Origin of the sequence: Paraburkholderia sp. Clong3, from assembly GCF_050436485.1 — a bacterium.
Lineage (GTDB): Bacteria > Pseudomonadota > Gammaproteobacteria > Burkholderiales > Burkholderiaceae > Paraburkholderia > Paraburkholderia tuberum.
Genome location: NZ_JBNDMH010000003.1, coordinates 402,764 through 516,604, shown reverse-complemented (window position 1 = coordinate 516,604; position 113,841 = coordinate 402,764). Strand labels below are relative to the sequence as shown.

The window sequence follows — 113,841 nt, the reverse complement described above, 5'->3', positions numbered from 1 at the left end:
CTTATCTCCAGCTCGTCGACTCGCTCAAGCGCCTGCCCGGCGTGAGCGATGTCACGATCTTCGGCGAACGCCGCTACTCGATGCGCATCTGGCTCGACCCCGACAAGCTCGCCGCGCTCGGCATGACAGCCACCGATGTCCAGCATGCGATCGCCGAGCAGAATGTGCAGGTCGCCGCAGGCAAGTTCGGCGAGGCGCCGGCGCCGGCGGGCACGACGTTCCAATACCAGATCAACACCCACGGCCAGTTGGCGGACGCGCAGCAATTCGGCAATATCGTGCTGCGCGCCGGCACGGCGAGCGACGCAACTGTGTATCTGCGCGACGTGGCGCGCATCGATCTGGGCGCACTTCAGTACACCTCTAGCGCCTCCGTGAACGAACACCCGGCGGCGCTGCTCGCCGTCTTCCAGTTGCCGAGCGCTAATGCGCTCGACCTCGACCAGCGTGTCAAGGCCACGATGCAGACGCTTGCAGAGCGCTTCCCGAAAGGGATCGCGTGGGGCATCACCTACGACACCACCATGTTCGTGTCCGCCTCGATGGTCGAGGTGATGAAGACGCTTAGCTTTGCGCTGCTGCTGGTGCTGGGCGTCGTGTTCCTGTTCCTGCAGAGCTGGCGGACCACGTTCATTCCGATGATCGCCATTCCAGTGGCGCTCATCGGCACCCTCGCGATCATGCTGGTGCTCGACTTTTCGCTGAACACGGTCAGCCTGCTCGGCATGGTCCTCGCTATCGGCCTCGTCGTCGACGATGCGATCGTCGTGGTCGAGAATGTCGAACGCCAACTCGAGAGCGGGCTTACGCCCATGGCTGCGGCCAAGGCGGCGATGCGGGAAGTGACGGGGCCGATCGTTGCCACCTCGGCAGTGCTCGGCGCCGTGTTCGTGCCGATCGCCTTCCTGCCGGGCGTGACGGGCCGTCTCTACAATCAGTTTGCGTTGACCATCGCCATTTCGGTGGCGCTCTCGGCGTTCAATTCCCTGACGCTCAGTCCGGCGCTCTGCGCGTTGCTGTTGCGACGGGACAGGCCGCCACGGTTCATCCTGTTTCGCAAGTTCAATCAAGGCTTTAACTGGGCGCGCAGCCACTACGCGAATTCGCTGCGCGGCTTGATCCGGCTGCGCTGGCTCGCGCTGGCGGTCTTCGCGTGCGGCCTGGGTGTGACCTGGCTGCTCCATTCGACGATTCCTTCCGCCTTTTTGCCGGTTGAAGATCCCGGCTATTTCTATGTGATTACGCAACTCCCGTATGGCGCTTCGCTGCAACGCACCGAAGCCGTGGTGGAGAAGACCCGCGCGATCCTGAGGGCGACACCCGGCGTGGCGAACGTGCTGTCCATCAGCGGTCTGAATTTCATCACTCGCAGCACGACGTCGAACAGTGCGGCCCAGTTTGTGATCCTCAAGCCGTGGGACGAGCGAGGTGCGAAGCAGAGCGTCGCCAACCTCATCGCCACGGTACAGCCGAAGCTCAATCGGATTCCGGAGGCGGTGGCGCTTGCACTGATTCCACCGACTATTGCCGGCCTCGGCACCTTCGGCGGCTTCGATTTCGAAATCGAGGACCTGAGCGGCCGGGGCAGTGCCGCACTCGGCGAGGCGACCCAGGCCTTTCTCGCCCAGGCGCGGCAACAGCCCGAACTCGAGCGGCGCACCCTGCTCACCAGCTACAACACCTCGACGCCGCAATACGATTTCAATCTCGACCGCGTGAAGGCGAAGCTGCTCGGGCTCAACCTGAGCGATGTGTTCAATACGATGCAGATCTATCTCGGCTCGCTGTACGTGAACAATGTGACGCTGTTCGGCCGCACCTTCGAGGTGTTGCTCGAGGCCGACGACAACGCCCGCGGGAACCGCAGCGACCTGTCACGGCTCTACGTGCGCAACGCCGAGGGAAGCATGGTGCCGCTGGGCACGCTCGGCCGGCTCGAACCGACGGTGGGGCCGGACACGGTGCCTCATTACAACCTCTACGGTGCCGCGGAGATCACCGGCAGTGCGGCGCCTGGCTACAGTTCGGGCCAGGCGATCGCGGCGATGGAGCGCGCGGCGCGCGTTTTGCCGGCGGATTTCGGCTATGACTGGACGGGCATTACCTATCAGGAGCTGCAGGCCGGCTCGGTCGCGGGCATGGTCTTCGCGCTCGCGCTGTCCTTCGTGTTCCTGTTCCTCGCCGCGCAATACGAGAGCTGGACGTTGCCGTTCACCATCATCCTCACGGTGCCGCTAGCCCTGTTCGGCGCGCTGGGGCTGCTGTGGCTGCGCCACATGCAGGTCGACATCTATGCGCAGATTGGTTTCGTCCTGCTGATCGGGCTGGCGGCGAAGAACGCGATCCTGATCGTCGAATTTGCCAAGCGGCGCCGCGAAGCCGGCCTCGATATCGTCGCGGCGGTGACCGAGGCGGCCCGCCTGCGTCTGCGCCCGATCCTCATGACCGCGTTCGCGTTCATCTTTGGCGCCGTCCCATTGATGATCGCCTCCGGCGCGGGCGCCGCGAGCCGCCGGTCGATCGGGACGACGGTGGTAGGCGGCATGCTCGCCGCCACCCTGCTCAGCCTGGGATTCGTGCCGATCTTCTACACGGTGATCGAGCACTTGCGTGAGGCCGTGCTCGAACGTATCGGTCGCGCGCCTCGCGATGGCGGCGAGGCGGCGTCCGGAGATTGATCGGGGAGCAACGGCGCAATGAGAGTCGGCAAATTTCGCGTTGTAGCCACAGGCCTGGCGATCGCCGTAGTCGTCTGCGTCCTGTCGTTCACAGGTGGGGGAGCGCGACATGCTACCGGCAGCCCGCCCGCGCCGGACCCAGCCGCCCCCACCGAGGTGCCCGTAACCCAGGTGGTCGAGCATACCGTGCCGGTTTACCTCGAATATGTCGGCACCACGGACGCGATCCGCACCGTCAGGCTTCAGGCGCAGGTGACCGGCTACCTGGCGAAGCAGGGGGTGTCCGATGGCTCGGACGTGAGCAAGGGCACACTCCTGTATGAGATCGATCCGCGCAGTTATCAGGCGGCGCTCGATCAGGCGAGGGCGCAGGCGGCAAAGGATGCGGCGGCGCTCGAATATGCCATCGCCAGCCATCGCCGCAATACGCTGATGAGCGAGACGGGCGACGTGTCGATCGATACGCTGCAGCAGTCCGCGAGCACCGAGCATCAGGACCTGGCCGCGCTCGCGGCGGATCATGCGCTCATCGAGACGGCGCTGCTCAATCTCGACTTTACGAAGATCCGCGCGCCGTTCTCCGGGCGTCTCAGCCTGAGTCAGGTGCATGAAGGTGCGCTCATCAGCAGCACGGGGACCCAGCTCAACACCCTCGTGCAGCTCGACCCGATCTATGCCACCTTCAATCCGCCGGACACCGATCTCGCCACTATCCAGCAGGATCAGGCGAAGGGGACCATCGCGGCCGAGGTCATCGTCGGTCAGGGCGCGAGCCCGCAGTACCGTGGCAGGCTCACGTTTCTCGACAACAACGTGGGGCGCAGCAGCGGCACCATCACCGCCCGCGCGACCGTCGAGAACCCGGATCACACGTTGCTGCCGGGGCAATTCATCCGCGTGCGCCTGCACGTCGCGGACGCACCCAACACGCTGCTGGTGCCACAAGTGGCCGTCGGCTCCAACCAGCTTGGCAAATACGTCTACGTCGTCGGCGCAGACAAGCGCGTCGAGCAGCGCTACGTGACCCTCGGCTCGGACTACGGGCCACTTGTCGCGGTCAGGAAGGGCGTCGTTCGGGACGATTCGGTCGTTGTCGGCAATCTCCTCAAGCTCAGCCCCGGCATGGCCGTGAAACCGGTTGCGGCGAAGCCTTCGTAAGCGGCCCGTAACATGAGGAGCGCGCAGCAATGACATCGAACCCCGGCTTTGCGCGTCACCCCCGGGCAGCATGTTGCCGCAGCGCCGCCTGCGCGGCGCTTTCGGCGGCGACGCTGCTTGGCGGCTGCGAAGTCGGACCTGACTTCGAGCCACCGGGGCCGCCGCAGGTCAGCGGCTATACGCGGGAGCCGCTGCCGGAGCGAACCGTCGCGTCGGACGTCCACGGCGGCGAGGCGCAGCGCTTCGTGCAAGCTCTCGACATTCCGGGGCAATGGTGGACGCTATTCCACTCGGCTGCGCTGAACGCACTCGTAGAACGTGCGCTTGAGGCCAACCCGAGCCTGCAGGCGGCGCAGGCCACCCTTCGCGAGGCCAACGAAGCGCTTTACGCAGCACAAGGGGCGCTGTTCCCGACGGTGAGTGCGGACATCTCGACTGCTCGCGAGAAGATTTCGGGCTCGCCGTTCGGGATCTCGACCGCGGTGCCGGTCTTCAGGCTCAACAACGCCTCGGTGAGCGTCACCTACCTGCTCGACATCTGGGGCGGTACGCGCCGGCAGATCGAATCGCTCGCCGCGCAAGCCGAGTACGAACGCTTCGAACTCGAGGCGAGCTATCTGAGCTTGACGTCGAACGTCGCCACGGCCGCCGTACAGGAGGCTTCGTTGCGGGCGCAGATTGCAGCCACAGAGGAGATCGTCGACATCGAGACGCAGCAACTCGCGGGATTGAAACGGCAATTCGCGATCGGCGCCGTCGCCAATGCGGCGGTACTCGCGCAGGCGGCCACGCTGGCGCAAACCCGCGCGCAGTTGCCGCCGCTGCAAAAGCAACTGGCGCTGACCCGCAATCAGCTCACGGCCTATCTTGGCCGCTTCCCGAGTGACGAGCTGGTCGAGACGTTTGATCTCGCGTCGCTGCAGTTGCCCGACACGTTGCCGGTCAGCCTGCCGTCGACACTCGTCGAGCAGCGTCCGGACATTCGCGCGTCGAAAGCGCAACTGCACGCCGCTAGCGCAGAGATCGGCGTCGCGACCGCCAATATGTTGCCGCAACTCACGCTCAGCGCCGCCTATGGCAGCGAGACCAACGATGCGCTGTTTTCGCCGGGAAGCGCGATCTGGAACCTGGGAGCGGGACTCACGCAGCCCCTCTTCGAAGGTGGAACGTTGCTGCACCGGCGCCGCGCCGCAATTGACGCTTTCGATGCAGCAGCGGCGCAGTATCGCAACACCGTCATCTCGGCGTTTCAGAACGTGGCTGATGCGTTGCGAGCGCTGCAATCAGATGCGGACGCAGTGGTGGCCGAGGCAGCAGCCGAGCGGGCGGCGGCGGACAGCCTCGCTGTGTCCCAGCGCGAGTTCCACGTTGGCGCGATCAGCTATCTTGCGCTGCTCGACGCGCAGCGGACGTACCAGCAGGCCCGCATCAGCCTCGTCCAGACTCATGCCACCCGGTATTCCGATACCGTCGCACTCTTTCAGGCTGTCGGCGGCGGATGGTGGAACCGCAGCGATGTGGTGCGTGACCGCGGCTAATGATCCTCATCGCGAGCATGCCCTCCCGTCGCCCGGAACCATGCGGCACAGTCATGGTCCTGGCAAGCCATTCCGGACCGCTCGGATTGTCATCCTGTCGGCCCGCAAGCAGACCGTGGCCAATCTGGTTCGAGTGGTTCAGAGTGGCCGTAAGTGGAGGTTCGACCTTCTCTATAGCGGCCGTTCGCTGCCACGCAAAATCATGGCTTCTCGAATGGCCGGATTGGCCGATTATGCAAAGCTCGTGATTATGCAAAGTTGCCTGGGAAAGCCGCAAAATCTGCCGAGGCCGTTCGACTAACTGGCCTCGTATGCTTTGCATAATCGCGGTGTCTGTCGTAGCCGGGACCGCGATCGAAGCTGACGTCAGACGGCTAATCAAAGCCCTCGAATTTCGGAGCCATCGAAGTTATGCGTATTTTTGCCGGGCTTTGTGAAATCAGCTGTAGCTCGCAGCTCTTGGAACGTCGCCTTCGTTGAACACTACAAGACCAGAGAACGCGAAAATTATGTCGAGCATGTTTGCGTATCGGGCGTCGCGGAACACACAGAAAGCCTGACCTTCCGCAAGGGGCCCGCTCGCCCGGGTATTAGGAGGATTGACAGGCTCAGACATGGGAAAACTTCTTCAGATACCGTCCTCAGCTAACGTATGCAGTTCGTGGGAAACTGCAATGGCGATAGTCAGACACTCGTTCTCTCGTACCTGCGCAATTGCTACGCCTGATTCGCCTCGCCAAATCGACGCGAAGGGTTGCCCTGCCAATACAGGTAGCTTGTAAGCCGAGATACGCCGTATCCCTTCGCCACTCGGCCCGCTTTTCAGCCCACCATTTAGCGCTTATCGAATCAGGATTTCATAGCCGACATGCGAAACGCGCCATACATCAAAAGCCGATTGCTGCTCGTCGCGGCGTTCGCATTGCCAGCGTTCGTGTTCACCAGCGGCTGTAAGTCCACGGTGACGCCGCCCTTGACAGCGCCGGGGAAGATCGCCGCTGACGACGCTGCGCTCGCCGCCCGGGTGAAGCAGGCGCTCGTCGCGAACCCGGAACTGAGACCCTTGCCGATGAGCGTCGCGACGTATCGAGGCGTCGTGCAGTTGTCAGGATACGTGGATTCGGAGGCACAGATTCAGAAAGCGCTTGCCGTGACGCGCGGCGTGCCGGGGGTGCAATCCGTGAGCAACGATCTGCACCTCAGGCCGCAATGACGCGCGTTTGCCGGAAAACAGATGAACCAGGCGCGGACGACCTGGACGAACATCGACAGATCGTTCGGATCGAGCGCGATATTTATCCAGGGTCGAGCAAAGGGGCGATTGGCATGACCCGCAATTCGACGGCCATGCCAGTGCCAGACAGGTGCCGTTTCCTGTAACGCGGGTCAAATTCGGCCCCGCTAAGTTACCAGAAAATTTGGCCAGGAAAGCACAGCGGAAAGTGACGCTTTGCTGCCCGACGTACCCCGCCCGATACGGTGGCTATTGCTGGACCAGATCGTACGCCGCAAGCGCCGCAATCTGCGTCACGCCACCGTCCACGGGTAAGCACGTGCCAGTAATGAATCGCGATTCGTCGCTGGCGAGAAACAGCGCGGCGGCCGCGACGTCCCATGCATCTCCCTCCAATGGGAGGGGCGCGATCTTGCGGCGACGTTCGCGAGCCTTATCGTCAAGCATGCTTTCCACCATTGGCGTAAAAATATGCCCCGGAGCAATCGCGTTGGCGCGAACCTGATCGCGGCCGTACATCACCGCGAGTTCACGCGTAAAGCCGACCATTCCCGCCTTTGACGAGCCATACGCGGCCGACCCGTGGCTGCGGATGCCTGCGACCGAACCGATGTTGACGATGGCCCCGCCCCCGCGTGCCACGATATTCGGCACCGCACTTCGGCTCATCAAGAACGCACTTTTCAGATTGACGTCGATCACACGGTCCCAGGACGCTTCGTCGACGTCCTGCAATCTCCCCGGCGCGCCTGAGATACCGACGTTGTTGATGAGAATGTCCAGACCTCCATACCGCTGAACGGTCTCTTCCACAATGCGCGCACAGACGGCGCCGTCCGTGATGTCGCCGGTCGATACGAACGCTCTGCCGCCCGCTTCCGTGATCAGCGCGAGCGTTTCCGCCGCCCGCTCGTACTGCTGATCGACGAGACAGACGGACGCGCCTTCCGCCGCAAAAAGACAGGCAATGGCCTTGCCCGTGCCAAAACCCTGACCGAGCGATCCTGCGCCGGTCACGATCGCGATCTTGCCGCTTAAACGTTGATGAAAGATTTTCGGAACAGGCATGCTGTAATCGGTTGATGAAAGTCGACTGTCATCTTGAACGTTCGAGCGAGCACCGGCACGTTCACGTTCAAGCCATAACTCGCCAGCAGGCTGCCGATGGTCGAGCTTAGTCTCGCGAAGCCAATAATGCAACATACGGTTGCATTATTGGCCTGGATCATGTCGATTCGCGCACCGTGCCGTGATCCAACAATGCCGCGCCAAAGCGTGCCGCATACGCGGTGTTCACTGCTTCGGTCTGGAAGCGGGTTTCGTTAATCGCAAAGATGAAGTATCCATACGCGAGATCGCGTCGATAGTCGTTCCACGCTTCGTCGAAATCAGGCGCCTCGACTCCGCCAATCGCCAGCTGCGAAAGATAGTGTTCGAGCAGCGACCGCTCCCATGAGCGACGGTCCTCGATATCGAGTGCACACCCTATGTGGTAGGCGACCTCGAGGCTCCAAGGCGCCCGACTGACCTGGGCATCGAAAAAACCTGGCGTCCCGTCAGCTTCGACGTACAGATTTCCCAGATGCGTATCGCCGTGAATAAGGCATACCGGTTTGCTCTTATGTTCGCGCGCAATGCGCGCGAGAGATGCCATCATCCAGTCCCGATCGTGCAGATACCGGCTTACTGCCGCTCCTCTCGGCAGCGAGATGTAGTGGGCCCAGACGTCCGGTTCGAGGTATCGGTTCTGGTATTCCAGCGACCAGTCCGAAAAGCGCTCTCCCACCCATTCGAGCCGACCGCCCTTGTCGAACTCCCGGCTGTTCCATGTTTGCGCGTGATAGCGCGCCATCGCACTCAACCGTAGGGCGACTTGTTCGTAGCCCTGCGATTGCTGGGCACGGCAAAACTGAACGTTACGCTCGCTCAGGTCTTCCATCACTACGACCGATTGCCAGGCGTCAGGATCCGTGCCTGCAAAGAAGCATCTGGGCGCGTTCATGTTGATGAACGGTAGAACGTCGCGATAAAAACGCATTTCATTGCGATACATGTCTCTCATCGAAGGACTGTGATCCTCGAAACCGCCCTTGACGATCATGCGCGCCGGCAGCGCCATTGCCTGTCCCGCGTCGTTGTACTCGACAGCGACACGTACCTTGGTCGACGTACCCGCCAATACCTCCACGTGCCGGCACGAAGTTACTTCGGCGCCGGGAAAGCGGAACGCGATCGCGGAGGTTAGCCACTTTGCGGTCACTTCCTCAACAGCGACAGGCAACGCCATGTCACTTACCACACCAGATTCCGACAAGGTTCCTCCCGAAGATTGCAAACAAAAAGACGCGTGCGCATCGTCGCGCATACCTGCTCCCCGTCGCAGCATGGGGAAAACCACACCTCGCCTATCGTTGCATATTTTGAATGCCGTGCATATAGTTGCTTGCAAATGCAGCTACTTTTTTGGCAGGAAATCGATGAATCTATCCGACTCCGTCACGCTCGAGCGAGAACCGGCTGGCGCCGAACTCGCACAGAGACTTGCGCCAGAGGAATACCGTACTGAAGATAGTGTCGCGTTCAAGATGAACCTGGTTCATCTTCTGCTTGGCGCGGAAATCGACGGAAAGCTCGCTGCGAGCGAGCTTTCAGCAATACAGTGGGGAATCCTGAAAGCACTGTCCGACGGACGTGCTCGCACACCTACTGCCTTGTGCCGGGTGCTGCTCGCTGACAGCAGCATCATGACCCGCAAGCTCGATTCGCTTGAAAAAAGAGGCTTGATTAAACGAATTCGCAGCACTTCCGACCGACGCTGTGTCGAGCTCACACTGACTGCAAACGGCCGCCAGTTGTTGCGCGGAACCCTGCCGCACATCGTCGATGCAAGCAATCGGCAGCTTCGCGGCTTCACGGTCGAAGAAGTCCGAACCGTCAAACATTTACTCGATCGGATGATCGTCAATCTGAGCTGACTAGCGATAGCAAGCCCGGAATGGACCAGCGTCTGCGCCCCAGGTCAACGCGTATCGATATTTGAAAAGGAGCTTTTATGGAGCACCCCGAAACAACAGAAAGGCAACGCGGGAACCCGGCGCAGGAGCCCAGCCTCGCGCCGCTGCCGGTTCCTCACGTATACCGCGGTCGCACTGTCACCGGAAGCGCCATCAGACACGTGTCGCGTGATCTTGGCCAAGGTTTCTGCACGCCCAGGATCGACCTTGACGACCTCGTGTGGCCGCGAGCTGAGTCAGGCCCCGCCTTCGATATGCCGATTGCGAAGGTTATCGACTTTCTTGTCGAACTGGGGCCGCGTTTGCATCTGGACGTCAATCCGCTGATGCAGGCCGCGCTCGAGTCAATGATCAAAGTGAGTCCGCTCGGGCGACGGATTCTCGAAAACTGCTATCGCGACATTCCCAACCTTTTCGCACGCGAGGTGATCGAGGACGAGTTGCGCGTAAGTCTTGGCGACGCGCGCCTCGTCGACGGTTGGGTGGGCACGCACGCTGCGCGGGCGCCCGAGTCGTCTGCGCGCGTTTGCACCGCGCCTCGTACATGTGCTCGCAGGCAACTCGCCGATGGTGGCAGCCATGACGGTCATGCGCGCAGCGCTGACGAAAGGCGTCCACCTGCTCAAGCTGCCTTCGAACGATCTTTTCACGGCCACTGCAATTCTGCGCACGATGGCCGACATCGACCCGGATCATCCCGTCACCCAGTCGTTTTCGGCTGCGTATTGGCGCGGTGGAGACGAACATGTCGAGTCGATTCTTTATCGTCCGCAGTACTTCGACAAGATTGTCGTATGGGGCGGCGACAGCGCGGTTCGGCACGTGATGCGCTACGCTGGCCCCGGGCTCGAGCTGGTCGCGTTCGATCCGAAGGTATCTATCTCGCTGGTCGGCCGTGAAGCCTTTGCATCCGACGAGGTGCTGCGCGACGTCGCGCGTGCCGGCGCAGCCGATGTGCTGTCGTTCAACCAGGACGCGTGCAATGCGAGCCGGTATCAATTCATCGAAGGCGACGAAGACGACGCCGACCGCTATGCCGAGCAACTGGCGCTGGCACTCGGCCAGGACTTTCGCTATGGCGACGGCCAGGGCCCGCTGGTGCCCAGCGACATTCGCGAAGCGGTTGATGTGCTGCGTGAGATGGAGCCGCTCTACCGGGTGTTCGGTGGATACGACGGCAAGGGGCTCGTCATTCGCTCGGAAGAAATGGTCGATTTTCATCCCATTTGCAAGACCGTCAACGTCGTTCCCGTGGCAAGCCTGCGCGACGGTGCGCGCTGTGCGACCGTCGCCACGCAAACGGTCGGCATCTATCCGCCGCACCGGGTCACAGAGGTGCGCGACGCACTCGCGTGTGCTGGCGTGCAACGCATCGTGGCGCTGGGCGAGTCTATTTCAGATGGGGTTGGCGGCTATCCGCATGACGGCATGTTCCCGATCCATCGATTCATGAAATGGGTCTCGGAGGAATCGGGCCCGAATCCGGAGGAGACCCGATAATGCAAGCCCTTTCCGCGCTGCTTCAGCTCACGGATCTTCAAGACCCCTTCCGCAACGCGCCGGAACGCCTCCATGCCGCGCAACTGCAAGCCGTGCGCGAGCGCTTCGCGCAGCGCCGGCAGCAGATTCGCATTCTCGACAAGCGAGCCAGCGAAGCCGGAGTGACGGAAGTGAAGAGCATGAGCGACGCCGTGCCATTGCTTTTTGCCGACTCCGTCTACAAGAGCTATCCCGATTCGTTCATCGAGCAGGGAAAATGGCGCCACCTCACAGCGTGGCTTCAAACGCTCACAACCCGCAAGATCGACGGATTCGACTACGGCACGATCGCCGATCTCGACGACTGGATCCATGCGCTGCGTCGAAACGGCCGTTATGTGATGAGTTCGAGCGGGACCTCGGGCAAGCAGTCCTTCATTTACCAGAGCGAAGCCGACCGCGAACTCGGCTGGCGCCTCCTCTCCCAAGGCATTCGCTGGGCGGCGAGCGGCATGCGCGATCCGTCGCGTCGCTATCCCGTGTTCCTTCTGACACCCTCCTCCGGCTCCTACACCGGAACGGAGCGCATGGCGAAATTCGCCGAATCGATTGCGATGCCGGGCGACCTTCATTACATGTCGGATGTGCCGCAAAGCGCCGCGCACACCACGCGCATGGCGCGCATGCGGCGGGCCATCGCGGACGGCACCGCGCTCCCCAGTGAAATCGAAGCCTTCCAGAACGAAAGCCGAGAACGCGGCGAACGCGTACAAGCCGATTTCCGGCAGTTCATCGACCAACTGCTCGAACGGCGTCACGAGCCCATGTTCATCATGGGCATGATGGGGATGCTTTATCAGATCGTCGCTACGGCGCGCCAGCGTGGCATTCCCGACGCCGACTTTCACCCCGACACGATCATTAGTATCGGCGGCGGCAAGAAGGGTGCGAACCTGCCAGAAGATTTCCAGCAACAGTGCGAGCGCTTCTTCAACTTCAACCCGACCAACTTCAACGACGGCTACGGCATGGGCGAAGTATCGGGCTTTTGCCCGTGGTTTCACGAAGCGAAGGCGTGGACGGTCCCGCCCTGGCTCGTCCCGCTGGTGCTCGACTCGACCGGCGAACAACTGCTTAATCCTGCGGACGGGAAAGGCATCGTCGAGGGACGGCTCGCCATCATCGACCTGCTCGCGGACGGGCGCTGGGGCGGTGTGATCAGCGGCGACAAGGTCATCGTGGAGTTCGGTCACGGCATCGACGGCGTGCGCACGCCCATCATTCGCGACGTGGTGCGCTACAAGGATTTGCCCGGCGGCGACGACAAGCTGTCATGCGCGGGAACGATCGACGCCTACGTCCGCGGAGAGATCGCCGACATGACCGAGGCCCGGACCGCCAACTAAATCGATGTTTCCTACTCATCTGAAGGCCAATCGACAATGACTGAAACACAGACAAGCCCAGCCGTGTGGTTCATTACCGGCGTTTCGTCCGGCTTCGGCCGTTCCCTTGCGCAAGCGGTCCTCGCCCGTGGCGACAAAGTGGTCGGGACCGTTCGGAATGACGCACAGATCACGCCGTTCGAAAATCTCGCACCCGGACACGCGCACGGTGTGCTGCTTGACGTGACCGACGCGGCAGCGGTGCGTCGCGGCGTCGAGCAGGCCATCGAGCGCGCGGGACCGATCGACGTACTCGTCAACAATGCGGGCTACGGTCTCTTCGGCGCATTTGAAGAGGTCTCCGACGCGGAAGCACGTCAGCTGTTCGATACCAACGTGTTTGGAACGGTCAACGTGATACGCGCCGTACTGCCTCATTTTCGCGAGCGCAACCGCGGTCATATCGTGAACTTCTCGTCGGTCGCCGGCGTGATCGGCATCGCGGGCTGCAGTTTCTATTGCGCTTCGAAGCATGCGATCGAAGGGCTTTCGGAATCGCTCGCTCGTGAACTGAGCCCGTTCGGGATTCGTGTGACCGTGGTCGAGCCGGGTGGCTTCCGCACCAATTTCGCAGGCGGATCGCTGAAGTGGAGCGAGGTCGAATCACCCGTCTATACGGAGACCGTGGGCAAGATGCGTCGTTACATGAGCAGCTACCACGGCACGCAAACGGGCGATCCGGCAAAGGCTGCCGACGCCATCGTGCGCGCGGTTTCCGCAGACAGCCCGCCGCTGCGGCTACCACTAGGTCCCGACGCCGTCGACGTCGTTCGGAAGAAACTTTCGTCCGTGCAACACAACCTCGAAGCCTGGCTCGACGTGTCGAGTTCCACCAACTTCGACCACTGACGCCTGGCAACTCATAGCCCTGGAGACGACATGTCCGCTTTGGACCCGTTCTATGCAATGCTGCGCGATGAAAGCGACCCGTTTCGCAAGCACCCCGAGAACCTTCGCGAGCTTCAGCTCGCTGCCATGAAAGAGCGCTTCGCCGAGCGCCGCGAACAGATCAGGCTACTGCGTCGCAGAGCGGAAGATGTCGGCGTCAACGAGGTGACCCGCCATGAAGATATGGTGCCCCTGCTGTTCGCGCATCAGATCTACAAGAGCTACCCCGAGTCATTCATCGACAACGGCCGCTGGAAGCATCTTTCGGCATGGCTGCAAACGCTATCGAGCAAACGGGTAGCCGAAGTCGATCTGGACGGCGCGGACAACGTCGACGCATGGATGGACCGTCTGCGCACAGCGGGACACCATGTTTTCAGTTCGAGCGGCACATCCGGCAAGTGCAGCTTCATCAGTCAGACGCAAGCCGATCTCGACAATGTCACCGAGTCGTGCGTGAAGCTGGGCGTCTATGGCAACGCAATGATCCGAAGAGATTTCGGCAAGCGCCCGGCTTTCCTCATGATGCCGCCTGCTGGCGCGCATCGGCATATCGAACCGGTACTGAACGCAGCGCGACGGCTCGGCGCGGAAACCACGCTGATGTTCGACGAACCGGTGCTCGCATCCGCAACGATTTCGATGGGCCGCATGCGCCGCGCAATCGCCGACGGCTCCGCGAAACCGAGCGAGGTCGCGGCGTTTCAGGAGCAGGCGGTGGCGCGCCAACGTCATACCGGCAAGATGATCGACCGGTTTCTCGACAAGCTCACCGCGCAGCGCGAAGTTCCCGTGCTCGTCCAGGGCAACTGGTCGTTGCACTGGACGCTCGCCGAGCGCGCCCGTCAGCGCGGCATCGCCGATGGCATCTGCCATCCGGATACGGTAATCACCACCGGTGGCGGCTTGAAGGGCACCTCGGCCCCCGCCGACTATCGGGAGCAAATCATCCGCTTCTACGGTATTCGTGCCGAGAACGTCCAGAACAGTTATGGCATGTCCGAGATGATCGGGACCGGCCCCTGGTCGGAAGTTGCGCAGGGCTATGCAATCTGCCCGTGGATCGTCCCGTTCGTCCTCGACAAGGCGGGAGAGCAACTGCTGAATCCTGCGGATGGACTGGGCGTCGTTGAGGGGCGCTTCGCGTTTTTCGATCTGCTGGCCGAAGGATACTGGGGTGGTTTCATCACCGGCGACAAGGTCGTGGTCGACTTTTCACCGGCGGGGAACACCGACGGCCTGCAAGGGCCGCTGGTCCGTCAAGTCGGCCGCTACGCCGATCTCGAAGAAGGCGAAGACAAGCTCTCGTGCGCCGGCACGATGGAGTCGTATGTACGTGGCATGATCAACGTTTGAGCCCTGCTGCGCGCGGTCCGAGCCCCAGGGGCGCCATGACTGGCGCCCCCTTGGGCTCATGAGTATACTGATGTCCTGATTCCGACATCAAACACTCCCCGATGTACAAACCTATGTCAGTTCAGGCTCCCAACGGAGCCTCGCGGCTCGCTGCGGCGGACAAACCTCGAACGGCTGGCCGGCCCACCCACGACGATGCAGTTCAGTTGCGCGAGCGGCTGCTCGAAGCCGCCAAATCCGTGTTCATCAGAGAAGGTTTCGGCGCCGCCAGGGTCGAGGAAATCGCATCGCTGGCTGGCGTCAGCAAAACGACCGTGTATCGCCAGTTCGGCACGAAAGAAGAGCTGTTTCGCTCCATCGTCTGGCGCGGGATGGCCGATCTGCGCGGCAAGATTTCGGAACACCTGGAACCGGGCCGCGATTTTTCGACGAACATGGCATCCCTTATCGATGCGCTCGTCGAACACATGGCAATACCGGACAGCATGCACACTTCACGCATGGTCATTGGCGAGGCGATTCGCTTTCCCGATGTCGCAAAGCAGTTTCTGCAGTTCGTGGTGACGATGCTGGAGCCGCTAACCGGCGTTCTGGAAGCCGCCGCGCTCAGCGGCGTAATCGCCATCGACGATCCCTCGAACGCGGCGCGCGATCTTCTCACACTGGTCACAGGCGCGCCCGAGGTGCACCTCGCGGTTCAGACCACTCGTTCCGAACGGAAACGCCGGGCTGCGCGGATTCATCGGCTTCTGTTGACCGCGTGGAGGTACCGTGCGGCACTGGATAAGGTTCGAGCCCGGTCAATGCCGTAACGTTCGCGCGGCCATCCAGGTCTCGCCGACGCACTAGCTGTCAATTTCACCCATCACCTGGAATTGCCCCGACGCCTGGGCGATGCATTTCGCATTCGCCCAGATCCGGCAGTCGGAGAAAATCACCCGCTTTCCCGAACGTAGAACGTCGACGTGTGCTTCCACCCAGTCGCCCGGCTTCGCGTTTCCCATGAAATTGACCGTCAAGCCCGTCGTCAACACCCTGACGGCCGGTTGACGCGAATACTTGCTCGCCCACGTGATGGCGGTGTCTGCCAGCATGCAAACAGCGCCCCCGTGCATCATCTGGCCAAGGTTGCGATGCGCTTCGCGAACGTACATGCCGACGACGTGTCCGCATTCGCTCTTGCGAAAGTAGGTAGGTCCGAACATCCGATGGAAGGGACCGAACTCCGGCATCAATGCAAAGCCCTCCGGGATGAGCTTTGCGCCGCTCTCTTCGAGCGCGTCTACCGCCGATGAGTCTGCTTGCTCCAATGCAATCCTCCTGTTCAACGCCGCCTGCGAGACGGCGCCAATATTGCTTTTTCATCGATAGAACATAGCGTATCATTATCCGCACACAAGTCAACTATGTGAATGACCAATGAATACCACGTCGCTCTTTTCGCCTCTCACCGTGCGCGGGGTCACGCTTGCCAACCGTATCGTCATGTCACCCATGACTCGCGGCTTTTCGCCGAACGGATTGCCCGGTAGTGACGTCGCCGCCTACTACAAGCGGCGTGCGCAGGGCGAGACAGGCCTGATCATCACGGAAGGCGTCGGCGTCGATCACCCCGCGGCGCTCGGTGAAGCTGGACTCGGAGAAAATTCGATTCCAGTGCTCGCCGGAGAGGAATCAGTTGCCGCGTGGCGACGCGTAACGGACGAAGTTCACGCTAGCGGCGGAATCATCTTTCCTCAGTTGTGGCATATGGGACCCATGAAAGAGGCGAATACGGGCCCCTTCCCGGCCGCCTCGCCACTGCGCCCATCGGGATTGTGGGGACCGGAAGGACGAACGACATCGCTCAACGCAGGTTACATGGAGCGCGTCATTCCGCCAACCCGCCCGATGACCGATGCCGAGATCGCGGACGTCATTGCAGCCTATGGTCGAAGCGCGCGCTATGCGACGGCCGCCGGCTTCGATGGCATCGCGATTCACGGAGCTCACGGCTATCTGATCGACGCTTTTTTGTGGGCAGAAACCAATCAACGCACGGATCGATGGGGCAAGGATCTCACGGCGCGCAGCCGCTTTGCCGCCGAGGTTGTCCGTGCCATCCGCGAAGCGATCGGCGCGACGATGCCGATCACGTTCCGCTTCTCCCAGTGGAAGCAGCAGGATTTCCGCGCGCGTCTCGCCAACGACCCGCACGAACTCGAGCACATTCTCGCGCCGCTCGCGGATGCTGGCGTCGACATCTTCGAGGCGAGCACCCGCTATTTCAACCGGGCGGAATTCGCGGGCTCAGAGATGAATCTCGCCGGTTGGATGAAGAAGGTAACCGGCAAGCTTTCGATGACTGTTGGTGGGATCGGCATTAACAAGGGCTACTACGATTCAATGGCCGGGGCCGCGACAGCGGCGCAGCCCGACCTCACTGCCCTGCTCGATCGTTTCTCACGCAGCGAGTTCGATCTTGTTGGCGTGGGACGCTCGCTTCTACATGATCCGAACTGGGCGCGGCGCGTACGGCTTGGCGAGCCGTTCCTCGGGTTCAGCAACGACTCGCTCGCACACCTCACCTGAAACGCGATTTGCAGTTGGCGCCTTGACTCGGGCATCAACTGCTATTTCCGGTTCGGGATCTTTACGTACGCCCGGTGACAGGAATCAACGCACCGGTCACCCCCGACGCGGCGCCAGACGCGAGAAAGAGAATCACCTCGGCAATTTCTTCAGGCCGCACCCAGCGGGAAAAGTCAGCGTCGGGCATATCCTTGCGGTTCTGTGGCGTATCGATGATGCCTGGCAAGATAGCGTTGACGGTAATGGAACGGCCTTTGAGTTCTTCGGCCAGCGCCTCAGTCAAACGCATCACCCCCGACTTCGAGGCCGCATACGCTCCCATGCCCGCGCCCGCCTTCAGCGCAGCGCCGGCTCCAATATTGATGATGCGTCCGCCCTCCGCGCTGTCGGCAATATGGTCGAGTGCCGCTTTCGACGCAGTCGCCGCCGTGCGCACGTTCGTCCGGTACATCAGATCCCAGGTGTCGAGACTGCCGTCCGCCAGCGTTTCCCAGCGAAAGCCTCCCGCTACATTGACGATCGCATCGAGCTTGCCAAGCTGCTCGACGACCGCGGAAAGCGCCGAGCGCGCCGCATCGAGATCAGTCAGCTCGACGCCTCCTCGCCACCAGGAAGCATGCAGCTGCTCCGCGCTCGCGTTCTCCGGCTCGAGCGCCTTGTCGATCAGCGCGACCTTCCAGCCGTTCTCGGCAAACACGCGACCAACCGTGCGCCCAAGCGTGCCGAATCCACCCGTTATCGCCACTACCCGTTGCATGAGCATCCCTCCCTCGCCGCGCCCGGCGCCGCGGGTACCGCTGGCGCCGGACACTGTAAAAGCTCAACGTCCCTTGAACACCGGCTCGCGTTTCTCGCGAAACGCGTTGACCGCCTCTTGATGGTCTTCCGTCAGGTTCGACAGCGCCTCGTATGCAATCGACGCGTCGAGAATGGCATGCGCAAGTTGCTTCAGGCCGATGTTGATCGACGCCTTGGTCCACTGGATGGCGCGCGAAGCGCCGTTTGCGAGACGCTTCGCCATCGCGTCGACCACGGCATCCAGCTGGTCGGCCGGTACGGCATGATTGATGAGCCCCAGTCGGGCCGCCTCTTCCGCGGTGACGAGGTCCCCCGTCAACAAATACTCCTTGGCCTTCGCATAGCCCACGAGCTGCGGCCAGATCACCGCGCCGCCATCGCCCGCCACGAAGCCGACTTTCACGTGCGGATCGCCAATCTTTGCGTGATTGGCCGCGTAGCTCAGATCCGAGAACAGCGCGATCGTCGCGCCGAGACCGATTGCATGACCGTTGATCTTGGCGATGACCGGCTTCGGACAATCGAGCATCGAGAAGACAATTTTCTTTGCACGCTGCATGCCTTCGAGGAACAGCGTGGGGTTGTCGATGACCTGCTGCATATGCTCGATATCGCCGCCCGCGCTAAAAGCCCGCCCTGCGCCCGTCAACACCACGACACGGGTCTCAACGTCCTCCGCGACATCGAGAAAAAGCCGCGACATCTCAATGTCCATTTGCTCATCGAACGCGTTCAACGTTTCCGGGCGGTTGAGCGTAACGGTCAAGACGCCGCCTTCGCGTTCGAGCAGTAGCGCCTGATAGGCCGAAATATTCATGGCTAACCTGTTCATAATGAAGAAATCGCGCGGGACGGACAGACCGTCTGCCGCCGCCGACCGGTACAAGGCCGATCACACGTGCAGCGGAATGAACCGGCGGCCGTTGTCGTACATGATCTTGCGCGTGTCTTCTTCCGAGAGCCCATTGCATGCTTCCGACGCGAACTCCTTCGGTTCGGGCACGCCTTCCGCGTGCGGATAGTCGGAGCCCATCAACAGGAAGTCCGACGATCCCGTTTGAGCGATGATCTGGGCGATGTCGTCCTCCGGATACGCGACCACGAAGACATTTTCCTTGAAGATCTGGCTCGGGCGTTTCTTCAGTTGACCGCATGGCCAGTAGCCATTCTTCGCCATCCCCCGGCACTTGTCCATTTTGACGAGCAGCGAAGGCACCCATTCGGCACCGTTTTCGGCGCTGCACAGCTTGACCCGCGGGAAACGCTCGAAGAAGTTGTAGAAGATGAACGACGACAGCGTTTCCATGACCGGCCGCTCGCCGTAACCGTGCATCCAGACAAAGGCGGTCTGACGCTGGCGCGACTGCTGCACGGGCTCGCCCCACACCGCCATATGATCCTTCATGTAGATCGCTTCCGACACATGGAAGGTGACGCGCACGCCCGCTTCGTTGAGGATCGACCAGAACGGATCGAAGTACGGATCCGCAGGTGCACGGCCATTGAACGGCCCCATCGGCATCAGGATCACCCGCACACCGTTCGCAACCAGCCACCTGGCCTCGGCAACAGCCGCATCGAGATCGTCGAGCGTGACGACCGGCGTCGTGTAGATGCGGTCTTTGTAGTTGAAGCCCCAGTCGTCGAGCATCCACTGGTTATACGCATGCAACACCGCATTTGCCGCAACGGGCTCGTTGAGGTAGGAAATACACGCGACCATTTCGCCGATGTACATCGTGCAGGCTTCAACACCGAAATCGTCCATCTTCTTCAGGCGCGCGTCGCGGTTGAACATGTCCGGCGTCGGCGAAACCCGCATATCGACGTTATCCTTGCCATCCTTCATCGCGCGCAGCCATTCATGCAGCTTGCCCGGCGGCGGAACGTGCCCCTCGGCCGATGTGTATCCCTCGCTGATTTCCACCTTCCGGTCGCCCACATACATGCAGCGGTTGCCGTCTGCCGTGACACGGCTGGTAAAAGACCAGTCCTTCCTGAACTTCTCGGGCAAATGACGGTTGAATGCGTCCTCGACTTCGTAGAAGTGCGTGTCGGCGTCGTAGATCTTCCCTTGATACGTTTGCATGGTCTCGCTCCTGATTGTGGGGAGCGCTTCAGAACGTGCGCCCTTGAGAGAAGTATCGGGTCAAGCCATCGACCAAAAAACTCTCATATCGAACTCGAAAACGTCGATATCGATTTGATATCGGGCGGTGGCCTCGCGACCCTTGCGGTCGGTATCGAACTCTCCAAAAAACATCAATACGAACGACGTTCGCATATAAGTATAATCGAAACGAAGACACGCAACCGGAGACGTTTATGCAAGCCGAAGTACTCTCCCAGCCGGCACACCGAGCGCAACCGGTAGCGGGTCCACCGCGCGGGTTCACGATGGCGATCCTGCTTGCCGCGGTAGCGGCCTCGTCCGGCATCACCGTCATCTACACCGTGCTGGTCACGCTCTACAAGGCTTTTCCTGCGTCGAACTCCGTGAGCTGGACCGTCACCGCGTACTGGCTCGGCTCGGCCGTCTTTGCCGCCGTGAGCGGGCGACTCGGCGACCTGTTGGGCTACCGCCGCATCCTGCTCGTGGTGATATCGGTCGCTGCGGCGGGCGCAGTCGTGGCCGCATGCGCGACCGATGTCGGCATGCTCGTCGCGGGGTGTGCGATGCAATCGATCGCGGCAGGCATTACGCCACTCTCCATCGGGCTGGTTCGTGAGAATCTGCCACCCGCGAGACTGCCTGCCGCGGTGGGGTTGATCAGCGCGGCAGGCATGGTGTCGGCGGGACTGATCTACATCTGCGCGGGCGTTGTCGTGGATCACTATTCGTGGCAAGGCGGCTTCTGGTTCAAAGTCGCGCTTTGCGTCGTGGCCGTCGCGGCGGTACGCGCGTGGGCACCGCCGTCGCCACCGAATCCCGGCGTACGGATCGACTACATTCGAGGTCTCGCGTTCGCTCCAGCGCTTTGCGCCATCCTCTTCGCCGTGCAGCAAATCCGCACGTGGGGGCTCGGCGATCCGCGGCTGTGGGGCTTGATCGCTGGCGGGATGATCGTGCTCGGACTCTGGGCACGCCATCAACACGGGGCGCGTCATCCGCTCATCAATGTGCGTCTGCTGAAGACGCGCGAAGTCGTGTTGGCCAATGCATGCATGGCATTCCTCGCGGCAGGCGCCATGCAACTAGGACAGGTCTTCTCGCTGCTCGCCCAGCAACCTGCCGGCACGCACGCCGGATTCGGGTTGAGCGCGACGGCAGCCGGATTACTGATGTTCAGCATCAACATCGTCGCGCTGGTCGCGAGCCCATGGAGCGGCCGGGTTGCGGCCCGCTACAAGGCCCGGCCCGCTGCCTTGATTGGCATGCTCATACTGGCCCTGGGCTGGGCCTCGCTGATCGTGCTTCATCGCAGCCTGCTGCTCTTCGTTCCAGGTGCGGTGCTGTGCTCGTTCGGCCTCGCCTTCGCAAGCACGGCGCTGTACAACCAGATCGTGGAAGCGACGCCTGCACATCAGACAGGCGAGGCAACGGGCATGCTCTACGTTTTCTTCTCGTGTTTCTTCGCGGTAGGTGCCCAGGCGGTATTTGCGCTGCTGCGCAGCGCGACGGCGGGACACGACGGTGCATCGTTTCCGGCCGATAGTGGCTATGTTTCGGTATTCGTCTACATCGCCTGCAGTTCGATCGCCGGACTGCTGGTCGCCTTCATGCTGCCGAAGCGTCGTACACGCTGACGGTCGTTGCGACCGATCCGTTGCGCGCGGGTGCAACGCTTCTTCGACCGCACCGCGACCGCGGCGCATTGAAGCACCCGCTTCACTGCGCCGCCGGCCGACTGGCGAGTCACTCCTCTTCTGCCTGACCCAACGCAGACGCCCGCTGGGCGACTCTGATCATGTGCTCTTCGAGCCGGTGACGTTCGCGGTCGAAGCGTTCGAGCGGCGCACCAATTGCCATCGCCGCGATGACATTGCCATTCGGTCCGAAGATAGGCGACGACACGCCGGCCGAATCCGGCAGTAGTTCACCGCGACTCACCGACAGGCCGCTTTCGAGGATGTGGTCGAGTTCCTCACGCAACGCCTTCTTCGTTGCGATCGTTTGCGGGGTGCGGCGCTCGAATTTGACCGTCTTCATGTAGTCGGTAACGAAAGCGTCCGGTGCATGGGCGAGCAGCACGCGGCCCGCAGCCGTGCAATAGAGCGGGCGACGCAAACCGATGTGCATTGAATAGCGCACCGATTGCTCGCTCTCGATCACGTCGACATAGGTGATCTCTTTGTGTTCGACGTCAAGGACACCGACATACACGGTTTCATTGGTGCTCTTCGAGAGATCCACCAGGAACGGGCGCAGTATCTTCGAAAAATTCCACGCGGCCATCACGCCTGCCGACAACCGGAAGATCGACGGTCCCAGGCGATAGCGGCCTACGTCGTGCATCAAGTACCCCTCCGCCACCAGAGGTCTCAGCAGATTGAGCAGGCTGCTCTTCGGTGACTCGAGAGCGACATTCAGTTCTGCTAGCGACATCCCGTCCGGAGACTTCGCCAGCACATCGAAAATTCCGAGGAGTCGGGTCAGCGAGCGCGGCCCGCTGACGTCCCGGTCCGCCGGCGCTGAGGTCTCTTTCAACATGATTTTCCCCATGAATTGACTGTATCGATTATACGTGAACTATTCACATAGTTTTACATCGATCACAATTTGGCACACTTTAACACCACCCGAATTCGGGAATACGCCAGGGCGCTCCCTCACACAGCTTGAGATATATTTGAACGACGTTCACAAATCTGGAATTCAGAAGCATCATCTTCCAGACCCTTTACGCAATACGCTCGCGCGTCGAACAGCAACATCAACCTTCACTTCTGGATTCACTCATGTACACGAAAAAACTGGCAGAAAAGGTCGCCATCGTGACCGGAGGCGGGCAAGGCGTTGGGCTCGGCATCGCCCTTGCGCTTGCCACCGAGGGGGCGAGTCTGGTCCTCACTGGTCGCACAGAGGCCAAACTCACGCGGGCTGCTGAGCAATTGAGCGCCCTCGGTTCGCAAGTGCTGGTCGTGCCCGGCGATACGCGCAATCGCGCCGACGCCGTGCGGACGGTCGAGCTTGCCGTCGAGCGATTCGGACGTGTGGACGCACTCATCAACAATGCCCAAAGCAGCAGCCCGGGGGTGCCGCTCGAGTCCGTTACCGACGATGACTGGAGCAACACGCTCGAATCGGGCTTGTACGGCACGCTGTATTTCATGCAGGCCGCATTGCCGCGGATGAAGTCGCAGGGCCGCGGCGCCATCATCAACTTCGGCTCGCGCACCGGCATCGAAGGCCTCAAGGGATTCGGCGCGTACGCCGCAACCAAGGAGGGCATTCGTGGGCTCTCGCGTGTTGCCGCGCGCGAATGGGGCGTCTACGGCATTACCGTCAACGTCATTTGCCCGGCAGCGCTCACGCCTGCCGCCGAAGCCTACCTCGAAGCCAATCCTCAGGAACGCACTCGCTATCTCTCTGAAATTGCGCTTGGCCGCTTCGGCGATCCTCAGCGCGATATTGGACGAACAGTTGCATTTCTATGTAGTGACGACGCTAATTTCATAACCGGGCAGACTATCAGCGTGGACGGCGGACAGTCAATGCTCTAGTGCGTCTTTTTGAACACGGTGCAATATATGAAACGCCCAGTTGCATTATCGCGAGCCTCGATCCGAGGAGTGAGCTTCCCGCCGGGCGCGTACCGCGTCTGTTGAGAAAGTTCTTAAAACCATTCCGACGTGAAGAACGGCAAGTGCACGTCCATCCAGTCGAACTCGCTGCGGCAGTTCGCCCAAGCCCAATGAGGTGACTTTCCGCTGCGCACGGGAGTGTCCGAACGTTGATGCGGACGCGAGATAGTCGGGGCGTCCCTACCGGAGTGGATACACCCGACTTCTACGTGGTCTGTACATACGATACGGCTGTTGCTTCTCTCAGTCGTCATGACTCCCCCTTAGCTGCAACTTTTCACCATCTCCTCGATCACCTTCTTCGCGTCGCCGAACACGAGCACCACGTTGATCTTGCCGAACTCGCCGTTGATGTCCTTTCTATAGAACTTTCTTTTCGCGCAGGATATCGATATCCGACTGCGACATACTCAGCACATCACGCAGCACGTCGTCCGTATGTTGTCCGAGCATCGGCGGCGCCCCATACGAATCGATAGGCGTGCCCGACATCTTGACCGGGTTGGCGACCATCCGAACCGCCTTATCCGTGAGCGGGTGCGCAACTTCGACGCACATCGCGCGTGCCTGCACATGCGGATCTGCGAACACCTGCTCCAGATTGTTGATCGGTCCGGCCGGCACCCCGGCGGCGTCGAGTGCTGCGAGCAGTTCATCGCTCTGCCATTGAAGGATCAGCGGCTCGAACACTTCGCCCAGCGCGCGACGATTCTTCACGCGCAGCGCAATCTCGCTGAATCGTGGATCGCTAGCGAGCTCGGGGTGCCCCAGAACGTCACACATCCGCGCGTATTGCTCGTTGTTGCCCGCCACGATCATGATGTCGCGATCGGCGCAGCGGAACATGCGGGACGGCATCCCACCGTTGCCCTCGGTACCGCGCCGGATAGGAATCTGGCCTGAAACGAGATACTGGCTTGCATAGTGCGATGTGGCAGCAATCATCGCGTCCAGCAATGCCAGGTCGATGTACTGTCCCTGCCCGGTACCGCCTTGCGCCGCGTCGCGATGATAAAGCGCTGCGATGATCGCCGAAGCGGCGTACTGACCACACAGGATGTCCGCAAGACTGGGCCCGGTTTTCATTGGCCCGCCGCCCGGCACGTCGTCGCCGTTTCCGGTCACGCTCATCAGGCCACCCATCGCCTGGAAAATCGAGTCGTAGCCGGGGCGCGGGCTATACGGTCCGGTCTGACCGAACCCGGTTATCGAACAGTAGATCAGGCGCGGATTGACCAGCTTGAGGCTGTCGTAGTCGAGCCCGTAACGCTTGAGGTCGCCAACCTTATAGTTCTCGAGCAACACGTCGCAGCGCGCCGCCAACGAGCGGATCAGCGCCTGGCCTTCGGCCGTGGAGATATCGCACGTGATCGACTTCTTGCCTCGGTTCGCGCTGATAAAAAACGTCGACTCGCGCGTGACCTTTCCCTCCCGATCCATCAGGAACGGGGGGCCGAATTGCCGCGAATCGTCGCCCTTGCCCGGACGCTCGACCTTGATGACCTCCGCGCCGAGATCCGCCAGCATCTGAGCCCCCCAAGGCCCGGCGAGAATACGGCTCAGGTCGAGTACGCGAACACCCGCCAACGCGCCTTTTGTCATAGCAAACGGTCCCCTTGAATTCACACCGGCTGCCCCGGAAGCTTGCATCAGCGTCCGACGAACTTCGCCGTACGTTTTTCGATGAAGGACTGAACGCCTTCCTTCGCGTCTTCAGTGTTGTAGAGAAACTGCTGGGTCGACTGAATCGTCGCGTAAGCATCCTGCCAGCCTTGTCCCAGCGAAACGCGCGCGTTCTGCATCGTGGCCTGCACGGCTAGCGGTGCCTGTGCCGCGATTCGCTCGGCGATCGCGAGCGCCCGGTCGAACTCCTGCCCCGCAGGCACGACATCCTGCACGAAGTTCATGTGCCGTGCCTCGTCTGCGGTGAATTCGTCGCCGGTAAGCAGTACCTTCATTGCGTTGCCCCAGCCGGCTCGCTGCACCATGCGAAACGTCGCACCACAACCTGCCATGATCCCCCGCTTGACTTCAAGCTGGGAGAAACGGCAGTTGTCGGCCGCAACAGCCACTTCCGATGCAAGCATCAGTTCGACCGCGACCGTGAAGCAGATTCCCTTCAGCGCAATGACGACCGGCTTGGTACGCAGCGGCGCGCGCAAGTTGAACGGATCGACCTCGCCTTCAGGAAGCAGCGGTTTCCCTTCGCGGCGCAACGGCGCGACCTTTGGCATGTCGAGCCCTGCCGTAAAGTGATCGCCTTCGGCGTATACCAGCCCGCAAAAAATATCGCCGCTCTTCTCGAGCTGCGTGTAAGCCATGGCAAGCTCTCTGAACATTTTCGGCGTGAAACCATTGCGCTTTTCCGGCCGGTCAATGCCCATCAAGAGCAGGTTCCCACGCTGCTCAACGCGAATCAGTCCGTCCTCGTGACGAGTGGTCATGCAGTGTCTCCTCGCGGTGTTTTCCGTTAGCAATTCTGACCTCGCGCTCAATTGACAAAGCTGGGTCGCACATTCAGAATCATAAACGTCGTTCACAAAATTGGCAACGCACGATACGCTCCGACGCTGCCGAACGGCGCACCGCAGACACGCAAATCATCGGCGAGCAGGCCCCATCCGGGCCTAGGTGTTCACCCTCATTCGTTCAAGGAAGAACCATGGCCTACGAGACGATCATCGTCGAAACGCACGGGAAAACCGGCTTGATCAGGTTGCACCGTCCGCAAGCCTACAACGCACTGAACAACCAGCTGATGGACGAGCTGACGGCGGCACTCGACGAGCTCGAAACCGACCCCGCCATCGGCGCCATCGTGATGACCGGTAGCGAAAAGGCGTTCGCCGCCGGCGCCGACATCAAGATGATGAACGAATGGACGTACATGGACGTGTACAAGAATCAGTTCATCACGTCGAACTGGGAACGCACGTCGCGTTGTCGCAAGCCGGTCATCGCCGCGGTCGCGGGTCTTGCGTTAGGCGGAGGCTGCGAACTGGCCATGATGTGCGACTTCATTCTCGCCGCCGACAACGCCCGTTTCGCCCTGCCCGAAATCACGCTCGCGACCATTCCCGGCGCCGGCGGCACGCAGCGCCTTACGCGCGCGCTCGGCAAATCGAAGGCGATGGAAATGATCCTCACCGGCCGCAGGATGGACGCCATTGAAGCCGAACGATGCGGCCTCGTGAGCCGCATCGTGCCCGCCGACACGCTCGTCGAGGAAGCGCTGAAAACGGCCGATGAGATCGCGCGATACTCGCAACCCGTCGTAGCGATGGCCAAAGAGTGCGTCAACCGCGCCTACGAATCGAGCCTGGCGGAAGGCATCCTGTTCGAGCGGCGTATGGCGTATTCGACCTTCGCCACGGAAGATCGAAAGGAAGGCATGGCAGCCTTCGCCGAAAAGCGCAAACCTCAGTTTCGCGATTGTTGAATTGCTAAAAAGCGCCACGCTGTCGTGGCGAACAGAGCCCGCCAGGTCACGCGCGTCACGCGCATTTCTCTGGCACCCATACTTCCTATCCAGGCTACAGGCGCGCGATGAAACCGTATGTCAATCGCATTACTGAATTACTCGGCATTCAATATCCCATCATTCAAGGCGGCATGCGCTGGGTGGCGCGAGCCGAACTGGCGGCGGCCGTGGGCAATGCCGGCGGTCTCGGCTTCATCTCCGCGCACACCCATGCAAGCGCCGATGCACTCGCGCGCGAAATCGACAGGGTGCGTTCGCTCACCGACAAGCCCTTTGGCGTCAACCTGACCGTTCTCGGCGCCAATGTCGGTCTCGACTATGACGCGTATGTGCGCACGATCGTGTCTCAAGGCGTCCAGGTCGTCGAGACAGCAGGCAGCAATCCGGCGAAATACATCGCCGAGTTCAAGGCGCAGGGCGTCAAGGTCGTGCACAAGTGCGTGACGGTTCGCCACGCGGTGAAGGCCGAATCGCTCGGCGCGGACGCCGTCAGCATCGACGGGTTCGAATGCGCGGGGCACCCTGGCGAAGACGACATCCCTGGACTGATCCTGATTCCCGCCGCCGCGGACAAACTGAAGGTGCCGATTCTCGCGTCTGGCGGCTTTGCCGATGGGCGCGGGCTGATGGCGGCTCTCGCGCTCGGCGCGGACGGCATCAACATGGGAACCCGATTCATGCTCACGCAGGAGTCCCCCGTCCACCCTGCGATCAAGCAACGGCTGCTGGAAGCGAGCGAGCGCGATACGGTGCTGGTTGGCCGCTCGATCGGCGATTCAAGCCGGGTGGTCAGGAACAGCGTGAGTCTCGCCGCGCTCGAACTCGAGCGCGCCGGCAACGTGACGCGCTCGGACCTCTACGCGCTGACCGGAGCACAGCGCTGGATGGACGCATTCGTGACAGGAGAAGTGGAAGGCGGCGCCTTCCCCGCCGGTATCGTGACCGGCCTCATTCACGACTTGCCGACCTGTGCGGAATTGATCGGTCGCATCGTGAAGGAAGCCGCCGCGATTGCGCAACGCCAGCTCGGCTTCAGCGCTGCTCTGGCATGAAACTGACCGGCCTTCGCGTCGTGGACCTGTCGCAATTCATGCCGGGTCCGTTCCTCGCCGCCAACCTCGCCGATCACGGCGCGCACGTCGTCAAGATCGAACCGGTCACCGGCGACCCTACCCGCGGCGCACCCGGCACCGACGGCTCGTTCTTCGCCGCGATCAACCGCGGCAAGCGCAGCATCGCGCTCGATCTGAAACATCCGGACGCACGCGAGGTCGCCCTCAAGCTGATGAACGAGGCCGACGTCGTGATCGAATCGTCGAGGCCGGGTGTGGCCGCTCGACTTGGCATCGACTACGACACGATCAGCCGGACGAACCCGGGAGTCGTTTATTGTGCGATTACCGCATTCGGCCAAACCGGCCCGCTCTCTCATTTGCCCGCACACGATCCGGTAGTCCAATCGCTTGCAGGCACGCTGCCGCGCGATGGCCGGGGGATCCCAATTGCCACGGGGCCGTCGCTCGCCGCGCTGGCCGGTTCATTGACGGCGTTGTCCGCCGTGTTGATGGCGCTGCTGCGCGCGCGGGAAACGGGGCGCGGCGACTACATCGACATGGCGCTTTTCGATGCGGCGCTCACATCGCAGCCATATCTGAGTGGCCGCTTGCTCAACGCGCCGGACAGCCAATTGCGAGGGCCGACTGAAGGCGACAGCGGGCTCGCGTTGCTCGACACCTATGAGACCGCCGATTCGAAGTGGCTCTGCCTTGGCGGCCGGGAGCACAGCTTTGCAACCAACCTGCTTACACCGCTCGGCCGTCCGGATCTCGTCGCCGACGCGATCGGCCCAGCCGGTGAAGGCCAGATACGCGTCCGGGCGTTCCTGACGCAAATCTTCCTGACTCGCACACTCGATGAATGGCTCTGCTGGTTCGAAGGCCGAAACATCAGTGTGGCGCCGGTGCTCTCGCTCGCCGAAGCGCTCGACCATCCGCATGCGCACGAGCGCGGGATGGTCCAGAGGGATCCGTCCGGACGCAACCACGTTGCAAGCCCGATTCACTTCCGTTTGGAGCCTGGGTCGCCACCGCTCGCCGTTCCACACCTTGGCGAGCACACAGAACTCGTGCTGCGGAGCATCGGCTACAGCGACGAACGGCTTGCGGAACTCGTCGCGACAGGCGCAGTACGTGGGCAGCACGACGAAGCCCAGGCCCTTGCGCAACCCGCCACCTGACGCAAACAACACCATGCCCTTACAGCTAGAGGCGGACGCCGTCGATTTCGCGTCCATCATCCGCCCCGGCGATACCGTCGCATGGGGCCAATCCAACGCCGAGCCCCTTGCGCTCACGCGCACTCTACTTCAGCAGCGGCACGGCATCGGCGCGTTCCGGGTCTTTCTCGGCGCCGGCAACCACGACACGTGCCGGCCTGAGCACGCGGACTGCATCGATTTCGTTTCGTACTGCGGGAGCGGCTCCAACCGCGCACTGGCCAAGGCTGGCGCGCTTGATATCCTGCCCTGCCATTATTCGCAGTTGCCAGAGATGATGGAGTCGGGTCAGCTAGCGATCGACGTCCTGCTGCTGCAGTTGGCGCCACCCGATGCGCACGGCCGCTACAGCTTGTCCGTCGCGCATGAGTATCTGATCCCGGCGCTCGAGCGCGCGCGCGTCATCATTGCGGAAGTCAACGAACAGGCACCCTGGACCTACGGCGAGCGATATCTTCGCGACGACGACCTCGACTTCATTGTCCCGACGTCGCGCGCTTTGCCCGAGAGTTCGCCCAGCGCCGTCAGCCCGACGGAGCTGGCGATTGCACGGCACACGGCCGGTTTGATCGAAGACGGCGCCACCATTCAACTCGGCCTCGGCGCGATTCCAGAAGCGATCCTCGCCTGCCTCGGCGATCGGCGAGACCTTGGCATCCATTCCGGCACGATCGGGGACAAAGTCGCCGATCTGATGGAAAGCGGCGTGATCAACAATGTGCGCAAGACCATCGACACGGGCAAGACCATTGCTGGCGTGATGATGGGGGGTCGCCGCATACACGAGTTCGCGCATCGAAACGACGCCGTGCAGTTTCGTTCGACCCGCTACACGCACGATCCGAACGTGCTCGCAAGCATCGACCGCTTCGTCGCCATCAACTCGGCGGTCGAGGTCGATCTGAGTGGCCAGATCAACGCCGAAATTGCCGGTGGCGTGTATGTGGGCGCGGTGGGCGGCGCACTGGATTTCCTGCGCGGCGCGCGGCGCTCGCGTGGCGGCGTTCCTCTCATCGCATTGCCGTCCACAGCGGGCAAGGGCGCGACCCGCATCGTCGCGTCGTTGAACGGACCGGTCAGCACGCCGCGCAGCGACGCCGCTATCGTGGTGACCGAATACGGCGTGGCCGATCTGCGCGGCCTGACGCTGCGCCAAAGGCGCGAACGCATGCTGGCAATCGCCCATCCGGACCATCGCAGCGCTCTCGATCAGATGGCGGGCGTCCCGCCTTCCAATCGCTTAAGAAGCGCGACGCTCGTCGGCTGATTGCAACCGCACCCGAATCAGAACTTCAAACTTTGCAAGGAAACGTCCGATGAAACGCGCGGCAATTGTCTCCCCTGTACGAACGCCCGTCGGCACCTTTGGCGGTAGCCTGCGCGGCGTTTGCGTCGAAGATCTCGGCGCGCTCGTCGCGAATGAAACGATCCGGCGCGCAGGACTCGAACCCGCTCGCATCGACGACGTCGTCTTCGCGCAATCGTACGCGAACAGCGAAACACCTTGCGTGGGCCGCTGGATTGCGCTGCAGGCCGGCCTGCCGGTGGAGGTGCCGGGCATGCAGCTTGATCGACGTTGCGGCGGCGGCCTGCAGGCGCTCGTCACCGCCGCGATGATGGTGCAGACCGGCGCCGCCGACGTGGTGTTGGCCGGCGGCGTGGAAAGTATGAGCAATATCGAGTACTACAGCACGGACATGCGCTGGGGCGCACGGTCGGGCTCCGTCCAGTTTCACGACCGGCTCGCGCGAGGCCGCGAGCGCTCACAGCCGGAATCGCGCTTCGGCTTTATCTCCGGCATGATCGAGACCGCGGAAAATCTGGCCACCGACTATGGCATCAGCCGCGAGGCCGCCGACGAGTTCGCGCTGCGCAGCCATCAGCGCGCGGCCGCCGCATGGGAGTCCGGCCATATGGCCGAGGAGGTCGTGGCGGTCAGCGTTCCTCAGAAAAAAGGCCAGCCGCTTCTGTTTTCCAAAGATGAAGGATTCCGCGCCGACGCCAGCATGGAAAGCCTCGGCAAGCTTCGCGCGTTGATGCCGGGCGGCACAGTCACCGCAGGCAACTCCAGCCAGCAAAACGATGCCGCTGCCGCTTGCCTCGTCGTCGCGGAAGACCGCCTCGAAGCGCTCGGACTCGAACCCATGGCCTGGCTGACCGGCTGGGCCGCAGCCGGATGCGAGCCATCACGCATGGGCATGGGGCCCGTGCCCGCAGTGCAGAAGCTGATGACGCGCATCGGGCTTACGCTCGAGCAGATGGATCTTGTCGAAGTAAACGAAGCATTCGCGTGTCAGGTGCTGGCAGTCCTCAAAGGCTGGAACTGGCACGATACCGACCGGCTCAACGTGAACGGCTCTGGCATATCGCTGGGCCACCCGATTGGCGCGACGGGCGTGCGCATCATGACAACGCTGTTGCACGAGTTGACGCGCCGGAAAGGACGTTATGCACTCGAGACCATGTGCATCGGCGGTGGCCAGGGTATTGCCGCCGTGTTCGAGCGCGCCTGATCCTGAGCGATGAAGCGCACGGCCTTGCGCCGTGCGCCGTGCGCCCGCCCGCTCAGGCCTCCACTTCGAACATCACGAAGTCGGACTTGGTCGCACCGCACTCGGGGCATGCCCAGTCATCGGGGATGTCTTCCCAGCGAGTGCCAGGCGCGATGCCCTCCGCGGGAAGTCCCGCTGCTTCGTCGTAGTAAAAACCGCAAAAAATGCATTGCCACTTTTTCATGATCGTCGATGAGTCGTTGAGGGTGGGGATACTTCAGGGCGCTACGTCCCAGACGAGCGGCAGATAGAGCATGCCGTTGACGGAGCCCGAGCCGCATCGGGGCTTGTCGCCCTCGCGAATGCGAAAATCGGGAATGCGTTTGAGCCACTCCTGGAGAAAAACCTTGATCTCCGTACGCGCAAGGAACGACCCCGGGCAGCGATGCGGGCCGTTGCCGAACGCTGCGTGCAGCACTGGCTTGCGCGTCAGATCGACGGCGAGCGGATCGCTGAACTTGCGGTCGTCGAGGCCAAACAGGGAGTTCGGCAATTGAATCTGGTCACCCTTCCTGAACTGGATGCCCTTGTATTCCATGTCCTGCGTGATGAGCCGCGCGGTGTTCGCCACGCCAAAGCGACGAATCATCTCATCGACCGACGACACCATCAGATCGGGATTCTCGATCAGCTGCCTGCGGTGCACCGGATTCTCCGCCAGAAAGCGCGCGATGAAACCCATCATCGACGCGACGGTATCGAGGCCGCCAAACAGCACGACGATAAACATCCCAAACATGCGCTCGGGGCTGATCGGCTTGCCGTCGATCTGCGCGTTGGCGATGAGGCTGACGAGATCGCCGCCCGCCTCTGCCTTGCGCTTGTCCACCCAGGTGGAGATATAGCCAATCAGCCGGTGCTGGGATTCGTTGCGCTGCTCGAAGTTGCCGCGCACGGCCCATTCCGCCCATTCGAGCAATTGTCCTCGATCGCTCAACGGAAGATCGGCAAGACGTAGGAAAATCACGATCGGCAGGATCTTCGAGAACTCCGAGACGAACTCGCATTCGCCTCGTGGAGCGATTTTTTCGATCAGCTCGATTGCGAGCTTGCGCACGTCGCTTTCCAGCGAGGAGATAGCTTGCGGCAGGAAAGCGGGCGTGATCAGGTTGCGGTACGCGGTATGTTCAGGCGGGTCAAGCTCGAGCGGCACGAGCTGCGTTTCGTTGAGCGGCGGGATGTTGACACTGCGATGCGAAAAATGGGTGTGGTCCTTCTGCATGGCCTCGATGTCTTCGCCGCGCGTGGCGATCCAGTGGCCGCCATGGTACGGGGACCAGACGATATCGGGCCCGGTATGCAGCCTCTTCCACGCCAGATGAACGTCGTCTTGCGCACCGGGCGGATTCATATAGTCGAAATCGACCACGAGTTCTCGCGGAACATGGTCCGGCACGGTCCAGTCTTTCGTAGGGTTCATCTCGCGTCTCCTATCATTTGGTCGTCTTCGAATGGATCAATCGTCACACTTTGCATCAACGTGCCAGCGTTCATATTATGCAACGCCGTTCAGTTTTGATATTATACCGAAGCGAGCTTTTTTACATCAACGCCTATCGAACGGAGACAAGAGTGAGCGATTTCGTCAAGGACAAGGTGGTAGTGGTCACGGGTGCGGGTGCCGGCATCGGGCGCGATTTTGCGTTGCAATTCGCGGCGAACGGCGCAAAGGTCATCGTCAACGACCTGGGTCGCAACGCCGAATCCGGCCAGTTCGCCGCAGAGCGCGTCGTCGAAGAAATCAAGGAGGCCGGCGGGCAGGCGCTTGCCTCGACGGATAGCGTCGCTGAATGGGATTGCGCGCAGAAGATCGTGCAGGCCGCGCTGGACACGTTCGGCCGCATCGACTGTGTGGTCAACAACGCCGGCATCGTGCGTGACCGCATGTTCTTCAACATGAGCCTCGACGAGTGGAAGGCCGTAGTCGACGTGCATCTGAACGGGTCGTTTTTCGTGGCACGCGCGGCGGCTCCGCATTTCAAGGCACAAAACGGCGGCAGCTTCGTTCACATGACCTCCACCTCGGGTCTGATCGGCAACATCGGACAGGCCAACTACTCCGCCGCCAAAATGGGGGTCGTCGGTCTGTCGAAGTCGATTGCCCTCGACATGGCGAAATTCAACGTGCGCTCGAACTGCATCGCGCCGTGGGCATGGACCGCAATGACGGCCTCGATCCCCTCGGAGACGCCTGAGCAAAAAGCACGCGTCGAAATTCTCAAGCGCATGGAATCGCGCAAGATCGCGCCGCTCGCGGTCTACCTTGCGTCCGACCAGGCCGCAAAGGTTTCGGGTCAGATCTTCGGCGTGCGCGCCAACGAGATCTACTTCTTCAACCAGATCCGCATGATCCGCTCGCTGCATCGCGACGGCGGCTGGACGCCTGAAGCGATTGCCGAGCAGGTCATGCCGGCGTTCGAGTCGAGCTTTTTCCCGAACGTGCCGTCCATGGCGCTCACGCCCTGGGATCCGGTGTAAGCGATACCGTGTCACGCCCGCGCCACATGATGCGGTGGTGGCGCGGGCGGTGCGGCGCTCACCCGCACCCGCCGCACCACTTACCCTTCCTCTGAACCTCGCACGCTTTCAGACAAGCCAACGATGCGTCTTGCCTTGAGCAATACCGGCAAGTCCACCATCCGTCCATCTACGGACACCGCCCCGCCTTCTGCCCGCTCATACGCGTCGACGATTCGCCGCGCCTTGGCAATTTCATCCGCGCTCGGGCTGAACGTCGCATTGACCGCTGCAATCTGGCGCGGATGAATGCACAGCTTCCCGCCAAAGCCCAGCGATCGCGCCTTCGACGAATCGTGCGCGAGTTGTCGTTCGTCATCGATTGCCACGCTAACGCCATCCACGGGAGACTGAATGCCCGCTACGCGGGAGGCCAGCACGATACGCGAACGCGCGAACAACAACGCGTCCCATGAACCGTCACAATCCAGATCGAGTTCGAAGTCAACCGAACCGAATATGAGTCGCTCGACGCCGGGCATGCGCGCCACGTCCAGTGCGTTCCAGACGCCCTCGGCAGATTCGATGATCGGCAAGATGGGTTTCGCCGTTGCCGCCGCGACAGCGGCCAAAGCAGCCGGATTCTCAGCCTTGGGCAACACCACGCCATCGATACCATCGAACGCTGCGAGCGAGAGGTCCCGCTGGAACGACTGCGTCCCCGCGCCATTGATGCGCAAAAGTACCCGAACCGTCGATGCCAAAAATGTACGTACCGCGTCGGCAACATATGCACGCGCCGACGCTTTGTCCGCATCTGCAACAGCGTCCTCGAGGTCCACGATCACCGCATCGGCGCCTGCCGCGAGCGCCTTGGCGAATCGTTCAGGCTTGCTGCCCGGCACAAAAAGAAACGAACGCATAAAGTCTCCCATTCAGCGTCCGGCCCGGCTATGGCGACCTCGCCAGCGGACCGGCTCGACGATCAGATCAGAACAGCCGTGGCTTCCATGCGCAACGATCCGTCGCTGCCGGCGATCCACAAGCTCACCTTGCTTTGGTCCGATTCGTGTTGCTTTCCGCAAACATGGAAAGGCGAAGTGTCCACCACCGGCTTGATCGCGCGGAACGAAAACGCTCCGACGCGCGCGCCCGGCAACTCCGATCCGAGCGAGTCCATCAGTAGCGTGGCGAGCAGCGGGCCATGCACGACGAGTCCCTCGTATCCCTCTGCGCCGATCGCGTAAGGCCGATCGTAGTGAATGCGATGACCATTCAACGTAAGCGCTGAGTAGCGAAACAGCAGCACAGGATCGGGATTGACCTCGCGTGCCCATTGAGCGCCCATGGGCGCGGCCTGTAATGCTGCGGGCTTTTCGCCGGCGGCCGGATGATCGCGATACACGATATCCTGGCGTTCGACGATGGCAAGGCCGGCAGCATCGCTGACCTCGTGCTTGACCTTCACGAACACGAGATCGCCGGTACGTCCATGCTTGTGCGCAACACTCTCGATGCGTGAAAGACGCGTGATCGCGCTACCCGCTTTCAGCGGCCGTAGAAACTCGAGTTGACTGCCCGCCCACATGCGGCGAGGCAAATCGACCGGCGGCAGAAAGCCGCCGCGTTTCGGATGACCGTCCGCCCCCACCATCGACTGGCGATGAACCGGCAGAAAATAAAGCCAGTGCCACAACGGCGGCAAGTCATCGCCACGTGCTGAAACCGCGTCATCGTGGTCAAGCATGGCGCTGAGGGCCGCCATCGGCGTGGAGGTAAGCTGGTCCTGCACTTCCTCAGTGCGCCCAGTCCATTGCTGCAAATACTCGATATCCATGCGCATCGTGCCAATCACTTCAGATCCAGTGCGTCGCGAATCGCCGCAGCGATCGGAAGCAGCGGATCTTCTTCCGGCGTGGCCGGGTTGAACAGCTTGTTATGGCAGATCGCGACGGCGAGCCCGGTATCCGGGTCCGCCCAGCCGATCGAATTGCCCTGCCCCGGATGGCACAAAGCGCGCGGCGAGCGTGCCGCCGTCACCGGCGGATGGTTGCCGCCGAACCAGAAGCCACCGATCGTGATTGGAATCGGAAAGCCGAACATCACCGGGTCGGGTTCCTCGCTATTGGCGCGTGGCGTGTTCAGCGTGGCGACGAGCTCCTTCGAGAGGATCCTCACGCCGTCCAACTCGCCGCCGCATGCCAGCATTGCCCAGAAGCGCGCCTCACTGCGTGCGTTGAAGATCCCGCCAACGCCCGCCACTTCCGCGCGCCGCACGTCCGGGCGCTCGAACACTTGCGGCGCCAATGCGACCTGTTGCGGCATCGAGCGCAGGAACAGCGGCGGCAGGTATTCCGCGGGAACCGGCACCATTGCATCGGTGAGACGTGCGATGCGCGGTTCGACTTCGTCGGGAATGCCGATCCATAGATCGTCGATGCCGAGTGGCATTGCAATCTCCTCCCGGACAAAACGGCCCAGCGAGCGCTTCTTCGGATCGGCGCGCCGCACCAGCTCGCCAACGATCCAGCCGAACGTCATCGAGAGGTACAGCGTCTTCGTCCCCGGCTCCGCAAGCGGCTCAAGGTTGGCGATGGCGCTGGTCATCCACTGCCAGTCACACATCAGCTCCGGCGTGACGCCTTCGGGCATTTGCGGCACACACGCGCGATGAGTCAGCACATCGCGCACGGTCGTTTTCTGCTTGCCGTGCGCACCGTACTCTGGCCAGTAGCGCGTCACCGGCGCGTCGTATTCGATGAGCCCGCGGTCGGCCAGGATATGCAACGCGGTTGCTGCAACCGCCTTCGTCACCGAATACACATTGAACAGCGTTTCGCCGTCGACCAGACGGCCGGTGGACGGATCGGCCACGCCGCTCCATGCGTCGATCATGAGCTTGCCGTTCAGATAGGCCGCCACCTGCACGCCGATCTCACCGCCTTCCCGTGTGGCGCGGTCGAGCGCCTGCTGAACGATCGCGTTGCGCTCCGTTGATGCTTGCACTACCAAGGTCATATCGTGTCTCCCATTCGTGAACATTCGCGTTGACGGACTACGTCTTGCCGGACTGCGCAGTAATGCCGGCCAGTCCTTCGAGCGCGAGCCCGTAGCCCAGTTCGTCGACCATGCGGCGCTTGAACGGCTGCGTGAAGACCGCGCGCGTGTATCGCAGCGTTTCGATCGGCTTCGCCGCGAGTTCCTGCGCCATTTGCCACGCACGTTCGAGCAAGGTGTCGTGCGCGACGACTTCGCCGACGACGCCAAGCTCCCACGCGCGCTGCGCCGTGATGCGCTCGCCGCTGAGAAGAAAGTAGCGGGCGCGGTTGTGGCCAATCAGCATCGGCCAGACGATCTGCACGCCGTCCGCCGGCACGACGCCGTGAACGAAGTGCGCCTGGTCCGAGATTTCGGCGCGACTGGAGGCCAGCACGATATCCGACAGCACGAGCAACTCGGCATGAATGAGTGCCGGCCCGTTGATCGCGCCGATAACCGGAACCGGAATGTCCAGCAGTTGCATCAGCAGGTCCTGCCCCTCGCGCTGCAGGCGCGGCCAGACTTGCACAAGCGGCTCCGCCGGCAACTCGGCGTCATTCATCGCGTCGCAGAACGAATCGCCGGTGCCGGTCAGGATGACTACGCGATTATCGAGGTCGCGTGCGATCTGGTAGAACGCCTCCCCTAGCTGGCTGTGAATGCTGCGATCGAGCGCGCCCCACTTGAGCGGGCCGCCATCGGTATGCAGGCGCACTTGCAAAATACCGTCGCGTCGCTCGAGGTCGATGTTCGTAAAGCGCCCGCTGTAGTCTTCAAGGCGGCTCATCGCGCGTCCTCCAGGATCAGGCCGGCGGCGCGCCATGCCATCGCCATCATGGGGCCATTCGTGTTGCCGGAGATCATCGTGGGTGTTACGGAGAGATCCATCACGCGCAGGCGTTCGACACCGCGCACGCGCAGCCGCGAATCGAGCACGGCAAGCGTGTCCGATCCCATCTTGCAGGTACCGCAAGCGTGATAGCCGGATTGGCCTTCACGCCGGTAGAGGTCGAGAATCTCGTCATCGGTCCGGACGGCGGGGCCTGGGCGTGTCTCCCCTGCCAGCAGGCTGGCAAGCGGCTCGGCGGCCAGCACGCTGCGCATGAACCGGAATGCGTTGACAGCCATCTGCCGGTCGTACGGATCGGCAAGGTAGTTCGCGACGACTTCGGGCGGCACGCGGGGGTCCGCAGACTGGATCCTGACGTGCCCTTCGCTGCGCGGGCGCAGGGGGTAGCTGAAGAGCTGCATGCCTGGGAACGACTCGAACGCGTAACCGGCCGCGCCGAAATCCATCGAGTACGGCGCCATCATCAGTTGAACATCGGGACGCATCGCATCCGCCGCGGTCTTGACGAAGCCGCCCACCTGGTACGAGCCGAGCGACATCACGCCACGGCGGAACAGCAGATACTGCATCGCGTTGCGCCATAAGCGCATGCCGCTGAACTGCCGGTTCTGCGAATCGCGCCAGTGCCGCAGGCGGGCCTGCAGCATATATAGATAGTGCTCGCGCAGGTTCCGTCCGACCCCCGGACTAGCCGCCACGACGGGAATGCCAAGCGACCGCAGATGGCCGGGATCGCCAACGCCCGACAACTGCAAGAGCCGCGGCGACTCGATCGCGCCCGCCGAGAGCACGACCTCGCGACGCGCACGGTAAGCGATCTGCTGCCCCGCGCTTTTGCACTGCACGCCGACGGCGCGCGTGCCGTCAAACACGATTCGCGCGGCTTGCGTGCCGGTAGCGACTGTGAGGTTCTTGCGCGCCCTCGCAGGCTTCAGAAAGGCTTCGGCCGAGCTTTGCCGACGACCGTTGCGTATCGTATAGATCAGATAGGCCACGCCCTCATGATCGAGCCTGTTGATATCTTCCAAGCGCCGCACGCCGAGCGACCGGCACGCTTCGAGTACGGCCTCGCCAATTCGATTGCGCTGCGCGTACGGTGACACTTTCAGCGGGCCGCCCTCTCCACGCAGCTCATCGGCGCCGAGCGCGTGATCTTCGATGCGCCGGAAGCAAGGCGCCAGGTTCTGCCAGCTCCAGCCCTCGACACCCAGTTCGGCCCATCCGTCGTAGTCCTCGGGATGACCTCGCATATACACCATGCCGTTGATGCTGCTGGAACCGCCGAGCATCTTGCCGCGAAGCCAGATTTCGTTGCGATGCCCGTTCCCATGATCGGGCTGCACCGGAATGAACCAGGCATGAGCAGGATCGCCCAGCAGCTTGCCAAAGCCTTTTGGCATCCGGATCAACGGATTGCGATCTTCCGGACCTGCCTCGATGAGTAGCACGGTATGGTGCCCGCTCTCCGAAAGACGATTGGCTAGCACGCAACCCGCCGCACCCGCGCCAATCACGATAAAGTCAAACTCGGTCATCTATGCGTTCTCCACCGTCCGTGCCTTGTCGGCCAGCCCCGTCCACAGCACGCGAGGCCGGCGTTGTTCCTGTTAGCCGAAGATGACGGGAATCGAATGCGGAACGCGCATCATGATCCCGTTGATCGGTGGAGCTGGCGCGGCCGGATCGAGCCGAAGATTGGGCAGGCGATCGAGAATCGCGTTGAGCGCGCGCGTCATTTCCACGCGCGCCAGGTGCTGGCCGATGCACACGTGCGGGCCATAGGCGAATGCAAAGTGCCGGTGACCAGCCTTGCGATAGATGTCGAACCTGTCCGGATCGGCGAAACGGCTGGGGTCGCGATTGGCGCTGCCCGCCACCACGTCGAGAAATGCGCCGGCAGGAATCTCGACACCGCCGAGCGTGACATCACGCGTCGCCATACGCGACTGCATCAGCACGGGGCCGTCCCAGCGCAGAGCCTCTTCGATCGCCGCCGCGACCAGCGTGCGATCCTGGCGCACCGCTTCGAGCTGTACCGGATCGCGCAGCAACGCAAGCAACAGTACGCTGGTCGCGCGATAGGTCGTGTCGCCGCCCGCATTCACCAGCTGGCGAAGAAACGAAATGACGACCTCGTCCGGTAGCCGCTCACCGTCCACCTCCGCGGTGGCCAGCGAGCTCACCAGATCGTCGCCGGGATGACTGCGGCGCTCGTCGACGAGCCGCGCGAAATAGGTGCCCAGCTTCGTCGATGCCTCCACGCCATGCTCGACATCGATCGAAACCAGCGTCTGTGCGATGGCGAGCTTGTGAAAGATCTTTACGTCTTCCGGCGGCAATGCCAGTTGCCGATAGATGATGTTGAACGGGTAGTGAAGCGTGAACTCGTTGACGAGATCCGCATGTCCGCGATCCATGAACTTCGACATCAGCTCGCTCACCACTGGGTCGACCAGCGTATCGCCCCATGCCGCGACGGTGTGCGGCAAAAAGGCCTTCTGGAAGATGCGGCGGTAGCGCGGGTGCTCGGGCGCATCCATCGTCGAGATACTGCGCCCGAAGCTGATGCCGAGATTGCGCTCGTAAGACTTGTTTGAAAACGTTGCCGGGTCGCCAAGCACCTTCGAGACTTCGTCGTATCCGAATACGGAATAGTGCGCGACATCGGACATGGTCAGGTCCGCCGCGCCGCCCATCAGCACACGGTAGTCGCCTTCCTGAACCACGGCCTTTTCCCGCAGTTCCGCAATGCGTGGATAAGGGTCCGCATCGGCACCGTAAGCGAGTGAATCCTCGAAAAAGGGGTTGAACTTAGGATCGTCGAAGTCCTCGAGTCGCAGCGCGCCGGCCATGGTTCCCGTCTCCATTAATCGTTTGTTTGCAGGCACCTCTGCTTTTGCGCGAGGTACCAATAGTTGAACTATGTTCTATTTTGCACAAGTGTGCAAGATCGATTTATCATTCGCGGAAGGGGATGTTGCGCGCTTTCTGGCTCGCGCCCCGCCATCAAAGGGAAACCATGCCGTCCAGCACCACGCACGCCGCCAGCAGACGGGCGACTGCCATCAATGAGCCGCGTGCCGCGGCGCGCAGCACGACGCCAGAGCGCATTCTCGATACGGCCGAGCGGCTGTTCGCGATGCACGGCTACTTCGGCACGTCGATTCGCGACATCATGCAGAGCTGTGGCATGGAGCTGAGCCTCGCGCGGTACCACTTCGGCAGCAAAGACGCGCTGTTTCAGCAGGCGATCGGCCGCCGCGCCGCGGTGATCAGCCGGCAGGTCATCGAATCGCTCGAGGCCGAACTGGCACCCCTGCAAGGCAAGCGCCCCGACGTGGAAGCAATCGTGACCGCACTTTCCGCACCGGCCTTCGCGCATCTGAAGAGCGGCGATCCGGGGTGGCGAAATTACTTGCGCCTGCTAACCCAGATTGGCTGTCTTCTGGAGCGCCCCGATCTCACGGCGCCGTTTTATGATCAATACGCGCCTGCGGCCGCGCGCTACCGTGACGCCTTCGCCAAGGCACTTCCGCGCGTCACGCGGGAGACCGTCGAACTGGTGCAGCATTTTGTCGAGTCCGTGTTTCATCTCGTGCTCAACGAGCTTTACGCGCAGGAAGCGCGCTCCGGAGCCAAGGCACTCGCGACAGCACATATCGAGCGCATGCGCACCTATCTGATTCGTTTCGCGGTTGGCGGCATCGAGGCGATGGTCAGCTCCGCCTCGGCCCAACGGGGTTCATGAGCATTGACAGTCGCAGCGACCGTCGTTCACAATTTAGAACATTATTCAGACTTACTGTGGCCGCGGCGAGCCTGCGGCCGTGCGAGATGGAGTTAGCCTCATGACAGCTGAAGACGCAGAGAACATCGCGCTGATCGTCGGGGCGGGTCACGCAGCAGGAGAATGCGCGACCGCGATCCGCGAACAGGGATGGACGGGACGCATCGTGATGGTGGGAGAAGAACCGCATTTGCCCTACCAACGGCCGCCGCTCTCCAAGGCATTCCTGTCGGGCGAATCGACCGCCGAGCAGCTGTACCTGAAACCGCTGTCGACGTACGACAAAGCGCGTGTCGAGTTCATCCCGAACACGCGCGCGCAGCGCATCGACCGTGACGCGAAACGGGTCACGCTGTCCAACGGCAGCGAAATCAGCTATACGAAACTGGTTCTGGCCACCGGCGGCCGCGCGCGGCGCCTCGCGTTGCCGGGTATCGAAGCGACCGAGAAGCTGCAGAATTTTCACTACCTTCGCACGCTCGATCACGTCGCGCGCATTCGAAACCAGTTTCATGCCGGCTCGCGCCTCGTGATCATCGGCGGTGGATATATCGGGCTGGAAGTGGCTGCGGTAGCCGTGAAGCGCGGCTTGCGCGTCACCGTGCTCGAGGCGTTGCCGCGCGTCCTCGCGCGCGTCACGGCTCCCGAGCTTTCCAGGTTCTACGAGGAAGTTCACCGCGAAGCCGGAGTCGACATCCGTACCAACGCGATCGTGAGTGGGTTCGAACTCGACGCATCCGGCGACGCCGTTGCCGCCGTGTGCTGCGCGGACGGCACGCGCGTCGCCGCGGATCTCGTCATCGTCGGCGTGGGACTGGAGCCCGCCACCGAACTCGCGCAAGCGGCCGGCCTTGCTGTCGACAACGGCATCATGGTCGACGAACACACGCGCACGTCCGACCCGGACATTTTTGCGGTCGGGGATTGCACCAACCACCCCAACCCTTCCCTTGGACGCCGCCTGCGTCTCGAATCGGTCCCTAACGCGCTGGAGCAGGCCCGCACCGCCGCTGCGTCGTTGTGCGGCAAGGAGCGTGTCTACAACAGCGTGCCGTGGTTCTGGTCCGACCAATACGATCTGAAGCTCAAGATGGTCGGCTTGTCCCTCGGCTACGACGAGTTCGTCCTGCGCGGCGATCCCAAAGCCCGCTCTTTCTCGGCGTTTTATCTCAAGGACGGCGTCATGCTCGCAGCCGATACGGTCAGCCGTGTACCCGAATTCGTGCTGGCCAAGCGTTTCGTTGCCGAGAAAATTCCGGTCCGCGCCGCCGATCTCGCCAACGAATCGATCCCGTTGAAAAGTCTGCTTCCCTAGTCCAATTCATTTTTCAGAGGTTCAGAAGCCATGCCGCTCATTCGATTCATCCAGCCGGACGGTAGCGAGGCCGCCGTAAGCGCCAACGTTGGCGATTCAGTCATGCAAACAGCGGTGAACAATCAGATCCCAGGCATTCTCGGCGATTGCGGCGGCAGCTGCAGCTGCGCAACCTGTCACGCGTATGTCGACGACACCTGGAGCAGCCACATGCCAGCGGCGCAATCCTATGAAGTCGACATGCTCACCTGCGCGATGGACGTGCGCGAAAACAGCCGTCTGACATGCCAGATCTTCATGACGCCGGAACTGGACGGGCTGGTGGTGCGTCTGCCCGATCTGACGGCGTAAGCGCAATGGGCACAGAGGCCTCCCGCACGACGCTGATCACCGGCGAAGGCGCTGCCTCAGGCATCGGCGCGGCGCTGACCCGGCATCCGACGACGCTCGGCGAACGGGTGATCGGCGTCGATCTCCACGATGCGGAAGTTTGCGCGGACCTCACTCCTTGCATTCCTCGCCAGTCCCACGAATGGCTACGTGGCGGGCCAGGGGCCGAAGACGAGACCTCGCTTACGGCGCTTTCGTCAACGCGTCGATCGCGTGCTGTTCGCTGTTGCTCCAGAACGCCGCCCACGTCGGAAATCCTTGCGGAAGACGCGGCTCATACCGATCGCCTTCATACTTGCCGGGCCAGTTCTGCAAGCGCGGCGCACCGGGGCGAGCGAGCCAGTCCGTCGAATACCAATGCTGTTCGTCGCGACGCTCGAAGCACCACTGCCCGTCGCGCCGCACATAGTGATCGAAGTAGCAGATCGCCATCACCACCCACGCTCCGTTGTCCTCGTGCTCCGCGCGACAATAGACGCTTCCCGTCGCATGGTCGGCATCGACGAAATCGACGACGTGGCCGCAGATCTGGTGAATGCTGCGATAAAAGCCGCGCAGAATATGCTCGGACCCGTAGAACGTCTTCAATGCCGCGCGCCCTACGCCCCATCGGCCGCAATCGACGTCTTCGGCAAACAGTTGCACCAGGCTGTCCAGATCGCGCGAATCGACCGCGAGCGCGTATCGGACGGGCAATTGTTGGATGGCGAGCTGCGCCTCAATGCGCTCGATACGCGCGAGCAGCGCTGATTCCGTCGTCATGCCTTCCCCTTCGTAGCGTTGGCCATCGCGGCCGGGCGCGCGCGGATTTCGTCCGCATAGTAAGGCTGGTGTGAAAGAAGTCCGCCATCGACGTTGAACACCTGGCCCGTGACGAACGCCGCCTCATCCGAAGCGAGATACACCACCGCGTGTGCAATGTCTTCGGGCTGCCCGAGGCGAGGCGTGAGATGGTGGCTCAGCATCATCTCTCCGGTCCCCCCCGCGTAGTACGCCTGGGTCACCGGCGTGACGATCAGGCCGGGAGCGATCGCGTTGCAGCGTATCCCCTCCTTGCCGTGCTGCGCGGCGACGTAGCGCGTCAGCGCCTCGATACCGGCCTTGCAGACACCGTACGCGCTGTACCCCAGCGCGCCCGCCTGAGCGGCACCGGAAGAGGTATTGATAATCGAACCGCCGCCTCGTGCGCGCATCAGCGGCAGCGCGCACCGCGAGGCCAGCATGGTGCCGCGAAGATTGATGCGCATCGTGTCGTCCCAGACCCCGACGTCGAGTGCCTCGACTGCCGCATCGGCAGTACTGGAAAGCGATGTGGCCGCGGCATTGTTATGCAGGATATCGAGCCCGCCCCAAGTCTTGAGCGTCAGTTCGAACAATGCATCGATCGAACTTTCGTCGCCGATATCGACCTGCGCCGGGACCGCGTGCCCCCCCGCTTCGTTGATACGACGAACCTGTTCCTGCGCGCCTTCGAGATTCAGGTCCGCCACGACGATCAAGGCGCCCTCCTGCGCGAGCCTGGCGGCACAGGCAGCGCCGATACCGGATGCGGCCCCGGTCACGATGGCAATCTTTTGCTTCACGCGTTGCATGATCTGCTCCCTGTCTCAGGCCGTTATCGGTGTCCGGCCGCCTGCTGCAACGCGGTCGAGATGAAAGTCGATATCGCCGAACATCTTCTCCATCATCGTCATCTTGCGGAAGTAGTGCCCTACCGGATATTCCTCGGTGAGCCCCATGCCACCGTGCAACTGGATGCCCTGCGCGCAAACGAAGCGATTGGCGCGCGCGGCAACGGCTTTGGCCGCCGAGATGACGCGGCTGCGTTCGGCCGCCGGGCCGTTCAGGTGCGCGATCCCGCAGTACAGCATCGAGCGCGCCTCCTGCGTGGCGACGAACATCTCAGCCATGCGATGCTGCAACGCCTGGAACTTGCCGATCGGCTGGCCGAACTGCGAGCGTCCCTTGATGTACTCCGAGGTGATCGCCATCACGGCTTCCATCATGCCAAGGCTCTCGGCCACGCTCGCGAGACTGGCGAGCTCCGCTGCCTGCGTGAGCACCTGCAGCGAGCGTTCAGGTCCGACGATCAATGCATCTTCACTGAGCTCGACGTTATGCAGGTCGATATCCGCGGCACGCGATCCATCGAGCAAGCGGTACGACCGGCACGTCACGCCCGCGGCCCGGCGATCGACAAGAAAAACGCCCACGCCTCGCGATGCGCCTTCGACTCGCGCGGTCACGAGCAGCTGGTCCGCCGACGCGCCGGCGATCACAAGCGTCTTGGCGCCGCTGATCAGGTAACCCGAGGCGCTCTTGAGCGCGTGCGTTTGCGCGTGGCATCCCAGCTTGTACCGGCTGCCCGCTTCGCTGTCCGCGAGCGACAGCAGCAGCGTGCCGTCGATGACGGCGGGCAGCAGCGACTCACGCCGGCGCCGCGCATCGCCTCGTTCGATGATCGTGGCGCAAAGCAGCGCCGTCTGCACGACCGGCTCGAGCGCCATACCGCGACCGAGCGCCTCCATCACGATCGCCGTTTCAACGAACGAGCACCCGAGACCGCCGACGTCTTCCGGCATCGTCAGCCCGAGCCAGCCAAGTTCGGCATAGGCGCGCCAATGTTCGCGGCTGAAGCCCTCTTGCTCCGATGCGATGCGCGTGCGCGCCTCGAATCCATACTCCTGCTGAACGTAGCGCTCTGCGCCGTCCTTCAGCATCAATTGTTCTTCGGAGAAGTTGAAGTCCATGGCTACAGTCCAAAGGCCAGCTTGGCAATGATGTTCTTCTGCACTTCGCGCGCGCCGCCATAGATCGTGGAGGCGCGCGCGATCAGATAGCCCGACGTGCGGCCGCCCATGTAATCCGGCCAGTTTTCGTCGACCGCCAGATCACCCTGCGGCTCGCCGTGATCGTCGAAACGCATCGCGCGGGGACCGAGTGCGTCCATTTGCAGCTGCGTCACGCGCTGTTGCATCTCCGACCCGCTGATCTTCAGCGCAGAGACGACCGCATCGAGATTGCGCTCGCTCTTCTCTTCGGCAAGGATGCGGAGCACCGACCATTCGAGCGCCATCAGGTCCGCTTCGACCTGGGCGACCTTGCGCGCGAACCCGGGTGTATCGATGAGCCGCACGCCGTCCTCCCGCTCCTGCCCCGCGATGTCTTTCGCGCGTTGCAGCTCGCGTTTGTTGAAGTACAGGAACGCGCTCGCCGTGCGCTCCTTCTCGAGGAGGTACTTCGCATAGGTCCATCCCATGCCGGCCTCGCCCACGAGATGCGACTTCGGCACACGCACGTTTTCGAGGAACACTTCATTCAGGCCCTTGCCGCCCTCGATCGAAACGATCGGACGCACCGTGATGCCCGGTGTGTCCATTTTGACCAGCAGGAAGGAAATGCCTCGTTGCGGCTTGACGCTCGTATCGGTCTTGACGAGGAAGAAGCCCCAATCGGCAATCGTTGCGTCGCTGGTCCAGATCTTCTGGCCGTTGATCACGTACTCGTCACCGTCGAGCACGGCCGTGGTCTTCAGTCCAGCCAGATCCGAGCCCGCGTTCGGCTCTGAAAAGCCCTGGCACCAGAACTCGTCGCCGCGCAGAATAGGCCCGAGAAAACGCTCCCTCTGCCAGTCCGAACCGAACGCGATGATGACGGGCGCCACCATCTGCGTCGACTGCCACCCGTAGTCCATGGCATCGGCGTTGTACAGCTCTTCCATGAAGATATGCTTGCGAAGCGCGCTCCAGCCGGTGCCGCCATGTTCGACGGGCCAATGGGGCGCACCCCAGCCGCGCTCGTACAGAATGCGCTGCCATCTGCGGATGTCATCGCGCGCAGGCGGATGCACGCCGACACGCCAGCGGCGTGAAATGTCGGCCGGCGCATGCTCACTGAAAAACATTCTGACTTCCCGACGAAATGATTCGTCTTCCTCGCTATAGCCCAGATGCATGCCTGACTCCTGAATCTCTTGCGCCCTCGTTGTCTGCTCTGTCGCGCCACTGCGCCGCGCTTGTGCGGGTGCTCCGCCTAGCGGCCTCTGAAAGCCGGGGCGCGTTTTTCTCTCGCGGCGAGCCGGCCCTCCGCGGCGTCCTCGGAGTTCACCGCGAGCGCCACCGCGTTCAGTTCCTGCGCAAGAAACTCTTCCATGCCACCGGCGTTCATTCTGAACAACTGCTTGGTCAGCCCGAGCGAGAAAGTCGGGCCAGCCGCCAGCTCGCCAGCCAGCTTTTCGGCGGCCGCGTCAAGCTCGCCGTCCTCGACGAGATGACTGGCAAGACCCATATCGAGTGCTTCCTTGCCGCTCAGCCGGCGATTCAGATACATGATTTCCTTGGCGCGAAACTCGCCGCAATGACGCGCAAGCAGATACACCATGCCGCCTTCGGGTAAGGTGGCGCGCATCAGGAAGGCGGGAATGAACTGCGCCGTATCGGAAACGATCAGCTGGTCCGCGCACAGCGCAAAGCTCCACGCAATTCCCACGGCAACCCCGCGTACCGCCGCGACCACTGGCTTGTTCAGGTTGTACAACCGAAGCGCGATCTTCTGATACACCGCCATCGATGCGCGCGCGTGCGCCACGCTCATCTGCGGTGGCGCGGCGCCGCTGCCCTTGATGTCGGCACCGGCGCAAAATGCGCGGCCTGCGCCAGTGAGAATCACCGCGCGAATCTCCGGATCCTTTTCGATGCGATCGAGGTGGCCGAGAATCAGTTCAAGCATTTCCGGCGTCAGCGCGTTGAGCTTCTCGGGGCGGTTCAGACACAGCGTCGCAACCGCGCCGTTCAAAGTGAGTTCAACATCCATGATGTTCGGATCTTCGTCTGAGTTTGGTTCGTCCGTTCGACGGTCTGGTCAACTGCCGCGAGCATGCAGGCGGATCATCCCGTCGCCGAACGGCTCGTCGCGGCGCTTGAGCGCTTCCTTCAGGCCAACCGCTTCCATGTCCGCCTTGAACTGCGCGCGGCGCGGCCCCTGGCTCTGGTGAGCCCGTGAGTCGTTTTCCACCGCGAGCCGCTGAAGCGTGCGCGAACCGGCCAGCTCCAGCCCGATGTTGACAATGCGCTTGTTGGCCGCAAGCAGATCGGCATCGACAAACGACAGACGGCGTGCCAACTCGCCCACCTCCGCTTCGAGCTGCTCTGCCGGCACCGCATCCATGACGAGCCCGATCTTCGCGGCGTCGCGGCCCGTCAGCGAGTCGCCAGACAGCAGCAGGCGCTTCGCCCACTGCGGGCCGACGTGATAGAACCACATGTGCGCAGGCGGCGAGCCGTTCGCGCGCGTGGCGGGAAAGCCGATCCTTGCGTTGTCGGCGGCGATCACCATGTCGCACGCCAGCGCGAGATCCGTGCCGCCCGCAAGACAGTTGCCATGCACCTGCGCGATGATCGGCTTGTGGATATCGGCCATCAGATTGACCGTCTCCGACTGCCGCTCCATCGACCAGCAGTCGTCGTCGAAGCTGCGAATCGTTCCACGATAGTCCCCCGGATCAGCGGCGTCCGCGGCCCGATCCGAATACGTCGTCACCAGATCGTAGCCTGCGCAGAAGTCGCGGCCAGCTCCCGACAGTACGATCACGTTCACCGATTTGAGGTCGTCGGCTTCGAGCAACGCCGCCTTGAGTTCCTGCAGAAGCGGATTGTTGATGGCGTTGCGCTTGTCCGGACGACTCAGCGTGATGCGCGCAACGCGTTGCGCCACTTCAAACTTCACGCACTCCGATGTTTTCAGCCATTTGGCCATGGTCGATTCCCTCCAATTGAGGCGATTACCGTTCACCGGGCAAACTGCGCGCGCAGACTTACCTTGCTGATCTTGCCCGTCGGCAGCCTCGGCAATTCGTCGACGAATGCAATGGCTTTCGGACATTTGTAGCTCGCGATCAAGCCGCGACAGAACTCGATCAATTCGGCTTCGCCCGCTTGCTCGCCACGGCGCAACACGACGATCGCCTTGACGCACTCTCCCCACTTCTCGTGCGGCACGCCGATCACCGCCACGTCGATGACTGCCGGATGCTGGAGCAGCGAATCTTCGACTTCACGGCTGTAGATGTTCTCGCCGCCGGAAATGATCATGTCCTTCTTGCGGTCGACGAGGAAAATGTAGCCGTCCTCGTCCTGGTAGCCCATGTCGCCCGAGCGATACCAGCCATCGCGCAGTGCTTCCACCGTCGCCACGCTGTTGTTCCAGTAGCCACTCAACTGCGTCTGCGAGCGCAGCCAGACCTCGCCGGTCTGGCCTTGCGGCAGATCGTTGCCTTGATCGTCGACGATGCGCAGGTCGATGCCGGGGCACGGGCGCCCCACCGATGCGAGACGCCGTACCTGTTCCGGAGACCCTTTGGGCTTGACCTCGTGCGCAGGCAACCAGCAGGCGTTGCTCTCGGTCATCCCGTACTGGACCGAAAACACCGGGCCGAGCACCTGAATGCCGCGCGACAGCAGCGGTGCAGGCACCGGGGCTGCCGCCGTGACGATGTTTTCGATGCTGGACACGTCATAGCTCGACAGTTCGGGCACATCGAGGACCGCCTGAAGCATCGCGGCAACCATGAACGTGAAGGTGATCCGTTCTTCAGCGATCGTCTCGAGCATTTGCTTCGGCTCGAAGGCGCGGTGCACGACCGTCGTGCCGCCCATCCAGGCCACCGAATTAACGAAGCCAATCCCGCCGACGTGGAACGCCGGCGTCGTCTGTAGCACGCGGGTATTGCCCGAAAACTCCGTCACCAGCGCGCAGCTTTCCGCGGTGACGCACATGGCATGGTGCGTGCGCACGACGCCCTTGGGACGCCCCGTGGTGCCGCTCGTGTACATCAGGTACGCGTAGTCTTCCGGTTTCGAACGGATCGGCGGCCCTTCCACTGGGCCGGCTTCCATCACCGCCTCGAACGAAACGGCCCAATCCGGTGCGTCGCCAATGCAGATGTACTGCTCGATTTCGGGCAGTTGCGAACGCAGTCCGTTCACGACATCGGCATACTGAGCCTCGAATACGAGCGCCTTGGGGGCCGCGTCCTTAAGAATATAAAGAATCTCCGCGGGGGCCAGCCTGAAATTGACGGTTGCCAGAATGAAGCCGGCCCATTCGCATGCACGGTAGCTCTCGTAGTACTCCGCGCAATTCATCGCGAGGATCGCAACCCGGTCCTGACGCCGCAGGCCGCGCTCATATAGCGCTCCCGAAAAGCGGCGTGCACACTCCGCCAACTGACTGTGCGTCAGACGCCGGTCGGCGTACACGAGCGCCGTGTGGTCGGCATGCAAGCGCGCGTTTCGCTCGATCATCTCGCCAAGGGTTCTCATCTCAATCCTGTCGTTGTTTTGTCAGATCGACTGTTAGCCAGCGAGCGTCTGCGGATCGGCCAACACGATTCCAATGAATGCGGCGAACCGCGCCGCGTCGGCTCCGTTGATCACTCGATGGTCGTAGCTGAGCGACAGGGGCAGCATCTTGCGCCAGCTGACGCCGCCGTCGTCCGCCGGCGCGGCTACCAGCCGGGTTTTAGTCACGCCGAGAATCGCCACCTCCGGCGCATTGACGATAGGCGTAAAACCAGTACCGCCAAAGCCGCCGAGCGAACTGATCGAAAAGCAACCGCCCGACATCTCTGCCATCGATAAACCCTTTTCGCGCGCCTTCTGCGAAATTGCTGCAAGTTCCACCGAGAGTTCTTCGACACTCTTCCGGTCGCAATCGCGCAGCACCGGCACGAGCAATCCGAAGCGCGTGTCCACGGCGACCCCGATGTGGAAGTACTTCTTCAGAACGATGTTTTTGCCGTCACCGTCGAGCGACGCGTTGAATTGCGGGAACTCCTGCAAAGCCCGCACCACGGCTTTGATAAGGAAGACGAGCGGCGTCAGCTTAACCGCCGTGCCCGCCTCGTTACGGGCCTTGCGATAACTTTCGAGCGACGTAATATCAGCGTCGTCGTGGTGGGTCACATGTGGGATCGTCAGCCAGTTGCGCGACAGGATGGCTCCTGTGAGCTTCTGGATGCGCGACACCGGCTTGACTTCCACCTCGCCGAATTCGGCGAAATCGACCTGCGGCCAAGGCGGCAGATTTGCGCCGAAAGCGGGGACCGCAGCCTCGCCGGGGCCGGTATTCACATCGGACTGCGGTCGCGTAGCAACGGATTCGACACTCATCGCGGATGCCTCTTCGAACGACTGTTGGACAGCGTGACGGCCTGCGGCCAATCAGACGATTTCCGCCAGCACCGTGCCGACGGGATACACTTCGCCAACCTGGGCAACGATGCGCAGCGTGCCCGACGCGGGCGACTCGACTTCCTGAATCGATTTGTCGCTCTCGAGCGCGTAGAGAATCTGCCCTTCGCTCACGGTTGCGCCGTCGTCCGCCAGCCATTCGGCAAGCGTGCCTTCGTTCATGGAAAAGCCCAGTTTGGGAAGCAGAACTTGTGTGGTCATGACCTTGCTCTATTGATGATGGAATTCCGGGTGTTCGTGCTGGTCATTTCAGCGTCGCGCGAACCGCCGATTCGATTTCGGCCACGCCCGGTACGAACGCGTCTTCGAGCGGCTTGGAGAACGGCACGGGGCAGAATTGCGCGCCTACGCGCTGCACGGGCGCCTTGAGCTCGCGAAAGAGGGCTTCGTAGATACGGGATGCGATTTCCGCACCCACGCCGAACGGTTTGACGGCTTCGTGCACGACAACGGCGCGCCCGGTTTTTGCAACCGAAGTCAGGATAGTTTCGGTATCCAACGGAGAGACAGTGCGCAAATCGATCACTTCGCAGGCGACACCATCTTTCGCCAGCACTTCGGCAGCAGCCATGGCTTCCTGCACGCGGCGGCTGTAGCTGATCACCGTCACGTCGGTACCCGCGCGAATCACGTTGGCTTTGCCAAGCGGAATCGCCACGCCGCGCTCCGGCGCACTGCCCGGATTCCAGTAGGTCGGCATGTTCTCGATGAAAAGGCAAGGGTCGTCATCACGGATGCAGGACAGCATCAGGCCATACGCATCGGCAGGATTCGACGGTGTGACGACCTTGATGCCGGCAACGTGCGCAAACCAGGCCTCGAGGTAGTCGGCATGCTGGCCACCCGTGCCGAAGCCCGCGCCCGTCATGGTGCGGATGACGATCGGCACATGGGTCTGTCCGCCCGACATGAACCGCAGCTTCGCGGCGTGATTCACGATCATGTCCATCGCGACGGTCGTGAAGTTCATCAGCATGATTTCCGCCACAGGACGCATCCCGACCATCGAAGCGCCGATTGCCGCACCGATGATGGCCTGCTCCGAAATCGGCGTCGAACGCACCCGCGACGTGCCGTATTTCGACGACAGTCCCTTCGTTACGCCGACAATGCCGCCCTCCTGGCCGTCGGCAACGTCTTCACCCAGCACGATTACGTTGGCGTCGGCGGCCATCGCGTCGTCGAGCGCGAAGTTGACCGCCTGGATGGTGTTGATGTTGGTTGGCTGCTGGCTCATGCAAGCACCTCGTCCTTGAAGATGTCGCGCCGAAGCTCCGCGACATCGGGATATTCGCTCGACAGCGTGAATTCGACCGCAGCGTCGATCTGCGCCTCGTGGTCGGCTTCCATCGCAACCAGTTGCTCCTCGGTCGCATGCTTCGCATCGATGAGCCACTGACGGAACAGCGGCACCGGATCCTTCGCGAGCCAGGCGGCCTTTTCGTGCTTGTCCATATAGGCGTCCGGGTCGCCGAACACGTGCCCCTGAAAGCGGAACGTGTTCGCTTCGATCAGCGTCGGGCCGCCGCCGTTGCGCGCGCGTTCGACCGCTTCGTGCGCCGCCTTGTGCATCTGAATCGGATCGTTGCCGTTCACCGTGATGCCCGGCATCTGGTACGCGACGGCGCGCTGGGCGATGTTCGGCACGGACGTGCCATACGCGTATTTGGTGTGCTCGGCATAGCCGTTGTTCTGGCAGACGAAAATCACCGGCAACTTCCACACCGACGCCATGTTCAGCGACTCGTGGAAGGCGCCAATGTTTGATGCGCCGTCACCGAAGTAGGCCACGGCCACGCGTGATTCGCCGCGAATCTGCGCCGCGAGCGCAAGCCCATTTGCGATCGGCATCGAACTGCCGACAATGCCGGTCGTCACCATGACGCCCGACGCGGGATGCGTGACGTGCATCGGGCCGCCCTTGCCTTTGCACGTCCCCGTCACTCGCCCTCCGAGCTCGGCCCAGAGTTCCTTGAGCGGCACACCTTTGGCGATCATGTCGTGGACGCCGCGGTAGATCGTGCAGATGTAGTCGTCGTCGGTGAGACACACCGACATCGCCGACGGAATCACTTCCTGGCCGCGCGGCGAGTAGTACGGCATCACCAGCTTGCCGGCCTTGATAACGGCACGAAAGCGCTCATCGTTCTGCTTGATGAGAGCCATGCGCCTGTAGATGTCGACCAGGACTTCGCTGCTGGGCGGCTGATAGGCATTCATTCGTCACTCTCCTGTGTCACCAGATCTTTTGCGCGCCGCTCGCATGCAGCGCCGCGATGTAACCGAACACGAACGATGCGCCAATGCTGCTGCCGGCGCCCGGATAACACCGGCCAACCACGGATGCCGTGCAGTTGCCGGTGGCGTACAGTCCAGGGATTTGCGAGCCGTCGTCCTTCAGCACGCGTCCGAACTCGTCGGTCACGAGACCGCCTGCCGTGCCCACATCCCCTGGATACATGCGCACGGCGTAGAACGGCCCCTCCTCGATCGGCCCGAGATTGGGGTTCGGTTTGATGGTCGGGTCTCCATGACAGCGATCGAATGCGCGCGAGCCGCGACCGTAATCTTCGTCGACGCCCGTTTCGCAGAAGCCGTTGAAGCGCTTGACGGTCTCGAGCAGCCCAGCACGGTCGATGCTGCATTTCGCGGCCAGTTCTTCGAGCGTGTCTGCCTTGATCATGTATCCACTGTCGAGCCACTTCTGCGGAATCTGGCCCGGCATCGCCGTGCCCCACGGGTAGTACTTACGCTGCCGGCTGTCCATGACGACCCATGCGGGAACGGCCTTACCCGTCTGCTTGTGGCGCTGGTACATGCGTTGACCGATTTCCATGTACGCTCCGGCTTCGTCGCAAAAGCGCTCGCCGTCCTGGTCGACCATGATCGAAAACGGCAGCGACAGGTCGAGGTGATGCATGAACGGCAGCGGCGAACCATCCGGCGCGCGTGCACCTTCGGGCAATTCCTCGTTGGGACCGAGCGACGTCACGACCCACCACGCTTCCTCCATGCAGTCCACTGCGCCGCCGAGCGCAATCGCGGCTTGCAGGATTTCACCGGTATCGCCCGGATTCGCATTGGTCCAGTCCGCGGACGACGGCTGCGGCTGGTACCTGCGGCGCATTTCTGCGTTGTGTGAAAAGCCGCCGGTATTCAGCAGGACGCCTTCGCGAGCGCGCACGCGCAACTCGCGGCCGCTGCGTACCGCGACGATGCCGGTCACGCGTCCGTCCTCGACGATGAACTCGCGCACCGGCGTGTCCGTCCAGATCGGCACGTTCGCGCGCAGCGCCATCTGCAGCATGCGCCCTTGAATCGCCGCGCCGTTGGCCACGAGCTCCTTGCCGGTGATCTTCTGATAGAGCATCCGGCCACCCAGTTGCATCGCCTTGCGCTTGCCGCCCCACGTCCGCTTCATCAGAAACAGTTGCGGATACTCGTCCGAGTTGGCCGGCATCGACGGCCCCTTGTAGCGCGACAGACGCGGCGCCCATTCGCCCAGTTCCTTCACGTCGAACAACCTGGCGAGCAGCGACCGGCCACGCGGCTCGCCGCCGGGCAGCGTGTCGTAGTAATCGGACCAGCCGTCCGCGTACACGAACTGCATCCCCTGCTGCTCGAGAAACTCGGCCATCTTCGGGCCGGTGCGCAAGTAAGCCTCGCGTCGCGCGTCAGAAGTGCCCGGGCCTTGATAAGTAACCGCCGCATCGAAGTACTGGCGCGCGCGTTCATAGGAATCGCTGACGCCGTGACGCTTCATCACATGATTGTTCGGAAGCCACCAGACCCCGCCCGAATATCCGGTCGAGCCGCCGACCTTCGCCTGCTTCTCGATGATCAGTGCTTCTTTGCCCACCGACTTGCAGGCAAGCGCCGCACACATCGAACCCCCGCCGCTGCCGACCACCACGAAGTCGTAGGTTGCGTCCCAGTTTGTCGGCATCACTCATCCCGCGCGATGAATTCGCGCAGCGCGCGATGGAAGTTCGAAACCGACGATTCCTGCAGCGGATTGGTGCGCAAACCCTTGAAGCCGCGCGACTTCATGCCCTGCTGAACGTTGGTCATGTTCTGAAAGTCTTGCCACAGGATCAGGCCGAAGTTCTCCTGCGCGTTCTCCTTCCAGTCGTCCACGCCGTAATAGAACTCGCGCTTCAACGGCGGCTCCGCCCCAGGCGCGAAGCGCTGCAGCGACCAGATGTCGTAGATGCACGAATCCGGGTTGTCGCCGTCCGGCCGCGCGCGATAGAACAACGCGCCGTCGGGGTACGGCAGGAACACCAGATTCGGAAAGACGTGCCAGTCCGCTCCCGCGCGACCCAGTTGCTCGAAAGAGATCTCGGGCCAGCCCGCACCCTCGGCGATGGCCGCCTCGCGTTGAAATTCCATCGCCTTCCCAAGGACTTCGAACTGGTTACCCGACGGCGACATTTCGGTCATCAGGCGCTTCGCGGCTTCGTAATCGCGCGCGGTATTGATCGCCTTCAGAGTCTCTTCCATTACCCGGAAAAAGTTCACGAGCCCCTGGCGTACGTCTTCCGGCATCGGCTTGCCGGTTCGCGGCGAGGGCGCGCCGATCATCCGCGTCGCCGTCGAATAACCAAACATCCCATGGCGGCCATAGGAGAAACTGCGCGTCACGTCATCGCCGGCGACGTCGAGCAGTTGCGGATGCGTTGCCGCTACGTGATAACCCTCGTTGAACGCTTCGAGTGCAACCTTCCAGTTGCACGGCAGACGAATCGACTTGTACCAGCGATAGCGCATCTTTTCGAACTCGAAGCAGTTCGTGATCTCCGGCACCGGGTCGAGAAATTTCGCGAGCGGCTCTGCATCCGGATCCATATTGATGAACACGAACCCGCCCCACGTATCGACCAGCACGTCCGTGAGACGAAGGTCCCCGTCAGCCATGTCCGGGCAACCTTGCCAATCTTGCCTGTCGAGCACACGCCCAAGACTGCCATCCAGATTCCACTGCCAGCCGTGATAGGCGCAGTGAAATTTCGCGGCCTTGCCACAGCCGTTAGTCAGGCGCCGGCCACGGTGCTGGCAGACGTTGAAGAAGGCCTTGATCTGATCTCCCGCGGTTCGCACCACGACGATCGATTCGCCGGCCACGTCGAAGGTCACGAAGTCGCCCACGTTGGGAATCTCTTCGAGGCGGCAGGCGACCTGCCAGGCTCGCGGCCAGAGGCGCTCGTGCTCGCGCTCGAGAAACTGCTTCGACAGGTAACTGTCCTTCGGGACAAAATCGAGGCGGACAGTGTGCTCACCCGAATCGGGACTGGTGTTACCCATTGTTATCTCCTTCGTCATATGGCCGGCGTAGGCGCCGGTCCCGGCTTTTTATGTAGCGGCCGCGCGCTCGACGGTCCTATTGCAACTCTCAGTTCAATTATCTTGAACAGCGTTCGGGCCAGTGTCAATCCGGGCGAACGTCAATCGAGCGCCGCGGTCAGTGCCGGGACAGCGTCGAAAAGGTCGGCGCTCAGACCGTAGTCGGCCACCTGAAAGATCGGCGCCTCGCTGTCCTTGTTGATCGCGACGATGACTTTCGAGTCCTTCATACCGGCGAGGTGCTGAATCGCGCCCGAGATACCCACCGCGATATACAACTGAGGCGCGACGATCTTGCCGGTCTGGCCGACCTGATAGTCGTTCGGCACGAAGCCGGCGTCGACCGCGGCGCGCGACGCGCCGACCGCGGCGCCAAGCTTGTCCGCAAGCGCGTCGAGCAGTTTGAAGTTGTCGCCGTTCTGCATGCCTCGGCCGCCCGACACCACGATGTTGGCTGCCGCAAGCTCCGGCCGGCTCGATTTCGTCAGTTCCTGGCCGACGAAACGGACCTCGTCGAAAACCGCTGCCGATGCGACTGCGCGCGACGGCGCGGCGGCCGAACCGGTAGCGGCCGCATCGAAGGCGGTCGGACGAATCGTGACGACCTTGATTGCGTCGGACGATTGGACCGTGGCGAGTGCATTGCCGGCGTAGATCGGACGCACGAACACATCGGGGGCCTTGAAAGCGATCACGTCGGAAATCTGCGCGCTGTCGAGCAGCGCGGCTACCCGCGGCATGAAGTTCTTGCCCACGGCCGTGGAGGCCGCGATCACGTGCGTATAACCGCTAGCCAGCGAAACGACGAGTGCGGCCAGATTTTCCGGCAGCCCATGCGCGTATTCGGGTGCATCCGCGACGAGCACTTCGGCGACGCCGGCAACGTTCGCGGCCTGCTCTACCACCGCCGACGCGCCGTGGCCTGCGACCAGTACATGAATGTCGCCGCCCGCAGCGCCCGCCGCCGTGATGGCGTTGAGCGTGGCGCGCTTGAGGCTTGCGTTGTCGTGTTCGGCGATAACGAGAATAGTCATGATCAGATCACCTTCGCTTCATTACGAAGCTTTTCAATCAGCGCTGCAACATCGGGAACCATCACGCCGCCCTTACGCGCCGGCGGCTCGGTCACTTCGAGAACCTTCAGACGAGGTGCAACGTCGACCCCCAGCGCGTCGGGGCTTAGCGTCTCCAGCGGCTTCTTCTTCGCTTTCATGATGTTGGGCAGCGTCACATAGCGCGGACTATTCAGACGCAAGTCCGTCGTGACCACCGCCGGCAGATCGAGCGCGACACGTTCGAGTCCGCCATCGATCTCACGCGTGACGAGTAGTTGTTGACCGTCCACTTCCGTCTTGAACGCGAACGTGGCTTGCGGCCAACCGAGCAACGCGGCGAGCTTCTGGCCGGTTTGTCCCGCGTCGTTGTCGATGGCCTGCTTGCCGAGCAGCACCAGTTGCGGAGTTTCCCGCGCGGCCACGGCGGCCAGCAGTTTGGCGACCGCGAGCGGTTGCAGATCCGCATCGCTTTCCACCAGCACCGCGCGATCAGCCCCCATCGCGAGCGCCGTGCGCAGCACCTCCTGCGATTGCGCGGTTCCCGCCGACACCACGACGACTTCACTCGCCACGCCCGCTTCCTTGAGGCGCACCGCCTCCTCCACCGCGATCTCATCGAACGGGTTCATGGCCATTTTCACGTTGGCCAGATCGACGCCCGAACCATCGGACTTCACCCGAGGTTTCACGTTGTAGTCGATCACGCGCTTCACCGCGACCAGTATTTTCAATTTGACGCTCCGAACGCTTTGTTGAACAATGTTCTATATTCTGAACTCATCTTTTTGTAGCTGTCAACGAGAAGAATGAGGAGAACGTCGCTTGTCGCTCAATTCGACGCCCTCGTTCGACACCATGGAGACGACCAATGAAGCTCTATCGATGTGAACGGTTTGAAGGTATTGCGGGTCTGGCACTACGCGAGGAACCCGATCCGGCGCCGCCCGGCGCTCATCAGGTACTGGTGCAGGTCAATGCGAGTTCGTTGAATTTCCGCGAGTTGCTGCTGGTCAACGGTGCATATCGCGACTGGATGGCGCCCAACTTCATTCCGGCCTCGGACGGCGCGGGCGTCGTGCTTGCCGTCGGCCCAGGCGTGCGGCGCTTCCGACCCGGCGACCGGGTGATGGCCAATTTCGCGCAGAACTGGCACGGAGGCACCCGCCCGCAACACGCGGATACGCTGGGCCGCGGCGCTATCGTCGAAGGCATGCTGCGCGACAAGGCGGTGCTGAGCGAGGAAGAGCTGGTTAGCGTTCCGGATCATCTTTCCGACGAGGAGGCCGCAACGCTGCCTTGCGCCGCGCTCACCGCATGGAACGCGCTGTGCCAGCATGCGCCGCTGCTGCCGGGCCAAACCGTGCTCGTACAGGGCTCCGGCGGGGTATCGCTGTTCGCTCTGCAGCTCGCCCGTCTGTTCGGCGCGCGCGTGATCGCGACTTCGTCGAGCGAAGCGAAGCTCAAACGGCTTGCCGAACTCGGCGCCGACGCCACGATCAACTACCGCAACACGCCGAATTGGGATGACGTCGTGCTGCGCCTGACCGATGGCTTTGGGGTCGATCTGGTCGTCGAGGTGGGCGGCGCCCAAACCTTCGGCAAGTCCATTGCCGCCACTCGCGACAGCGGGCGCATCAGCGTGGTCGGACTGCTGACCGGCGCCCCTTCTCCCGGCGAAGGATTCTTCACGCGCGGACTGTCGATCGCGCCGATCCGCGTCGGCTCCCGTCAGGATTTCGAAGCGATGAACCGCGCGATCGGACTGCACAAGCTCAAGCCCGTCATCGACTCGGTTTATGACTTTGCGCGCGTACCGGATGCGCTGCGGCACCTCGAAAGCCAGCAGCATTTCGGCAAGATCGTCATTCGCCACCGGTAACCAGCCTTCGCATGATCCACGGAGTCAGACTATGAAACTCTTTTCGCTGGAAGGACAGATTGCGCTCGTCACCGGCGCGTCGCGCGGCCTCGGCTTCGCCATGGCTAACGCGCTGGCGGCAGCGGGTGCGACGGTGATACTGTGCGCGCGTTCGCGCGCGAGCCTCGAAACCGCTGCGGAATCGATTCGTCAAGCGGGCGGCGACGTCGATATCGAACCGTTCGACCTCACCGATCAGGGCGCAATCAGAAACGGCGTTCGCAACGTCCTTGCACGCCACGGACGCATCGACGTCCTGCTCAACAATGCCGGCATTTGCGAGTGGAGTGATTTTCTGCAGTCGAACCTCGACATGTGGCAAAGAACGATGGATACCAACGTCACGGCCGCCTACGTGCTCGCGCAGGAAGTTGCGGGCCCGATGATCGAACGCGGACACGGACGCATCATCAACGTCGGGTCTTATGTGTCGGTGCTCGGTCGCGAGAAGCTGCAGGCATACGTGGCCAGCAAGCACGCGATTGCCGGACTGACGAAATCGCTCGGCGCGGAACTGGGCCGACACGGCATTCGTTGCAACGGCATCTGCCCCGGCTACTTCCTCACCGAAATGGCCGAGCCCGTCACGTCCAACCCGCGGATGAAGGAAATCGTGCGCTCGCATATCTCGGTGGGACGCTGGGGGAACCCCGAGGAACTCGGCGGCGTCGCGGTTTTTCTCGCCTCCGAAGCGAGCTCCTACATGAATGGGCAAATGCTGATGGTCGACGGCGGGGTCTCGGAGATCCTGAGCTTCTCGATGTCCGTGGTGTAGCGCAACGAGTGGCTCGCCCCAACGCGCCGCGTGACCTGCAGGCAAACCGGCCCGCTATCTCCACAGATAGCGGGCCAATTCTTTTGTCCTGCCAGGGTGCCGCGCGAAGAGCGGCACCCGTTACGCAGTCACGACCGCAGCGTTGCCTCACCGCTACAGGCCTCGACCTTCGTGGAACCGGCGGCGCCGCCCTTCGCCACTGCTTTACGCGAAATGCCTTGCAGCAGGAAATGCGACAGCGCCGGAATGAGGATCAGCGCGCCGATCATGTTCCACAGGAACATGAACGTGAGCAGGATGCCCATATCGGCCTGGAACTTGATCGGCGAGAACGCCCACGTTATGACGCCGGCAGCCAACGTCACACCGACCAGCGCCACGACCTTCCCGGTGAACTGCACCGCGTGCCGATAGGCTACACGCAGCGGCTGCCCAGCGCGCTGATACGCGAGCTGCACACTCAGCAGATAGAGCGCATAGTCGACGCCGATGCCCACGCCCAGCGCGATCACCGGCAGCGTTGCCACCTTCACGCCGATGCCGAGCTTGACCATCAGCGCCTCGCACAGCACCGACGTGATCCCCAGCGGCACGACCGCCACCACGACCGCGCGCCAGCTGCGGAACGTGATGAAGCACAGCAGGATCACCGCTGCATACACCATCAACAGCATCGTGCGGTTCGCCTTGGCAACAACGACGTTCGTCACCGCGTCGATGCCCGCCGACCCGGCGACCATCAGGAACTGATGATCGGCGTCGCTATGGGTTTTCGCGAATGCCTCTGCAGCCTCCATCACGCGCGACAGCGTCGCCGCTTTGTGATCGGTCAGATAGGCGATGACCGGTGCGGTGCCGCAGGTCTGGCTCAGCAGATCAGGATGATCGAGCAGGATCTGCCACACCGTCTTGTTCACGATCGAAGGCACGCGGTCGATCGTGTACCACTTCGGGTAGCCCTCGTAGAACCCGGACGTCACCCAGCGCGCGAGACCGCCGACCGAGGTGGTGGTCTGCACCCCCGGCACGCCCCGCAGTGCGGTTTCGAGCCGGTCCGCCTCGAGCACCAGCGGGAAGTTGTTGGCGTCGCAGGTGCCGTGCGACGACTTGCCGATCACGACGAACAGGTCGCTCGACAGACCGTAGTGCGCGTTGGTGTACGCGTTGTCGAGGTTATAACGCGACTCCGGCCTGAGTTCCGGCGCGCCCGAATCGAGGTCGCCGATCTGCAGGTGCTGACTGATCGACCAGCCGAACACCGTGAGCGCCGCCGCACAAACGATCGCACCGACAGCCCAGCGGCGCTCGGTGAAGCGATCAAGCAGATTCCACAACGCGCCCGCCGACGAGGTGCCGCGCGCGTCGTTCTGCTCGCCACGCACGCTGCGTCGTGCAGCCGACGGACTCACACCAATGTATGACAGTAGTACCGGCAGCAGCAGCAGGTTGGTGAAGACCAGCACGCCGACGCCAACGCTCGCGGTAAATGCCAGATCCTTGATTACCGGAATGTCGATCACCATCAGCACGGCAAAGCCAACCACGTCCGCGAGCAACGCCGTGAGACCGGCGAGGAAAAGCCGCCGGAACGTGTAGCGCGCCGCCACGTAGCGATGCGTGCCACGCCCGATGTCCTGCGTGATCCCGTTCATCTTCTGCGCGCCGTGCGAAACGCCGATCGCGAAAACGAGAAACGGTACGAGCACCGAGTACGGGTCTAGCACATAGCCGAGCGTGCGAATGATGCCGAGCTGCCAGACCACCGCAATCAGCGAACACCCCACCACCAGCAGCGTGCTGCGATAGCAGCGCGTATAGAGAAAGATCACGACGAGGGCGATCCCCGCGGCCACGCCGAAGTACATCGCTACCAGCTTGAGTCCGTCGATCAGGTCGCCGATCAGTTTCGCGAAGCCCACCACGTGAACCTGCACCTCGCCGCGGCCCTCCGCTTTGATGACCTCGTCGATCCGGTGCGAGAGCTTCGCGTAGTCGAGCGGCTTGCCGGTATCGGCGTAATGATCGAGCAGCGGCAGCTGGATCATGCTCGAATGCAGATCGTTCGACACGAGGCTGCCCACGATGTTGGCGCGGGCAACGTTGGTGCGCAGCTGTTCGACTGCCTGCGCGGACGCGTCGAAGCCGTCCGGCATCACCGGTCCCCCTGCGAAGCCGCGCTCCGTGACCACGTTCCAGCGCACGATCGGCATCCAGAGCGACTTCACGCCAGGCCGGTCGACGCCCGGAATCAGGAACAACGCGTCGTTGATACGCCGCAGCGCCGCGAGATATTTCGGATCGTAGATGTCACCCGACGGATTCACGACGACGATCCGCAGCGAATTGCCGAGTCCTTTCAGATCCGCCTTGTTGGCGAGGTAGTTTTTGATGTACGGATGCGACAGCGGAATCATCTTCTCGAAGCTCGCATTCACATCGAGCCGCAGCGCCTGAAATCCCAGCACCGCCGTGATGATCGCGCAGATGATGATGAGCCACGGACGCCGGTTGAAGATCAACCGCTCGAGCGCGTTACCCGAGCGCGTATCGAAGCTGGCAAGATCCGCCACCACGGGCATCTTGTCGAATTGGGCATTGTTGCCGCCGGCCATGTCTGCTCCCCCTTAGTGCAACTTCGACAATGCGATCCGCGACAGGCCGGCCGCACCGGCCAGCACCGCGGTGTCGCCGCGCAGCGCCATGGCGAAGATGCCGCCTGGCTGGCTCGCGCCGAGTGTATGAAACGTTGCCCCCTGGTCGACGCTCTCGAGCAGCTCGCCCGCCTGGGTCGCGAGAATAAGGTGACCGTTCGGCAGTTCAGCCGAAGCGAGAATGCTCGCGCCGGTCGGCAGCGTGATCTTGTCCCACGTCGCGCCGCCGTCGGTGGAGCGATACGCGTTGCCGAGCAGACCGTAGACGATCATCGCGTTGTGCGTGGAAGCGAGACCGAAGAAGCTACCCTTCGACGGCGTAGGCACCGCGACGAAACGCTGCTTGTCGGGATCGAGCTTGAGCAAGAGCCCCTGTTCGCCCGCGATATAAAGCGTGCCGTTGATACGGCGCATCGCATGCAGGTTCAACGCGTTGGGATTGTCGACGCGATCGAACCAGGGCACCCAGCTCTTGCCGCCGTCGTCGGTATGAAAAATGATGTTGAACGAACCGATGACCCAGCCGGAATGCTCGTCATCGAACCAGACGTCGAGAAACGGACGGCCTCCCTGGTCTGCTTCAAAGCGCTCGGCCTCTTCGCGCGATGCCTTGAGATCGGGTGAATCGCCCTGTTGCTTCGCGTAGTACTCGCTCATCAGCCTGGCCGCCTGCTGGCCGTCGAGCTGTCGCGTCCAGCTATTGCCACCGTCGGTGGTATGGAGCACCTCGCCGTCGTGTCCGACCGCCCAGCCCAGCGCGGCCGACTTGAACGTCACGGCGACCAGATCGGAACTCACCGGCACCTGTACCTGGCGCCAGTGCACGGCGGCGTCGTCCGATACGAGAATTACTCCGCGCGGACCTACCGCGACCAGACGCTGTCCGGCCTGCGCCAGCGCCATCAGCGGTTCATGCGCGGCCTGCGGGTTGATGACGGCGGGCGAGCGCATCGGGTCGGCGAATTCGGCGTAGACCGACCCGCTCGCGGCGCATGCCGCGGCGACGATTGCCAGCCAACGAAACAGGGTCTTGCGCATTGTGTCTCCTTCACAGTAACTGGCGATCGATCACGCGAACAGTCCTGAGCTTTTTATGAAAACTTCTTTGTGCGCCACGTCTTCACATTATTGCGCTGCGCCGTACCCACGTAGCGCAGTTCCCAATCCCACAACGCTTCCTGACCGTCCTTCGGCACAGGGAACGGCTTGCCGCCGAATGCGCCGGAAACGAACAGGCCATCCTTTTCGAGCTTCGCGTTCTGCTGGTGATGCGTCCCGCCAGGCAAGCCGGGCAGGGACGCATCACTCAATACCTGATCCTCAACTCGGCGCGCAATTAGCGCACACCCGCGGATTGCATACGCTCCGGCGTGAAGTAGTCATTTGGGAAATTCACGTTGAAGAAAATCCCGGGCGAGTCTGCCGGATGGCTGCCGAAGATATAAATGCCGCTGTTGAAGTCGTAGAACCAGTTACCGAGCGAATACGGCACCTTGTAGTCGTACGCGGGAACCGTGGTCTCAAAGCCGGCGCGATAGAGCTTGCCGGACTGGTCGTAGGCATCCATCATTCCCCCGCCGCCATCCTCGTCGAAGTACAGCGTCTTCTTGCTGTAGATGTGACGCGCGCCCGGCTTGAGCGTCAGCTCCACGACCCATACGCGGTGCAGCTCCCACCGGACATAATCGGGATTCACGAAATGCGGCGTGGTGATCTTGCTGGCCGGCGTGTCGTACTGCTGCTTGTAGTCGTTGTACGGAATGTACATTTCCTTCTTGCCGACCAGCTTCGCGTTCCAGCGATCGATCTTGCCGTAGAACAACTGGATGTCGTCCATCGTGATCGCGCCGGAATAGCCGGGATTCGGCGTGTCGTAGGCGAGATCGGGCGCCACGCGCACGCGGCGTTGGCCCGGGTTGTATTCCCACGATTGCTGATCGTGATCGGCCGAATCCGTGAAGTACCAGAAGAGCGTCGTGTCGCCAATCAGGCGGGCCGGTGACGCGTAGTCGTTATATACCTGATACCAGATCGCGAGGGGGCCCTTCTTGCGAAACTCCGCTTCGTCCTTCGACTCGAAATACGGATAGAGCAGCGAACTCTTGAACTGCGCAGCAAGAATCGGCGTGCCGCTCGAATCGACGAGCCACGTCTTCACGTTGTTTTTCTGGGCCGTTCCGACGTAGCGCAATTCCCAGTCCCATAGCGCCTCCTGACCGTTTTTCGGCACCGGGAACGGCTTGCCGCCGAACGCCCCATCGATATAAAGGCCATTTTTTTCGAGCTTGGCACTTTCCGCGTCCTTTTCCGAGTTCTGAAGGTACCAGTCCGGATACGAAACCGAGCGGTGCGTCGGGTAAATGTCCATCCGGTAAGTCGGATAGCGCTTGAACAGCTCGATCGAGGCGGCGCTCAGTTTGTCGGTGTATTGCTGATAGTTCTGAGCCGTGATTTGCAGAACCGGCTTTTCACCAGGAAACGGGTCGGCCCATTTACCGGAGTCGGCCTTGAACCCGGTCGGAAAGTCCTTGATGCCCCCCGTGTAGGCCGGAATCGTGCCGTCCTTGTTGCCGGCAATTTCCGCGCCGAACGGCGTGATCCCACTCTCGATCGCCAGCGTATACGGCGAGGCCCAAACCGCGGCGAGTATCGCCAGCGCCTTAAGAAGCTTTGGGAATCTTTTCACACGTGCCTCCATCATCAAAACGTTGTCTGATAGGTGATGCCGATCCACGACTTGTCGCTGTACGGTGCACCGAGCGCCGTCGCGGCTCCCGCCGTTGAGTACCCCTTCTTGTTCATGTAGTAGGTGTAGGTAATGTCCACCTCATGTTTGTTGTAGATCGTGAAGTCAAGCCCGACCACGAAGGTGTTCTGCCCCTGTGCTTCGGCCGCCGGCGCGATGACAGATGAGTAGCCCTTCAGATTCAGATTAACGAACAGCGGCATCGTCAAATCAACCCCAGGGAATACCTGATACCACTGCGGGCTCGCACCAATGCCGACCCCGGCCCAGAAGCGCGTCGAGCAGTTGTTGAACGCGGAGTTGCCCGATGCCGAACATTGGCCCGTGGTGTCATAGCTGGAGTTGGCAAAATTCCGCGCATTCGATTGCACGCTTAGCAGCTGGTTGAACGCGAATTCCGCCTGCAGGAACATGTTGTCCCACATGGGCGTCTTGCCGAACGACTGCGTGACGTTCAGCAGACCGTGCAGCGTGCGACCTGTCGGCGCATCGTTGACCGTCGTCGTGTTGACGGCGTTGAGTGGCATGTTCCAGCGATACGACAGCTCGCCTGCCACTGCCGCGCTGCCGATCGCACTGTTGAAGCCAGCGCCGATCAGGTTCACGTCGTTGCCGTATTTCGCCGTAACACCGGGAAGGTTGGTGCCCGGGAAGAGTTCGGGTCCGGCACCGGGGAGTAGCACCGCCGCCCACGGCATCTTCATGGCGAAGTGGCGGTACGTAAATTCATAGGTCGTTGCGATCGAATCGACACGCCACTTGCCGTCGATGCCGATATCGCCGATCTGGCCTTTCGTCGGCGCGATGCGCGGAATCGCGAATGTGCCCAGCCCCGGAATGTTTTGGTAGCTGGCGATCGGAGGGCCGTAAAGAATAGGATCGGCACCGCCGAAATATGTGCCGCCTTCAGGCAGCCGATCGTGATTCCATTCGAACGTGTACTGTGCGCCGAGAGAGAACGTGTCGGTAATGTTCGTCGTCACGTCGGCCTGAGCCGTCGGCAACACGATTTCCTTGAGCGAAGCGCTCGGGCTCTGCGTCAGTTTCATCAGGTCGAGCGGCTGCTGACCGATGGCCACCGAGTTCGCGCCACCCAGCGTAGCAAACGCCGACTGCCCCCAGGTGACCGCCGTCCGGCCGAGCTTGACGTTGACAGAGTGACCACCGAGGTCAAAAGTGTGGAACACGAACGCATCACGCAGCTCGGCGCTCGGCCCCTGGTAGTACTTCTTGATGTAGCTGGTGTACTCGTTGTTCGGATAGTTCGGAGGAAATGCAGGATTGCTCGTATTGTGATTCTTGAACGTCGGGTCGTACCACGCGTCCATACTGATGCGGAAGCCGGACGTGTCCTTGTACTTGAAATCGAATTCGCTGTAGAGGTTCAGCATCGACTGGATCGTGCTGAACTTCGGCGTCGATAGATCGCCTTCGTCGTAGGTCGGGCTGTTCGTGTAGAAGTGGCTCGGGTTCTGAAGCCGGATGCCGTAGTCCGCACGCACCGTGTTGTCCCATTCCATGTCGATGTCCGGGTTCGGCACATCGAAGTGGAAGGCGTTGGCGTTCGCGCTCCACAACCCGCACGCTGCAGCGATGCAGGTCGCGTGCACGCCAAGGCTGATCGCACTTGGCTTTAGACTCTTCTGTTTCATGCGTCTCCTCTTGTCTTTGTCGCGCTGCCGCAGAAAAGGCCCAGGCCGTTGGACTGCCGCAGACTTTTGCAATGAAGCGAAACCGGCCTCCCTACCTCGTCAGCATCGCGCCTCGGATACCTCCCACAGCGCCACCATAATGCGAATGCTGTTCGGAAAGATAAACGCTCGAAACTCGACTGTCAACGCTCGCTCACCCCTAAGTGATGCAATTTTCCGAACGACGTTCAAAACGCGGGGTAAACGTGGATTTGAGTTTGGTGATGAACTCGAAGCGGTCCGCGCATGGCCGCGTGACGCTGACGAGACAGTGGCGACGCTTGCATTTGCGAGGTGTCCGATTCGACTGCGCAGATTGACGATGCAAACCATGGATGGCTTTCGGAAAACCGTTTGAGCCGATGATGAATCGATAGGCAGGCCGGGCGCAGCCGGGATTCTTCGATTCTAGTCCGGTACGCAGTGCAGGCAACGATGAGCCGGCCTTTCCGTCTTTCCATTCAAGCGCGAAAGCAGGACGAATCGCAGAAGCAGCCGAAAACGCTTGTGCGATCGGATCAGTTTCCTTTGCAGTCCTTTTATATAGGCTGTTCATGGACCGCGATCAGACGAATCCCTTATCCCGTTCCTGCGTAGAAGTGCCTTTCTGGTTTGCGGGGAGGAGGCGGGAACACGCGCCATGCCCCGTCGGCGTGCCGAAAGAAGAATATCGCGAAGGAGTTCTCCGCGGCGGACGACCGCGCAAGTACACACCTCGTCTGGCCTGAATTTGCGAAAGTACATCGGGTGATGTGCACCGAGGTGGTTGCAGTGGGCGCAATCCACTTGTCGATCAGCGAACGCAAAGAACCTTCCCCAACCTTCATGTCCAGCTCCTTCTACCGCCCTGTACGCGCTGCTGACATCACAACCACGAACGCAAATTGGCGACTCTAACCGGCCACCCCCAAACCCTGCGGATCTGCTGCTTCGGCTTGCGACACATGGGAATGGTCGGTTTCCGGCGTAATGTGTCGATTGACTAAATAGTAGTAGTCAGTCGACCCATTATCAAGCCCAGATGACACCAGGGGAAATGCTGGTATGGACAAATCTACCCTTTATTCGGGTAGGATATGTGATGCCGCGAGTGACTGGATCAGGCTTTATCTAAAAGCTAATTAGTCAGAAGACGCATATTTATTCGTCAGCCGACTATCATCAGGTCAATGCCGGCGCTGCCCGATCAGGATTGAACGCCGTTCGTACCAGGCGGGGTATAGCCCGCAGATACACATCCCGGACTGGCAACAAGCGCGAGGACAGCAGACGCCAAGGAGAGCACAACAGATGAAAGACCTGACCATCTCATCGGCAGACCTCGGCAACACGGCAGCAGACGGGCCCAGACGGCGCGGGAACAGAACGACCCGCGTGCCCGCCATCATCGAAGTGGCGATCGAGGTCTTCGCATCCGAAGGTAACGCTGGTTTCACTCAACGCCGCATTGCCAGCGAGGCAGGGATTCGACTGAGGACCTTGCAGCACTACTTCAGCACTCGCGAAGAACTATTGCGGGCCACGATCGAGGCATACACGGATCGCTATTTCGAGCACTATCGGACGATCGCCCAAGACAAATCCCGGTCACCGGAAGCACGACTGGATGTCATCGTCGACGAGGCGTTCTCCGTACTGACGGCGAGCGGCGGAAACCGCGTTAGCGCCTTTGTGCTGGAATGCTGGAGCCTCGCAGAGCATGAGCCCTTTCTGCATGCCCTGATGGCGAAATCTACTGCGGATTTTCAGGGTCTCCTGGCGGAACTGATCGCGCAGATCAACCCAACCTTGCCCTCGGGAGAATGCACGTTGCGCGGCGCCCTACTCCTTTCACATCTGCACGGTCTGGTCGTCTTTCTTCGCCGGTCCGGCGCGGACACATTTAATGCGGACTCATTCCGTCACGCCATGAAGGTCGTCTGGCGAGCGTTGAGCAAGGCATCTCCATAAAACTGCAAGGCAGCTGCTTGTGCCAGAATCGCGCCCGGCCCGGATGGAGCGGTCGGCGCCATGTGACGGGCGCACCGAGCCGCGGATCCCCTTCTACAGACGCACATGGTCGCAATGGCCTGCTCAGGCCATTGTGACCGATCCTCAGCGGACCACGTCCCAGACAAGAGGCAAGTGGTATAGCGTGCCGTTCACACCTCCGTGGACACCCGCTTTCTCGCCAGGCTTGATCTGGAAATCGGGAATCCGCTTAAGCCATTCCTGAAGGAAAACCTTCAACTCCACGCGCGCAAGGAACGAGCCGGGACAACGATGCGCGCCATTGCCGAACGTCGAATGAATCGGCGTAGGCCGAGCGAAGTCGACGCTCAGCGGATCGTCGAACTTCCTCTCGTCCAGACCGTGCAGTGTGGTCGGCATGATGATCATGTCACCCGCCTTCATCTGCACGCCCTTGTACTCGAAATCGTGTGTGATCCGCCGCCCTTGATTGACCACCGGGAAGCGCCGCAGAAGCTCGTCCACGGCCTTCTGCGTCAGTTCGGGGTTGTCGATGAGCTGCTTGCGGTGGGCCGGGCTCCCGGCGAGGAATCGCGCGATAAAGCCCATTGCCGAGGCAACCGTGTCGAGGCCGCCAATCAGCACGAGACCACAGAGCCCCCGCACTTCTTCGTCGGTGAGCGCGCGCCCGTCGATCTTCGAATGGACAATCTTGCTGATGAGATCGTCACCCGGGTTGGCGCGGCGTTCCGCAATCTTCACCCCCAGGTACTGAAAAATCGCACCGAGCGCCTTGAGCTTCTCGTTGGCATCGACCGGACGGACCATCTTGTCAGCGAGGCCGAGCAAGTACTCGCGATCCTCGGCGGGCAGCGCCACCATGTTCATGAAAATGCCGATCGGAAGATGCTGCGCAAACCCCGATACGAATTCCACCTCGCCCTTAAGATAAAAGCCGTCGATCAATTCGATCGCCATTTCGCGCGCCTTCTCCTCGAGCTTGCCGATTGCCTGCGGCATGAACGCGGGCGCGATCAGCGCGCGATAGGCGGTGTGCTGCGGAGGATCGAAGAAGATCGGCGGCAACGGTTGATGCTCGACGAGCGGCACTGTCAGCTGCTTCGACGAGAAATTCTCATAGTCCTTGAGGATGTGATAGATGTCATCGCCGCGCGTCGCGATCCAGTGTCCGCCGTTGCGGGGTGTCCAGAGAATGTCGGGAATGCCTTCGGCGTGCAACTGCTTGAGCGAGAGATGGTAGTCGTCTTCGGCACCCGGCGGATTGTAGATATCGATGTCGAACACTCGTTCAGGCAATACGTGCGCGGGAATTGGCGCCAGCTCCGGAGTCGCGCCATGAGCAGCTACTGACATCAGTTGTCTCCTTTCTTCAAATCGACCGGCATGTGCGGTCGGGGCCATTCTTGTCGTCTGATTAACTGCAATTACAGGAACGCACCGTACAGCTCGATATGGTGTTCGGTGTTTCCCCAAGTCATGTCGATGCAGGTGAGCCGCTTCACGTACCAGCCCACCGCCAGTTCGTCCGTCATGCCCATCCCGCCGTGCAGTTGTACCGCTTGCTGCGCCACGAAGCGTGCACTACGGCCAATCAGCGCCTTTGCGGCAGTCACAGCACGATGGGCTTCCAGCTCGTCGTCATCGCCAAGTTTCGCCGCCGCAAAGTAGACCATCGATTTCGCCTGCTCTACGGCGGTCAAAATATCGGCGGCGCGATGCTGCAGCGCCTGGAATTTGCCGATCGGCGAACCAAACTGCTTTCGCGTGCGCAGGTATTCAAAGGTCAGATCGCTCAGCCGCGACATCGCGCCCACCGCTTCCGCACACAGCGCGAAAATACCTTGATCGACGGTCCACTCGAGCAACGGGTAGCCCTGATCGACGACGCCGATGACAGCACTTGCATCGACGTGCACGTCGTCCAGCACCACCTCGGCGACACGCTGCCCGTCGAGTGCCGGAAATCCTTTGACGCTGACGCCTTGCGTTCGCGCATCGACGGCGAAGAGTGTGATGCCGTGCTTGTCGGTCTGCTCGCCTGCGCTACGCGCCGAAACCAGCAGAATGTCCGCGCTGTCGCCGTGCAGTACAACGCCTTTGCGTCCATTCAGGATGAACCCGTCACGCGTTGGCTCGGCCCTCATCGCAACATTCCACAAATCGAAACGCGCGCCCGGTTCAAGCGTCGCCAGCGCGGTCTTCAGGCTGCCGTCCGCGATACCAGCCAGCCACTCCGCCTTGCGCGCCTCGTGTCCCGCGCGCCCGATCAGCTTCGCGCCGATCACGGCCGTCGAAACAAACGGCTCCAGTACGAGCCCACGGCCGAAGGCCTCCATCACGAGCATGGTCTCGACCGGGCCCGTGCCAAGGCCGCCATGATCCTGCGGCACGTTCAGCGCCAGCACGCCCATTTCGGCCAGCGTCGTCCAGTGCGCAGCCGACCAGCCCCCGGGAGTAGCGGCGAGACGGCGCCTCGCCTCGAAGTCGTATTCCTTTTCGACGAAACGGCCGACCACGTCGGCCAGCATCTGTTCCTCTTCAACCAGCGTGAAGTCCATGGCGTGTCCTCAGATGCCGAGCGCCTGCTTGGCGATGATGTTTTTCTGCACTTCAGTCGAACCGCCGTAGATCGAAATCTTGCGCCAGTCCAGGTAGTGCGCGGCCAGCGCGTTGAGCAGCTCGCCGTTCGCGGTTTCGCCGCGCCAGTCCGCCTCCAGCGCTTCGCTTACAAAAGGCACCGCATAGGGGCCTGCGCATTCCATGATCAGCTCCGTAAGCTCCTGCTGAATCTCCGAACCGCGGATTTTCAGCACCGAAGCCTCCGGTCCGATGGGACGTCCTGCAGTTTCGGCTGAGACGACGCGCAGCAGCGACCATTCGTGCGCGATCAAATCGATTTCCACCCTGGCGATGCGATCGCGAAAGCGAACGTCCTCGATGAGAGGCTTGCCGTGCTTACGCTCGGTGCTGGCAATCTCCTTCAGACGTCGCATGAAACGCTTGCAGTTGCCGAGGCCGGCGATGTTGGTCCGCTCGTGGCCGAGCAGATACTTGGCGATCGACCAGCCGCGATGCTCCTCACCGACGAGATTGCTCACTGGCACTGCCACATTGTCGAAGAACACTTCGTTGACGTCGTGGCCGCCGTCAAGCGTGCGGATGGGTCTGACCGTCATGCCGGGCGTCGACATATCGATCAGCAGGAACGAGATGCCTTCCTGTGGGCGGCCGCTGCCATCCGTGCGGACCAGGCAGAAAATCCAGTTCGCCCATTGGGCAAACGAGGTCCAGATCTTCTGGCCGTTGACGACGTAGAACGGTTGACCGTCGCGCTCGACGCGGTCCGCACGCGTCTTGAGCGACGCCAGATCGGAACCCGCACCCGGCTCGGAGTAACCCTGACACCACCAGTCCTCCATCGAGATGATGCGCGGCAGGAACCGTTCGCGCTGCGCGTCGGTGCCGAACTTCTGGATGACAGGTCCAACCATCGAAAGGCCAAACGGCATCTGGCGCGGCGCGCCGGCGGTAAAGCATTCCTCGTCGAAAATGTTGCGCTGCGCGGCATTCCAGGCGGCGCCGCCGAATTGCGCGGGCCACGCAGGTGCGCCCCATCCCTTCCCGGCCAGAATGCGTTGCCAGCGCACGTAGTCTTCGCGCGGCACATGGCGGAAGTTCAGCACCCGTTCACGAATGTCGTCGGGCAAATGAGTCGCTACGAATTCGCGCACCGTGGCGCGAAATTCCTTGTCGGCGGGACTCTCTTTCAGGTCCATTTCAGCCTCCCGCCGGGCCGCCCCCAAGGGAGGCTGAAGCCCCCCCGGGGGGCCGCGAACAACAGTGAGCATGGGGGTCGTTTCATTTCAGGCTCCAGTCGCGGCCCGGCAAAGCACGTCGGCGCTGCCGGGCGCGGTTTCAGGCAATTTCCACGATTCCGTTGTTCAGCACCACCACATCGCGTGCGTCGACTCGCGCCCGCAGATGCAGACGCGTGTCACTGTCCCGCCAGAACTGGAAGCGCACTTCTTCGCCGGGGTACACCGGCGCGGTCAGGCGCAAGGCGAGTCGCTTCAGACGCTTTGCGTCGTTGCCCGCGAAGGTGCGAATCGCGGCGTAACCCGCCATGCCATAGGTCGCGAGGCCGTGAAGAATGGGCCGGTTGAATCCGGCTTTCGACGCCACCTCCGGGTCCGCGTGCAGGGGGTTGGCGTCGCCCGAAAGGCGGTAGATCAACGCTGCGTGCGCGCCGGTCGAAAAGACGTATTCCGCGTCCGGCGCGCGCTCCGGCACAGCCGGAAGCGCTTCGGGCGGCGCGTCGCTCGCGCCCGACCCGGCGCTGAACCCTCCGTCGCCGCGCAGAAAGGACACCTGCCGGACTTCGGCAAGTTGTTCGCCCGTCGAGGCGTCGATGATGTCACGCTTGAGCTCGACGATCGCGCCCTTGCCCGCGCCCTTGTCCGAGATGCGGCTCACCCGCGTCTTGCTGACGATGGTCGCTGCAACCGGCATCGGGCGCATGAAGCGAACGTCCTGCTCACCGTGCACGAGCTTCAGGTAGTCGATGCCCGTACGCGAATCGCGCATCCATGATTTCGGCCACGCGAACGCGGCCGCGCAAGTCGGCATCGCTTGCAGGTCCTTTTCATATACGTAGCGCAGCTGTTCTGCGTCCAGCGGGTCTGCGCCCAACCCGAGACCTAGCGAATACAGCATCACGTCGCGCTCGCTATATGTCTGCGTGACATCTTCGATCGGCCAGTTCTTGACGACTTCGTAGTTCAGCATGAAGTGGTAGTCCTATGTGTGCTCAGTAGTCCGTGAAGTTGGGCTTGCGCTTCTCGAGAAAGCTCGCCATGCCTTCCTTGTAGTCATCGCACTGGTTGGCGATCGGCATGTCCAACCCGGCGTGTATCACCGCCTCGTGGGGCGTCTGGAACGGCACCTCCCAGACCTGCTCCTTCATGATGCGCATCGAGCGCGGCGAGCAGTACTCCGCCATTTCACGCGCGTACGCATAGGTCTCCTCGACCAGCTTGTCCGCCGGAATTGCCCGATTCACGAGTCCCATACGTTCGGCTTCGCGCCCCTTGATCTTGCGTCCCGACAGCAGCAGGTCGAGCGCGTGTGCCTGGCCGACGTGACGCGCGAGTATCCAGGCCATGCCGTATTCCGCGCTCAGGCCGCGGCGCGCGAATGCCGTCGTGATGGTCGCGTCTTCGGACGCAAAGCGGATGTCGCAGAAAAGGGCATGGATCAGGCCAATGCCGACGGTAGCGCCGTTGAGCATCGCGATCACCGGCTTCGGAATGGCCGGATAGTAAGAGCAGCGCGTTTGCCAGTCGGCGCGCTTGCGCATGTCGAACGGACGCGGGAGCTTCGTCATGAGCGCGGCGGGATCACCGCCGAAGCTGTGAATATCGCCGCCCGCGCAAAACGCCTTGCCCGCGCCGGTGAAAACGATCACGCGCACGCCATGGTCCGCGCCCGCCGCTTGCATCGCCTCGTACACTTCGGTCGCCACCTGGTCGTTCCAGGTGTTCATGTGTTCCGGACGGTTCAGCGTGATCGTCGCTACCCGGTCCTTGACGTCGTACAGAATGGTCTCGAAGCGCATCAGATCCCTCCAAAGCTCAGAATGAACGCGGCAGGTCGAGCACGTGCTCGGCGACGTAGGACAGAATCAGGTTCGTCGAAATCGGCGCCACCTGATAGAGCCGGGTTTCGCGGAACTTGCGCTCGACATCGTATTCGCAGGCGAAACCGAAGCCGCCATGGGTCTGCAGACAGGCATTCGCGGCTTTCCACGAAGCCGTGGCCGCGAGATGCTTCGCCATGTTCGCTTCCGCGCCGCACGGTTGATGGTTGTCGAACAGTTCGCAGGCCTTGTAGCGCATCAGATCCGCCGCGCGCACGTCGATGTATGCCTCGGCGATCGGGAACTGGATGCCCTGGTTCATACCGATGGGCCGGTCGAACACGATACGCTCGCTGGCGTACTTCGACGCGCGCTCGACGAACCAGTAGCCGTCGCCGATGCACTCGGCCGCGATCAGTGCGCGCTCGGCGTTGAGTCCGTCGAGGATGTACCTGAAGCCCTTGCCTTCCTCGCCAATCAGGTTCTCTTCAGGAATCTCCAGATTGTCGAAGAACAGTTCGTTCGTCTCGTGATTGACCATGTTCGGAATCGGCCGCACGGTCAGGCCATTGCCGATAGCCTGGTGCAGGTCCACGAGAAAGCACGACAGCCCATCCGACTTCTTCTTCACGTCCGACAACGGCGTGGTGCGTGCGAGCAGGATCATCATGTCCGAATGCTGCACGCGCGAAATCCATACCTTCTGGCCGTTCACCACGTACCGGTCGTCTCTTTTTACAGCAGTGGTCTTCAGCTTCGTCGTGTCCGTTCCGGTGGTCGGTTCGGTCACAGCCATCGATTGCAGACGCAATTCTCCGCTCGCGATCTTCGGCAGGTATTTGCGCTTTTGCGCCTCCGAGCCGTTTCTGAGCAGCGTATTCATGTTGTACATCTGGCCATGACAAAAGCCAGAGTTGCCGCCGTTGCGGTTGATCTCCTCCATGATCACGGACGCCTCGGTCAACCCGAGACCTGAACCGCCATACTCCTGAGGGATCAGCGCGGCCATCCAGCCGGCCTTCGTCAGCGCGTCCACAAACGCCTCGGGATAGACGCGCTCGTGATCGATGCGGCGCCAGTACTCGTCGGGGTACGCCTTCGAGAGGTCGCGCAAGGCGTCGCGCAGTTCCTGATATTGATCGGGTGGGGAAATTCGGCTCATGAATGGTTTCCGTTTGCTTGGCTGGACGCGCGGTTCACGCTGCTGCATCGATCAGTCCGCCGGCATTGGCGAGCTGGGTCAGATGATGTTCGGTCGAGCCGAACTGGATATCGATCACGCTCAGGCGTCTCAGGTAGTGACCGATCTTGCACTCCTCGGTCATCCCGATGCCGCCGTGCAATTGCACGCCTTGTTGACCGACGAAGCGGCCCGAGCGTCCGATCTGCACTTTCGCCGCCGACATACTGCGATCGCGTTCCGCCGCGTCCGGCTCCTCGCTCATCATGGTCGCGAAGAGCGCCATGCTGCGCGCCTGCTCCACCATGACGAGCATGTCGACTGCACGATGCTGGAGCGCCTGGAATGATCCGATAGGCACCCCGAACTGCTTGCGGACCTTCAGATACTCCACGGTTTCTTCGTGCGCAGCTGCCATTGCACCTACGGCTTCCGCGCTCACCGCCGCGATCGCGTGCGCAACGACCGTTTCTATCAGCGGCAACGCGGCGCCCGCGGTGCCCAGAACGTCGCTATCTGGAACGCGCACGCCGGACAACTGAATGTCTGCCGCACGCAGCCGGTCTTGCGTCGGATACGTGTGGCGCGTCACGCCCTGCGCGTCGCCCCTGACCACGAACAGCCCGATGCCGTCACGCTCGCGCCTACCACCGGACACGCGCGCCGACACCACGAGAACGTCGGCGCTGCCGCCGTTGAGCACAACGCGCTTGGCGCCGTCGAGCACCCAGCCGGCGGCTTCGCGCCGAGCGGTGGTCGCAACGTCCGCGAGGTCGTACCGCGCCTGCGCCTCGCTGTGCGCGAACGCCATCTGCAACTCGCCCTGCGCAATCTGCGGCAGAATCGCCGCGCGTTGCGCCGCGTTGCCGCCAAGCCGCACCAAGCCGCCGCCCAGCACGACCGTCGCGAGATACGGTTCGACCGCGAGAGCGCGGCCCAACGCTTCCATCACGATCATCGTTTCGACAGGGCCGCAGTGGCTGCCGCCGTATTCCTCGTCAAACGAAAGGCCCAACAGACCCATGTCGGCATAACGCGCCCAAAGCTCGCGGCTGAAACCGTCCGGGTCAGCGAGATACTTCGCGCGCTGCTCGAACCCGTACTCGTCTTTGACGAGCCGGTCGACGCTGTCCTTGAGCATGCGTTGCTCATCGGTGAAATCAAAGTCCATATCTGATGCTTCTCCGCAGTTCGCCCGTCGCTCAAAGTCCGAGTACGGACTTGGCGAGAATGTTCTTCTGAATCTCGTTGGAGCCGCCCACGATCGAGACATGGCGCGCGAAGTAGTGATTCGGCGCAACGGTGAGCGCCCATTCGGGTTCGCGAATTGGATCGGCAAGCCCACGCAGGAAGTCGAGATCGAGCGGTAAAGCATCCGGCCCTGCCACCTCGAGGAGCAATTCAGCTGCGAGTTGCTGCAGCTCCGAACCCTTGATCTTCAGGATCGAAGTCTTCGGGTCGGGCACGTGGCTCTGCTGCGCGCTGCTCTCGGCGATCACGCGCATCTGCGTCATCTCCAAGGCCTTCAGTTCCACCTCGACGGCCGCGACACGTTCACGAAAACGCGAGTCGTCCCACAGCACACCGTCGCCGCAGGGCACGCGCTTCGCAAGATCCTTCGCGTGGCGCACGCGCATCTTCGAAATGCCCACGCGCGCAATCCCGCTGCGCTCGTTGCCGAGCAGATACTTCGCGTAATCCCAACCCTTGTTCTCTTCGCCAATGCGATTCGCAACCGGCACGCGCACGTTGTCGAAGAACACCTCGTTGGTTTCATGGTGGCCGTCGATCGTGACGATCGGGCGCACGGTCAGGCCCGGCGTCTTCATGTCGATCAGCAGGTACGTGATGCCCTGCTGTTTCTTGCCGCTCGAATCCGTGCGCACGAGACAGAACATCCAGTCCGCGTGATGCGCCGTCGAAGTCCACAGCTTCTGGCCGTTGATGACGTAGTGGTCCCCGTCGCGCACCGCCTGGGTCCGCAGCGCGGCCAGGTCCGAACCGGCGCCGGGCTCGGAGAATCCCTGGCAGAACCAGTATTCGAGGCTCGCGATGCGAGGCAGGAAATGGCGCTTCTGCTCCTCGCTGCCGAACGCGATCAAAACCGGACCGATCATGTTCACGTTGAATGACAGCGTCTCGGGCGCCGGGGCCATGTGCAGCTCTTCCTTGAAGATGTATTGCTGCACCGCGCTCCAGCCCGTCCCGCCCCACGCCTTGTCCCACGCTGGCGTCGCCCAGCCGCGCTCGTAGAGCATGCGTTGCCAGCGGCGCAGGTCGGCCGCCGAATAGCGCTGCCCCAAGGTAGCTTTGCGTCGGATGTCGGCCGGCAGCGCTTCCTTGAAGAAGGCTCTGACCTCATTGCGGAACGCCAGCTCTTCGTCGGTATATCGCAGATCCATGAGTGTCTCGTTTCGTCCTTATGGGTCGCCTGTCGGGCGCGGCTCAGGCCAGCGTTCCCGCTTCTTTCAACTCGCCAATGCGGCCCGGTTCGAGCCATGCCGCCAGCGCGGCGTCGATCGTGGTCGCGTCGGGTGCCTCGGGCGCCGTCGGCTTCGCGGGCACCGTGGCGGAGAAGCGCGGCGCCGGCGCGGGCTGCACGATGCCGTCCACTTCGATGAACGTGCCCCGCGCCTTCAGATGCGCATGCCCGGGTGCCTCGGTCCACGACAGAACCGGTGCGAAGCACGCGTCCGTGTGTTCGAGCAAGGTGGTCCATTGCTCGCGTGTGCGTCGCTTGAATTTCAGCGCGAACAGTGCGCGCGCGGCGGGCCAGTTGCTGGCGTCGAGCTGCGTACCCAGGGTTTGCGGATCGATGTCGAGCAGGCGGAGGAGTTCGAGATAGAACTTGTCCTCGATGGGGCCGACCGTAATCCACTTGCCGTCCGCGCATTCATAAACGTCGTAGAAGTGCGATCCCGAATCCGTGATATTCGTCCCGCGCCCGTCGCGCCAGATGCCGGCAGCCTGCATGCCGAAGAACGTGGTAGCAAGGTTGGCCGTGCCGTCGACGATCGCGGCATCCACGATCTGTCCCGCGCCGCCGTTGCGCGCATGCAGGATCGCCGACAGGAGCCCCATTGCAAGGTACAGCGAACCGCCCGCATAGTCGCCGATCAGATTCAGCGGTATCGACGGCGGCTGATCGCGGCGGCCAATTGCGTTGAGGACGCCGGTGATCGCGATGTAGTTCAGGTCATGCCCGGCGTACTGCGCGAGCGGACCTTCCTGGCCCCATCCCGTGATGCGCCCGTAAGCGAGCTTCGGATTGCGTTCGAGGCAGGCCTGCGGACCCAGCCCGAGTCGCTCGGTCACGCCGGGTCGGAAACCTTCTATCAGGGCATCGGCGCGCTCCACCAGCGTGAGCACGAGTTCGACGGCCTCCGGGTCTTTCAGGTCGAGCGCAATCGTCTTTCGGTTGCGCAGCAACAGGTTGTAGCGCAGTGGACGCTCGATACCGAGCTTGACCGGCCGGCGACGTTCGATGCGCAACACCGTCGCACCCAGATCGGCGAGCAGCATCGCCGCCATGGGCCCCGGGCCGATGCCGGCCAGCTCGATGATTCGAACTCCTGCAAGCGGACCCATGGTTCAACCCTTGCGAGCGTGGGCGCGCATGGCGTCCCATTGCTCGTCGGTCCAGTCCTGCATCGCGCGGAAGGTCGGGCCGCCCACCCCCTGCATCCAGCGGCCGCCGTCGATCACGATCATGTCGCCGGTGATGTAGCCGGAGCCATTGGACGCCAGATAAGCGTAGAGATTGGCAAGTTCCGCGTGATCGCCGAAGCGCCTCAGCGGCACCGAGCGCTCCTGCGGCTCGACCTGCGAGCCCGGCGGGTACAACTGCTCCCATGCGCCCGGCGTCGGGAACAGTCCGGGCGCCACCGCGTTCAGGCGAATGCCCTTCGGGCCCCACTCGACCGCAAGGCTGCGGGTCATGGCGAGAATACCCGCCTTCGCGGCCGCGGACGGCACGGTAAAGGCCGAGCCGGTCATCGTGGGCGTCGATACGGTACTGATCACGTTGCCCGGCTGACCCGCGTCGATCCAGCGCTTGCCCGCCGCGATCGTGCAATAGAAGCTGCCGTGCAGCACGATGTCGAGCACCGCATCCACCGCGCGCGCCGACAGGCTTTCCGTGCGCGCGATGAAGTTGGCCGCCGCGTTGTTCAGCAATACGTCGAGCGGACCATCGCGCCAGATGGTCTCCATCATCGACTCGACGGACTCGGCGCTGCGCACGTCCGCCTGCACCGTCGTGACACGCGCGCCAGGCACGACGCCGCGAAACTCGTCGGCCGTTGCGTCCAGCACTTCCTTGCGGCGACCGCAGATGACGAGATCGGCGCCCAGTTCGAGGTAGCGCAGGCCGATACTCTTACCAAGGCCGGTGCCTCCCCCGGTGATGAGGATTCTTTTGTTCTTCAGCAGGTCAGGCGTAAACATATGCGTTGAACTTCCAGTAGAGACAGCAACGGAGAATGGCGGCGTCAGGCACCCGTGAAAACCGGCTTGCGTTTTTCCATGAAGGCCGTCACCGCCTCCGCGTGGTCGCTCGTTTGACGGGTCAGCGGATTGAGGTCAGTTTCGAGGCGGCATGCGTCTTCGATCGAATTGCCCGCATTGACGAGGCTCGCCTTCAGGAGCGCCAGCGTCACTGGCGGATAGTTCGCGAAGCGCGCCGCGGCCTCGATCGCCGCATCGAGCGCGCCGCCGCTCGCGACCACCTCGCTGACCAGGCCGATGCGGCGCGCCGTGGCCGCGTCGATGACATCGCCTTTCAGCATCAACTCACGCGCCTTGCTGCCGCCGACCTTTTGCGGCAGCGTCCATAGAATTCCAGTGTCGGGAAGCAGTCCGACCTTGCCGAACGCACATGAGTACTTCGCGGTATCGGCACCGACCACGACATCGCATGCAGCCGCCAGCGACAGCCCCGCTCCATAGCACGTGCCCTCCACCGCCGCGACGACCGGCTTCGTGCCCGTATAAATCAGCTTGAACAGACGCACGCCCACCGCGATACGCTCACGAAGCGCCAGCAACTGTAGAGTGGTCGCGTGCATTTCGGACAGGTCGCCGCCCGCGCAAAAATGGCCGCCCGCGCCTGTCAGCACAATGGCGCGCGTTTGCGGATCGTCGTGCATTAGCCGGTGCAAGACCTCGGTCAGCGCAACGCGCATCCTCATGGAGAACGCGTTGCGGCGCTCGGGATAGTTCATCGTGACAATGCTCACGTCGCCTTGACGGCGCACCTGCACGATCTCGTCGGCGCCCGCGGCATTTTCCTTCTGCTCGATACTCATCGCGTTGCTCCCCGCGCTCACTCACCTGTGAAGACCGGTTCGGTCTTTTCCATAAACGCCTTACAGGCAGCCTGATGGTCTTTCGACTGACGCAGGATGGGCTGATAGTCGATCTCGGCTCGCAGCGCGCCTTCCATGGTCGTCGCGGCGTTGGTCAGCGCGTCCTTCAGCAGCGCCACGCCGAGCGGCGGCAAGTCGGCAAGACCGCGCGCAACTTCGATTGCCTTTGCGCGCGCAGTACCCGGCCCGACGACTTCGTTGGCAAGGTGAATCGTGCCGGCCTTGTCGCCGTCGATTTCAGTGGCGAGCGAGAGCATCTCCCTCGCGCGAGCCATCCCGATGCGCTTCGGAAGCGTCCACAGAATACCGGTGTCCGGAATCAGGCCGACGCGCAGAAACGCCGCGCAAAAGCGTGCATTCGATGCAGCCACGACATAGTCGGTCGCGACCGCGAGCGACAGCCCGGCGCCGAAGGCTACGCCTTCCACGGCCGCCACGACCGGCTTGGGTCCCGCCTGCATTTCACGCACTACCACGCACGACTCCGCCAGAATCTCGCGGCTTTGCAGGATCGTGCGCTTCGTCATCTCGGAGATGTCGGCGCCGGCGCAAAAGTGCTCGCCCGCGCCCGTCAGGACGATTGCCCGCGAGTCCGGATCGTCCACCATCAGCCGATGCATCGTGTCGCGCAACAACTGACGCATCTGACGTCCCATCGCGTTGCGGCGTCGGGGATTGTTTAGCGTCACGATCGCGACCGGTCCCTCACGGGTCACCTCGATCAGCGACGTCGTATCGTTTTCTGCCGCTTCTTTTTCGCTCATGTTGGCTTCCTTCAGTCGGCCACGAACACCGGCTTGCGCTTTTCCATGAAGGCGCGCACGGCCTCCTGGTGTTCGCGGCTGCGGCGCAGGATGGGCTGCAGGTTGACTTCCGCTTCGATGGCGTCGTCGAGCGTACGGATGCCCGTGGCGAGCGCGGCCTTCAGGTGCGCGGTGGCCACCGAGGGCAGTTCCGCGTACTGTTGCGCCACCTTCGAGGCCGCGTTCAGCGCCTCGCCGGGCTCGACGACCTGATTGGCAAAACCGGTCTCGCCCGCTTCGACGCCGTTGAACTCCCGGGCACTCAGCATGAGCTCGCGTGCAAGGCCGCCGCCCACGCGCTGCGACAACGACCAATAGAGCCCCGTATCGGGCAGCAGCCCGACCTTGACGAACGCGCTCGCATAGCGCGCGGCCGATGACGTGACGACGTAATCGCAAGCGGCGGCGAGCGACAGACCAGCGCCAAACGCAAACCCTTCGACGGCGGCGACGATCGCTTTCGGGCCTTCCACCATCAGTCTGAATATATCGAGCGGCAGTTCATTGCGCTGTCGATATTCGAGCACCTTGCGCGTCTGCATCTCCGAGATGTCCCCACCCGCGCAAAACGTATTGCCCGCGCCGGTCAGTACGATCGCACGGCAGGCTTCCTCGTGATGCATCAGGCGATAAAGCTGCGCGTACAACGTCTCGCGCATCTTTAGCGAAAACGCGTTTCGCCGTTGGGGATAGTTCAATGTGACGATCGCGATTGCACCGTCTTGCCGGACCTGTACGATCTCTGCTGCATCGTTGCTGGTCTCTTCGCTCATCTGTCCGTCTCCTGTCGATCGGGGTTGGCGCTTTAGCGCTTACTCCGATCCCATGCAAAGCTGTTGACAGTGACCCTGGCGGGCGGCGTGTCTCACAGCGTGTCTTTACAGGGTTTCCTGCGTCCCGAGAATCACCGTGGCCTGGCTCGAGAGCACACCACCGTTACCGTGCGCGATCGCCAGTTTCGCACCGGGTATCTGGCGCTCACCAGCGCGGCCCGTCAATTGCCGCATCGATTCTTCCATCAGGAACAGCCCATACATGCCGGGGTGAACGCACGACAAACCGCCGCCGTTCGTGTTGACCGGGAGCCGGCCGCCCGGCGCGATGCCGCCGTCCGCAACGAAGCGGCCGCCTTCGCCTTTAGGGCAAAAGCCGAGGTCTTCGAGAAACAGAATGGTGTTGATCGTGAAGGCGTCGTACAGCATCGCGACGTCGATATCGTTCGCCTTCACGCCCGCCATTTGATACGCACGCCTGCCCGATTCCGCTGCGGCAGTCACCGTGAGATCCGGCATGCTCGCGATTTCGCGGTGCGAAGTGGCCGAAGCCGCGCCGAGCAGATACACCGGCTTGTCGGTGAGATCACGCGCTCGATCGGCGCGCACCATGACGATCGCTGCCGCGCCATCCGTCACGAGGCAGCAATCGCGCACGGAAAGCGGATCCGACACGAGGCGCGCGCCCATCACGTCGTCGATCGACATGGGCGTGCGCATATACGCATCCGGATTCAGTTGCGCCCACTTGCGCGCGGCGACGGCCACCTCGGCCAGATGCTCACGCTTCGTGCCGTATTGATGCATATGACGCGCCGCCGCAAGCGCATACGACGACACCGGATTCATCGGCTTATACGGGCTCTCCCACGGCGAAGGACGCGACGACTGCACGAGCTTGCCCGCCGCGCTGCGCTGATTGCTCCCATATGCAATCAAGGCAACCTCGATCTGTCCCGTACACAACGCCATGGCCGCCGTGTGCGCGTAGATTTCGAACGCCGATCCGCCGCTTCGGTTGTTGTCGGTGAACTTCGGGTTAATACCGAGGTATTCGGCAAACGTGAGACCCGACAGCATGTCGTCCGGCGTGCACACGAAAAGGCCGTCTACATCGCCAGGCGTAAGTCCCACCTGGGCGAGCGCGTCAACGGACGCACGCGCAGCAAGGTCCAGCGACGACAAGCCAGGTGCTTCCCCCATCCCATAGGTGGCGCCTGCCACCAGTGCGGTACGCCCGCGCAAGTTGAATTCCATTCGATCTACCTTTCATCGGTGTGACCGGCTGATGACGGCCGGCTGCGGGTTAGCGGGCGTCAGGCTGGTTCGAACACAAGCAATGCCGCATCCCCTCGGTACACGATCTTCGCCTGCACCGGCATGCCAATGCGCACGGCCTCAGGCTCGATGCCCTCCACACAACTCAGCATGCGCACACCTTCTTCCAGATCGATCACTGCGACGTTGTAGCTGGGCGTGGGCGATTTCTGGCGCACCACGGTAGTGGAATAAACCGTGCCCTTCCCGCAGGCTTCGACCCACTCCAGATCGCGCATCCCGGTAACCGGCTCAGCCACCCGCGGGTAGAAGACATAGCGGCCGCTGCCGCGGCTGCGCTGGATCATCAAGCGGCCCTCGGCCAGGAATTTCTGATAATCGACTTCAGGACAAAGAGAGTCCATTCCCCGCTCCTTCAAATCGTTTTGCCATGGGCTCACGCCGAATCGAGCCGCTCTGTCGGGCCAAAATGGAACCAATAACCGAACACTGTTCCAAATCTTAAACGCACTGGGAGCGCGCTGTCAACGGCGGGAAAGCCCTGCCGTGCCCCGCCGCGCAAGGCTGAAACTACATCCCGACCAAATTCCCGACGCACCTCGGACAAACCCGCGGGAGCCGCGTTTCAGCGCTTGACGATCACCTGGCCCTTCGTTTACTTTATCGAACATTGTTCATAAACGTGAAGACTTCGAATGTGATCAGGAAGTGGCCGGCGGGGGCGACGGATCCCCACTCCGGAGACGAATCCGGGGGCCGGCCCGAAAAAACCGTTGGCAAGAGAGCTCGAAGTGACATACGAACTAACAGACGACCAGCTTCAGATCCGCGACCTCATCCGTCGCGTCGCACGGGAGCGCGTGGCGCCGCGGGCCGACGAGATCGACCGTACGGCCGGGTATCCGCACGACATGTACGCACTGCTCAAGGAGCTTGGCCTCTTCACGTTGCCGTTTCCTGAAGCGTACGGCGGCGCCGCGAGTTTGATGTCGGCGTGCATCGCCGTCGAGGAGTTCGGGCGGGTTTGCTACAACACGGGCTATCTGCTGGTCGTGCAATGGACACCGTTCGGAGCCATTCTTGAAGGCGGCACGGAAGAGCAGAAGGCCCGCCTTCTGCCGGGGCTCGCCTCCGGTGACTTACGCGGTGCTCTCTCCATTACCGAAGCGCAAAGCGGCTCCGACGTTTCGGGCATTCGCACGACAGCGCGCCGCAAGAACGGCGGCTATGTGCTCAACGGCTCCAAGATCTGGTGCACGAATTCGCATATCGCGGACTTCATTCTCGTCGCCGCCAGGACGCTCGACGAGGAAGGACAGGCGCTGGGGATCAATCTTTTCATCGTCGATCGCAACACGCCGGGCCTGACGATCGGCAACGAAGAAGACAAGATGGGCGCGCGCGGCGTGGCGTCGTGCCCCCTTTATTTCGACGATGCCTTGATCCGCGCGGAAGACCGTCTCGGGCCGGAAGGCGGCCAGGGGTTCAAGGTGGCAATGGAGGCGCTCAACACGAGCCGTCCCATCGTGGCCGCGCGCGCGGTTGGCATCGCGCAGGGCGCGATCGATCACACCGTCAAATTCATTCAGGACCGCGTTGCATTCGGCCAGAGCATCAGCAACTTTCAGGGTGTGCGCTGGATGATCGCTGACATGGTCACCCAGACCGAGGCCGCGCGCCAACTCGTCTATCGCACGGCGTCGCTCGTCGATGCGGGCGTTAGCGGCCGTGAACTCGCCCCAATGGCGGCGATGGCGAAGATGTTCGCGTCGGATGTCGCCATGAAGGTCGCGACCGATGCCGTGCAGCTATTCGGCGCCGCAGGCATCTCCAACGAGTACCCGATCAACCGTTATTTCCGCGACGCGAAGGTGGTGCAGATCATCGAAGGGACCAACCAGATCCAACGCAACATCGTCGCGGACAGCGTGCTAGGCCGCATCAGGAAGAACTGACAACGACAGCTCAGCTAACAGCCGAGCCGACAACGACAGAGGACAGGCAATGGAAGAAATCGAAACGGTTGGTCTGGGAATTCACTGGGAGGACCTGCCCGTTGGACGCAAGTTCAAGACCGTGGGCCGCACGGTGACCGAAACGGATGTCGTGAATTTTGTTTCGGTGACCGGCATGCTGGAAGTTCTGTTCACCAACACCGAGTTTCTTCGCGAGCAGTCGGCCATCAAGGGGCGCGTCGCGCCGGGCGCGCTGGTCTTCACGCTGATGGAAGGGCTGCTCACGCAGGCCACCATGCAGGGCGTCGGCTTCGCGTTCCTCAACATGGAACTCGACATCAAAGGCCCGACCTATGTGGGCGACACGATTCACGTGGAATGCGAGGTGATCGAATGCAGGCCTAGCAAGGGGCGCCCCGGACTTGGGCTGGTGCGCACCCGCAACCGCGTGATCAGGCAGGACGGCACGGAAGTGATGGTGTACACGCCGCTCAGACTCGTTAAAGGCAAGGAGTACAAGGCCTGAGCATGGAAAATCCCCAACAACCCCTCGAACCGGCGACCGGCCCGTTAGCCGGTGTCCGCGTGATCGACCTGACCATCAACGTGCTCGGTCCGGTCGCCACGCAGCTACTCGGCGACATGGGCGCGGACGTCATCAAGATCGAACCGCCCGAAGGCGACCAGAACCGCAAGAATGGCCCTGGCCGCAATCCCGACATGGCCGTGTTCTATACGATCATGAACCGCAACAAGCGCAGCGTGATCCTGAACCTGAAGCAGGCCGAATGCCGCGAAGCGCTGCTCAAGCTCGTCGAGACCGCCGACGTCATCGTGCACAGCATGCGCCCGAGTGCCGCCGAGCGCCTCGGCATCGACTATGAAACCGTGCGGGCGCGCAACCCACGCATCGTGTACGCGTCGGGTGCCGGCTATCGAATCGACGGACCCTACAAGGACCGCCCCGCTTTCGACGACGTGATTCAGGGCGAAACCGGCATTGCCGCGATGAACCGCGACGCGGACGGCTCGCCGCGGTACTTCCCCACCGTGATCGTCGACAAGTTCTGCGGCTACGTGCTGGCGTCGTCGATCGGCATGGCGCTCTATCACCGCGAGCGGACCGGTGTCGGCCAACTCGTCCATGTGCCGATGTTCGAAACGATGCTGCAATTCAATCTCTTCGAGCATCTTTGGGAAGGTGCGCTGGGCTCCAATGACGGAACCGGCCTGGGCTATCCGCGCATGTTCTCGCCGCACCGCCGGCCCTACGCGACAAAAGACGGGCATATCTGCCTGCTCGCCGTGAATAACGAGCAATGGCGCCGCGTGCTGTGCGCAATCGATGCAGCGCATCTGCTCGACGACCCGCGCTTTCACCACATGGCCGAGCGTATGCGCAACATCAGCGAGCTGTATCGCATCGTCGGCGACGCCATCCGCAACAAGACGACTGCGGAATGGAATGCGATCTTCGCCTCGGCAGACGTGCCGCACGGTCCCGTGCGCGACCTGAAAGACCTGATGCACGACGCGTACATCAAGGAGACCGGGTTCTTCCAGCGCTTCGAGCACCCGACCGAAGGCGACATGGTCATGACCTCGATACCGGTGCACTTCTCCGAGTCGCCCGGCAACGTTCGCTATCTGCCGCCGAATCTCGGCGAGCACAGCATCCAGGTTCTGGTCGAAGCGGGATATAGCGCGGACGAAGCGAGCGCGCTCCTCGCCCGGGCCACAGGAAGGGGCGAAGCCGTATCGGAAGCGCTGAGCAAGGATTAACTGGCGCGACAGCGCCTCGCACATCACGGAGGGAATCAATGAAGGGGCTCAAGGAGAAGGTCGTCGTCGTCACTGGCGCGGCAGGTGGGATCGGAACCGCCATCAGCAGACGATTCGGCGACGAAGGTTCGACCGTCGCGTTGTTCGACCTGAACGAAGAAGGCGCCGTGCGTGTCGCGGCGGAAATCGAGGCGGCGGGCGGCAAGGCGCGAGCCTACCGCGTCGACATCACGGATCACGAAGGTGTGCATGCCGCGGTGGCGAGAGTCGAGGAAGAACTGGGACCGATCGAGGTTCTCGTGAACAACGCCGGCTGGGACATGGGTGCGTTCTTCCTGCAAACCGAGAAACCGTTCTGGGACAAGGTGGTGGCAATCAATCTGTACGGACCGCTGAACATGCACCATGCCGTGCTGCGACGGATGGCCGAACGCGGCCGTGGCCGCGTCGTCAACATCTCGTCGGATGCGGGACGCGTGGGCTCCTCGATGGAAGCGGTGTACTCGTTCTGCAAAGGCGGCCTCATCGCCTTCACGAAGACGATGGCACGCGAAATGGCCCGCCAGATGATTCCCGTCAACGTCGTTTGCCCCGGCCCGACCGCGACCCCGCTTCTCGACAACCTCGCGCAGGGCGAGAAAGGCGAGCGCATCAAGGCCGCCCTCGTGAAGGCCGTGCCGTTCGGCCGCATGGGCGAACCTGGCGACATCCCGGGCGTGGTGGCCTTTCTCGCGAGTGACGACGCCGCGTTCATCAGCGGTCAGGTCATCAGCGTGTCGGGCGGTCTGACAATGGCCGGATAAACGGCTCCGCGAACGCAATCAACCAACAACATTGGAATACGACATGGAATTCAAGGACATCGGCTATCAGGAGGCGGACGGGGTCGCGACGATCACCATCAATCGCCCGAAGGTGTACAACGCATTCAGCGCCAATACCGTTGAGGAGCTCATCAAGGCCTTCGGCCTCGCGGGATGGAACAAGGATATCGGCGTCGTGGTGCTCACGGGCGCCGGCGACAAGGCGTTCTGCACCGGCGGCGACCAGTCCGGCGACGGCTACAACGGGCGCGGCACCGTCGGTCTGCCGATCGAGGAACTGCAAAGCATCATCCGCGACATTCCGAAGCCCGTGATCGCACGCGTGAACGGCTATGCAATCGGCGGCGGCAACGTGCTGGTGACGCTCTGCGATCTCGCCATCGCTGCCGAGACCGCGGTCTTCGGTCAGGTCGGCCCGAAGGTCGGGTCGGTCGATCCGGGCTTCGGCACCGCCTACCTCGCGCGCATCGTCGGCGAGAAGCGCGCGCGCGAAATCTGGTACCTGTGCCGCAAATACAGCGCGAAACAGGCGCTCGACTGGGGTCTCATCAACGCCGTCGTGCCCGCGGAACAACTCGACGCCGAAACGAAGAAGTGGTGCGACGAGATTCTGCAGATGAGCCCCACCGCTATTGCGCTCGCAAAGCGCTCGTTCAATATCGATACCGAGAACATCCGCGGCATCGGCGCGTTCGCGATGCAGGCGCTTGCGATGTACTACGACACCGACGAATCGAAGGAAGGCGGCAATGCGTTCCGCGAAAAGCGCAAGCCGGAGTTTCGCAAGTACGTGAAGTGACCGGCGGAAATGCCGGCAGGGCGACGCTCAGCTTCGGCGTCGCCCTTTGCGCATACGCGCGCCGAAGTTCAGTATTTGCGGAAGTTCACGCCGACACGCGTGCCAAGCCCCGGGAGCCGGTTGATGGGGCGGCTGCCATGCTCCGGGGCGGCTTCGCCCCATGCGAACCACACGTCAGGCTCGCGCGCATCGCCCACGCGCCGCCAGCGGCCGTCCACCTGCGGATTCTTGAGCGTCCCGAGACCGACCAGACGCCCGCGCGGATCGGGCATGAACTCCCACTCTTCGCCGAACGCTGAGTAACGGATGCCTTCCTGCCAATACCCATTCGCGCCGAAATCGATGGTGCCCGTCACGTCATAGGTAAAGCGCACCTCGCCCTTCTCGTTGCCGAGAATCGCGAAGCCGAACATGTCGTTACCTAGCGTGAAGTGCCCGAAGTCGATGCTGCCGTCCTTATAACGCGTCGCCCACGTGTACCAGACGAGTTCCAGCTTCTCCTGCACCAGCGCATCTTTCGTCTTGTAGATCTCGCCGCCCTCGTACATATGGATCGGATCGAAGCCGATCATGCCGCGTACCGTCTTTCCGAGTATCGTCCCTTCCATCTCGAAGATGTTCGCGACGTAGTACATGCCCGCGTCGCGGCCCGGCAGATACCAGTGCATGCCGGGCTTGACGAGCTTGCCCTTGATATCCATGCCGTTCTCTTCGTACCAGCTGCAATCCTCGGGCGTCCAGGTGACGTGAAAGCGATTGCCGGGCGCCTGCGGATGGCTTCGCCAGTGGATGCGCTCCTCTTCGAGCGTTCTTGCGAATCCATCGTTCGGCACCGATTCCTTGCCTACCGGATGCATATGCATGCCGTCGTCGTGGCCGAGCGTCGTGCACAGGTAGAAACGCCGCCGCGTGTCCTTCGCGTCGGTCCGCAGGCCAGCGGGAATCCGCCGCATCGGGCAATAGATCTCGCCATCCTCGTCGCGCAGCGTTCCCCACAGGTAGAGCGCTTCGGGCGGCATGCCGAAGTAGGCGCGGTTGGACAGCATGTCCTCGATGGTGGGCTCGAAGGCGCTGACAAGAGGCTGCCAGCCAAAGTCGCCGCGGCGCGGCATGGATAGTTTGGTGTCGCTCATGGTCGTTACACCCGTCACGATGGTGAAGTGGTTGGAGCGGCTCACTATAGGTATCCTCGCGCGTGGCTGAAAACCGGTCGATCCGCTCGTCTGCCCACGAGCACGCCCGGCGCGCGATCAGCACAGGGGCACAGGAGCTAACGTATTGATTTACCGGTTTTCTCTCCGGTCCGGAAACCCGCGCTGCCTGCGCGCACGAAAGCTTCGTTACACGTAACGATCATGTGCGATATATTGAACGACGTTCGCATTTAATACTGAACCCGGACATGCCAAAGTCGTCTGCCGAACGCGTCGCCGCTTATCGCACCCGCAAGAAGGCCGAAGGCATGGTGAGCCTGACACTGGTCGTCCCGGCAGCCGACGTCGCCCTCTTCAGCCAGTTCGCCGCGCAACGCCGCGAAAAGCTGCGCGACAACATGCATCCTGGCCAAGCCCCGCGCCAGCAGTGGCTCTCGATGCTGGCCGCGATGACGCCTGCGCTGCCCCAAACTGCCGAGTCGCGCCGCAAGCGCAATGCGATCGGCGCACCGATCACGCGCGCGCAGACGCTCTTCATGGCGCTGCTGAAGCACATCATCGATCTGGGATGGCCGGCAGGACTACCGCTCGGCTCCGAGCAGGAATTGATGAAGGTCCATGGAGTAAGTCGCGCTGCGTTGCGCGGAGCGATCCGCTTGCTCGAGCACCACTGCATCGTGAGGGTGCAGCGCGGCACCGGAGGCGGCGTGATCGTCGCCCAGCCGGACCTGAGCGCGACGATGCAGGCAGTCAGCGTCTATCTGGAGTATGCGGGCATCGCGCCGCGCGATATTCTCGCGACGCGCCGCACGCTCGAACTGGCCGTCCTGGATCTCGTCATCGAACGGCTCGACCATGAAGGTGAGCGACGCGTGCACGACCAGGTTCAGGCCGAGGCGCAACTCGACGGCCGTGCCGGCGCCGATGAGTTGCTGCGATTTCATTTCCTGCTCGCTGAACTTTGCGGCGATCCCGCACTGTGTCTCTTCGACGGCATCGTCCTGCAACTTGCCGATGCGCATTCCACGTTTCATCGGCGCAGCCGAACGGACCGCGACCGCGTCGTGGCGAGGATCAAGGAATACCATCGCGAGATCGCGCGCGCGATCATTGCCCGCGATAAAGAGCAGGCTCGCAGGCAAATGGCCGACTACATCGCGGGGATCAGGACGTGGCTGGAGTAGCGGCCGCGCTGCACTTGCCTGTCCGCCTCAACCCTCCTGCAGGTCAGCGAAACGAGATCGTGTGGCCGCCATCCACTGCGATCGTCTGGCCGTTGATATAGCCGCCCGAACGCGATGCGAGCATCACGGCTAGCCCAGCGATCTCGTCGACCTCGCCGAAGCGCTGTGATGGATTGCGACCACGGTACCATTCGACCATCGCCTCGTCCTCCCATTGCGATCGCGCCATCTCGGTCTTGAAGGTGCCGGGCGCGATGCAATTGGCGGTGACGCCCTTTGCGGCGAATTCCATTGCGAGGTTTCTCACGAGCTGCATGTCGGCGGCTTTGGTGAGCCCGTAGGTTCCCGTCACGGCATCGCCGAACAGGCCAACCACGGATGCCACCGAAATAAAGCGCCCATAGCCACGCTCGATCATGCCGGGCACAGTCATCTGCGCGAGCCAGATATTGCTCTGGACGTTGACCTGCATGAACTTGTTGAACGTTTCGTCTTGCAGATCGAGTGCCGAGCCTATCCACGGATGAATCGCGGCATTGGCCATCACGATGTCGACCCTGCCCCACTCGCCGTTCGCCGCAGCCACGAGACCTTGCAATTCCGCTTTACGGCCTATGTTGCAGGCAAACGGCAAGGCCACCCGAGTTCCGATCTTTTCGTTGATGGCTTGCGCGGCAGTTTCGCAGGCGTCGGCGTTACGGCCGGAAACGACGACTTTGGCGCCATGTTCCGCCATGCCGAGCGCACTGGCATAGCCAATGCCGCGACTCGATCCGGTGACGATTGCGACCTTGTCCGTGAGGTCAAAAAGCGATGAGGGCATACGTACTCCACAAAAATGGAGGCTTGTCGATGAAAGCCCTCGCGTCGCGCGCGTCGCTCAGGCAAGCGATTATTTCCCCACCTGCCACGCCATGCCGCCGCTTTGCTTTCTTTGCGCCAATGCCGCCTTCTCGATCCGCAACGCCTCTTCCAGCGAAGCTAGCGCACCCTGATCGATCACGCGCTTGACCGTCGCGACGAGCTCGGGTCGGCGGCTCGCAATCGTCTTCGCTAGTGACGCTGCCCGCTCCATCAGTTGATCGTGGCTGACCACCTCGTTCGCGAGGCCGATGCGCAACGCGGTGGCCGCGTCAATCGGATCGCTCGTCAAGCTGAACTGCTTCGCCCACCGCGGACCCACGATATACGGCAACCTCGCGGTCATGCCGCCCCCCGCGAGCGCGCCGATTTTCGTGTGCGTGTCGGCAAAGCGCGCACGCTCGGACGCGATGATGAAATCGCACCCCATTGCAAGTTCCAGCCCGCCTGTAACGGCAGCGCCGTTGACCGCCGCGATTACCGGCTTGGTGAGGCGCGGCCACATATCGATCATGTCCGCGACCCGCGTGCGCGGCGCATCGGGCGCGGAAAAATCATTCAGGTCGAGCCCAGCACAAAAGGCCGGATCGGCGCCCGTCACGATCAGGACGCGCAGGCTTTGGTCCGCTTCGAAACGATGCATTGCGTCGATCAGCGCTTCGGTCAATGCGAGGTTCAGTGCGTTGCGGGCCGCGGGCCGGTTCAGTGTCAACATGAGAACCGTTCCGTCACTCTGCACGCCGAGCAGATCGGTTGCTTTTGCGTTCATGGCAATGCCTCGAAAGGGTTCACGCCGCCGCGACCATTGCCTCGTGCTGAATCTGGCGGGCGTAGCGATTCAGGTGATAGTCCGCGTTGCCGAACAATGCGTCGAGCACCAGATGACGGCGATAGTGATGGCCCACCTTGTATTCATCCGTGATGCCGTAGCCACCGTGCAACTGGATACCCTGTTGCGTGACGAACTTCGCGCCACGAGTGGTCTGTGCCTTGCAGCCCGAGATTTCGACGCTCCGGTTCTCCCTGTCCTCGCTGATAGCGAGCAACGCACGGTGCAGTGTTGCGCGCGCCTGCATCGCTTCGATCGCCATGTCGGCCATCCGGTGTTGCAGCGCCTGGAAGCTGCCAATCGCCACCCCGAACTGCTTGCGCGTTTTCAAGTACTCCGACGCGAGCTCGATAGCGTCTTCCATATCCCCCACCAGTTCGGCACAGATCGCAACGACCGCTTCGTCAACGGCGGCCTGCAGTCCTTCGAACGCTCGCCCAGCCTCACCCAGAACATTCGATTCTGCGACGATCACACCATCGAGCAGCAAGTCGGCAGATGGCGTGCCGTCGAGCAACGCGCAAGTCTTCAGCGTCACGCCTGCCTGCTTCGGATCGACGACGAAAACCCCGATGCCGTCCGTAGCATCGGCTGCACCCGCCGCGCGAGCGACGACGAGCAGACGGTCTGCAACGGGCGCTCCAACCACGAGCGTCTTATAGCCGTCCAGCCGCCACGACCCGTCCTCGGTCTTCTTCGCGGTGGCCGTCACGTAATGCACCTGACCCCGCGCTTCACGTTCACTTTGCGCGACTGCATAGACAGTCTCGCCCGAAACGATCTCGCCAAGTATCGCCTCGCGCTGCCCGTCTCGCCCGCAGCGCGTGACAAGCGACGCAGGAAACACACCACACATCACGTATGGCTCCAGCACCAGCGCGCGCCCGATCTGCTCGGCCACGATGGCGCTTTCGACTGACGAGAAACCGAGCCCGCCCAATTCATCCGGCACCGCGACACCGAGCCAACCCATTTCGCCGAAGGTACGCCACGTCTCGCGCGAAAATCCGCCTCCTTGCGAAGCAAGATTGCGACGATGTTCGAACGTATAGCTCTTTTGCAAGAAGCGTTGCGCGCTTTCCTGCAACATCCGCTGTTCGTCGCTCAACTCGAAGTCCATGCTGCACCCTCTTTATGCCGGCAATTGATGCGATCCCACGTCTCGGGGATCGAAGACCGTTCGTGACTCGATACGGCGTCAAAGATCGAACAGTGCTTTGGCGATGATGTTTCGCTGAATTTCGGCCGTCCCGCCATAGATCGAGCAAGCCCGCCGATAGAAGACCTCTGCCGCCAGGCCTGGCGCGTATTCAGGTCCGATGAACTGGGCCTCGCGCAGCTCTCGCTCTTCATTCGGATCGGGATAGAACACGGCGCCATAATCGCCGATCACCTCGAGCAGCATCTCCGTGAGCTTCTGATGGAGTTCAGATCCGCGCACTTTGAGCATGGATCCGATCGCCATACCGCCGCTGCGCTCGTCTATCCCTTGATGCAGGATTTTCTGCACCGCCATGTCGATAGCGCGAACCTCCAATTCGTGCTGCGCCAAACGTGCCGCAAACGTCGGATCCTGGATCAATGGCTTGCCGGCCATCCGTTCGCGCGAGGCGTAGTGCCGGATCTTGCGCAGATAGCGCTTGAGGGCAGGCGCTTCAGCGCCAAGAAACGCCCGCTCGTTAAAGAGCAGAAACTTGGTGTATCCCCACCCCTTGTTGACCTCGCCGATAAGGTTTTCAGCGGGCACGCGCACGTTGTCGTAGAAGACTTCCGCCAGATGATGGCAGCCATCGAGCGACGCGATCGGCCGTACGGTAACGCCCGGCGACGACATGTCGAGCAGCAGGAAGGAAATGCCCTTTTGCGGCTTCGCTTCGCTATCCGTGCGGACCAGCACGAAATTCCATTGACCGTAGGCGCCGAAGCTGGTCCAGATCTTCTGTCCATTGACGATGTAGTGGTCTCCATCGAGAACCGCCGTCGTACGTAGCGATGCAAGATCGGAACCCGAGCCCGGCTCTGAAAAACCCTGTACCCAGAACACTTCACCACGCCGGATAGGAGGAAGAAAGCGGCGCTTCTGCTCTTCGTTGCCAAACTCGCAAATCACGGGTCCGACGAGCGACACGCCCGCCTGATTCTGTATCGGTGCGCCTGCCAGATAGCATTCTTCCTCGAAGATGTAACGCTGCATCGCGGTCCACCCCGTGCCGCCGTCAGCAACCGGCCAATGCGGCACTGACCAGCCGTGCGTTTCGTGCAAGATGCGAGTCCAGCGCTGTGAATCGTCGTCACCTGCCAGAAAGCCCTGCTGCCCGCGAAAGGTTAGGTCGGCCGGCAAATGCTCGTTGAGGAACGCACGAACTTCTTTGCGGAACGCGATGTCCGCGGGATCTACGCGAAAATCCATGGTTTAGCTTCCGGCGTTTTCAGTACGTTGAACCGCGGCGCGCGCCTCGATCTGCGCCCGCTGCTGCGCCAGCGTTGCCGACCAATGTGCGCGGCGTGGGCGGCACGCAATAAAGCTCGTCCACGACAGCGCGCCGTCGCTCGAGCACATTGCGTTGGCTGATTGCGCTCTTTGCACTCAATTCGCCGTTATCGAGCGTCGGCTGCTCGCTTTCGAGCACGATGCGCGCAATGCGCGTAGAGCTGCCGCCAGGACGCGCGGCGAGCTGGTCGAGTCCGGTCTGGAAGAACGCGCGCACGCCGCGGCTGTTGATGATCTGGTCGGCGCCCGGCATCGGATCGTGAAGGTCGTCGCAAAGCGCACGGCACGCTTCGATGTCAGGGAAGACGAGCGCGCTCAGGTAGTCGCGGTCGTGCCCGGCAATCACGATATCCCGCGCATACGGGCCCAACACGTTCAGCGCATACAGTCGCAACTCGGCGACGTTGACCCAAGTGCCCGAGGACAGCTTGAAATTTTCCGCAATGCGTCCGTCGAAGCGCAGTCCCAGTTCGAGGCGCTGCGGGTCGATGAACGTTGCTGCGTCACCGGAGCGGAAATAGCCTTCCTCGTCGAACGCGGCGGCGGTGCGCTCGGGATCTTTCCAATAGCCGGGCGTCACACAGTCGCCGAGGAAACGGATTTCCAGCTTCGCGCCGACCGGCGCCACCTTCACTTTGACGCCGGGCACGGGCAACCCAGCAATCGCTTCCCGTCGCGGATCCCAGGCCGCCGATAGCGGCGTTGGGCCTGCTTCCGTGCTGCCGATGCCCGACATGATGAGCACACGCTGGCCGATGGTACGCACCGCGAGCTCGTCGAGTTGAGCCCAGATGTATTTCGGCAGACTTGCGCCGCCGTAGTAGATGAGCGCGAGTTTGCCAAAGAATTTCTCGCGCAGTGCCTTGTCCGCCTGCAGATGCGGAATGAGCGAGGCCAACCCTTGTGGCGTATTGAGGTAGACCGCCGGCGCGATTTCACGCAATGCCTGCACCGTCGGGCCAATTTCCTCCGGCGTTGGCTTGCCTGGGTCCAGGTAGTAAGTCCCCCCGCCGTACAGCACCATGCCGAAGTTATGCGTGCCGCCAAAAGTGTGATGCCAGGGCAGCCAGTCGACGAGATCCGATGGCCCGTCCTGAAGAAACGCGAACACCTGGGCGACTTGCTGTCGATTGCTGCACAACATGCGCTGCGAATAGATCACGCCTTTCGGTGCGCCTGTCGTTCCCGAAGTAAACATGATCTTGCCCACCGTATCCGGGCCGACTGCCTTGAACGCCTTGTCGACGTCGGCTGTAACCGGCGTCTTCAGCCACTGCGCGACGCGCGAACCGCCACGACCCTCCGGCAACGGACCGACGACGACACATTCCACGTCGCCGAACACCTCACGCAATGCGCGGCCATACTGCGCGCCGTCCTCCGCGAAGACGAGGCCGGGCGTGCATACGGCCGCGAGTTGCCTGAGCTTCGAAAAGTCCTGCGATAACAGCGAATACGCGGGCGTCACCGGGATATAGGGAATCCCGACGTGCAATGCGGCGAGCGCGAAGAGCGCGTGTTCAAAGCTTCGATCGGAAAGAATCATCAACGGACGAGACGGCGACAATCCTCGATCGAGCAGCGCCTGCCCCAGCGCACGCGCACCGTCGAACGCCTGCCGGTAGGTCAGAGACTCCCATGACTTGCCGTCCGGCGTCCGCCGCGCGAGCAACGCGCGCTCGGGCGTGACGCTCGCCCAGTGTTCGAGCCGCTCCGTCAAGCGGATCGGATACGCCTGGAGCGGTTCCTGCAGTTCATACACCACGCTTCCGTCTGGCCTTCGCTCGACGATGGCATCCATGCTGCCGACGCGAATCGGGCGAAACGGCACATCCATCAGCGCATCGTGCGAAGCCGTACCTGCATCCATCTGAGTCGTCCTGTTGTTATCTGGCAAGTCATGTCCCGCGAGCGCTCGCATCGCCTTCCGATACCTGGAAATGTTGCGGGCCAAGAGCAACCAATAATTGAACGTCGATCATCTTGCTGAACCAGAATAACGCGAAATCCCAGCCACGTCTATCCGTTGTCACCCACAAGACGCGCGCAAATGTCCGGCACGATCGCAGCCTTGCGCATCGCACAACAACGTGGACAGAAAACAAGAAATACGCTACGTTCTGAACGCCATTCGTATTGTTAAACATGACACCGGATCGTAACCGATTGCCGGAACCAGGGAGCCATCATGTCGGAAGAGGTTGTCGTCACCGCTGCCGTTCGCACCGCTATTGGAGACTTCGGTGGCGCGCTATCGAGCATTCCGCCCACGACGCTAGGCGCAACGGTCGTTCGCGCGCTGCTCGAGCGTTCGCATCTGCCGGGTGAAGAGGTGGGTCAAGTGGTGTTCGGCAACGTGATCCATACCGAGCCTCGCGACATGTATCTCGCGCGCGTCGCTGCGATGGAAGGCGGCGTCAGCGCGGACGCACCGGCGCTGACGCTCAACAGGCTATGCGGCTCCGGCCTTCAGGCAATCATCTCCGCTGCGCAAGCCATCGCGCACGGCGACACGGAAATTGCGATCGGCGCTGGTGCAGAAAGCATGTCGGGCGCAGCATACGTTGCGAGCGGCGCGCGTTGGGGTTCGCGCATGGGCGACATCCGCCTGATCGACATGATGGTCGGTGCGTTGACCGATCCGTTCAGCGCTTGCCATATGGGCGTAACCGCAGAGAACGTCGCAAAGAAGTACGGCATTTCGCGCGACGACCAGGACCTGCTCGCCGTCGAATCGCACCGGGCGCGCTGCGCAAGCTATTCATGACGGCAACTTCCGCGAGCAGATCGTGCCCGTAGCACTGCGCACGAAAAAGGGCGAAGCCGTTTTTGACACCGATGAGCATGTGCGGTCGGGCACGACCATCGCCGATCTCGCCAAATTGCGCCCGGCGTTCCAGAAAGACGGTACGGTGACGGCCGGCAATGCGTCGGGTCTCAACGACGGCGCGGCTGCAGTCCTGCTGATGGCCCGTCGCACCGCCGAACAACGGGGCCTTCGTCCGCTTGCGCGACTCGTTTGCTGGGCTCACGCGGGCGTCGATCCGCAATACATGGGCATCGGCCCGGTCCCTGCGACACGCAAGGTGCTGCAGCGCGCGGGTTTGACCGTCGCAGATCTCGATGTGATCGAAGCGAACGAGGCGTTTGCCGCTCAAGCTTGCGCCGTGGCGAAGGAGCTGGAATTTGACAGCGCAAAGGTCAACACGAACGGATCGGGCATCGCGCTCGGCCATCCGATCGGCGCAACCGGCGCCGTCATTGCGGTCAAGGCCATTCACGAGTTGCATCGTTGCGGTGGGCGCTATGCGCTCGTGACAATGTGCATCGGCGGAGGTCAAGGCATCGCGGCCATCTTTGAGCGCATTTAGGGCTTCGCACAGCGTTATCCATTCAACCAGAGGGACAAACGTGGTACGCCCCGAACAACGACCCCGCTTCTGAGAAACGTGATGCGGTTGACCGCCAGCAACAGCGGCTTGATGACGGGCCCAGGCACGAATAGCTACATCGTCGGCACGGTGGCGACCGGCTTCATCGTGATCGATCCGGGGCCGGACGACCAGGCGCATCTTCAACGCATCTTCGCAGCTACGGGCGGCGCTATTCGAATGATCGTCTGCACGCACTCCCACGTGGACCACGCACCCGGGGCGAGGCCACTGCAGTCCATGTGTCCGCACCAGCCACCAGTCCTCGGTCGGTCGGCCGGGCCTGCCGACAGGGCAAGCCATCACTTCGTTCCGGACCGCGAATTGCTCGATGGCGATGTGCTGACACTTGCGCATGACGGCGAGACGCATCGATTGCTGGTCGTCTCGACACCGGGGCACGCAAGCAACCACGTGTGCCTGGTCCTTCTGGAAGACGGACTGCTATTCAGCGGCGATCACATTCTGAATGGCAGCACGACCATCATCGATCCTCCCGACGGCAACATGACGGCGTACCTTACGTCACTCGACCGGTTGAACGCGATTTGCACCGAACGTGACATCGACTTTATTCTGCCCGCACATGGGTACGTGCTGGACCGACCGCATGACCAGATCGCCCGCCTCAAGGCACACCGTCTCGCCCGGGAAGCAAAGATCGCCGGCGCGGTAAAGGCACTGCCGACCGGTTCGATCGACGACTGGCTGCGTCTTGCTTATACCGATGTTCCCGAAAGGCTCTGGCCAGCGGCATCCCGGTCGCTGCTGGCGCATCTCGAACGACTCGACGAACAAGGTGGTCCGACTTCGCAGGCCTGATTGCGATCGTCATGCATGCATCGGCTGCCACGCCCGCTAAAACCGGGGGCGCGGGCAGCCTTGTTCGACGGCCGTCTTGTTGCGGACTCAGCTCTCTTCTACAAGCGCGGCCAGCCGGCCATGAATGAGTGCGCGCGCCTCGGCGACCATCCGACTCACGAGTTCCGCGCAGGTGGGAATGTCCTCGATAAGCCCGATTGCGAGGCCGGCCGGAAACGTTCCGTCTTCGGTGTCACCCGTCTCGTACACTCGCTTACCGCGCTCACCGCTCACCAGCGGCTTGAGATCCGCAAACGTCACCCCCTCTTTTTGCTCGAGTTCCAACACCTGCTCCGCTACCGAATTCCTGAAGATACGCGACGTGTTCTTCAGCGTGCGGAAGATCAACGCCGTATTGCGCTCGTCATGCTCTACGAGCCTGCGCTTGACGTTCTCGTGAATCGGTGCCTCCCGCGTTGCCATGAAGCGCGTACCCATATTGATCCCATCCGCGCCGAGCGCGAGCGCGGCGACCATGCCGCGCGCATCGGCAATGCCGCCTGACGCAAGCATCGGAATATGCAGTTTCGCGGCCGCGGCCGGCAACAGGATCAGATTGGGCACGTCGTCCTCGCCCGGATGTCCGGCGCACTCGAATCCGTCCACGCTCACGGCGTCGCAGCCCAACGCCTCCGCTTTCAGCGCATGACGCACCGACGTGCACTTGTGGATGACCTTGATTCCCGCAGCCTTGAATGCGGGCATATATGGCTCGGGATTGCGTCCCGCCGTCTCGACGATCTTCACACCGTTCTCCACGACCGCTTGCACGTACTCGTCGTACGGCACTGGCTTGATCGTCGGCAGAATGGTCAGGTTGACGGCGAACGGCTGATCCGTCATTGAGCGAACCCGAGCGATCTCGTTGCGCAGCGCCTCGGGCGTGGGCTGCGTCAGAGCGGTGATGGTGCCGAGCGCACCGGCGTTCGAGACGGCGGCGGCAAGTTCAGCGCGACCCACCCACATCATGCCCCCTTGAACAATGGGGTATCGAATCCCAAGCAGCTCTGTAATGCGCGTTCTCATGTGCTGATCCCTGTGTAAGTGCAACCTGATCTTTCGACCGGCAATGGTCGAACGCCGTGTGCAAGATGCGCCGGTCGTTTGTATTTGCGAACACCGTGCAATTATATACACTTCCTCCACATCGCCGACACTCGTGTGCCGCACTCGCGGACGCCGATGCGATTGCACGAGGCATGAATGATCAGGAGAGTTGATGAACAAACGAGACAATCAGATTGGCGCCGAGGAAGCGTCGATTCGCCCCACGCGGGACCAGGCGGAACAGGCCGTGCGTACGCTGATCCGATGGGCCGGTGACGATCCCGAAAGGGAAGGTCTCATTCAAACACCCGCACGGGTCGCGCGCGCATACCGCGAGTTCTTCTCGGGCTATGACTCCGATCCGATGCAGATTCTCGCCACCACGTTTTCCGAAGTGGATGGCTACGACGAGATGGTGGTGCTAAAGGACATCCGTTTCGAGAGCTACTGCGAACACCATATGGTGCCTATCATCGGACGTGCGCACGTTGCCTACTTGCCCGAGCATCGCGTGGTCGGCATCTCCAAACTCGCGCGCCTCGTCGATGTCTATGCCAAGCGCCTACAGATTCAGGAGAAGATGACCGTTCAGATCGCCGATGCGCTGAACACCGTGCTGCAGCCGAAGGGAGTCGCTGTCATTCTCGAAGCTGCGCATCAGTGCATGAGTACGCGAGGCGTGCACAAGCCCGGCGCATCGCTGGTGACGAGCCGAATGCTGGGCGCATTCCGTGACGATCCTTCCACCCGCCGCGAGTTTCTGTCGATTGTCGGTCACAGCACGATTGCGCCATTGCCCAATAGCTGAAAGCCAACGTCGGCTTCCTGCCGACGTTGGCTTTCATGGCAAATCGATGCTGGTATCCGTGGCAAGCGTCGTTGCAGGCTTGCGTCTGGCCTTAAACCTCGCTGGGTTGGCGCGTCTTTAAAGGCCGTTCGTAAGAGACGTCTTCACGATTTCGTGCACTGACGCCATTGCCCATCAGGATTTCGCGCCACGCAGTGGGCACTTCCGCAGGGGTCAGTTCGTTGATCGCTTCGGAAATGCAGACGCGGGCGGCAATCGCCCATACGCCGTCACGCTTTTCGAAGCGGTCGATATAGCGCCCCACCGCTAGCGTGTCTGGCTTGACGCGATTTTCTCCAAAGAAAAGCCAGTACGTCTCCCCGTGCGCCTCGTCGCCCTGCAATTCGACGCTGTGATTGAACACCATATGGTGGTGCGACAACTGATGCTCGGTATGGTACGCAAAGGCCCAGTCGACGAATTCCTCTGCATCTCCGACGAATGCGCCGTGGTCGTCGATTGCGTCCGGATGGTACGCCGATAGCGTCAACTTCCGGTCCATGCGATCGACCCCGCGGCAATAGCGGTGCACGCATTCGAGTATGTCCTGCTTATCCAACAGTGCTTCGACGCGTGCGCTCAGTTCTTCATTCATGGCTTCTACCGTTAGATAGTCATGGCGACAAAAAAGACGACCGCACCGATCACGGCGCCAATGAAGCAACAATCCTCGCCTGTCGACAAATCGGCTTCCTGCGCTCGCGCACGGCTCGCAATCGCACATCCGATGATGCCCGCCAATGCCGTCGCCCCGAGCACGGCAAACATCATCACGACGTCGAAGAGTGCGGACCGGCCTAGCTCTTCCATGCGCACATCGCGTTGCAGCAGCCAGACCGCCGCCGCCGAAATCGACAGGAGAATGAGTGGGAGCCATACTCTACGCGCTTCCCGAGCGCTCTCGCGAGTCAGCGTTTTCATCGCGCCCGGCCCTCCGTCCGCAGCTTGCCCAGAGCACGAGGCGCCACCGCGCCCAACACGCGCGCCGCCCAATTCGATTGTTTTGCGCGAGCCGATTCGTCCGACGACGGAGCGCCCTTTTCAGCGCGCTGGCGACGATAGTCGTACGTATAGTCCGCAAGAGGACCACGAAAATCGCTGTCGAGAAAGTACATCGCATGTCTCCGATCAGGCTTATGCCTCTCGGGCGCTTGCATGGCGCCTCTTGATGGATATCCTAGGCCATGGAATATGGTTATGCAACAAGTCGTTCAATTAATGGCGTCGGTGTTTTCACTACCCGACAAGGCACAGACCGACGCGCATGCGCGAGCGCCCGCTGCGCACATGGACGTGTGTGCGAACGGGTCGGCAATCAATGGGGGAAAGGGAATTGCAGCGCCAAGCCGCGTTCTCGACGCAGCTTGGCGATTCGAACATGACACGCAGACGAGTAATCAGGAGACCTGGAAGCCGCCGTCGACAGCGAGAAGCTGACCGGTGACATAGTCCGATGCCGGCGACGCGAAAAACAACACTGCCCTGGCGATATCGGAGGCGACGCCGATGCGGCCCAGCGGCATGCGACCAGGTTGGGTGATCGGCCCGTGAGCCTGATGAACCTTCGTCGATGCGGCCGCGCCCTCGGTTGCCACGCCGCCGGGCAGCACTGCGTTCACGCGAATTCCGTCTGCTGCGAATTCGAGCGCTGCCACCTTGGTGAGGTTGTTGACACCCGCCTTCGACGCCCCGTAGTCGCCGTTGTCGAAAATCACCGGCTGCAGCGAAGCCACCGACGAAATATTGATAATGGAACCGCCGTTTTTGGCACCTTGCATTCGCTTGATCGCTTCGCGCATGCAGAGGAAGGTGCCGCGCAGGTTGATGCCGAGCACCTTGTCCCACTTTTCTGCCGACGTTTCGACGAATTGCGTCTTCGGATAGATGCCCGCGTTGTTCACGAGAATGTCGAGGCGCCCAAGCTTCGCCTGCACCGTTTCGTACATCGCAAGAATCGACGATTCATCGCCGATGTCCACCTTGATCGCGATAGCCTTGCCAGACGCACTTTCGATTTGCCTGGCCGTCTGCTGCGCCGCTTCCTCATTCAGGTCCGCCGCGACGACCGCCGCGCCGGCCGACGCCAGCAGCAAAGCCGTCTCGCGGCCGATGCCTGAGCCCGCCCCTGTTACCACCGCCACTTTCTGATCGAGATTGAAAAGACTCGCCACATTCGTGCTCATTGCTCCTCCTTTGGCTCGCCGCGCGAGCGGGTTGTTTTCTGAACGTCATTCGCAAAGATAAACACACCACTTTGGAGTGTCAAGATGAACGAGAAGCGGATGACGAAAGGAGCAGCATGGACGAAGCTGTCGAGCAGTGCGATTGCGCGTATCACCCCGCCGCCGGCGACGCGATATCGCGCATGATGTCGAGCATCGAACGGTGGTAGGGCTTGTGAGGTCTATCGGCCCACACCAGCGACACCTCAGTTTCGCCTGCAGCCGGAACATCCTCGATGTCGACGAAGGCGACACCCTCCACGGGCAGGTATCGCGCCGAGTCCAGCATCAGACCGATGCCCAGTTCATGAGACACGAGGTTGAGCATCGTGTATGGATGGCGCGCTTGCTGGGTCACCCGCGGCGACAGCCCCGCCTCGCGGCGCGCTGTCTCGAACGCAGCGAACAGCGGCTGCGACATCTGCTGAGGGAACATGATGAGCGGGTATCGCGCGAGATCCGCGATACGAATTGAAGGCTGCGCCGCCACGGGCCACTTCGCCGGAACCGCGGCCACCACACGCAGACGCTCGATGACCACGCTTTCCAAACCGGAGACGTCCGCCGAGCTGGTGACTACCACGCCCAGGTCGATGCTGCCGTTTTTCACGCTGGCGACGGTCAAAGCACTGCCGCGCTCGATCAACCGGACGTCAACGCCCGGCCATTGCTTGCGAAGCCCCTGAATGGCTAGCGGCATGATTCGCAGCGCACACATCGGCACGAACGCTACGCTCAGGCTCGCCAGTTCGTCGGCGGCTTGCCGCACGCGCCGCTCGGCCAGCTCCGCTTGCGCGATCAGTGGCTTCGCTTCCGCGAGCAACGCGGCTCCGGCGGCTGTGAGCGAAACGCCTCGCGGTGTACGTTCGAGCAGCTTGATACCGAGCTGCTCCTCCAGCCGCATGATCGACTGGCTGAGCGGCGGCTGCGCCATGCCCAGGCGCGCAGCCGCGCGGCCAAAGTGCTGGGTCTCCGCAACCGCAACGAAGTGTCTGAGATGCCGCAATTCCATGACGTGATATGGCTTTGATATCGGGTGTCCCCAGCATATCGCCTTTGTCCCGTTGCGGTGCACTACGGACGAACCCTGGTCATATCGGGTGCGCACTATCTTGACGTCCAGCACCGTTCAACATACATTTTAGAATGTCGTTCCACAATACGAACAATGACCAAGGCGGCTCGGGTGAGTCGCATCCGCTATCAATAACCGCGCTGCCGCGGTTAAACAGGAGACACAAGTGAAGAGCCTCGAAGAAAAACTTGCCTATGGTTTAAAGGTATTCGGCGAAATCATGGGTGAAGACAAGGCAGCCGGCTTACGTGCCGCAAGCGAGTCCACCGGCTTCGGATCCGACATTTCACGCCTTGCCATCAACTACGCGTTCGCGGATGTCTGGGGCGACGACAAACTCGAGCGCAAGCAGCGCAGCCTCGTCACGCTGGGCATTCTCATCGCCAGCCGGCAGACGCTCGAACTGAAGAACCACGTCCGCATTGCCGTGCGCAACGGTCTGAGCGCACGCGAACTCGAAGGGGTGCTGATTCAGGCGCTTCCGTATGCCGGGTTCCCCGCCGTCGCCTCCGCTACCACGGCCGTTCTGGAGACACTGCGGGAACTTGGCATCGACACCACGACCCGCACTTCGGAAGAACGCGGATTGCTGTGAGCCGACATCAGAGCGCCCCCGCGACCAAAGGAGACGATTTATGAGCACACCAAGCGTGGATATCGTGCCGACGATGCGGGAATTCAACGTTTCCAATGACCTGCTCGGCAATCACGCCGAGTTGCAAGAACGCTGGAACGAAGACGGCTACCTGTTCTTTCGCGACGTTCTCGACCACGAGCCGCTGGAGCGCATGCGCGGTCTGCTTGTTGATCATCTCGACAGCAACGGCTTCGTGGACCGCAACGACCGAGACGTGCGATGGACTGGCAAAGACCGCGAAAATTTCAGCTTTTTTCCCGTGAAGGCGATGAACGAGCAGGGTGCGGCACGCACCGTGATGGAAGACCCCGCAGTTCGTGCATTCTTTCAGCGGCTGTTCGGCGTACCGCTTTATTGGGTACCTTTCACCGAATACCGCACGTCGCCGCCCGCTATCGACAAAAGCCGCACACGGTTCGACTTCATTCATGAAGATGCGATCTACAGCGACCGCCTCGATTTCATCATTTGCTGGATTCCGCTCAGCGATATCGATGCGCAAGTCGGCGGACTGGCCGTCGCCGAAGGATTGCATAAGCTTCCGTGCCTGCACAGGAAGGACGGCGACAAGATCGTTCCCATCGATCTCGCGAGCGTGCCAGAAGACGCATGGCGCCGCACGAACTACCGCTTGGGCGACGTCCTGTTGATGAGCCGACGCACGCCGCACTCTGGTCTCAGCAATCATTCGGACCGTTTTCGTCTGTCACTCGACACGCGCATCCTGCCGCACGGCGGAAGTTTCCCGTTTGAGCCCCGCCTGCCCTATGTGGGCACGCTGACGTCGATCGCATCGGACCAGATCGTCGTGCGCGACGCGCATGGTGAACATGTGTTGCGACTCGACGACACGAGTTATCTGCGCGGCCTCCAGGGCAACCGCCTGCGCGGAGACGAAATTGCCGGCGTTTATCAGCCGGGATCCGAGGTGATCGTTGCACATGAAGGCGGCCTCGTTCAAACGCTGCGCCCGCAGCATTGATCGTGGTGTCAGGCGCAAAGACGAAGCTTCGTCTTTGCGCCTCGCGCCATTCGCCTTGCCCTTTGGCCTGGCAATTCTGAAGCATCGATCACGGGCAGCCTTTGCTCGCGGTTTTATGAACATCGTGCTAATATCAGAACGAATGCTTGTGAGCACCAAGCCGCGAGCCTGCAATGGCTGTCACAGGGTTAGCGGCATCGCGCGCAAGCCGCCCAGGCGTGATACGCCTGGCCAACGTCTAACGTTCGACCTCGGGACAAGTCATGATCGATTCATCCGCCGCGGTACTCGTCATCGGCGCCACTGGCGCACAAGGAGGCGCCGCGGCTCGCCATCTTCTTGCGGCTGGACGCAAGGTACGCTTCCTGACACGCAATCCAGACTCGCCGGCTGCGCGGGCACTCGTCGAAATGGATGCGCAGGCGCTACGGGGAGATCTGGACGACCGCGACTTGCTCGCAAAAGCGATGGAGGGCGTCGGTTCCGTCTTTTCCGTTCTCCTGCCTGATTTTGATCGCAGCGACAGGGAACGCCGCCAGGGTTTTGCGCTCGTCAACGCAGCGCGCAACGCGAAGGTCCCGCAGTTCGTTCACACCTCCGTGGCGCAGGCCAGCAATCATGAGACGTTTCCTGGCTGGAGCGAGAAACGTTGGAACCGAAAATACTGGACGGACAAATGGGACGTGGAAGAGGCCGTTCGCGCCGCGGGCTTCGAATCGTGGACGGTCTTGCAACCGGCATTCATGATGGACAACCTCGCTGAGCCGAAAGCGGGCGCGATGTTTCCGCACCTGCGCGAAGGCTTGCTGCTCAGCGCATTGCTACCCGACGCACGACTCGACTGGATTGCCGCCGACGACGTGGGCGCGCTCGCGGCCAGCGCGCTAAACGATCCGCAACGCTGGCACGGTGAGACTGTGCCGCTGGCGTCGGAAAGACTCACGATGTCTGAAGTTGCGAATCGCCTGAACAACGTTCTGGGCGCACAGATCAACGTTTCGCACGTGTCACCGGATGAAGCCCGAGCAAAGGGTCTCGCACCCGGATGGGTGAATGCACAGGAATGGATCAACGCGGTCGGGTACCGCGTCGATATCGATTCGCTTTCCGAACGTGGTGTCCAGCTCACCCCGATGGTGGACTGGATCGATGCGAATCGACAGCACATCGTACTCGCATAGCTGGTCGATGGACCGCGTGTGCAAGCCTCAGGTAATGGAAAATCCGCAATGAATGATCGTGTCCCCTCATGGTTCGACCACGCCATGGCCCAACCGCGTCGATCTCACTTCACCGAAGGCGGCGGGGTGACTGTCCATTATGTCTCGTGGAACGCCGCAGACACCGGTAAGCCGCCACTTGTCTTCGCACACGGTTTTCTCGGGCACACGCACTGGTGGGACTTCATTGCGCCCTTCTTCACCGATCGCTTTCGCGTCTTTGCTCTGGATTTCCGCGGCATGGGCGAGAGCGCCTACAGGCAGGAATACAGCGCCGACGTTTTCGTGCGCGACCTCGTCGCTGTCGTGGATGCAATCGGCTCTGGACCGTGCGTCTCGGTGGGCCACAGTTTCGGCGGATCGCGTCTGCTCCAGGCGGTCGCGACCTTTCCCGATCGTCTCTCGCATGCAGTCGTGCTCGATTCGTATTTCATGCTACGCGGCGAAACCTTGCCTGCAGTGGAACGACGCCCGCCGCCCCGCCCCTATCCGGACTGGCATACTGCACTCAGTCGCTTTCGACTCATCCCGGAACAAGATTGCGAGCCGTGGCTGCTCGAGCATCTCGCGCGGACATCACTTCGTCAAACCGCCGACGGCTGGGTATGGCGCTTCGACCCGAAGTTGCGGGATCTCCAGCCGGTCGAAGGCGAAGAAGACCTGCTGACCCGCATCGCGGTTCCCGTCAGCTACGTGCACGCCGAGTGCAGCAGCGTGGTCAGCGCCGATCGCGCGCGCCGCATCGTAGCTGCGATTCCCGGCGCGAAGGGTCCGATCACGATGCCACGCGCAGGCCATCACATGATGCTTGACCAGCCACTCGCGCTGGTGAGTCTCTTGCGAGCCTTGCTAGCATGAATTCCAATCTGCGCGAATCGAAAACTGCGCCGTGGTCGAGCGGTTTGCCTCTTGCGGCCCTGATTGCGCGCGCCGTCGAAAAGCACGGCGCGACGCCACTCCATTTTCATACCCAGGGCGGTACCTACACTTGCACCACCGAGTCCCTGCTGCACGACGCGAAAGAGATTGGCAAGGCACTCACAGCCCTCGGTCTGCGTCGAGGCGATGTGATCGCGATACAGCTTCCCACTCAGCGCGAGACTGCGCTTCTGTATCTGGCTGCACTGGAGATCGGTGCGGTACTCGTGCCGATCGTACACATCTACGGTCCCGCCGAAGTCGGCTTCATCCTTCGGCAATCCCGCGCCCGCGTTCTGTGCGTGCCCGATTTCTGGTCCCGAACCGACTACCTGGAGCGTGTCGCCGCGCTCGGCGACACGCCCGACCTCGAGCGCGTGATCGTCGTTGGCAATCGGGCGCCCTCGAACGGCATCACGTTTGGCGCGCTGCAACGACTCGCCGCGACAACGCATGAACAACGCCCTGCTGACCCGCCAACGTCGGAAGACATCTGCCTGCTGCTGTACACGTCAGGAACGACAGCTTCGCCCAAAGGCGTGCAGCACTCTCATCGCACAGTAGGCGCAGAGTGGCAGATTCCGTTCATCGACGGGCCTGGTCCGTATCTCACGCCCTTCCCTGCTGGCCATATTGCAGGCTTCAATTTCCTGTTGCGTCCATTCATTACAGGCACCGCGATGGTGTTCATGGACCGATGGGACGCCTCGCTTGCCGCGCGACTGGTCGATGAGTATCGCGTGCGCCTCTCGGGCGGCACACCGTTTCATCTCCAGGGGCTCCTCGAAGCCGCCCGCCGCGACGGGCGCAGCCTGGCGTCCCTCGCTTCTTACGGTCTCGGCGGCACGGGTGTCACGCTCGAGCACGTCGCCATGGCCGATCGGGCCGGCTTCGCGGGAACCCGCGCGTACGGGCTGACCGAGCATTCGACAGTGAGTGTCGGCTGGGCCGATTCGCCTTTTGATATCCGGGCCTGCACGGACGGTCGCATTCAACCCGGCTCGCAGGTGCGCGTTGTCGATGAGTTGGACAGCGACCTGCCTGCCGGACGCGACGGCGAGATTCTGATCAAAGGACCGGAGCTGTTTGTCGGCTACACCGACCCGGCGCTCAATGCGGCCGCGTTCACCCACGACGGATGGTTCCGGACCGGCGATATCGGCCGTCTTGACGAAAACGGTTGCCTGACCATCACGGACCGAAAGAAGGACATCGTGATTCGCGGAGGAGAAAATATATCGTCGCTCGAAGTAGAGCGAGTACTTGCCACTCACCCAGCCGTGCGCGATGTCGCCGTCGTGGCGCAGCCAGACGCACGATATGGAGAAAGAGTCTGTGCGGTCGTCGTCTTGCACGAACGCATGTCGCTCGACCTGATCGCAGTCCAGACCCACTTTGCCTGCGCGGGCGTGGCGAAGCAAAAGACGCCCGAGCAACTTTGCATCGTTGCAGAGCTGCCGCGCACGCCTTCGGGAAAGGTGCGAAAAGGCGATCTGCGCAAGCAACTTTCCGCGTAGTAGCAAATCAGCTGGTGCTTATCGAGCGGAGCCGTCCCGGCGCGACTTGAAAAACCGATCTCGTTGCATTGACACCTGATCGGACGAAACGAGCCGATCGTAGATCGCACGCGCTGCGGCCATGCCGGCATCGAAATCGGGCGACTCGGCTGCGGCGGCGATGGCATCCAGACACTGGCTTTCTATTGCATCGCTACAGCTGAGGTGTGAGCGCGCTTTAGCGACAATGGAAACCGGATCGCCATCAGGCAACGGCAACCGGCGAATCAATGGCAACGATGTACCGCCTATCTTCTCACGCGCAAGCTCGATCGCAAGGCGCGACATTTCATGCCCATCGCCATCGACGATCCGGTCAAATAACGCGGTGCCCCGGAAGGTTCCTGCGCGCACGATTTGAGCACCAAGAATGAATTCGATCGACTTCGCGAAGCCCAGCACACGCGGCAAGCGCTGCGTGCCGGACAAAGGGATCACGCCGAGCTTGCATTCAGGCAGACCGATCTGCGCGTTGTCCGCGACCACACGGTAGTGGCACACCAACGCGGTTTCCAGACCACCGCCAATGGCAAACCCGTGGATAGCGGCTACAACCGGCTTGTCGCTCGCCTCGATCACCGGATGAACGTGCAGCGACAATGCTGGCCAAGCTGTGGCAGCGGAAGTGCCGAACTCGAAAATATCACCTCCCGCGGAAAAGCCGCGTCCACTGCCATTGAGTACGATCGCGCGAACCCGCGCGTCGCACCGGGCCGCTTCAAACGCAGCAACGAGTCCGCGACGGATTCCCAGACCTAATCCGTTGACTGGCGGATGGCTCATCGTGACGATAGCGATTTCGTCTTCTACACGATACTCGACGTCGGCGAAGCGATGCGGCTTGCAATGCGTCATCGGTTATCCGCTGTGGCGTTTGACGATGGCGGGCACTGTGCGCCTAACGGTTGTAGTGAGCCAGCTCGGCATATCCGCCGGCCACGGATCGGCATACACCGCTTGCACACCCATCGCGCTCGTGTAGGCCAGATTCAGTATGTTGCAAAACGCGATGAAAGCCAGCACCCGAAGCGCCGTGCGCACCGCTGGATGGCAACCGACACGATCGACGCCTCGCTCGATGGCCGTATATCCGTCTTCGTCGACGTTCAGCAGAAGGAAGGACGACGCCACGGAAGCAGATGGAAACAGCGTAGGTGCGGATTTGTGCAAAAGCGAAAAGCGCACCGAGCCCTGCCCACGCATACACGCTGGGCCAGGTTGTGCCGCGTCGAGTGACCATTTCCGACATGCTTTGCCTCCTACATTACTCCCGCAATTCATATTTTTGAATATCGATCGTAAAAATGTACTCCCGCGGAAGTGGCGACGTCAAGTGCATGTCGCTCAGCGCCTGGTGGGTTATCGGCCCATGAGGTCATGAATCTCGTGATCGAGTGCCGCCATCGCGAACCGGGGCGCAACTGCACAATTGTTGACTTCGACCTGCCACTCCACCGGATTCACGAGCCAGAAGAACAGCCCATAGACGATGTGGCGCCGGTAGGCATCTAGTGCGCTTTCAAATGACGGCGGGTTGTTGACGCCGTGAAAGGCGAGCCGCTCAAGATAGTATTCGAGCAACGCGCGCTCCCATCTCGGCCGATCCGCGATATCCAGAGCCGATATCAGGAAGTACGTGACGTCATGAGCCCACGGTCCGCGTCGATATGACTGCCAGTCGA

Annotated in this window: 104 protein-coding genes and 2 pseudogenes (2 of these 106 only partly in view); 39 read left to right on the top strand and 67 right to left on the bottom strand. The window is 62.0% G+C overall.

From position 1 onward, the window contains the following. The 4 genes from OKW30_RS25820 to OKW30_RS25805 form a co-directional block, all read left to right on the top strand. Window positions 1-2,678 carry the 3' portion of an efflux RND transporter permease subunit gene (locus OKW30_RS25820; protein ID WP_429347977.1) on the top strand. It extends 541 nt beyond the left edge of the window, so the window shows 2,678 of its 3,219 coding nt (coding positions 542-3,219); its start codon lies beyond the left edge, outside the window; its stop codon occupies window positions 2,676-2,678. 18 nt (window positions 2,679-2,696) lie between these two features. Beyond that, window positions 2,697-3,836, top strand: coding sequence for an efflux RND transporter periplasmic adaptor subunit (locus OKW30_RS25815; RefSeq protein ID WP_429347976.1), 1,140 nt, complete (start codon window positions 2,697-2,699; stop codon window positions 3,834-3,836). A gap of 29 nt (window positions 3,837-3,865) precedes the next feature. Further along, entirely contained in the window at window positions 3,866-5,374 is a 1,509-nt protein-coding gene (locus OKW30_RS25810) for an efflux transporter outer membrane subunit (protein WP_429347975.1), read from the top strand. Window positions 5,375-6,242: 868 nt separating this feature from the next. Beyond that, window positions 6,243-6,587 (top strand): BON domain-containing protein, encoded by a 345-nt coding sequence (locus OKW30_RS25805; protein ID WP_429292179.1) that lies wholly within the window; start codon window positions 6,243-6,245, stop codon window positions 6,585-6,587. Window positions 6,588-6,857: 270 nt separating this feature from the next. On the opposite strand, the gene OKW30_RS25800 is transcribed toward OKW30_RS25805, so the two are convergent. Then, entirely contained in the window at window positions 6,858-7,811 is a 954-nt protein-coding gene (locus OKW30_RS25800; RefSeq protein WP_429347974.1) for an SDR family NAD(P)-dependent oxidoreductase, read from the bottom strand. A gap of 22 nt (window positions 7,812-7,833) precedes the next feature. Further along, window positions 7,834-8,973 carry a phosphotransferase gene (locus OKW30_RS25795; RefSeq protein ID WP_429347973.1) on the bottom strand — a complete coding sequence of 380 codons (1,140 nt, stop codon included), beginning with the start codon at window positions 8,971-8,973 and terminating at the stop codon, window positions 7,834-7,836. 112 nt (window positions 8,974-9,085) lie between these two features. Between OKW30_RS25795 and OKW30_RS25790 the strand changes: the two genes are divergently transcribed. From OKW30_RS25790 to OKW30_RS25765, 6 genes are all read left to right on the top strand, one after another. After that, window positions 9,086-9,583 carry a MarR family winged helix-turn-helix transcriptional regulator gene (locus OKW30_RS25790; protein WP_429347972.1) on the top strand — a complete coding sequence of 166 codons (498 nt, stop codon included), beginning with the start codon at window positions 9,086-9,088 and terminating at the stop codon, window positions 9,581-9,583. A 618-nt stretch (window positions 9,584-10,201) separates the two neighbouring features. Beyond that, window positions 10,202-11,122, top strand: coding sequence for an acyl-CoA reductase (locus OKW30_RS25785; protein WP_429347971.1), 921 nt, complete (start codon window positions 10,202-10,204; stop codon window positions 11,120-11,122). Further along, window positions 11,122-12,507, top strand: coding sequence for a hypothetical protein (locus OKW30_RS25780; protein ID WP_429347970.1), 1,386 nt, complete (start codon window positions 11,122-11,124; stop codon window positions 12,505-12,507). Before OKW30_RS25785 ends, OKW30_RS25780 begins: the two co-directional genes overlap by 1 nt. Window positions 12,508-12,543: 36 nt before the next feature. Beyond that, window positions 12,544-13,395 carry an oxidoreductase gene (locus OKW30_RS25775; protein WP_184064410.1) on the top strand — a complete coding sequence of 284 codons (852 nt, stop codon included), beginning with the start codon at window positions 12,544-12,546 and terminating at the stop codon, window positions 13,393-13,395. 30 nt (window positions 13,396-13,425) lie between these two features. Continuing rightward, window positions 13,426-14,790, top strand: a complete 1,365-nt coding sequence (locus tag OKW30_RS25770; protein ID WP_429347969.1) for a hypothetical protein — start codon at window positions 13,426-13,428, stop codon at window positions 14,788-14,790. Window positions 14,791-14,996: 206 nt separating this feature from the next. Continuing rightward, on the top strand, window positions 14,997-15,602 hold the full coding sequence (locus OKW30_RS25765; protein ID WP_429347968.1) for a TetR/AcrR family transcriptional regulator: 606 nt from the start codon (window positions 14,997-14,999) through the stop codon (window positions 15,600-15,602). A gap of 33 nt (window positions 15,603-15,635) precedes the next feature. Here OKW30_RS25765 and OKW30_RS25760 read toward each other — a convergent pair whose 3' ends face one another. After that, window positions 15,636-16,100: a PaaI family thioesterase gene (locus OKW30_RS25760; RefSeq protein ID WP_429347967.1), complete on the bottom strand. Its 465-nt coding sequence runs from the start codon at window positions 16,098-16,100 to the stop codon at window positions 15,636-15,638. A 109-nt stretch (window positions 16,101-16,209) separates the two neighbouring features. Between OKW30_RS25760 and OKW30_RS25755 the strand changes: the two genes are divergently transcribed. After that, a complete protein-coding gene (locus OKW30_RS25755; protein ID WP_429347966.1) occupies window positions 16,210-17,361 on the top strand; it encodes an NADH:flavin oxidoreductase in 1,152 nt (383 codons plus the stop codon). Between the two features lie 61 nt (window positions 17,362-17,422). Here OKW30_RS25755 and OKW30_RS25750 read toward each other — a convergent pair whose 3' ends face one another. The 3 genes from OKW30_RS25750 to OKW30_RS25740 all read right to left on the bottom strand — a co-directional run bounded on the left by OKW30_RS25750 (window position 17,423) and on the right by OKW30_RS25740 (window position 20,248). After that, window positions 17,423-18,118: an SDR family NAD(P)-dependent oxidoreductase gene (locus tag OKW30_RS25750; protein WP_184065002.1), complete on the bottom strand. Its 696-nt coding sequence runs from the start codon at window positions 18,116-18,118 to the stop codon at window positions 17,423-17,425. Between the two features lie 63 nt (window positions 18,119-18,181). After that, window positions 18,182-18,976, bottom strand: a complete 795-nt coding sequence (locus tag OKW30_RS25745) for an enoyl-CoA hydratase/isomerase family protein (protein WP_184064400.1) — start codon at window positions 18,974-18,976, stop codon at window positions 18,182-18,184. Between the two features lie 75 nt (window positions 18,977-19,051). Then, window positions 19,052-20,248 (bottom strand): amidohydrolase family protein, encoded by a 1,197-nt coding sequence (locus tag OKW30_RS25740; RefSeq protein WP_429347965.1) that lies wholly within the window; start codon window positions 20,246-20,248, stop codon window positions 19,052-19,054. A 236-nt stretch (window positions 20,249-20,484) separates the two neighbouring features. Here OKW30_RS25740 and OKW30_RS25735 point away from each other — a divergent pair, with 236 nt between their 5' ends. Continuing rightward, window positions 20,485-21,906 carry an MFS transporter gene (locus tag OKW30_RS25735; protein WP_260335991.1) on the top strand — a complete coding sequence of 474 codons (1,422 nt, stop codon included), beginning with the start codon at window positions 20,485-20,487 and terminating at the stop codon, window positions 21,904-21,906. 109 nt (window positions 21,907-22,015) lie between these two features. Here the strand turns inward: OKW30_RS25735 and OKW30_RS25730 are convergent, their stop codons facing one another. Beyond that, window positions 22,016-22,810 (bottom strand): IclR family transcriptional regulator, encoded by a 795-nt coding sequence (locus tag OKW30_RS25730; RefSeq protein ID WP_429347964.1) that lies wholly within the window; start codon window positions 22,808-22,810, stop codon window positions 22,016-22,018. Between the two features lie 248 nt (window positions 22,811-23,058). Here OKW30_RS25730 and OKW30_RS25725 point away from each other — a divergent pair, with 248 nt between their 5' ends. Beyond that, window positions 23,059-23,823, top strand: a complete 765-nt coding sequence (locus tag OKW30_RS25725) for an SDR family NAD(P)-dependent oxidoreductase (RefSeq protein ID WP_429347963.1) — start codon at window positions 23,059-23,061, stop codon at window positions 23,821-23,823. A gap of 441 nt (window positions 23,824-24,264) precedes the next feature. Here the strand turns inward: OKW30_RS25725 and OKW30_RS25720 are convergent, their stop codons facing one another. Further along, complete coding sequence (locus tag OKW30_RS25720) at window positions 24,265-25,506, bottom strand: CaiB/BaiF CoA transferase family protein (protein ID WP_429347962.1); 1,242 nt, start codon at window positions 25,504-25,506, stop codon at window positions 24,265-24,267. 47 nt (window positions 25,507-25,553) lie between these two features. Beyond that, the gene (locus tag OKW30_RS25715; RefSeq protein ID WP_429349172.1) at window positions 25,554-26,348 is read right to left on the bottom strand and encodes a crotonase/enoyl-CoA hydratase family protein; all 795 of its coding nucleotides are present in this window, start codon (window positions 26,346-26,348) and stop codon (window positions 25,554-25,556) included. A 218-nt stretch (window positions 26,349-26,566) separates the two neighbouring features. On the opposite strand from OKW30_RS25715, the gene OKW30_RS25710 reads away from it, so the two are divergent. The 5 genes from OKW30_RS25710 (at window position 26,567) to OKW30_RS25690 (ending at window position 32,173) form a co-directional block, all read left to right on the top strand. Beyond that, a complete protein-coding gene (locus OKW30_RS25710) occupies window positions 26,567-27,343 on the top strand; it encodes an enoyl-CoA hydratase (protein ID WP_429292164.1) in 777 nt (258 codons plus the stop codon). Between the two features lie 107 nt (window positions 27,344-27,450). Beyond that, window positions 27,451-28,437, top strand: a complete 987-nt coding sequence (locus OKW30_RS25705; RefSeq protein ID WP_187630157.1) for an NAD(P)H-dependent flavin oxidoreductase — start codon at window positions 27,451-27,453, stop codon at window positions 28,435-28,437. After that, window positions 28,434-29,621, top strand: a complete 1,188-nt coding sequence (locus OKW30_RS25700; protein ID WP_429347961.1) for a CaiB/BaiF CoA transferase family protein — start codon at window positions 28,434-28,436, stop codon at window positions 29,619-29,621. Before OKW30_RS25705 ends, OKW30_RS25700 begins: the two co-directional genes overlap by 4 nt. 13 nt (window positions 29,622-29,634) lie before the next feature. Then, window positions 29,635-30,927, top strand: a complete 1,293-nt coding sequence (locus OKW30_RS25695; RefSeq protein ID WP_429349171.1) for an acetyl-CoA hydrolase/transferase family protein — start codon at window positions 29,635-29,637, stop codon at window positions 30,925-30,927. A 49-nt stretch (window positions 30,928-30,976) separates the two neighbouring features. After that, window positions 30,977-32,173, top strand: coding sequence for an acetyl-CoA C-acetyltransferase (locus OKW30_RS25690; protein WP_184064377.1), 1,197 nt, complete (start codon window positions 30,977-30,979; stop codon window positions 32,171-32,173). Between the two features lie 52 nt (window positions 32,174-32,225). Here OKW30_RS25690 and OKW30_RS25685 read toward each other — a convergent pair whose 3' ends face one another. Together OKW30_RS25685 and OKW30_RS25680 are read right to left on the bottom strand one after the other, a co-directional pair. Next, complete coding sequence (locus OKW30_RS25685; RefSeq protein ID WP_184064374.1) at window positions 32,226-32,396, bottom strand: rubredoxin; 171 nt, start codon at window positions 32,394-32,396, stop codon at window positions 32,226-32,228. A gap of 33 nt (window positions 32,397-32,429) precedes the next feature. Then, window positions 32,430-33,632, bottom strand: a complete 1,203-nt coding sequence (locus tag OKW30_RS25680; RefSeq protein WP_184064371.1) for a cytochrome P450 — start codon at window positions 33,630-33,632, stop codon at window positions 32,430-32,432. Window positions 33,633-33,784: 152 nt separating this feature from the next. On the opposite strand from OKW30_RS25680, the gene OKW30_RS25675 reads away from it, so the two are divergent. Beyond that, complete coding sequence (locus OKW30_RS25675) at window positions 33,785-34,690, top strand: SDR family NAD(P)-dependent oxidoreductase (RefSeq protein WP_184064369.1); 906 nt, start codon at window positions 33,785-33,787, stop codon at window positions 34,688-34,690. 80 nt (window positions 34,691-34,770) lie between these two features. Here the strand turns inward: OKW30_RS25675 and OKW30_RS25670 are convergent, their stop codons facing one another. The 6 genes from OKW30_RS25670 to OKW30_RS25645 all read right to left on the bottom strand — a co-directional run bounded on the left by OKW30_RS25670 (window position 34,771) and on the right by OKW30_RS25645 (window position 41,410). Next, window positions 34,771-35,592, bottom strand: a complete 822-nt coding sequence (locus tag OKW30_RS25670; RefSeq protein WP_184064367.1) for an HpcH/HpaI aldolase/citrate lyase family protein — start codon at window positions 35,590-35,592, stop codon at window positions 34,771-34,773. A gap of 62 nt (window positions 35,593-35,654) precedes the next feature. Beyond that, window positions 35,655-36,512: an FAS1-like dehydratase domain-containing protein gene (locus OKW30_RS25665; RefSeq protein WP_429349170.1), complete on the bottom strand. Its 858-nt coding sequence runs from the start codon at window positions 36,510-36,512 to the stop codon at window positions 35,655-35,657. Window positions 36,513-36,520: 8 nt separating this feature from the next. After that, window positions 36,521-37,687: a serine hydrolase domain-containing protein gene (locus tag OKW30_RS25660; RefSeq protein ID WP_429347960.1), complete on the bottom strand. Its 1,167-nt coding sequence runs from the start codon at window positions 37,685-37,687 to the stop codon at window positions 36,521-36,523. A gap of 37 nt (window positions 37,688-37,724) precedes the next feature. Then, entirely contained in the window at window positions 37,725-38,495 is a 771-nt protein-coding gene (locus OKW30_RS25655) for an enoyl-CoA hydratase/isomerase family protein (protein WP_429347959.1), read from the bottom strand. Next, window positions 38,492-40,093 carry a GMC family oxidoreductase gene (locus OKW30_RS25650; protein WP_429347958.1) on the bottom strand — a complete coding sequence of 534 codons (1,602 nt, stop codon included), beginning with the start codon at window positions 40,091-40,093 and terminating at the stop codon, window positions 38,492-38,494. The genes OKW30_RS25655 and OKW30_RS25650 overlap by 4 nt, the downstream gene beginning before the upstream one ends. Window positions 40,094-40,165: 72 nt before the next feature. Continuing rightward, on the bottom strand, window positions 40,166-41,410 hold the full coding sequence (locus OKW30_RS25645) for a cytochrome P450 (RefSeq protein WP_429347957.1): 1,245 nt from the start codon (window positions 41,408-41,410) through the stop codon (window positions 40,166-40,168). 287 nt (window positions 41,411-41,697) lie between these two features. On the opposite strand from OKW30_RS25645, the gene OKW30_RS25640 reads away from it, so the two are divergent. The 3 genes from OKW30_RS25640 (at window position 41,698) to OKW30_RS25630 (ending at window position 44,011) form a co-directional block, all read left to right on the top strand. Continuing rightward, window positions 41,698-42,306 carry a TetR/AcrR family transcriptional regulator gene (locus OKW30_RS25640; RefSeq protein WP_429347956.1) on the top strand — a complete coding sequence of 203 codons (609 nt, stop codon included), beginning with the start codon at window positions 41,698-41,700 and terminating at the stop codon, window positions 42,304-42,306. A 100-nt stretch (window positions 42,307-42,406) separates the two neighbouring features. After that, window positions 42,407-43,660, top strand: coding sequence for an NAD(P)/FAD-dependent oxidoreductase (locus OKW30_RS25635; protein ID WP_184032235.1), 1,254 nt, complete (start codon window positions 42,407-42,409; stop codon window positions 43,658-43,660). Between the two features lie 30 nt (window positions 43,661-43,690). Next, entirely contained in the window at window positions 43,691-44,011 is a 321-nt protein-coding gene (locus tag OKW30_RS25630) for a 2Fe-2S iron-sulfur cluster-binding protein (RefSeq protein WP_184032234.1), read from the top strand. 222 nt (window positions 44,012-44,233) lie between these two features. Here OKW30_RS25630 and OKW30_RS25625 read toward each other — a convergent pair whose 3' ends face one another. The 15 genes from OKW30_RS25625 to OKW30_RS25555 form a co-directional block, all read right to left on the bottom strand. Further along, the gene (locus tag OKW30_RS25625; protein ID WP_429347955.1) at window positions 44,234-44,812 is read right to left on the bottom strand and encodes a nuclear transport factor 2 family protein; all 579 of its coding nucleotides are present in this window, start codon (window positions 44,810-44,812) and stop codon (window positions 44,234-44,236) included. Beyond that, a complete protein-coding gene (locus OKW30_RS25620) occupies window positions 44,809-45,642 on the bottom strand; it encodes an SDR family oxidoreductase (RefSeq protein WP_429347954.1) in 834 nt (277 codons plus the stop codon). Before OKW30_RS25620 ends, OKW30_RS25625 begins: the two co-directional genes overlap by 4 nt. 15 nt (window positions 45,643-45,657) lie before the next feature. Next, a complete protein-coding gene (locus OKW30_RS25615) occupies window positions 45,658-46,800 on the bottom strand; it encodes an acyl-CoA dehydrogenase family protein (protein WP_429347953.1) in 1,143 nt (380 codons plus the stop codon). A 2-nt stretch (window positions 46,801-46,802) separates the two neighbouring features. Further along, window positions 46,803-48,005, bottom strand: coding sequence for an acyl-CoA dehydrogenase family protein (locus OKW30_RS25610; protein WP_187630168.1), 1,203 nt, complete (start codon window positions 48,003-48,005; stop codon window positions 46,803-46,805). Window positions 48,006-48,082: 77 nt separating this feature from the next. Then, on the bottom strand, window positions 48,083-48,862 hold the full coding sequence (locus OKW30_RS25605) for an enoyl-CoA hydratase/isomerase family protein (RefSeq protein ID WP_429347952.1): 780 nt from the start codon (window positions 48,860-48,862) through the stop codon (window positions 48,083-48,085). Between the two features lie 48 nt (window positions 48,863-48,910). Beyond that, complete coding sequence (locus tag OKW30_RS25600; RefSeq protein WP_429292148.1) at window positions 48,911-49,804, bottom strand: crotonase/enoyl-CoA hydratase family protein; 894 nt, start codon at window positions 49,802-49,804, stop codon at window positions 48,911-48,913. Between the two features lie 32 nt (window positions 49,805-49,836). Next, window positions 49,837-51,369, bottom strand: coding sequence for a class I adenylate-forming enzyme family protein (locus OKW30_RS25595; RefSeq protein WP_429347951.1), 1,533 nt, complete (start codon window positions 51,367-51,369; stop codon window positions 49,837-49,839). A 33-nt stretch (window positions 51,370-51,402) separates the two neighbouring features. Continuing rightward, window positions 51,403-52,218 carry a 2-oxo acid dehydrogenase subunit E2 gene (locus OKW30_RS25590; RefSeq protein WP_429347950.1) on the bottom strand — a complete coding sequence of 272 codons (816 nt, stop codon included), beginning with the start codon at window positions 52,216-52,218 and terminating at the stop codon, window positions 51,403-51,405. A gap of 51 nt (window positions 52,219-52,269) precedes the next feature. Next, entirely contained in the window at window positions 52,270-52,500 is a 231-nt protein-coding gene (locus OKW30_RS25585; protein WP_018425497.1) for a biotin/lipoyl-containing protein, read from the bottom strand. 43 nt (window positions 52,501-52,543) lie between these two features. Next, a complete protein-coding gene (locus OKW30_RS25580) occupies window positions 52,544-53,536 on the bottom strand; it encodes an alpha-ketoacid dehydrogenase subunit beta (protein ID WP_184064334.1) in 993 nt (330 codons plus the stop codon). Then, the gene (locus OKW30_RS25575; RefSeq protein WP_090808816.1) at window positions 53,533-54,519 is read right to left on the bottom strand and encodes a thiamine pyrophosphate-dependent dehydrogenase E1 component subunit alpha; all 987 of its coding nucleotides are present in this window, start codon (window positions 54,517-54,519) and stop codon (window positions 53,533-53,535) included. Before OKW30_RS25575 ends, OKW30_RS25580 begins: the two co-directional genes overlap by 4 nt. A gap of 16 nt (window positions 54,520-54,535) precedes the next feature. Beyond that, on the bottom strand, window positions 54,536-56,245 hold the full coding sequence (locus OKW30_RS25570; RefSeq protein WP_429347949.1) for an FAD-binding protein: 1,710 nt from the start codon (window positions 56,243-56,245) through the stop codon (window positions 54,536-54,538). Continuing rightward, on the bottom strand, window positions 56,245-57,603 hold the full coding sequence (locus OKW30_RS25565; protein WP_429347948.1) for an aromatic ring-hydroxylating oxygenase subunit alpha: 1,359 nt from the start codon (window positions 57,601-57,603) through the stop codon (window positions 56,245-56,247). Before OKW30_RS25565 ends, OKW30_RS25570 begins: the two co-directional genes overlap by 1 nt. 140 nt (window positions 57,604-57,743) lie before the next feature. Next, window positions 57,744-58,676, bottom strand: a complete 933-nt coding sequence (locus tag OKW30_RS25560; RefSeq protein ID WP_187630176.1) for an electron transfer flavoprotein subunit alpha/FixB family protein — start codon at window positions 58,674-58,676, stop codon at window positions 57,744-57,746. 2 nt (window positions 58,677-58,678) lie between these two features. After that, window positions 58,679-59,428 (bottom strand): electron transfer flavoprotein subunit beta/FixA family protein, encoded by a 750-nt coding sequence (locus OKW30_RS25555; RefSeq protein WP_184050247.1) that lies wholly within the window; start codon window positions 59,426-59,428, stop codon window positions 58,679-58,681. 137 nt (window positions 59,429-59,565) lie between these two features. Here OKW30_RS25555 and OKW30_RS25550 point away from each other — a divergent pair, with 137 nt between their 5' ends. Together OKW30_RS25550 and OKW30_RS25545 are read left to right on the top strand one after the other, a co-directional pair. Further along, window positions 59,566-60,576, top strand: a complete 1,011-nt coding sequence (locus OKW30_RS25550; protein WP_429347947.1) for a zinc-dependent alcohol dehydrogenase family protein — start codon at window positions 59,566-59,568, stop codon at window positions 60,574-60,576. 31 nt (window positions 60,577-60,607) lie between these two features. Beyond that, complete coding sequence (locus tag OKW30_RS25545) at window positions 60,608-61,390, top strand: SDR family oxidoreductase (protein WP_429347946.1); 783 nt, start codon at window positions 60,608-60,610, stop codon at window positions 61,388-61,390. A gap of 128 nt (window positions 61,391-61,518) precedes the next feature. Here the strand turns inward: OKW30_RS25545 and OKW30_RS25540 are convergent, their stop codons facing one another. The 6 genes from OKW30_RS25540 to OKW30_RS25515 form a co-directional block, all read right to left on the bottom strand. Continuing rightward, on the bottom strand, window positions 61,519-64,002 hold the full coding sequence (locus tag OKW30_RS25540; RefSeq protein WP_429347945.1) for an efflux RND transporter permease subunit: 2,484 nt from the start codon (window positions 64,000-64,002) through the stop codon (window positions 61,519-61,521). A gap of 12 nt (window positions 64,003-64,014) precedes the next feature. Next, a complete protein-coding gene (locus OKW30_RS25535; protein ID WP_429347944.1) occupies window positions 64,015-65,079 on the bottom strand; it encodes a WD40/YVTN/BNR-like repeat-containing protein in 1,065 nt (354 codons plus the stop codon). Between the two features lie 53 nt (window positions 65,080-65,132). After that, window positions 65,133-65,351, bottom strand: coding sequence for a DUF1329 domain-containing protein (locus OKW30_RS25530; RefSeq protein WP_409340004.1), 219 nt, complete (start codon window positions 65,349-65,351; stop codon window positions 65,133-65,135). 26 nt (window positions 65,352-65,377) lie between these two features. Beyond that, entirely contained in the window at window positions 65,378-66,727 is a 1,350-nt protein-coding gene (locus OKW30_RS25525; protein ID WP_429347943.1) for a DUF1329 domain-containing protein, read from the bottom strand. A 14-nt stretch (window positions 66,728-66,741) separates the two neighbouring features. After that, window positions 66,742-68,439, bottom strand: a complete 1,698-nt coding sequence (locus tag OKW30_RS25520) for a DUF1302 domain-containing protein (protein ID WP_429347942.1) — start codon at window positions 68,437-68,439, stop codon at window positions 66,742-66,744. A gap of 199 nt (window positions 68,440-68,638) precedes the next feature. Continuing rightward, window positions 68,639-69,034: a hypothetical protein gene (locus tag OKW30_RS25515; RefSeq protein WP_429347941.1), complete on the bottom strand. Its 396-nt coding sequence runs from the start codon at window positions 69,032-69,034 to the stop codon at window positions 68,639-68,641. 734 nt (window positions 69,035-69,768) lie between these two features. On the opposite strand from OKW30_RS25515, the gene OKW30_RS25510 reads away from it, so the two are divergent. Next, a complete protein-coding gene (locus OKW30_RS25510; protein WP_184064309.1) occupies window positions 69,769-70,428 on the top strand; it encodes a TetR/AcrR family transcriptional regulator in 660 nt (219 codons plus the stop codon). Between the two features lie 144 nt (window positions 70,429-70,572). On the opposite strand, the gene OKW30_RS25505 is transcribed toward OKW30_RS25510, so the two are convergent. The 15 genes from OKW30_RS25505 to OKW30_RS25435 form a co-directional block, all read right to left on the bottom strand. Beyond that, window positions 70,573-71,802: a cytochrome P450 gene (locus tag OKW30_RS25505; protein ID WP_184032499.1), complete on the bottom strand. Its 1,230-nt coding sequence runs from the start codon at window positions 71,800-71,802 to the stop codon at window positions 70,573-70,575. Window positions 71,803-71,873: 71 nt separating this feature from the next. After that, on the bottom strand, window positions 71,874-72,977 hold the full coding sequence (locus OKW30_RS25500; protein ID WP_429349169.1) for an acyl-CoA dehydrogenase family protein: 1,104 nt from the start codon (window positions 72,975-72,977) through the stop codon (window positions 71,874-71,876). Between the two features lie 39 nt (window positions 72,978-73,016). After that, window positions 73,017-74,225: an acyl-CoA dehydrogenase family protein gene (locus OKW30_RS25495; protein WP_429349168.1), complete on the bottom strand. Its 1,209-nt coding sequence runs from the start codon at window positions 74,223-74,225 to the stop codon at window positions 73,017-73,019. A 139-nt stretch (window positions 74,226-74,364) separates the two neighbouring features. After that, window positions 74,365-75,234: a MaoC/PaaZ C-terminal domain-containing protein gene (locus tag OKW30_RS25490; RefSeq protein ID WP_090808783.1), complete on the bottom strand. Its 870-nt coding sequence runs from the start codon at window positions 75,232-75,234 to the stop codon at window positions 74,365-74,367. Between the two features lie 22 nt (window positions 75,235-75,256). After that, on the bottom strand, window positions 75,257-76,063 hold the full coding sequence (locus tag OKW30_RS25485; RefSeq protein WP_090808781.1) for an enoyl-CoA hydratase: 807 nt from the start codon (window positions 76,061-76,063) through the stop codon (window positions 75,257-75,259). Window positions 76,064-76,079: 16 nt separating this feature from the next. Beyond that, a complete protein-coding gene (locus OKW30_RS25480) occupies window positions 76,080-77,246 on the bottom strand; it encodes an acyl-CoA dehydrogenase family protein (protein WP_184064303.1) in 1,167 nt (388 codons plus the stop codon). A gap of 34 nt (window positions 77,247-77,280) precedes the next feature. Then, entirely contained in the window at window positions 77,281-78,435 is a 1,155-nt protein-coding gene (locus OKW30_RS25475) for an acyl-CoA dehydrogenase family protein (protein ID WP_429347940.1), read from the bottom strand. Window positions 78,436-78,466: 31 nt separating this feature from the next. Further along, complete coding sequence (locus tag OKW30_RS25470) at window positions 78,467-79,666, bottom strand: acyl-CoA dehydrogenase family protein (protein WP_429347939.1); 1,200 nt, start codon at window positions 79,664-79,666, stop codon at window positions 78,467-78,469. A gap of 43 nt (window positions 79,667-79,709) precedes the next feature. After that, entirely contained in the window at window positions 79,710-80,852 is a 1,143-nt protein-coding gene (locus OKW30_RS25465; protein ID WP_429347938.1) for a CaiB/BaiF CoA transferase family protein, read from the bottom strand. Window positions 80,853-80,855: 3 nt separating this feature from the next. After that, on the bottom strand, window positions 80,856-81,710 hold the full coding sequence (locus OKW30_RS25460; protein WP_429292126.1) for an SDR family oxidoreductase: 855 nt from the start codon (window positions 81,708-81,710) through the stop codon (window positions 80,856-80,858). Window positions 81,711-81,754: 44 nt separating this feature from the next. Then, window positions 81,755-82,570 (bottom strand): enoyl-CoA hydratase/isomerase family protein, encoded by an 816-nt coding sequence (locus tag OKW30_RS25455; protein ID WP_429347937.1) that lies wholly within the window; start codon window positions 82,568-82,570, stop codon window positions 81,755-81,757. Window positions 82,571-82,587: 17 nt separating this feature from the next. Continuing rightward, complete coding sequence (locus tag OKW30_RS25450; protein ID WP_429347936.1) at window positions 82,588-83,394, bottom strand: enoyl-CoA hydratase/isomerase family protein; 807 nt, start codon at window positions 83,392-83,394, stop codon at window positions 82,588-82,590. 11 nt (window positions 83,395-83,405) lie between these two features. Further along, window positions 83,406-84,206, bottom strand: a complete 801-nt coding sequence (locus OKW30_RS25445; RefSeq protein WP_429347935.1) for an enoyl-CoA hydratase/isomerase family protein — start codon at window positions 84,204-84,206, stop codon at window positions 83,406-83,408. A 105-nt stretch (window positions 84,207-84,311) separates the two neighbouring features. Then, a complete protein-coding gene (locus OKW30_RS25440) occupies window positions 84,312-85,463 on the bottom strand; it encodes a thiolase (protein WP_429347934.1) in 1,152 nt (383 codons plus the stop codon). A gap of 59 nt (window positions 85,464-85,522) precedes the next feature. Continuing rightward, window positions 85,523-85,888 (bottom strand): Zn-ribbon domain-containing OB-fold protein, encoded by a 366-nt coding sequence (locus tag OKW30_RS25435; RefSeq protein WP_018425526.1) that lies wholly within the window; start codon window positions 85,886-85,888, stop codon window positions 85,523-85,525. A 387-nt stretch (window positions 85,889-86,275) separates the two neighbouring features. Between OKW30_RS25435 and OKW30_RS25430 the strand changes: the two genes are divergently transcribed. The 5 genes from OKW30_RS25430 to OKW30_RS25410 are packed head-to-tail and all read left to right on the top strand — an operon-like array spanning window position 86,276 to window position 90,844. Next, window positions 86,276-87,439: an acyl-CoA dehydrogenase family protein gene (locus OKW30_RS25430; protein WP_429347933.1), complete on the top strand. Its 1,164-nt coding sequence runs from the start codon at window positions 86,276-86,278 to the stop codon at window positions 87,437-87,439. 49 nt (window positions 87,440-87,488) lie between these two features. After that, window positions 87,489-87,965, top strand: coding sequence for a MaoC family dehydratase (locus tag OKW30_RS25425; RefSeq protein ID WP_090808761.1), 477 nt, complete (start codon window positions 87,489-87,491; stop codon window positions 87,963-87,965). A 2-nt stretch (window positions 87,966-87,967) separates the two neighbouring features. Next, complete coding sequence (locus OKW30_RS25420) at window positions 87,968-89,221, top strand: CaiB/BaiF CoA transferase family protein (protein ID WP_184032199.1); 1,254 nt, start codon at window positions 87,968-87,970, stop codon at window positions 89,219-89,221. 38 nt (window positions 89,222-89,259) lie between these two features. Then, the gene (locus tag OKW30_RS25415; protein WP_018425530.1) at window positions 89,260-90,024 is read left to right on the top strand and encodes a glucose 1-dehydrogenase; all 765 of its coding nucleotides are present in this window, start codon (window positions 89,260-89,262) and stop codon (window positions 90,022-90,024) included. Between the two features lie 43 nt (window positions 90,025-90,067). After that, window positions 90,068-90,844, top strand: coding sequence for an enoyl-CoA hydratase-related protein (locus OKW30_RS25410; protein ID WP_184032198.1), 777 nt, complete (start codon window positions 90,068-90,070; stop codon window positions 90,842-90,844). A gap of 68 nt (window positions 90,845-90,912) precedes the next feature. Here OKW30_RS25410 and OKW30_RS25405 read toward each other — a convergent pair whose 3' ends face one another. Continuing rightward, the gene (locus OKW30_RS25405) at window positions 90,913-91,977 is read right to left on the bottom strand and encodes a hypothetical protein (protein ID WP_429347932.1); all 1,065 of its coding nucleotides are present in this window, start codon (window positions 91,975-91,977) and stop codon (window positions 90,913-90,915) included. A 269-nt stretch (window positions 91,978-92,246) separates the two neighbouring features. Here OKW30_RS25405 and OKW30_RS25400 point away from each other — a divergent pair, with 269 nt between their 5' ends. Beyond that, the gene (locus tag OKW30_RS25400) at window positions 92,247-93,182 is read left to right on the top strand and encodes a FadR/GntR family transcriptional regulator (RefSeq protein WP_184064270.1); all 936 of its coding nucleotides are present in this window, start codon (window positions 92,247-92,249) and stop codon (window positions 93,180-93,182) included. 43 nt (window positions 93,183-93,225) lie between these two features. On the opposite strand, the gene OKW30_RS25395 is transcribed toward OKW30_RS25400, so the two are convergent. The 5 genes from OKW30_RS25395 to OKW30_RS25375 all read right to left on the bottom strand — a co-directional run bounded on the left by OKW30_RS25395 (window position 93,226) and on the right by OKW30_RS25375 (window position 99,233). Next, window positions 93,226-94,005 carry an SDR family NAD(P)-dependent oxidoreductase gene (locus OKW30_RS25395; RefSeq protein ID WP_184064267.1) on the bottom strand — a complete coding sequence of 260 codons (780 nt, stop codon included), beginning with the start codon at window positions 94,003-94,005 and terminating at the stop codon, window positions 93,226-93,228. A gap of 69 nt (window positions 94,006-94,074) precedes the next feature. After that, entirely contained in the window at window positions 94,075-94,812 is a 738-nt protein-coding gene (locus tag OKW30_RS25390; RefSeq protein ID WP_429347931.1) for an enoyl-CoA hydratase, read from the bottom strand. A gap of 19 nt (window positions 94,813-94,831) precedes the next feature. Then, entirely contained in the window at window positions 94,832-95,992 is a 1,161-nt protein-coding gene (locus OKW30_RS25385; RefSeq protein ID WP_184064261.1) for an acyl-CoA dehydrogenase family protein, read from the bottom strand. Window positions 95,993-96,070: 78 nt separating this feature from the next. Continuing rightward, the gene (locus OKW30_RS25380) at window positions 96,071-97,282 is read right to left on the bottom strand and encodes an acyl-CoA dehydrogenase family protein (RefSeq protein WP_429347930.1); all 1,212 of its coding nucleotides are present in this window, start codon (window positions 97,280-97,282) and stop codon (window positions 96,071-96,073) included. A 19-nt stretch (window positions 97,283-97,301) separates the two neighbouring features. Then, the gene (locus tag OKW30_RS25375; protein WP_429347929.1) at window positions 97,302-99,233 is read right to left on the bottom strand and encodes an AMP-binding protein; all 1,932 of its coding nucleotides are present in this window, start codon (window positions 99,231-99,233) and stop codon (window positions 97,302-97,304) included. Between the two features lie 318 nt (window positions 99,234-99,551). On the opposite strand from OKW30_RS25375, the pseudogene bktB reads away from it, so the two are divergent. Continuing rightward, a pseudogene (gene bktB / locus OKW30_RS25370) lies at window positions 99,552-100,734 on the top strand (beta-ketothiolase BktB). 60 nt (window positions 100,735-100,794) lie between these two features. After that, window positions 100,795-101,616 (top strand): annotated as a pseudogene (locus OKW30_RS25365) (MBL fold metallo-hydrolase); the annotation flags it as partial. A gap of 87 nt (window positions 101,617-101,703) precedes the next feature. Here the strand turns inward: OKW30_RS25365 and OKW30_RS25360 are convergent. Then, the gene (locus OKW30_RS25360) at window positions 101,704-102,681 is read right to left on the bottom strand and encodes an NAD(P)H-dependent flavin oxidoreductase (RefSeq protein WP_429347928.1); all 978 of its coding nucleotides are present in this window, start codon (window positions 102,679-102,681) and stop codon (window positions 101,704-101,706) included. 193 nt (window positions 102,682-102,874) lie between these two features. Here OKW30_RS25360 and folE point away from each other — a divergent pair, with 193 nt between their 5' ends. After that, window positions 102,875-103,510 (top strand): GTP cyclohydrolase I FolE, encoded by a 636-nt coding sequence (folE, locus tag OKW30_RS25355; protein WP_429347927.1) that lies wholly within the window; start codon window positions 102,875-102,877, stop codon window positions 103,508-103,510. A gap of 91 nt (window positions 103,511-103,601) precedes the next feature. Here the strand turns inward: folE and OKW30_RS25350 are convergent, their stop codons facing one another. From OKW30_RS25350 to OKW30_RS25335, 4 genes are all read right to left on the bottom strand, one after another. Then, window positions 103,602-104,144 carry a nuclear transport factor 2 family protein gene (locus tag OKW30_RS25350; RefSeq protein WP_184032187.1) on the bottom strand — a complete coding sequence of 181 codons (543 nt, stop codon included), beginning with the start codon at window positions 104,142-104,144 and terminating at the stop codon, window positions 103,602-103,604. 11 nt (window positions 104,145-104,155) lie between these two features. Continuing rightward, window positions 104,156-104,470 carry a hypothetical protein gene (locus tag OKW30_RS25345; RefSeq protein WP_187630651.1) on the bottom strand — a complete coding sequence of 105 codons (315 nt, stop codon included), beginning with the start codon at window positions 104,468-104,470 and terminating at the stop codon, window positions 104,156-104,158. A gap of 476 nt (window positions 104,471-104,946) precedes the next feature. Further along, window positions 104,947-105,732 carry an SDR family NAD(P)-dependent oxidoreductase gene (locus OKW30_RS25340; protein WP_184032185.1) on the bottom strand — a complete coding sequence of 262 codons (786 nt, stop codon included), beginning with the start codon at window positions 105,730-105,732 and terminating at the stop codon, window positions 104,947-104,949. A gap of 151 nt (window positions 105,733-105,883) precedes the next feature. Next, complete coding sequence (locus OKW30_RS25335; RefSeq protein WP_184032496.1) at window positions 105,884-106,783, bottom strand: LysR family transcriptional regulator; 900 nt, start codon at window positions 106,781-106,783, stop codon at window positions 105,884-105,886. Window positions 106,784-107,012: 229 nt separating this feature from the next. Here OKW30_RS25335 and OKW30_RS25330 point away from each other — a divergent pair, with 229 nt between their 5' ends. The 5 genes from OKW30_RS25330 to OKW30_RS25310 all read left to right on the top strand — a co-directional run bounded on the left by OKW30_RS25330 (window position 107,013) and on the right by OKW30_RS25310 (window position 112,120). Then, the gene (locus OKW30_RS25330) at window positions 107,013-107,441 is read left to right on the top strand and encodes a carboxymuconolactone decarboxylase family protein (RefSeq protein ID WP_008917662.1); all 429 of its coding nucleotides are present in this window, start codon (window positions 107,013-107,015) and stop codon (window positions 107,439-107,441) included. Then, window positions 107,392-108,465 carry a phytanoyl-CoA dioxygenase family protein gene (locus OKW30_RS25325; protein WP_429347926.1) on the top strand — a complete coding sequence of 358 codons (1,074 nt, stop codon included), beginning with the start codon at window positions 107,392-107,394 and terminating at the stop codon, window positions 108,463-108,465. The genes OKW30_RS25330 and OKW30_RS25325 overlap by 50 nt, the downstream gene beginning before the upstream one ends. Before the next feature lie 263 nt (window positions 108,466-108,728). Beyond that, on the top strand, window positions 108,729-109,646 hold the full coding sequence (locus OKW30_RS25320) for an NmrA family NAD(P)-binding protein (RefSeq protein ID WP_429347925.1): 918 nt from the start codon (window positions 108,729-108,731) through the stop codon (window positions 109,644-109,646). A 48-nt stretch (window positions 109,647-109,694) separates the two neighbouring features. Further along, window positions 109,695-110,543, top strand: a complete 849-nt coding sequence (locus OKW30_RS25315) for an alpha/beta fold hydrolase (RefSeq protein ID WP_429347924.1) — start codon at window positions 109,695-109,697, stop codon at window positions 110,541-110,543. After that, a complete protein-coding gene (locus OKW30_RS25310) occupies window positions 110,540-112,120 on the top strand; it encodes an AMP-binding protein (protein ID WP_429347923.1) in 1,581 nt (526 codons plus the stop codon). The genes OKW30_RS25315 and OKW30_RS25310 overlap by 4 nt, the downstream gene beginning before the upstream one ends. Window positions 112,121-112,138: 18 nt before the next feature. Here the strand turns inward: OKW30_RS25310 and OKW30_RS25305 are convergent, their stop codons facing one another. From OKW30_RS25305 to OKW30_RS25295, 3 genes are all read right to left on the bottom strand, one after another. After that, a complete protein-coding gene (locus tag OKW30_RS25305) occupies window positions 112,139-113,014 on the bottom strand; it encodes an enoyl-CoA hydratase-related protein (RefSeq protein WP_429347922.1) in 876 nt (291 codons plus the stop codon). Window positions 113,015-113,017: 3 nt separating this feature from the next. After that, complete coding sequence (locus tag OKW30_RS25300) at window positions 113,018-113,290, bottom strand: hypothetical protein (RefSeq protein ID WP_429347921.1); 273 nt, start codon at window positions 113,288-113,290, stop codon at window positions 113,018-113,020. Between the two features lie 228 nt (window positions 113,291-113,518). Further along, window positions 113,519-113,841 carry the 3' end of a phosphotransferase gene (locus OKW30_RS25295; RefSeq protein WP_429347920.1) on the bottom strand. The gene runs 925 nt beyond the window's last position, so only the last 323 of its 1,248 coding nucleotides appear in the window; the start codon falls outside the window, past its right edge; the stop codon is at window positions 113,519-113,521.

Excerpts from the sequence above, each read along its gene's own strand:
- OKW30_RS25520 (WP_429347942.1), bottom strand. The coding sequence starts at position 68,439 with ATGAAACAGAAGAGTCTAAAGCCAAGTGCGATCAGCCTTGGCGTGCAC.
- OKW30_RS25590 (WP_429347950.1), bottom strand. The coding sequence starts at position 52,218 with ATGAGTGTCGAATCCGTTGCTACGCGACCGCAGTCCGATGTGAATACC.
- OKW30_RS25565 (WP_429347948.1), bottom strand. The coding sequence starts at position 57,603 with ATGGGTAACACCAGTCCCGATTCGGGTGAGCACACTGTCCGCCTCGAT.
- OKW30_RS25510 (WP_184064309.1), top strand. The coding sequence starts at position 69,769 with ATGAAAGACCTGACCATCTCATCGGCAGACCTCGGCAACACGGCAGCA.
- OKW30_RS25685 (WP_184064374.1), bottom strand. The coding sequence starts at position 32,396 with ATGAAAAAGTGGCAATGCATTTTTTGCGGTTTTTACTACGACGAAGCA.
- OKW30_RS25730 (WP_429347964.1), bottom strand. The coding sequence starts at position 22,810 with ATGTTGAAAGAGACCTCAGCGCCGGCGGACCGGGACGTCAGCGGGCCG.
- OKW30_RS25410 (WP_184032198.1), top strand. The coding sequence starts at position 90,068 with ATGGAATTCAAGGACATCGGCTATCAGGAGGCGGACGGGGTCGCGACG.
- OKW30_RS25595 (WP_429347951.1), bottom strand. The coding sequence starts at position 51,369 with ATGAGAACCCTTGGCGAGATGATCGAGCGAAACGCGCGCTTGCATGCC.
- OKW30_RS25750 (WP_184065002.1), bottom strand. The coding sequence starts at position 18,118 with ATGCAACGGGTAGTGGCGATAACGGGTGGATTCGGCACGCTTGGGCGC.
- OKW30_RS25670 (WP_184064367.1), bottom strand. The coding sequence starts at position 35,592 with ATGCGTTCGTTTCTTTTTGTGCCGGGCAGCAAGCCTGAACGATTCGCC.
- OKW30_RS25705 (WP_187630157.1), top strand. The coding sequence starts at position 27,451 with ATGAAACCGTATGTCAATCGCATTACTGAATTACTCGGCATTCAATAT.
- OKW30_RS25345 (WP_187630651.1), bottom strand. The coding sequence starts at position 104,470 with ATGAAAACGCTGACTCGCGAGAGCGCTCGGGAAGCGCGTAGAGTATGG.
- OKW30_RS25630 (WP_184032234.1), top strand. The coding sequence starts at position 43,691 with ATGCCGCTCATTCGATTCATCCAGCCGGACGGTAGCGAGGCCGCCGTA.
- OKW30_RS25600 (WP_429292148.1), bottom strand. The coding sequence starts at position 49,804 with ATGGCCAAATGGCTGAAAACATCGGAGTGCGTGAAGTTTGAAGTGGCG.
- OKW30_RS25745 (WP_184064400.1), bottom strand. The coding sequence starts at position 18,976 with ATGAATATTTCGGCCTATCAGGCGCTACTGCTCGAACGCGAAGGCGGC.
- OKW30_RS25380 (WP_429347930.1), bottom strand. The coding sequence starts at position 97,282 with ATGGATTTTCGCGTAGATCCCGCGGACATCGCGTTCCGCAAAGAAGTT.
- OKW30_RS25560 (WP_187630176.1), bottom strand. The coding sequence starts at position 58,676 with ATGACTATTCTCGTTATCGCCGAACACGACAACGCAAGCCTCAAGCGC.
- OKW30_RS25785 (WP_429347971.1), top strand. The coding sequence starts at position 10,202 with ATGACGGTCATGCGCGCAGCGCTGACGAAAGGCGTCCACCTGCTCAAG.
- OKW30_RS25310 (WP_429347923.1), top strand. The coding sequence starts at position 110,540 with ATGAATTCCAATCTGCGCGAATCGAAAACTGCGCCGTGGTCGAGCGGT.
- OKW30_RS25350 (WP_184032187.1), bottom strand. The coding sequence starts at position 104,144 with ATGAATGAAGAACTGAGCGCACGCGTCGAAGCACTGTTGGATAAGCAG.
- OKW30_RS25545 (WP_429347946.1), top strand. The coding sequence starts at position 60,608 with ATGAAACTCTTTTCGCTGGAAGGACAGATTGCGCTCGTCACCGGCGCG.
- OKW30_RS25550 (WP_429347947.1), top strand. The coding sequence starts at position 59,566 with ATGAAGCTCTATCGATGTGAACGGTTTGAAGGTATTGCGGGTCTGGCA.
- OKW30_RS25495 (WP_429349168.1), bottom strand. The coding sequence starts at position 74,225 with ATGGACCTGAAAGAGAGTCCCGCCGACAAGGAATTTCGCGCCACGGTG.
- OKW30_RS25490 (WP_090808783.1), bottom strand. The coding sequence starts at position 75,234 with ATGCTGAACTACGAAGTCGTCAAGAACTGGCCGATCGAAGATGTCACG.
- OKW30_RS25485 (WP_090808781.1), bottom strand. The coding sequence starts at position 76,063 with ATGCGCTTCGAGACCATTCTGTACGACGTCAAGGACCGGGTAGCGACG.
- OKW30_RS25435 (WP_018425526.1), bottom strand. The coding sequence starts at position 85,888 with ATGGACTCTCTTTGTCCTGAAGTCGATTATCAGAAATTCCTGGCCGAG.
- OKW30_RS25695 (WP_429349171.1), top strand. The coding sequence starts at position 29,635 with ATGCCCTTACAGCTAGAGGCGGACGCCGTCGATTTCGCGTCCATCATC.
- OKW30_RS25610 (WP_187630168.1), bottom strand. The coding sequence starts at position 48,005 with ATGCATCTGGGCTATAGCGAGGAAGACGAATCATTTCGTCGGGAAGTC.
- OKW30_RS25700 (WP_429347961.1), top strand. The coding sequence starts at position 28,434 with ATGAAACTGACCGGCCTTCGCGTCGTGGACCTGTCGCAATTCATGCCG.
- OKW30_RS25780 (WP_429347970.1), top strand. The coding sequence starts at position 11,122 with ATGCAAGCCCTTTCCGCGCTGCTTCAGCTCACGGATCTTCAAGACCCC.
- OKW30_RS25450 (WP_429347936.1), bottom strand. The coding sequence starts at position 83,394 with ATGAGCGAAAAAGAAGCGGCAGAAAACGATACGACGTCGCTGATCGAG.
- OKW30_RS25640 (WP_429347956.1), top strand. The coding sequence starts at position 41,698 with ATGCACGGCTACTTCGGCACGTCGATTCGCGACATCATGCAGAGCTGT.
- OKW30_RS25605 (WP_429347952.1), bottom strand. The coding sequence starts at position 48,862 with ATGGATGTTGAACTCACTTTGAACGGCGCGGTTGCGACGCTGTGTCTG.
- OKW30_RS25755 (WP_429347966.1), top strand. The coding sequence starts at position 16,210 with ATGAATACCACGTCGCTCTTTTCGCCTCTCACCGTGCGCGGGGTCACG.
- OKW30_RS25440 (WP_429347934.1), bottom strand. The coding sequence starts at position 85,463 with ATGGAATTCAACTTGCGCGGGCGTACCGCACTGGTGGCAGGCGCCACC.
- OKW30_RS25805 (WP_429292179.1), top strand. The coding sequence starts at position 6,243 with ATGCGAAACGCGCCATACATCAAAAGCCGATTGCTGCTCGTCGCGGCG.
- OKW30_RS25535 (WP_429347944.1), bottom strand. The coding sequence starts at position 65,079 with ATGCGCAAGACCCTGTTTCGTTGGCTGGCAATCGTCGCCGCGGCATGC.
- OKW30_RS25810 (WP_429347975.1), top strand. The coding sequence starts at position 3,866 with ATGACATCGAACCCCGGCTTTGCGCGTCACCCCCGGGCAGCATGTTGC.
- OKW30_RS25815 (WP_429347976.1), top strand. The coding sequence starts at position 2,697 with ATGAGAGTCGGCAAATTTCGCGTTGTAGCCACAGGCCTGGCGATCGCC.
- OKW30_RS25515 (WP_429347941.1), bottom strand. The coding sequence starts at position 69,034 with ATGAACAGCCTATATAAAAGGACTGCAAAGGAAACTGATCCGATCGCA.
- OKW30_RS25740 (WP_429347965.1), bottom strand. The coding sequence starts at position 20,248 with ATGCAAACGTATCAAGGGAAGATCTACGACGCCGACACGCACTTCTAC.
- OKW30_RS25475 (WP_429347940.1), bottom strand. The coding sequence starts at position 78,435 with ATGGACTTTGATTTCACCGATGAGCAACGCATGCTCAAGGACAGCGTC.
- OKW30_RS25460 (WP_429292126.1), bottom strand. The coding sequence starts at position 81,710 with ATGTTTACGCCTGACCTGCTGAAGAACAAAAGAATCCTCATCACCGGG.
- OKW30_RS25320 (WP_429347925.1), top strand. The coding sequence starts at position 108,729 with ATGATCGATTCATCCGCCGCGGTACTCGTCATCGGCGCCACTGGCGCA.
- OKW30_RS25620 (WP_429347954.1), bottom strand. The coding sequence starts at position 45,642 with ATGCAACGCGTGAAGCAAAAGATTGCCATCGTGACCGGGGCCGCATCC.
- OKW30_RS25720 (WP_429347962.1), bottom strand. The coding sequence starts at position 25,506 with ATGACAAAAGGCGCGTTGGCGGGTGTTCGCGTACTCGACCTGAGCCGT.
- OKW30_RS25405 (WP_429347932.1), bottom strand. The coding sequence starts at position 91,977 with ATGAGCGACACCAAACTATCCATGCCGCGCCGCGGCGACTTTGGCTGG.
- OKW30_RS25570 (WP_429347949.1), bottom strand. The coding sequence starts at position 56,245 with ATGCCGACAAACTGGGACGCAACCTACGACTTCGTGGTGGTCGGCAGC.
- OKW30_RS25770 (WP_429347969.1), top strand. The coding sequence starts at position 13,426 with ATGTCCGCTTTGGACCCGTTCTATGCAATGCTGCGCGATGAAAGCGAC.
- OKW30_RS25585 (WP_018425497.1), bottom strand. The coding sequence starts at position 52,500 with ATGACCACACAAGTTCTGCTTCCCAAACTGGGCTTTTCCATGAACGAA.
- OKW30_RS25665 (WP_429349170.1), bottom strand. The coding sequence starts at position 36,512 with ATGCGCATGGATATCGAGTATTTGCAGCAATGGACTGGGCGCACTGAG.
- OKW30_RS25500 (WP_429349169.1), bottom strand. The coding sequence starts at position 72,977 with ATGCTGGCCGACGTGGTCGGCCGTTTCGTCGAAAAGGAATACGACTTC.
- OKW30_RS25455 (WP_429347937.1), bottom strand. The coding sequence starts at position 82,570 with ATGAGTATCGAGCAGAAGGAAAATGCCGCGGGCGCCGACGAGATCGTG.
- OKW30_RS25775 (WP_184064410.1), top strand. The coding sequence starts at position 12,544 with ATGACTGAAACACAGACAAGCCCAGCCGTGTGGTTCATTACCGGCGTT.
- OKW30_RS25395 (WP_184064267.1), bottom strand. The coding sequence starts at position 94,005 with ATGCCCTCATCGCTTTTTGACCTCACGGACAAGGTCGCAATCGTCACC.
- OKW30_RS25715 (WP_429349172.1), bottom strand. The coding sequence starts at position 26,348 with ATGACCACTCGTCACGAGGACGGACTGATTCGCGTTGAGCAGCGTGGG.
- OKW30_RS25655 (WP_429347959.1), bottom strand. The coding sequence starts at position 38,495 with ATGAGCCGCCTTGAAGACTACAGCGGGCGCTTTACGAACATCGACCTC.
- OKW30_RS25725 (WP_429347963.1), top strand. The coding sequence starts at position 23,059 with ATGTACACGAAAAAACTGGCAGAAAAGGTCGCCATCGTGACCGGAGGC.
- OKW30_RS25505 (WP_184032499.1), bottom strand. The coding sequence starts at position 71,802 with ATGTCAGTAGCTGCTCATGGCGCGACTCCGGAGCTGGCGCCAATTCCC.
- OKW30_RS25445 (WP_429347935.1), bottom strand. The coding sequence starts at position 84,206 with ATGAGCGAAGAGACCAGCAACGATGCAGCAGAGATCGTACAGGTCCGG.
- OKW30_RS25420 (WP_184032199.1), top strand. The coding sequence starts at position 87,968 with ATGGAAAATCCCCAACAACCCCTCGAACCGGCGACCGGCCCGTTAGCC.
- OKW30_RS25660 (WP_429347960.1), bottom strand. The coding sequence starts at position 37,687 with ATGACCTTGGTAGTGCAAGCATCAACGGAGCGCAACGCGATCGTTCAG.
- OKW30_RS25575 (WP_090808816.1), bottom strand. The coding sequence starts at position 54,519 with ATGAATGCCTATCAGCCGCCCAGCAGCGAAGTCCTGGTCGACATCTAC.
- OKW30_RS25650 (WP_429347958.1), bottom strand. The coding sequence starts at position 40,093 with ATGACCGAGTTTGACTTTATCGTGATTGGCGCGGGTGCGGCGGGTTGC.
- OKW30_RS25680 (WP_184064371.1), bottom strand. The coding sequence starts at position 33,632 with ATGAACCCTACGAAAGACTGGACCGTGCCGGACCATGTTCCGCGAGAA.
- OKW30_RS25470 (WP_429347939.1), bottom strand. The coding sequence starts at position 79,666 with ATGGATCTGCGATATACCGACGAAGAGCTGGCGTTCCGCAATGAGGTC.
- OKW30_RS25340 (WP_184032185.1), bottom strand. The coding sequence starts at position 105,732 with ATGAGCACGAATGTGGCGAGTCTTTTCAATCTCGATCAGAAAGTGGCG.
- OKW30_RS25465 (WP_429347938.1), bottom strand. The coding sequence starts at position 80,852 with ATGGGTCCGCTTGCAGGAGTTCGAATCATCGAGCTGGCCGGCATCGGC.
- OKW30_RS25360 (WP_429347928.1), bottom strand. The coding sequence starts at position 102,681 with ATGAGAACGCGCATTACAGAGCTGCTTGGGATTCGATACCCCATTGTT.
- OKW30_RS25375 (WP_429347929.1), bottom strand. The coding sequence starts at position 99,233 with ATGGATGCAGGTACGGCTTCGCACGATGCGCTGATGGATGTGCCGTTT.
- OKW30_RS25795 (WP_429347973.1), bottom strand. The coding sequence starts at position 8,973 with ATGCGCGACGATGCGCACGCGTCTTTTTGTTTGCAATCTTCGGGAGGA.
- OKW30_RS25625 (WP_429347955.1), bottom strand. The coding sequence starts at position 44,812 with ATGACGACGGAATCAGCGCTGCTCGCGCGTATCGAGCGCATTGAGGCG.
- folE (WP_429347927.1), top strand. The coding sequence starts at position 102,875 with ATGAACAAACGAGACAATCAGATTGGCGCCGAGGAAGCGTCGATTCGC.
- OKW30_RS25735 (WP_260335991.1), top strand. The coding sequence starts at position 20,485 with ATGCAAGCCGAAGTACTCTCCCAGCCGGCACACCGAGCGCAACCGGTA.
- OKW30_RS25580 (WP_184064334.1), bottom strand. The coding sequence starts at position 53,536 with ATGAGCCAGCAGCCAACCAACATCAACACCATCCAGGCGGTCAACTTC.
- OKW30_RS25425 (WP_090808761.1), top strand. The coding sequence starts at position 87,489 with ATGGAAGAAATCGAAACGGTTGGTCTGGGAATTCACTGGGAGGACCTG.
- OKW30_RS25415 (WP_018425530.1), top strand. The coding sequence starts at position 89,260 with ATGAAGGGGCTCAAGGAGAAGGTCGTCGTCGTCACTGGCGCGGCAGGT.
- OKW30_RS25645 (WP_429347957.1), bottom strand. The coding sequence starts at position 41,410 with ATGGCCGGCGCGCTGCGACTCGAGGACTTCGACGATCCTAAGTTCAAC.
- OKW30_RS25635 (WP_184032235.1), top strand. The coding sequence starts at position 42,407 with ATGACAGCTGAAGACGCAGAGAACATCGCGCTGATCGTCGGGGCGGGT.
- OKW30_RS25540 (WP_429347945.1), bottom strand. The coding sequence starts at position 64,002 with ATGGCCGGCGGCAACAATGCCCAATTCGACAAGATGCCCGTGGTGGCG.
- OKW30_RS25400 (WP_184064270.1), top strand. The coding sequence starts at position 92,247 with ATGCCAAAGTCGTCTGCCGAACGCGTCGCCGCTTATCGCACCCGCAAG.
- OKW30_RS25710 (WP_429292164.1), top strand. The coding sequence starts at position 26,567 with ATGGCCTACGAGACGATCATCGTCGAAACGCACGGGAAAACCGGCTTG.
- OKW30_RS25335 (WP_184032496.1), bottom strand. The coding sequence starts at position 106,783 with ATGGAATTGCGGCATCTCAGACACTTCGTTGCGGTTGCGGAGACCCAG.
- OKW30_RS25390 (WP_429347931.1), bottom strand. The coding sequence starts at position 94,812 with ATGAACGCAAAAGCAACCGATCTGCTCGGCGTGCAGAGTGACGGAACG.
- OKW30_RS25305 (WP_429347922.1), bottom strand. The coding sequence starts at position 113,014 with ATGACGCATTGCAAGCCGCATCGCTTCGCCGACGTCGAGTATCGTGTA.
- OKW30_RS25480 (WP_184064303.1), bottom strand. The coding sequence starts at position 77,246 with ATGAGCCGAATTTCCCCACCCGATCAATATCAGGAACTGCGCGACGCC.
- OKW30_RS25615 (WP_429347953.1), bottom strand. The coding sequence starts at position 46,800 with ATGGACTTCAACTTCTCCGAAGAACAATTGATGCTGAAGGACGGCGCA.
- OKW30_RS25385 (WP_184064261.1), bottom strand. The coding sequence starts at position 95,992 with ATGGACTTCGAGTTGAGCGACGAACAGCGGATGTTGCAGGAAAGCGCG.
- OKW30_RS25790 (WP_429347972.1), top strand. The coding sequence starts at position 9,086 with ATGAATCTATCCGACTCCGTCACGCTCGAGCGAGAACCGGCTGGCGCC.
- OKW30_RS25800 (WP_429347974.1), bottom strand. The coding sequence starts at position 7,811 with ATGTTGCATTATTGGCTTCGCGAGACTAAGCTCGACCATCGGCAGCCT.
- OKW30_RS25315 (WP_429347924.1), top strand. The coding sequence starts at position 109,695 with ATGAATGATCGTGTCCCCTCATGGTTCGACCACGCCATGGCCCAACCG.
- OKW30_RS25690 (WP_184064377.1), top strand. The coding sequence starts at position 30,977 with ATGAAACGCGCGGCAATTGTCTCCCCTGTACGAACGCCCGTCGGCACC.